The organism is Rubinisphaera margarita (assembly GCF_022267515.1).
Taxonomy (GTDB): domain Bacteria; phylum Planctomycetota; class Planctomycetia; order Planctomycetales; family Planctomycetaceae; genus Rubinisphaera; species Rubinisphaera margarita.
Genome location: NZ_JAKFGB010000020.1, coordinates 1 through 115,343 on the forward strand (window position 1 = coordinate 1; position 115,343 = coordinate 115,343).

The window sequence follows — 115,343 nt, forward strand, 5'->3', positions numbered from 1 at the left end:
TGGCTCAGACGCGTGCGTCTGAGTGGCGCAGCCACAAGAGGTCGCTGACCGGCGTTCAGTAGGCTTTATCACAACCTTTGTCATCGAAGACTGTAGCTTCCATTCAGCGCTGGACAGCTTCTTCCTGTGACTTCGTCACCCAGACGCACGCGTCTAGGCCAACCCTGTTCGCCCGGTTCTGGCGTCTCTCCGGGGCTGGACCGGGAAAATCGCTTCAAGCGGCATATCCTGAATAACCGATACAGTCGATAGCGCAGACTTCAGCGAGCGTGATTCGTTGCCGCTGAAGTCCTGCCTGTAGATCAGGCCGCGGGGTCGGTTGGGGGATCAGCCGTTACGCGTTTCCGCTGATGAAGAAGTCATTGGACTGATCCAGCGGACTGACAAAACTGGGGATGTGGGCGAAACAGCTGCGGAATACGCAGAGACGCAGACGGTCTGCCAGCTCGACAGACGGTGCTTCGTGGTTCGCAAGGGGACTGTCATGAGACGGGTAACAATTCTGTCTGCACTGGGGGCGATCATCAGCCTCTGGGCGCCGCTCACGGCCTGTCAGGCTGACGACCCGGCGACAATCATTACAGCGCGGGACGAATTCACCATTCCGTTCCGGTACGACCAGCAGATGCTCGGTCGTCTCTCGGCTCGTGAAGTCGTACTTTCTGTCTCCGTCGATGGAGGGCGAAGCTGGAATCAGGCGGCTGCTCAACCGATTGACGAGCAGGATTTTCAGTTCGAACCGACTGCGGAAGGCGAATACTGGTTCGCAGTTTCGGTGCGAGATACCGAAGGGCGTCTGCATCCCGATCCGAAGAAAACTCCGCCAGGATTGAAGGTAATTGTCGATCGCCAGAATCCGGATCTGCAGTTGAAACTGACTCGACAGAAATCAGATCGAATTGAACTGAGTTGGAAGATCCAGGAAGTTCATCCCGACATCGAGACTCTTCAGCTTGAGTACCGCAATGCCTCGGATGAAAGCTGGAAGCAGGTTTACATCGCCAAGGCCCTTTCCGGACAAACGTCCTGGAAGATGTTGCCGGGCCAGCTGCCGGAAGTCCGCGGACGAGTGTTCGATACCGCCGGGAACGTGACGCAGACGGTCATCTCTCTGGAGAAAGAGATCGAGCCGGTCAAATCGAGAACACAGACCGTTACGGCGACAGATCCGGTCCGCGCACCGCTTTTGGAGAAGGCTTCGACCGAACCTCCCGCCATGCCGATCATCATGCCCAAAGAAACGGTGACGGTGAATCAGCCCGTTCAGCTCAACGCACCACTGAACGTGCCGGCACCGCCCCAGGGGCTACCGACGCCGACGCCGGTTGAACCCCGTTCGGAAACTTCGCTGGCACCCGCCCAGGAATGGAGTCAGAAGCATCCGGGGCAGTTGCCCCAGGTTTCCTACGACGAGAACGCACTTCCCGCTGAAGTGCTCGATCTGCAGGAAACACGCACTCGCCACGTCAACGCTCATCAGTTCCAGATCGACTATCAGGTCGCTGGGGTGGGGCCTTCCGGGGTCGGAGCCGTGGAACTGTTCATTACCCAGGACAACGGCGCTCAATGGTGGCGGTATGGGGTCGACCCGGATCTGAAAAGTCCGATGGAAGTCAGCGTGCCGGAAGATGGACGCTACGGGTTTCACTTCCGGATTCACAGCGGAGTCGGAAACGCCGAAGCTCCGCCGCAGCCGGGACGGGCTCCGCAGATCGATGTCATCGTCGATTCTCAGGCGCCCAAGCTGCATCTGGTTCGCAGCTATCAGGGGCACGGACCGCACATCAATCAGCTGACCGTGCAATGGCAGCTGGAAGATGAGTATCCGTCGGCCAAACCGGTCGCTTTGTATTACTCGGGTAATCCGACAGGACCGTGGCAGCAGATTGATGGCGGGATTCGGAACACCGGAAGTTACACCTTCCGTCTGCCCAATCACGCTCCCACACGGATGTACCTCCGCATGGTCGCGACCGATAGTGCCGGGAATGCGTCTGAACAGATTACGCGGGAGCCGCTGCTGATCGACCTGTCGCGTCCGACGGCTCGAGTGATCACGATCGACGCGATTCGCTAACGCGACGCAGACTCAGACGGCCTTCTTCAGTTCCTGCTGCCCGCGTTCCATGAGTGACCGCAGATCTCGGCAGCAGGTCTGCATCGAAAGCACAGCCTGCTGGAAATTCGTGTGCGTCGACGCTTCCGGAGCATCGACCGCGAACTGACGTGTCGCCTTTTCGAGCTTGCCGATCTTCTTGCTCAGCATTTTGAAGTAAGCCGCCGGATCGTCGACCCGCGTTTCCAGTGCCCGCGATGTGTCGAACACGCTGCGGGCGATTCCCATCAGCTCGGGAAAATCTTCGGATTCGTCGGAGTGCTTGACGAACGTCCGGACCATCCACGCATGAGCCATGACCATCTGGCAGTCGTGGACCAGCTCTTCCAGAAGAGAAACGTCGTTCTCCGGCGCGGCGGTATCGTTCTCGATCTGCTCGTTCATACGTTCTTTCAGATTTTCGATCTACGACCTACGGGTTCTCGTCCTGATAGTGGATCAGACTGCAGACGTCGTAGTCGGCGAGATGCCGACGTCCATCCAGGAAGTCGAGTTCAATCAGGAAGCCGCAGCCGACGACCTCGGCTCCGCATTGCTCGGCCAGTTTGGCACAGGCCTGAATCGTCCCGCCGGTGGCGAGTAGATCGTCGATGAGCAGCACTTTGTCGCCTTCGTCGACGGCATCGATATGGATTTCGAGGCAGTCGGTTCCGTACTCCAGTTCGTAGTGGAAGGCGTGCGTATCGAACGGCAGCTTCTTCGGCTTGCGGACTGGAATGAAGGAGACGTCGAGCTCCATGGCGAGCGGAGCGGCGAAGATGAAGCCCCGTGCTTCGGCGGCCATGATCTTTGTGACCCCGGAGTCCCGGAAGTGATCGGCAAACTGCCGAACGCTTTCCCGCATCGCACCCGCATTGGCGAGTAGCGGAGTGATGTCGCGAAACATGATTCCCGGCTTGGGAAAGTTCGGGACCGAACGGATGTATTGTTTCAGATCAAGAGTCGCCGTCATTGAGTAGAGCTTTCTGTATTTCGCAGCAGCTGGCGAGCTGCATCCACTTCATTTTGAGAGGTCGAGTCCCCATCATACAGTTCGATCAGGCTTCGCAAAATTGAACGGGCTTCTTCATTCTGGCCCTTCTTCAGCATTTCACGAGCTCGCATCAAAGCCGTCGAGGCTAACGGGCGGGAGTCGCTCGATTGAAGCGTCTCGTCAACCTGTAGCGAAAGGTCATCGAGGATCTCCCCAATCGCCCGGCGGAGTTCCGTATGATCGTTGTCCCCTTCGAGTAACCCGTACAGGTTACGCAGAACCTGTTCGGCTGCGACGCGGTCGCCGAGCTTGTAGTACTCGCCGGCCATGCGGAGAAACCGCTGGGCGTCTGTGACGCCATGCACCCGTTTTCGGCTCAAACGCGTGACGCCGAAGTCCTGCTTCAGTTCTTCAACCAAAATCTCTGAAAGCATCGGGCTGACTTCCGCTTCCCAGCGATCGGGGTCTTCTTCGATCAGAGGGGCGAGAAACTCATCCCGCGCTTCCGGCCAGTAGATCGTTCCCTTGTCGAACAGCTCCTGACCGCGGGCGAATCTCTCTTCAGGCGAGAGCTGTTGCTGTTGGAACCAGTACACACCGCCGGCGATCACGGCGATCAGAAGCAGGATCAGGACCCAGGTATTATCAAAGTAACGGGCCAGGGCGGATCCGGACTCGGCTCGCTCGATCTCGGCTCGAATGAGATCCCGCATCAGCGTCCCGCCGACCGCGTTGGGATCTTCTGTTCCAGCGACTATCGTCTCGGCCGTGCCGTCCAGAATGTTGCCAGCCGTGTCATCGGGCAGCGTACCGGAAATCGACAGGTCGACTTTCTTCAGGATCTCCTTGAGCCGCAGCGACAGGACGTAAGTATCCGGATACCGTTTGTCGGGATCTTTCTCCAGGCACTGGCAGACCACATCATCCAGCCAGTGAGGAATGTCCGGAACGTAGGTACGGGGCCGGTCGAACTGTCCGAAGCGATGCTTCTGGATCACCTCCATGGAAGTCTGACCGCTGAAGGGAGGACGAGCTGTAAGCATCGCGTACATCACCGCTCCCAGCGAATAGATGTCGCTCTTTTTGGTGGCCCGGCGTCCCTGCGCCTGTTCCGGCGACATGTATTCCGCCGTCCCGATAATCCCGCCCGTTTTGGTCAGGCGTGACGAAGCGAATACCTGGGCGACGCCGAAGTCGAGCAGCTTGATGTTCTCGTCGGGTGTAATCAGCAGATTGGATGGCTTGAGATCACGATGGATGACCCCGGCGTCGTGTGCGGACTTGAGTGCCTGGCAGATCTGAATCGCGAGTTCAATCACAGTCCGCCAGGGAATGCGACCCTGATCGCGAATGTACTGGTTAAGCGTCACCCCTTCGACGTACTCCATGGCGTAGTAGTACGTCTCGCTGTCATCGACGCCGCTTTCGTAGATCTCGACGATGTGCGGGTTCGAAACCGACTGCATCGCTTCGATTTCCCGGGTGAATCGCAGGACGAACCCTTCCTCGCGGGCCAGCGAAGCGGGCAGGACCTTCACCGCGGCAACGCGATCGCTCTCGACATGGCGGCCCAGATAGACGGTTCCCATGCCACCGGATCCGATTTTGCGTTCAATCTGATACGGGCCGACCTGGTCTGGAATCACGATTCACCTGGGGGATACGCTGAAATGTGCGAGAAGGAATCAGGTCAGTCTGGCCGAAACACCAACTGAATTCAATCAGAGCGAAAGTCGACGCGCTCGCACGCCCCAGTTATGATCGATCGCTCACCAACGACGACCCGGGTTCAACCGAGGAGACACCAATGATACGGACGAACGTTCTGCTCACGTTCCTGTGTGTGATCGTGCCGATGCTTCACGTTGGCACCGTACTGGAAGCGGCTGAAGGACAGCCGAACATTCTCTGGATCACCTGCGAAGATATGAGCGCCCGTCTGTCCTTTTACGGAGACGACACGGTCAAGACGCCGCGACTCGATGAGCTCGCCAGTCAGTCGGTTCGCTACAACCACTGCTACGGGACTTACGGCGTCTGTGCTCCGAACCGCCATACGCTCATCATGGGGATGTATCCCAGTACGACCGGCGCGATGGCGATGCGGACCTGGAAACGGACTTCCGCTTTGCACCTGATCAAGGATCCCGAACTTCTGGCTATTCCGACTTACGAAGCGACTCCGCCCGCCGGAGCGAAATGTTTCACGGAGTATCTGCGAGCCAACGGCTATTACTGCTCCAACAACTCGAAAACCGACTATCAGTTCCGGACGCCGATCACGGCTTGGGACGATTCGAGCAAGAAGGCTCACTGGCGCAATCGGCCGGATGATCAGACGCCATTTTTCTCGGTCTTCAACTTCACGATCACTCACGAAAGCAAAGTCCACAAACAGTCGTCGCCCACTGTGGTTGACCCGGCGGGTGTCGAGCTTCCTCCGTACTATCCGGATACGCCGATCATCCGCCGCGATCTCGCCCGGCACTACGACAACATCATTGCCCTGGACGCTCAAGTGGGGGAAGTGCTCGATCAGCTCGAAGAGGACGGGCTTGCCGACGACACGATCGTGTTCTTTTTCAGCGATCACGGCGACGGGCTTCCCCGAGCCAAACGCTGGGTGTATGACTCCGGCATTCATGTGCCGCTGCTCGTACGGTATCCCGATGGAAAGAAAGCCGGCACCACGAACGATGATCTGGTGAGCTTCGTCGACTTCGCGCCGACAGTGCTGTCGCTGGCCGGGATCTCGCTGCCGGCTCATATGCAGGGAACCGCGTTTCTTGGTCCGGCCGCCGGCAAGAAGCGGGAGTACATCTTCGCGTTCCGGGATCGCATGGATCCGGCGACCGAGCGAATTCGAGCCGTCCGCGACCATCGCTTCAAATACGTGCGGAACTATCGGCCAGATCTTCCTTACATCGCATTTCAGCCGTATCGCGATCTGATGGAACTGATGCAGGAGATTCACCGGCTGAACCGGGAAGGAACGCTAACCGAAGATCAGTGGCAGTTCACGGCTCAGTACAAGCCGCTCGAAGAGTTCTACGATACCGAGAATGATCCCCACGAGATTCACAATCTCGCCGGAGATCCGAAATGGTTTTCAGAAATGGCACGACTGAGAGAAGCTCACGAAAGGTTCTTTCGCATGCTCGGCGATCTGGGAGAACTCCCCGAGACCGAGCTGGTGAAGCACCTGTGGCCGCCCGATGGCGAGCAGCCCGAAACCGCCGTTCCCGTCATCCGGCAACAGGGCGACGAGGTGCAGGTCAGCTGCGATACCGAAGGAGCTTCTATCGCATTCCGCCGCCCGAATGACAAGAACTGGCAGCTCTACGTCGAACCGTTCACCGCACCGGCAGGCACGATCGTCAAAGCACAGGCCATTCGTCTGGGCTGGAAGCCGAGCCCGACCGTGGAGCACAAAATGCAGTAACCCCCCGGGAGAATTCTCCAATTGAGGTTAGCCACCGGATGCCGGCAGCTGTTATGCACTCAGGCGGTTCGGACCGCTTTGATCCCCTTCCGGGAATTCGAGCGTGTAGCCGTGTTCGAGATCGTCGTAGTGGTCGAGCTCATCGAGGAGCTTGAGTTCCTGTTCGATCTTGTCGACCAGCTGAGCAGCCGTCAGCTCCTGCAGCTTCTTCGATTCCAGTTGATTCGGCACGACGGACTGATCCAGTTTCGTGCGTTCGCTGCGTGGTGAAATTGAGTCGGTCGCGCGGAGCTCGTGTTCGACCTCGGCCATCAGGTACTCGAACCGGTAAGTGCCGATCTGGAACTGGTCTCCAGGACGCAACACGGCCTTGCGGGTGGCTCCTCCGTTGACGAGCAAAGTCGGCTCGGGGTGCATCGCTTCGATGAGGTGCCCGTCGGCTTCCGGCGTGATCATGCCGAACATCATCGGGATCTCGCCAGCCGAAAGCTGCAGATGGCAGGTGCTTCCGGCTCCGATGAGATACTGTTCCACATCCAGTGCCCGGACCGGAAACTGTGTCTTACCACGTACGATTCGAAGTACCGGCTTGTTGATCCGCATCTTCATGTCAGCATCCTGCTTAAGTCTCGATCCGTCGGTCGTTCGCCTTCGTCCTGCGAACGCAGCGGGCGTACCTCTGCCCATTCTGATATATCGACCTGGCAATCGTCGAATCTCAGAGAGGCTGCCAATCTTACTCAGCAAATTCAGAACGCCTCAATCGCAATTCAATCAGGGGTAGTGGGGCGGACAGGTGGGGTGGGGGTAATGCGCAATCTGGAAAGGATTGCATTGTGAAGAAATATCGATTGCGTCGAGAATGCGCTTCATATCGATTCTTCCGGTCGCCGATCTAATTCACAGGTACTCGTGCGCCCCCGTTCCGATTTGACCGGTCTTTCTTTCCGAAGCTACTTATGTCACGTCCCGTCGACTTTGACCTCGCCCTTCAGCTGCATCAGCAGGGAGATTTCGCCGCCGCGATTGACATCTACGATCAGCTGCTGCAAACGAGCCGCTCGCCTGTCGTGCTGCACGTTCGTGGGCTGGCCGAGCATCATCGAGGGCAACCGGAAGCGGCTCTTCCTTTTCTCCTGGAAGCTCTGGCGGGCGATCCGCAGATCGCGAAGATTCATAACAATCTCGGTTCGGTCTATCTGAAATTGCAGCAGCTACCGGCTGCGGAAGCGGCATTTCGTCAGGCGACGGCTCTGAATCCGAACCTCGCCGAGCCGTGGAAGAACCTGGGACAATGCCAGCTGAAGCTGGGGCAGCCCGCGGAAGCGGCGGTCAGCTTCGAGGCGGCATTAAAGCGGGATCCTAAAGATCTTTCGATGCTGAGGCTGCTGAGTACTGCTTACGAACAGGCCCGAAACTTTGGGCGAGCCGAAGAGGTCTGTCGACGCGCATTGGAACTGGTTCCGGATGATCCGCATCTGCTCAACGATCTGGCCAATGTGCTCTGGCAGCAACGGCGGCTCGCCGAAGCGGCTGAACTCTACGATCTGGCCACGCGGATCGACGTGAATCATGCCCGGATCTGGTCGAACTACGGTGCGGCTCTGCACGAGCTGAAACGGTTGCCAGAGGCGGAAACGGCCCTCAAGCAGGCGTTGCGGCTGCAACCTGACTACGGCGGAGCTCACTTCAATCTCGCCAATCTTTATCGAGACATGCTGAAGCATGAACTGGCATTGGAGCATTATCGCCGAGCCGTCGAGCTGAGCCCGAACGTCAAGGATTTCCGACTCAACTATGTCACGCTGCTGAACACGATGGGGGACTTTGCAGAGTCCGCCGTCCAGTGTCGCGGTCTGATCGATCTCGATCCAGACTACGCTCCGGCTTACTACAATCTGTTCACGTTCAATTCCTCGAATGTCACGGAAGAGGAAGTTGCTCAACTCGAGCGACTGTTGCAGCAGCCCGAAATCAATGGCGTCGACAAGGCCAATGCGTATTTCAGCCTGGGGAAACGGTGCGATCAGCTGAAGCGGTACGATGAGGCAGTCGTGCACTTCCAGAAGGCCAATGCGCTCACGCCGCGACGTTATCAGTTCCGCTACGAAGATCTGCAGGCTCAGCTGGAGTGTATCCGCAACGTCTTTTCTCCAGAGGCGGCCCCCTGGGCACGGCTGCGCGGTTCCGAGAGCGCTCGGCCGATCTTCATTCTGGGGATGCCGCGATCCGGGTCCACGCTTGTTGAGCAGATCCTGACCAGTCATCGTTCGATCGGAGGGGCCGGCGAGTTCGATGGCATCCGGCATTTGATCAGCAATCTCCTCACGCTCCCGTTCCAGCGTCGCAACCCGGCGTTAGCCGGCTATCCCGCCAGCGTGCAGGATGTGACCCAGAGCTACCTGGACGAGATGGCCGACGTCTATCTCAGCCGCATGGTCGACACCGCGGGAGAAGCCGAACGGATTACAGACAAGATGCCGAACAATGCGTTTCAACTCGGGTTGATCGCGACACTGTTTCCGAAGGCGACGGTCATTTACACCTGTCGCGAGCCGCGTGATATTGCACTGTCGTGCTACTTCCAGAATTTCACGACCCATCACGAGTTCAGCTACGACATGCGAAACATCGGCAAGTTCTATCGCGAACATGCCCTGATGATGGATTACTGGCGCAACGTCCTGCCGATCACCATTCACGATATCGTGTACGAAGAACTGGTTGCCGACCAGGAAGCGAAATCGCGGTGGCTCATCGAGGACGTATGCGGACTTCCGTGGGACGAGAACTGCCTGCAGTTTCATCGAAATGATCGCGCGGTTCTTACCGCTTCGCTTTGGCAGGTTCGCCAGCCGATCTATCGCCAGTCAGTTCAGAAGTGGAAGAACTACGCGTCTTTGCTCAAGCCGTTTGAGGAAGAACTGGCCGTGCTCGAACAGCGGCGGTCCGGTTCATCCGTGTGAAGAACGAACGATTCGTTCATTAGAGATTCAGAATTCAGCCAGCGAGGACAAGGACGTTGACTCGCCCATCCGATCAAACCAGCACACAGCCCGTCGGTTCCCATTCTGCTTCTGGGGAGCGTGCCCCGCACATCCCATTGCCGAATGATGCCCTGTCGCGCGCCATGGCGACGCATCAACAGGGAGACCTTGCGACGGCGATGCAGACGTACGAGCAGATTCTCGGCCATGAGCCGGATCATGCCGATGCGCTGCATCTTTCCGGGGTTGTCCTTCATCAGCAGGGGGAGCATCGGGCCGCGATGAAGCGGATTGAGCGTGCGCTGCAGTTGAAGCCCGCATCGATTCTGTACCGGAAGAACCTCGCCTCCGCGACGCGTGCCGCAGGCGATCTGCCGCGAGCCCGACAGTTGTGCGAGGAAGTGCTTGCTTCCGAACCGAACGACGCCATTGTCCAGCAGATGCTCGGACGAGTTCTCGAACAACTGCAGGACTATCGTGCGGCTCTGGTACACTTCCGTAATGCGCTGGAAGGGGACCTGAACGCCGACGACAGATTTGAGGTTCTGATTCACGCCGGCGACTGCTATTCCCGACTGGGAGAGCGAAAGCAGGCGATTCGAATCCTGGAGCAGACTCACGCGGAACGCCCGAATCAACTGTTGTCGAATCACAATCTGGGCCGGGAGTATCACTTCGCCGGAGACCTTGTTCAGGCCGAGAAGTACTATTTGCGCTCGCTGGAGATCGATCGGAACTGCGCATCCGCCTGGAACAATCTCGGCGTGATTTATCAGACGCGAGCCGAGTATCAGAAGTCGCGCAACTGCCTCGAAGAGGCGATGCGGATCATGCCGCAACTGGCGGATGTGAGCAACAACCTCGCCAACGTCTACGAAGCATTCGGAATCGAAGAGAAACTGCAGCCCCTTTACGAGCAGGCCATTCAGCTTCGTCCCGATTACGCGGAAGCACACCATTCGCTTTCGCAGGTTCATCTGCGCAATGAAGAGTTCATCACAGGTTGGGAGCTTTACGCGTGGCGACGTCGCAAGCAGGACCATGATCATCGTCCTTACCAGCATCCCGTCTGGGAGGGAACTTCGGTGAGTGACGGTCGACTGCTCATCTTCTCCGAACAGGGGATTGGTGATGTGGTCATGTTCGCGACTTGTCTTCCGGACGTGCTGAACAAGACGGGGAACGTCACCCTGGAAGTCGATCGTCGGATGCAGGGACTGCTCGCTCGTTCGTTCCCGAACATTGAGACAATCCCGCGTCCGGAAGTTGACCCGCCTGCGCCGCTGACTTTACCGGGCGTTGCGTCGCAGATTTCGCTCGCCGATCTGCCGTCCCGGTATCGACTGTCGCGTCACGAGTTTCCCCGACAGAAGTCGATTCTCGTCCCCGACCCGCAACTGAGAAACAGATGGCGGAGCCGGTTTGCCGAACTTGGCGACGGTTTGAAGGTTGGCATTTCCTGGTTTGGGGGAAAGAACGCCGACCTGCAAACCCGCCGCGCGATTCCGCTGCGGCAATGGGGGCAACTCCTGCGAATGCCGGGGGTTCATTTCGTCAATCTGCAGTATGGCGATCATCAGCAAGAGATCGATCAGGTCTGCAGCCGGGAAGGCGTGACGCTCCACAACTGGGCCGATTGCGATCCGCTCGCCGATCTTGAGAATTTCGCGGCTGAAATCGCAGAGCTTGATCTGGTGATCTCGATCGACAATGCCACCATTCATTTTGCTGGCGGACTCGGCACGCCAACATGGTGTCTGTTGCATCAACTTGCCGACTGGCGGTGGTTCCATGACGACGACACGACGCCGTGGTACGAATCGCTCCGTTTATTTCGGCAGTCGACCCAGGGCGACTGGCAACCGGTGCTCCATCGCGTGGCTGAAGAACTCAGTCGACAGGCGGGCGGAGTGGCGATTCCGGAAGTGACACAACAGTTTGACGCGGCTCCGACGATTCCGCAGTCTCCGACGCTGCCTGTGGTCCCGGTTTCTTCTGGGCTCAAACCTCGTTGTGCCGTCATTTCTCCAGTGGGTCCCGGACATGCTGAGATCTACTCGCAGGCCGAACGTTCGATTCGCAATGCGGCGTTGCAGTCCGCCGGACCATTCCGGGAGATTATCCCGTTCCGCATTGACGACACCGCCGGGAAGATCGGACGGTCGCGGGCCCGGAATCATGCCGTTCAACGCGCAGCCGAAATGGGAATCGAGTGGGTGTTCTTCCTTGATGCCGATGACCTGATGGTTCCCAACGCGTTTGCAGCTGTGGGGCCGTATCTCGATCGCTATGACGCCATCTGGGGACAGATCTTCAGCTTTGACGATGGGACTGAGCACGCAGTCCAGCGGGAGAATCAGCTTGGACAAACCGATCGCTTCGACGACGTTCTGAACAGCGATCCCTACCTGTCCCTGCAAATCGGGCACTTTGTCAGAACGGAAATCGCGTTGCGGCATCCGTTCAATGAATCGCTCGATGTCGGAGAAGACTTCGATTACTACCTGCGGCTCTGGGAATCGCAGCGGTGCATCAAGACCGATCAGGCCTTTTTCGCCAATCGCCGCGGACGACATTCCACGGGGCCCCGAGCCGGAACAGGACGCGACTGGACGATCCGTGTCAACGAGATGATGCGTACACGCCGGTTGACGCGGTTGACGACTCCCGTGAGCGGAGCGGCACCGATAACAAGCGTCACCGCTCCGATGAAGGTCGCCATTTACGGCATGATGCGAAGCGGCACCACACTGCTCTGCGACAAACTGACTGTTCCGGGACGCGGACTGGTGTTGCTGGAACCGAACATCCACATGCCCGGGTGGCCGTTCCACATCTGTAAACAGCTCAATGACTTCGGTATCCCGGTGCAGGAAGAGGACTGGAGACGGGCCTCGCAGTCCGAATCGTTCCAGTCGTACTTCAATCGGGAAGTCCTGCCGCGTCTGCAGGAGTTGAACTACTGGGGCGTAAAGATGGTGAACTTCGCCGACAGTGAGAAGTTCCTGAACGCCTACCCGCCGGAACATCTGATTCTCTGCGTCCGCGATATGCGGGACGTCGTGCTGTCCGCTCAGGATCTGGCTCCGAAGCTCGGCAACTTTGTCGACGAAGCCTGGATCGAAAAGCGGGCTCTCGAGACCGCGGCTGCTCTGGTGAAGATGGCGCGTCGGCCTCACACGCTGATGCGTTACGAAGATATGTGCAGTCGTCCGCGACTGATCGAAGATCTGGCAGCCCGGATGGGACTTCCTCGACCGGGTGATCATCGTCTCAGTCTGGATGCCGTTCCACATCGGCTCTACGAGAACACCAAGCATGAAGGCAAGGTATCCCGAAAATCAATTCAGCGCTTCGACAGCGAACCGGAAGGCCCTCGAAAGGAACTGGCTCGAAAGGTCTGGGAGAAGTGCGGAGAATTCAATGAGCTGTTCGGGTACTCCACGCGAGTGAAGTCCACTCCGGTAGGTGAAGTGTCGGCGCCGCAGGCCGATACGAACATCGTTCAACATCTCGACAGCTTCTGGAAGCAGGATCAGCTGGCCAACATCATTCCCCGTAATGAGGAACTGGGAGCGTTTCCCGAAGGCTGGGATGTGCGGCCACATCTGTGGGAACTGTTGCGGATTCATCTGCAACGGCGAATTGTCGAAGTCGGTTGCGGCTACGGACGGCTCTGTCAGGCCTTCCCGACGGATTATTACGTCGGTGTCGACATCAATCCAGAAGCAGTCGAACAGGCTCGTCGAGTCCATCCGGGGTATGAGTTTCAGTCCATCGACTTCTGCGACGACTATCCGAAAGCGGATGCCATCATGGCGTACACGGTGCTCCTCCACATCGATGACGACACGATCGGTTCAATGCTTGAACGGATCTGCCGATCGACCGATGTGGTCCTGATCGCCGAGATCATGGGGAAGGCCCGCTGGCGACGCGGCGGTAATCCTCCGGTCTTCAATCGCGATGCGGAAGACTATGTCGAGCTCATGCGTGAACGGGGATTCTTCCTCACCTGTCAGGAAGAGCGTCCTTACAAACACTATCCGGATACGAACATCACATTCCTGAAGTTCGAGCGATCGAATCAAGCCTGACGGCACGGCACAGAACGTGGCGTTGAGGACAGTCGCGGAATTCAAATTAGAAAGTTGAGGCTATCATGGGCACGGGATATTTGCCTGATGACGTCCTGAGTAATCTGATGAACGAACTGGTAGGCGTGCCCGGCGACTTCGCGGAAGTCGGCGTGTTTCGCGGCGCGCTCTTTAAGCGACTCGTCGCTGTCGCTCATGTGTTGAAGCGGACAGTCCACGGCTTCGACAGCTTTGTGGGAATGAACGAGCCGACAGAGCATGATCAGGGGCGGTATCAGAAGGGCGAGCTCAGTGTCGGGGGAGTGGAGGCTTTTCGCGGTATCATCGATGATTCTGTCGCCCGGCATCGTCAGCTGTCGCTGCAGTCGAATGTGGGAGCGATGTCGAATGAGATTCGGGACGACCGCTATCAGCTTTGGGAAGGCTATGTCCCCGACTGCCTGACCAGATGTCCTGTCAACCAGTTCGCGTTCATCTACGTCGATCTGGATCACCACGATCCAACCGCCCAGGCGATTGACTGGGCCTGGCCGCGACTGGCCCCGGGCGGGATTCTTGGTTTCGATGACTATTTCCCGGGACGGGACCGGCTGGCTTCTCCCCCGATCGATCGATTCCTCGAAAAAGAGTTCGGTCAGATGCATCTCGTTCAGTTCTCCAACAATCAGCTGTTCATTCGTAAGCGGACAGCTGCTGGCGAACAACGAAGTGTGGCCTGAGAGTCGTTAAAAACCTCCCAGCCCGCCTGCCCGGCAGAATCGATTTGATTGCTGATGCCACGGTGGAGAGGGAGGAATTTCGATCATCCCGGCTCATGTCGGACGCGGGGTTCCACCGGTCACGACGGGGATGCCGATAAACAAGACGAGCGCGACCCGAAATCAACGCGGCGACCTCGCCGCTCGAGCTCTCGAATCTTTTCTTCAGTACGACTGAAACCCTCAACGGGATTGAGTCATGTCAGGCTTCAGCATCTCGACCGGGCTGATCAGCGGTCTCGATATCGCGGGGCTCGTTGATGCGCTGGCTTCAAATCAGCAGCAGGCAATCAAACGCCTCGAAGCACGGACAGAAGAGTTCAGCATCAAGAAGACGGGCATCAATGCCCTCGAAGCCAACCTGCTGACACTCTCCACAACGATTGCGTCGTTGAAGAACAAGGTCACGTTCGAGCAGCTCAAGGTTAACAACACGGGAACCGATCAGTTCTCGGTGACTGTGGGGAAGACCGCAGTTCCCGGGAACTATGTCTTTCAGACCGTGCAGCAGGCTTCGGCTCAGCAGTCGCTTTCCCGTGGTTACGCCGATACGACGACGCAGACGATCGGGACTGGTACGCTTACGATCGCTCAGGGGGGATTCCTTGACAATTCGTCGCTGCTGGAAACGTTAAACGATGGCTCGGGCATCCGCCGAGGAATGATCCGGGTGACCGATCGCTCGGGAGCTTCGGCGGTGATCGACCTGACGGATGTGATCAGCGTTGATGATGTCCTCGACAAGATCAACGACAACGTCGATATCTCCGTTTCCGCCCGCGTGGTCGATGGCCGCTTCATCCTCGATGACACCAGTGGAAGTTCCGCAGTGAATTTCACGGTTACCGACCTGAACGGCGGCAAGACCGCGACCGATCTGGGCATCGCGAAGTCGATCGCGAATTCCACACTCACCGGCGACGAAGTCTATCAGGTCACCGAGAACTTCCTGCTCGAACAGCTCAACGACGGCAACAACATCCGCCTTCTCCAGGGAGCAGCTGATATACGGATCAGCCTTGCCGATGAATCCAACCTCGAAGTTAATCTCGACGGCAGCAAGACGCTGAAAGATGTGCTCGCCAAGATTAATGACCATGCCAGTAATGGTGGCAAAGTGACCGCTGAGATCAGCAACGGGCGACTTGTGCTGACGGACAACACGGCTGGCAGCGGCACACTTTCGGTCATCGACATCAACAATTCCAAAGCCGTCCGCCAGTTGGGGCTCGACGCCGCGAGTGCCGGCAACACGCTGTCAGGAAACCGCCTGACGGGCGGCCTCGATTCCGTGCTTCTACGGAATCTTCGCGGTGGCCAGGGGATTGAAACGCTGGGCGAGATCTCGATCACCGATCGCTCCGGGCAGACGGCCACCATCGATCTGGCGGGAGCAGAGACGCTGACCGATGTCCTCGAAGCAATCAACACCGCTGTCGACGACGTAAGCGGCGATCCTTTGAAGATTCGGGCTTCTATTAACGGTCGGGGCAACGGACTCGTTATCGCGGATACATCAGGAGAGACCGCGAGTAACCTGATCATATCCGATGTGGGGGGATCGACCGTCGCTGCCGATCTCGGCATCACGTTCGATTCCGCCGTCGATGAAGTCGAATCCGAGCCGCTGCATTTGCGGTTCGTGAACGAAGCGACTTCTATCGCCAACTATGCGCCGGATGGCCAGGGCGTTCAGGTCGGAATGTTCCAGATCACCGATTCCGATGGCAACGTCGGGATCATCGATATCACCTCGGCTGTCAAAACGGTCGGAGATGTGATTCAGCGAATCAACGCCAATACATCCATCTCCGTGCGAGCGGAGATGAATGAAACGGGCGACGGCTTTGTGCTGATCGATGAAGCTGCCGGGACCGGTACGCTGGAAGTCTCGGAATTCGGCGATACGACGACCGCGGCCGACCTGCGTCTGCTTGGGGAATCCTTTACCGGCGATGACGGCGCCCAGCGCGTTTCGAGTCGGAAAGTGACGCTGATCGATATTGAAGCGACTGACACCCTCGACAAGCTTGTCACCAAGTTGAATGCAGCCGGTTCAGCGGTTAAGGCAAGCGTGTTTGACGATGGATCGAGCTTCAATTCCAAGCGTCTGAGTATTACATCGTCCACGACGGGGAAAGACAGCCGGCTGCTGATTGACGATGGCGGACTGAATCTGAAGTTCGGAGCCGTCGTTGAAGCTCAAGATTCGCTGTTGCGTGTCGGGGCCAATCCGGCCTCCGCGTTTCTGGTTTCCTCCAAGGACAACCGCTTCGACGATGTCGTTCAGGGAATTGACATCGACGTTCGAAAGATTGGCGCCCAGGCCGCAACAGTGGAAGTGGCCGTCAATACGGAGAAAGTCAGCGAACACATTAACAACTTCGTCAGCCTCTATAACGGGTTCGTGTCGGCTGCCGATGAACTGACGCTGTTTGATATCGAGAACAACAAACGCGGTATCCTGCAGGGCGATACATTCGTGCTGAGGGTGTCGAACCGCCTCACTCAGTCGCTGACATCGCGGATCAACGGCGTCTCGGACACGATCAATTCGCTCTCGGGAATCGGGCTGAAAATGGGCTCGACCGGAAAACTGGAGCTCGATGAAGAGAAACTCGCCGACGCGCTGCGGGATGATCTGACGAACGTGAAGAGCTTCTTCACGACGGCGGAAAAAGGCTTTGGCGCGAAGTTCGAAGCGACGCTGAAATCGCTGACCGACATTGTCGACGGGACGTTCACCAATGAAAAGAACGTGCTCGATGCCTCGATCGATGCCACAACGGAGCGAATCGGTGAATTGAATGTTCTACTGGAAAGCAAAAAAGCACGGCTGCTCAGCGAGTTCGTACAGATGGAAAATATTCTGAGCTCGCTGCAGTCGCAACAGACGGCGCTGTCGTCGATCTCGTCACTGCGGGTCAACCCGGCTCCCACGGGAGTGGCCTGATAACAAGTCGGTTCAGCGTCTCGCGGGGATCGCGACGATGAGCTGGATCCCAATTCGATTTAACGACTGGAGAACTCGATCATGTATGAAGACGCCTACCTCGAGACTCAGGTGCTCACCGCACCGGGACCGCGGCTGCATCTGATGGTGGTCGAAGGCGCCTTGCGCAGTGCGCGACAGGCTCAGGCCGCCCTCGAACAGAAAGAGTTCGAGAACTCCCACCAGTTGCTCAGCCGCTCGCGGGAGTTTGTCTCCGAATTGATCGCCGGTCTCAATCCCGAGGTCGCACCGGAAATGGTCGGCACATTGAAGCGGCTCTTCGCTTACATCTACCGGGCGCTGGCTCTGGCCGATATCGATCACGAATCAGGTCACATCGCCGAAGCGATCCGCCTGCTGGAGAGCCACCGGGACACGTGGCTGGAACTCCTGGAACAACTCCCCAAAGAAATGCTCCAGAGCACCGATCCGGAAACCAATTGGGAAGGCTGAAACCCGACCGTTTAGAGAGGGTGATTGAGATTCACCACAGTGCGACTGTGTCGCTTTGTAACAGACGGGCAGTTCCAGCTGCCTCTGAAAAGGGATCTCTTGCAGACTCAACTCTCTGCGCAAGCAGAGTTCATAGGCCCATTCGAGAAGACCTGGCCCGAATGACCGATGGACTTCGATGGCCGCGCCAATGAGGTGCTCGGTTACGTCGTTGCCGGTCACCGTGTGGAGACTCCGCTGAGAAACGCTACTCGTGGGTCCAGTAGTCGACGACCAGGACGTCCGCCAGGATCGGTTTCAGTTTCACCGTGAAGGCCTGGTGTGCGGGGTGCGGCAGATAGGCGTCGAGGTCGGCCTTGCTTTTAAAGGTGACCATAAAGCAGTGCGTGAAGCCCTTGGAGAGTTTTTCCGGGCTGACGTCGGTGCCGTGTTCGTAGCCGATGATCGTATCGATCTCGTTCTGCAGAGAGCCGAACGCTTCCACGATGTCGTCGATCTGTTCCTGCTTCGCCTCTTCCTTGAACTTGAAGAGAACCACGTGCCGGTACAACCTTTTCGAATCCGCCTGAGAGGACTCGGCCTTCTTCGGGGCGGGATCTCCCTGAGCCATGCCAATCATTCCTGCCAACAAGACACAAGCGGAAAAGCCAACGAACCTGAGCATGTCCGATTCTCCTGCGAGCGACGTCGAGTGACGCCGAAATCTCTGAGAGTGAAATTGAATCCATTGTTTGCCGCAGCGGCTTCGGACACGTCATCAGAGTGTTCGAAAGCGATACGGTCTGAGCACACCGAAAGGCTTGCGCCCGTTCGCTTAGGGTAGCGATCCGGTTTCCGGCTTTCCATGGGCCGTCCCGGGAAAACGATAAAAACCCACTGATGCCAGACCGATCGCGGCTCTACTGCAGACGAAGCTCGCAGATGTCGGCGAGATGGCGGTAGTCGTCGTTGTAGTCGAGCCCGTAGCCGACGACGAAGTGATCGTCGATCTTGAACCCATAGTAATTCGGCTCGACCGCATACGTCGTTCGGCACTGCTTCCAGAGCAGGACGGCGGTATTGAGCGAAGCGGGGTCGAGTGTCTCGATCTCTTCGACCAGCCGCTGCAGGGTTTGTCCCGTGTCCAGAATATCGTCGATCAGCAGCACGTTCCGGCCCGTCAGCGAGGGAAGGAAGTCGATATTGACGGTGAGCTTGCCCGAGGTGGTCGACTCGCCGCAGTAACTGGAGGCCTGAATGACGCCGACCTGATGGGGGACTTCCAGAGCGCGCATGAAGTCGGTGAGGAACATCAGACTTCCGGTCATCACGCCGAGCAGCGTGATTGGCCCGCCCTGGAACTGTTCGGAGACTTCGAGCGCCAGTTCGCGGACCCGGCCCTGGATGACCTCAGCGGGAATCATGACGGTCAATTGCGGATCAGCCATGGTGATAATGCCCGAAGGGATCGGGAAGAATTAGTCGTTGGCGCTCGCCGGCGGTTCGAGGATATCTTCCCGCCATTTCATGGCCCGATCCATCGGCTCGATCCGCAGGACGACCACCCCGTCCTGAAACAGTCGCACGGTTCCGGTCGATTCCGAGACCGCGATCGCAATGCCCTTTGTCGCTTTCGAAATCGCCGCCGCGGCCCAGTGTCGAGAGCCAAGCCCTTTGGAAAGAGTCAGTCCTTCAGCCGGAGCATCGAGAATGCGACCGGCCGCGACAACCGTGCCGTCGGAACCGATGACAAACGCTCCATCGATCTGCGCCAGTTCCTTCACGCTCTCCCGAACTCGGGGATTGCGAAGCTTGCAATCTTTCCGACTGTACCCCCGAAACGGATCGTGAACCTGTTCGTGAGACATCTGCATCACTTTGCGGTGATTGCCGACCACGAAGAGGGTTCCGACCGATTTGCCTTCCCGTCCTTCGCGGCCGATTTCACAGGCCAGATCGACGACGAGCCGCAGTGTTTCAAGCGGAACCTGAGTTTCGAGTCGCTGCAGATCGCGGGATGTGAGTCTCGAGAGTTGCTCGCCAAGTGGAATCACACTGATGGTGTCGACGTCGTCGCGGTCGTAGCCGGCATAAAGCGTGACAACAGTATCGCCGGAACTGATCAGTTCATCGGCAATCCCCTCAAGCAGCGCCTGGCCAAGCTGGTTCTGCCGGGTGCCCGGTTCCTGGAGAAGTTCAATCAGGTCGATATCGTCCGCTTTGACAGCGTCCTGAATGTCCTGCTTATCGGAAGCGACAATCAGCCGGGTGTCTTTGAAGGTCCGCTGGATCGCTTTGAAGTCGTAAGCGGATTCGGCCATGATGAGCACGGCATCGAGTTCGAGCTGATCGGTCAGCAGCTTCGCCGCCATGAGGAGGCTGCCAACGTGGGTCGAAATCTCGGCGCGCTTGTCGGTCACGGAAAACTCCGGAGACGTTGCTCAGGAGGCAACAGAGGAGTGGGGAAAAGACATCAGACCGCAGAGGCATAGCCGCCTGCGGTCTGAGTGAGTGTAGGCAAACGGGATGCTCCGTCAAGCAGTCCCGATGGTTCTGCAATTATTTCTGCGAGACCTTGTCGGCTTCCGCGACCGGATTCTGCTGTTCGATCAACTTCTCGACCCGATGGTTCTGGGCTCTCACGAGCGTACCGGTTCCGAACGCACCGACGACCTGGTCGTTTACGTTCTGCTCTCGAGACAGCATCACGCCGCGCTTCATATCAAAGGCGATCGTGCCTGAGGGGGTCATCTGCATCAGTCGAGTCTGGACCGCCGGATCCCGCATCAGCGTCGCCAGGGCGGTCGATACCTGCAGAGTCGCCACATCACCTTCCACGCCTTTCAGCGTGTACTTGCGAATCAGCTTGACCTTCTCTTTCAGGCTGTCGGTGACCGGGACTTCGACTTCGAGACTCTGATTCCAGGTGTCCCCAACTGCGATTTCGCGGTCGGGAAAGACGACCAGAAAGTTAATGGCAGGATCGTTCTTGGTGTCGGTATTAGCCTGCAGGCCCTGAACGTGAACCAGTTCGCCACGATCATTCACTCGCATCCGACAGAGCGGGACGTTGATCGAATCCATGATTGACTGCATCTTCGCCGGCTGCAGATCGGGATTGGCGCTGTCGAAAAGCGTTGGATTCGACTCGTCGAACTGGGCCATCATCCGGACCCGGTCGATCATCAGCTCGAGCGTCGCCTCGTTGTTCTCATCGACGCTGACGACCCGGTAGTGACGCCATTGCTGGGATTCATTGCGAACCGTCTCGGCAATTTCGTTCTTGCGGGTCGTGTAAACCGAACGGTCGTGCACCTGATATTTGACGAACTCGCCCTTCTCGAACTGGTACGTCAGCCGGTAGGTCGGCTGATCGGTTTCGTCTGCTGCAGTTTCTTTGGCCGCGGTCGACGGTTCTTTTTCGGCTTCTTCGCCAGCGAAAGCGTTCAGATTGAAGCCGGTAATCAGGCAAGCTGCGCAAAGAATGTAAAACCAGTTGGATGTCTGCCCGGGCATGGCGTCGCGTCCCTGCAAGTGTCGAAATTCGGCGAAAACTCCGAAATCCTTTCTCGGAGCGGCCGGATCGTAGCAGACATTGCCGATGCGGACGAGACCAATTTGAGAGCGAGGCCGGTCAGGGAATGATGAACGCCATGCCAGTGACGGCGGTCAGCTCGACGAGGACCGCCTTGTACGTCCATTCCGGCTGCCGCGGTGCGTACGGCGTCATCGAGCCCGGGTCGCTCTCGGACAGTTCATACTGAACCGAGTTCGGCGGGTCGATTGTCATCAGCCCCGGCAGCAATGGAGCCGTCGCGAAGAACTGCACCCCGGAAACGAGTGGCTGCCAGTATCCCCGGGAGTAGCCGTAACGCTCCAGGTTCGGTTCTTCGAAGTACAACGGGGCATGCGTCGTTTGCGGAGCATTCCAGTGCTGCTCGTGAGCACACCAGTCCCGTTGAGTCCCCGGCACATGGACGAGCACCATTCGCTCGGCCTGGGCGGGAGTTCGATCTTCCGGCAGCGGGCCTTTCTTCGGGCTGATATCGAGCCGTACTTCGGCCAGTGGTTGGTCGTCGTCCCAGCGGGCCCGGTTCAGGGCCGGGACGCGGGCCCGTCCTTCAACGGGGGCACACGGGTTGAGCGGCTCCAGATAACTGGTCGACCCCGGAACCTGTTCTCGCTGAAAGACATTGGGCCAGACCGGACGCCGCCCGGCGAAGGATCGGCTTCTCGGGATCAGCAACTGAGCGGGAGCGAGTTCATCGTCTTCATACCAGACGCCCGGGCCTGGGGCACGCATCCCGGGGAAAAGCGGTTCCGCAGCGGCATTCTGAAAGCACCGCGGTCCAGCGTCGAACCATCCGGTTGGCATCACCGAAGTTTCAGAAGCAGCCTGCTCAGCATCGACCTCGAAGTTAGCCTGCTCGGCCTGTTGCGACGGATTCCCGGCCAGCTCGACTTCAGCTGGAGTCGCAGTTTCGTCCCAACCAGCGGGGAACACCTCGGAAGGTGACGCCGTAGTGGCCGGGACTTCTTGAACGAGTGTCGGCTCGCCTGTTCTGGGAATCCGCTGGGGATTCGTCCGAATCCAGAGATCGGCTGCGGCCTGGGGATTGTCGCTGGAGAGAGAAAGCCAGGCCGAATCGCCGGCAGCCGGGAACAGCGGAATCGTCGTCCGCCCCGGCGGTTCCGACCGCTCGCCAGCGACGGCGATCATCGAGCACAGCAACATCAGCAGCGCCGGCGTCCATGACGGGACGGGCTTTGCGACGTGTCGAATTCGCCATCGGTCCTTGGACATGCTGTTCAGTGGCCCGTTCAGGTTTTCTGTGCCGTCGTCCGCTCATTCATTGTGCGCATCGAACAGCGCACGCGGTCCCTCTTCAGTCGTCATCGGATCCGGGGAATCGCAAAGCTGAGAGAATTCAAAAAAACTGATACAAAACGCCTATCCTGCCGGAATTTCTTGCATTTGAGGGCGTTCGGACCGGTAAGATGAAGTCGAACGTGAGTCGCGGGCCAGAGGACATCGCAGCGGCTGCTTGACTGCGATGGTGATGTGTCAAACCGGAGTGAAGACACAAATTTCCGGAGAAACCGGGCGGAATCTGGCCTCTCAGGACGGCTGCATATGCCAGAGTTGATCAGGCGCCAGATCTGCGCGAAGGGGACCGGTGCGCCAGGACTGGTCGACAGGGAGGACTCCCGATCGTGGAGCGAAAATACGGCCGAGAAGCGGAGACGTTGTACGTGCACGGAAAATCAGACAGCCAGCAGGAAACGAAATGGAGCGTAGCCGCTCTCTTTCTCGGCCGACTCGGGGGGAAGCGGCCTCGTCGGGCCGTTCCGACTCGGCAAGCTGACGACTCGTGGAGCGACCTGTTTTTCCGCTGGCTGGGACAGCGGAAACCCGCACCGGCTCTGGTTCCCGTTCCGGTGCATCGCCCGCTGCGAACCGTTCGGCTCGAAGAACGCCGCCTGCTGAGTGTGACCGCCGGCGTCAACGGCAACGTACTTGAAATCGTCGGCGATGGGCTCGGCAGCGATGAAACCGTTCGCGTCGAAGTCGACTACATGACCGATACGCTCGAACTCTTCGACGAACTCAACAACAACATTCTGATCGACGGCAACGCCTCGGTCACGCTCGGATCGATCACGGGCGGCCTGGAGTTTGATCTCAAGGGCGGAAACGACACGATCATCACCGCTCCGATCGACTCGCTCTCGATCACGGTGATCGACGATCTCGGCACCGACGAGGTCCGGCTCTCCGGCGATAATTCCATCACCGGCGGTGCGATGAACATCACAGCCGAGGAGATCACGCTGACGGGCGACTTCGTGCTCGGCGGCGATTTCACGGCGAATGGCTCTGTCGAAGTTCTGGCGGCCACGACCTTCGACGTCACCGGCCAGATGGACTTTACCAGCACGGTCACGTCGATGACCGGCTCGGAATCGCTCGACCTGACGACGACCGGAACGGTCACGTTTCAGGATGCGGTCTTCGATCTCGGGCTGCTGACGATCGATTCGCAAAGTTCGGTTTCGCTGGAGAGTCTGCAGCACTCGAGCAATACCGGCCAGCTCGATATCACCAGTTCCACCGGCGTGCAGGTCACGGGAGCCATCTCAGGTTTTGAACAGATTGACGTCCAGAGTTCCGGCCTGGTCGACTTCAACGACGCGATCTCGCAGGCGCCGGCGTTCGCGGCTGGCAGCAATATCGATATCGCGGCTGATTCGGTGGAGTTTGATGCCGATGTCAGCGGCTTCAATTCGGTCGCCGTCGATGTCGACACGGAATTACGCATCGCAGCCGATTTGTTCGGCATCGATCAGTTCACAGTCACGGGAACGGGCCAGACTCGGTTCAATGGGGCAGCGGCTCAGAGTGTGTCCGCCGACGCGATCGACATTCAGGTCGACGCCGTGCTCGATCAGCACGTCACGCTCGATGGCGAATCGTCCATCACGCTGGCGAATGTGACCGACGGCGGAGCGGTTTCCAACTTGACGCTCGAATCGGAAGAAATCACAACGAAAGGCATTACCGGAGTCGGTACGCTTTCGATGACGGCCATCGCCCTCGGCCCAGCTGGCGGCAACATTCTCGTTCAGGGCGATGTGACCGATGTCGTGAATGTCTCGGTTGAAGCCACTCGACTGGTCACTTTCGAGCAGACCCTGACCGGAACGGGAGCGGGAACGTTTGCACTGACTTCGGCGACGACCGCGACATTCAATCAGAACTCCGGCGGCCTCTCCGGATTTACTCAGCTCGATGTTACGGCCGATGACGCTGTGTTCGTGGGAGCTCTCTCCTCGCTTGGTCCCGCGACAGTGACCGTGCAGAACAGCGTCGATTTCCAGGATACACTCAGCACCGTCTCCTCTCTCACGCTCGATGGCAACGGAACGGGAGCGTTCGGAGCTGACGTCTCCGTGACGGGCGATATCGACATCACTCTGGCCGGCAACACCGACTTCGATCTCACCACGCTGTCCGCTCAGAATCTTACGGTTCAGAACACGGTTTCAGTCAGTAACTCGGCGAACTTCACCATCGGCAGTCAACTCTCGCTGATGAGCTCGCTGACCGGAGCCGCGGGCGTCAATCTGACTGCGTCCGCCGATACAGTTTCCATTGATGGAGCCATTCAGACGTTCGATCAGCTGCAGTTGACCGGAACAACGTCAACATCGCTCGCCGGCAATGTATCAGGCGTCGGAACTCTGACTCTTCTCGGCGGTCCGGTTGAACTGTCGATGGCCACGATTACCGCCGACAATGTGGCGATCACGCCGCAGGTGACCGTTGTGAATTCGCTCACGATCGACGCCGATCAGGCCACCTTCGATGGCGTGGTGCAGGACAGCGGAGCGAGTGTCATCCTGCAGTTGATCGACGGCACCGACTTCGACTTCAACGCGAACGTGACCGGGTTTGATCAACTGCTGATCACCTCGGCGGCCACCGAGTTCAACGGCGTTTCCAGTATCAACACTGTCGCTCTGAATGGGGCGGGCGTTACGCGAATCGCCGGAGATCCCTGGACGAATATCGGAGAAGCAACATTCTCCACCACGGTTGAACTGACGGGAGCGATCAAGTTTGACGCCGTTGATCAGCTGCATTTCCTGAATACGCTGTCCGGCGTCACCATGGCCGATTCTCTGGAAGTGCTGAACGGCACAGCCGTTGATTTTGTGGCGATTGATAACCTGGTCACCCTCGACGTGCAGGCCGCCGATACGATCGACTTCAATGATACGGTCACGAACGTCGGCGACTGGATCACTGAGGCGGGAGTTCTCACCACGGTCGACTTCGCTCAGCTCTCGGTCGACTCGGCTGAGTTCCATGGCCCGGTCGAATTCACACAGACGCTGGAGATTCTCGCCACTAACAATGTGCTGATCGAAGGTCCGCTGCAGGGGAGTACGGGGGCCGAGGACTTCACGATCGATGCGACGGATATCGATCTCGGCGACTTCAGTCAGATCTCTCTGGTCACGCTCGACGGTTCGAGTTCAATCCGCCTGAGTGGAACACAGTCAGCGGCCACGTTTGAAGCGACCACCACCGATTTCACCGGCGAGAGTCAGTTGACGGTCGGAACCGGCACGCTGACGGTGACCGCTGAGACGATGGACATCACCGGCACGGCGACGCTGACGGCCAACGCGGGAATCGTTCTGATTCCATTGGACACCAGCACCTCGGTCGGACTCGGCGGAACGATTGGCGATCCGGCAGCCGGGACGTTCAATCTGACGGCCGCCGAGATCGGGCGATTCGCATCGACTGGCACAATGACAATCGGCCGGGCGGATCTCGCCGCCACGGTCACAACCCATGAACTCGATATCAGTGGCGAACAGTTCGATCTGACGCTGCTCGCCGGAGCAGGAAGCGATCTGAACATTCTGCAGGCCCTGACGATCGGGGCCAATAATCTCCTCGTCACGACCCCGACGTGCATCACGATTGCCGATGCGGTCTCGGCGACCGGAGCAGCTGCGATTGGCATGGACGCGATCGATGCGATCACGTTCACCGACAACGGAACGGCTTCCACAGCGACGGGGCTGCTGGAGTTCACGTCCGGAAACACGATTACGTTCGAGCAGTCGATGGTTAATGTCCTGTCGACCGCCGGCGGTCAGTTGCATCTGATGACCAATGACGTGCGGATCGATGCGGATTCCGCCTTCACAACGGGACCTGCGGGCGGAAACATCGTGATCGATGCAGCCGTGACGTCGCAGTCGAACAGCCTGTTCGATCTCTCGCTGACAGCCGGTACCGGGACCATCAACTTCAACGACACCGTCGATTCGCTGGACGCGTTGACGGTCACCTCGGCCGATGATGTCGTCTTCGCCTCGACGATCATGGACTTCAATGTTCTTGATATCACCGCGACCGATCTGACGCGGTTCCAGGGCGATGTGACAGGCGTGGGCCAGCTGACGACAGCCGCGACGGGCACCACTCAGTTCGAAACGGGCATCTTCAGCGTCGACACGGCGAACTTCGGCAACGATGTGCTGCTGATGACTTCCGTCGATTTCACGGCGACCGGAGCGGTGACGTTTGCCAGCCGGGTTGATGGCAATGCGGCGACGCATTCTCTCGTGCTCGATGCCGGCGGCGATGTTCGCTTTGAAGACGAAGTTGCGACCCTCGACGAGTTGAATGTCTCTACAGTTGCCGGGCAGGAGATCGTCTACGTTGGGCAGGTGACCTCGATCGGAACACTCACCACCGGGGCGGGGGGCCGGACGGTTGTTGAGACCGATCTGATCTCCGCGGACGTCGCGACGTTTAACAATCCGACCAGGATTGAGAACGATGTCGTGATGCAGATCGCCGGAGCCCTGCAGTTCACGAGTGCGGGCGAGTCGATTTACACCGCCAGCAATGGTTCGCTCGATATCACAGCCGGTTCAACTCAGGTGGATGGATCAATCTCGAACCTCACTTCGCTCGATGTGACGGCTGCGGGCGAGACCCGCTTCAATGGCAACTTTGTGAATATCGATGCGGTTCAGACCGACGGGGGCGGCGAAACAGTCTTTGGCGGGATGCAGACACTCGAAATCGGGACGGCCACGTTCACCGATGCGGTCCGCATGCTCGATGACGTGACCATCAATGCGACCGGGGCTGTGGCGTTCCAGAATACTCTCGATGCCGATGGAGCGGATGTCGATCTCGATATCACGTCTGCCTCGGCGACTTTCACCGGAATCGTGAGTGACTTTGCCTCATTGAATGTCACCGCAGCCGGTGCAACCCGGTTCAATGCGAACGTCACCGACGTCGCTGTTCTGCAGACGGATGGCGGCGGGACGACTGTCTTTTCCGGGAATCAGACCGTATCAATCGGCACCGGCACGTTTGGCGATCAGGTCGATCTGGAAGGAGATGTGACCTTCGATGTCGGCACGTCGCTCGAGTTCCAGAGTCTGGTTCAGGGGACGGTCGCCGATGTCGATCTTGAGATCACCTCTGCTGCAGCGGCTCCCGTGACCTTTGGGGCGGGCGTTGCCGACCTTGAATCGCTACTGGTGACGACCGTCGGAACGACTCGCTTCACCGGCGATGTCACCAACGTCAACTCGTTGCAGACCAACGGGGGCGGAACCACGGTCTTCACGGGCACTCAGTCTCTGCAGATCGGACAGGCCACGTTCGATGATGCCGTCGAGCTCGAAGGCAATGTCGATATCACGGCGACCGGTGCGGTTTCGTTCCTGAATGGGATCACCGGGACCAACGCAGCCGAGCTGTCGGTCGATGCAGCCGGGACGACCAGGTTCACCGGAAATATCACCGATGTCGCCATGCTTGAGACCACCGGCGGTGGGGAGACAGTCTTCACCGGAAACCAGACGCTCACGATCGGTTCGGCATCGTTCGATGACAATGTCCGGCTCGAAGGCGATGTGACGCTGAACGCCACCGGTTCGGTCGACTTCAATGGCGAACTGGCTGGCGACACGATTGCGGAACTCGTAATCGACACCGGCTCCGACATCACGTTCCACAGCGGCGTGTCCGATCTGGCGCTGCTCGATGTGACTGCGATGGACGAGGTGCGGATCATCGGCTCGGTGACCGATGTGACCACGCTCAATGTCGATGCCGCCACGCGAACGATTCTGGAAACGCCGAGTATTTCCGTCGGCACCGCGATGTTTAGCGGCGATGTGACCGTACGGACGTCGCTGATGCTCAACGCGGCCGGCGATGTGACGTTTAACGATCCGGTCAGTGGAGAAACTGGCACGGAACAGCTGCAGATGACCTCCGGCGAAGACATCGTGTTCGGCGACACCCTTTCGCAGCTGCAAACTGTCACGCTGAATGCGACCGACACGATTCTCTTCTCGGGCAATCTCACCGATGTCGGCACGCTGGTCGCGACCAGCGGGATGGGGACGACGCTCGATGCGGCCAGCTTCAACATCACCGACGCGACCTTCAACGGCGATGTCCTCCTGACGCAGGATGTGACGTTCGTTGACGGGACTTCGCTTGTCTTCAACGACAATGTTCAGGGAATCACGGGGGCGGAGTCGCTCTTTATCGGACCGACGGCCGGGGACGTGACTGTTGTCGGGACGGTCAGCAATCTGACTGATCTGGTTCTAAATGGCCCGGATGATGTCGACTTCCAGTCGGCAGTGACGGTGTCTGATCTGCTGCAGATCATCGGCGCGACCGGGAGCGTCAACTTCAGTGGGCCCGTGAGTGCCGGGACGATTTCGCTGGCAGGCGACTCGCTGGAGATTCACGACAACATGACCGCAACCACCGGCGGCATCACCCTGGATGCAGTCGACAGCGTGCTCATCGACGCCACCATTGAAACAACCGCGCCTGCTGCCGCTGCGATTTCCATTGAAGCCGGCCAGATGATCGAGTTCACCGCTCAGGGGCATGTCATCAACCAGACCGGCGGTACGACCACGCTGACAGCCGATGACTCGACTCCGGCTGGGACGAGTCAGATTCTCATGGCCGATGGCTCTTCGGTCGAAACAACCGGCTCCATCGAGATGAACGCAGCTGGTGATATGACGGTGGCCCACGTGCTGTCGGATACGTCGCTGATCAATGCGATTACGGTGACGAGCCGCAACGGAGCGATCATCGATGCCGGCGATTCCGCGCGGGAGTTTGTGACAGACGGGCGGCTCACGATTCAGTCAGCAATCGGAATCGGCTCAGCCGACAGGCTGGAGATCAACGTTGGTGAAGTTGATCTGGAGAATGCCGCGGGGAATATTCAGCTGACCGATGAGACGACACTCGATGTCGTCGGCATCTCCCAGACCGGAATGGGGAACGTGTTGGTCATTACCGAAGCCGGGCCGATGTCGGTTCTTGGCAGCGGGACGGGAGTCTCGACGGTGGGTGGATTGATCACGCTCGATGCTCAGGGCGGGGGCTCGCTGCTGGTTGAGCAGCAGATCAGTTCGCTGGGCGGAGATGTCATGCTGTTCGCGGACACCGGCATTCAAACCGGAATGAGCGGCTCGGTGGTGACGACCGGAGTCACTGGAGTTGACGGCGGCGCTTTGACGATCCAGGTCCGCGGCACGGGTGACGTGTTGCTCGAACAGCGGCTCGAGACGTCTGTGGCAAATGGCGGAGCGGGCCCGGCTCGGAATGCGGGTACGATCACGATCACCACAGCTGATGGGAGCGTCTTCACGGATCGCATTCTGGCAAACGGCGGCACGGCAGCCGGCGGGAACGGCGATGGTTCCCTGATTTCGATCACGGCGAATGGCGGCTCGATCGAACTGCGGGGAGAAACAACCACCGTCGGCGACACGGACGGTGAAGTCGTGATGACGGCGACCGATTCGATTCTCGACCGAGCAGACGGGCAGACGCTGATTAACGCTGGCCGGGCTTCGTTCACGGCTGGGCAATCAATTGGAGAGATTTCCGACTTCGCGATGGCGACCGGAAACGCGATCGATCTGCAACTGTCGGTTGCGCTCGATCGAGCCGAGGTTCAGCAGGCGGGCGGCGAGATTCATCTCCATCACACCGGCGACCTGTTCGTTTCCGATGGAGCCATCATTCTCGATGCCGATGGAGCAGCCGATCTGGTGGTGACATCGACCGGCGGGCTCGATATCGGCACCGACGGCACCGGTCTCGTCACCTCAACGGGCGATGATGTGCATCTCGTGGCAGGGACCGATCTGGTTCTGCAGGACTCTGGTATCAATGTTGGAGAAGGTCAGCTCAGGTTGACCGGCGTGAACGATATCGTCGATGCCTCTGGTCGCGAACTGGGACTGCTCACCGCTCAGGACCTGTTTGTTCGTTCGGGAAGTGTGGGCGGAGAAACTCGGCTGCTGACCAGCGTCGACACCCTCGATGCTGAACTGACGACATCCGGCCGCGTTCTGACTGTCATCGAGAACGATGCCATCGTGCTGAATCGCGTTCACACCGTGGATGCCGATTTCAATCTGGAAGCGGCGACTGTGGCGGCCGGCGATATCACCGTGGTCGACATCCAGGCCGGAGTCGCGACGGTGGAACTGATCGGCACCGATAACACCAGCCGCATCGTAAACGGGGGTGGAGCAGGGCGAACGATCCAGGCTCAGTCGCTGGCGATTTCCGTAACCGACGGAGTGGCCGACAACGATCGGCTGGCCGTGGAAGTCGAGAATCTCGCCGTAGAAACAACGCGTGGCGACATCAATCTGATCGATCTCTCCGACGGGCTGACGATCACGAATGTCCGCAGCGTCTCCGGAGCATCGATCTCTGCTGGAGATGGGGATGATCATATTGATCTCCGCACGGTCGGATCGATGCAGGTCGATTCCGAGGTTCGGAACACCGGCGGCGGAAATGTGCTGCTGGCGGCGACCGGGGAAACCGATGCCGATCTGACGATCGACGCCCGCGTGGCCGCGGAAAGCGGGACGGGGAACGTTGCCCTCACAGCGGTTCGCAATGTCAGCCTCGATGGCGCTGCGGCGATTGAAACCGATCAGACCGGCGAGATCCTCGTCAGTGCCGGGGAAGACCGGCTGTTGACCGGCACCGTCGATGGGGTTAACGACGCCGCGATCTTCATGAATGCGACCTCGACGATTGCCTCTGATGCTGGCGATGTCCTGCTGCGGGCTTCCGGGGATGTCACGCTCTCGTCGGTCAATGCCGACGCCGATACGAATGGTGTCCGGGGTGATGTGACGATCATCGCCGATTTCGCCGGCGTCGATGGCTCGCTGATGCGAGGACTCGGAGCGGTGTCGGAGAGCACGCCGGAAGGCGTCACGAACATTACCGGGGATGCCCTGGAAATTCAGGCCGCCACGGGGATCGGCAGTAGCGACGATCTGCGGACCGATGTCGCGACTCTTCTTGGTGTGAACGACGTTTCGGGCGATGTCCGAATCTTTGAGATTGTCGGAGCAGGGGACAATGATCTCGAGGTTCTCGGAATTGCGAACACGGCCGGCAGCATCGACGTGATGACGGGCGACGGCTCGCTGCAGGTGACGGGGGACGTTTCCACGACTGGAGCAGGGCAGGTTCGCATTGTTTCCGGAGACGCGGATGTTGACGGCAATGGCGATCTCACGATCACGGCTGACATTACCTCGGAAACGGGCTCCATTGCACTGCGGGCAGACGGGCAGCATGTCACCGTTTCGAATGACGCCCAGATCGCGACGACCGACGGGAACATTGTGCTCCGCTCCGGTGCGACTGGCGATGGCGACATCATCCTGGTTGATGGCTCGGGCGTGAAGACGGGAACCGGTACGGTCTCACTTACCGCCTTTGGCGACATCTTTTTGAGCCGGGTGGAATCGACGACGGGAACCGCGATCAATATCACTGCCGATGGAGCGGTTCTTGATTCCGGCGATCAGGGCACACACGATCTCGTCGCCGAACAGGGACGCGTCACGATTACTTCCGGCGACGGCGTCGGTTCTGGCAATGCACTGGAGACGGCGATCGGCCGGCTGGTTGTGACGAACGTGGACAATAACATTGAGATCTTCGAGAGCACCGGGCTGCTGGTCGACGGAATCAGTCAGGGAGCGGGCGATGTGATTCTCTCCAGCGGGAACGCGCTCACGGTCACGGCTGCCGGAACCGGGCTCACCACAACGGGCGGAAACGTCGATCTGACGATGCGGGGGGCTGGCGAGCAGTTTGCGTTGAATCAGGATCTGCAGACAAACGGTGGCAATGTCGCGATCAGCTCGGCTGGGGGAATTGATCTCGGGCCGGACGCCGATCTGCTGACAGTCGGCGGATCGCTGAATGCGGACGCAGCCGATGCGTTTGTGATGAATCCGACGTCTCAGATCGATACGCTCTCTGGAACCATCGACGTGACAGCGGGCCAGAATATCGTGGTGAGCCAGATCGGAACGACGACCGATCTCACACTCGATTCGACCAATGGCGGCGTCGTGAACGCGATGAGCGATGCCACGGTCAATCTGCGGGCAGAGCGGCTTGCGATCTCTTCTGCGACCGGCGTTGGTTCCGCTGCGGCGATGCAGACCGATGTCCGCACTCTCGCGATCGAGAACGATCAGTCGGGCTCAATTCGCATCGTCAATCAGAGCACTGATGAGCTCGTCATCGGGCAGTTCGCCGGCGTTACCGGGATCTCGAACCGAGGCGGCAGTGAAGGGGACATCGGCGTTTTCAATCAGGGATCGATGACCGTCAGCAATGCGATCAATAACCTGAGTGGGGGAGATATCACGCTCACGGCTGATGCAGCCGCTTCTGGGACTGACCTCACGATTGACTCGATGATCTTTGCGACGCCGAGCGGGGCGATTACTCTCAATGCCGGGCGAGACCTGTTGATCAACGACAGTGGAGAAGAGTTCGATATCTTCGGCGGCTCGGTCACCGGATCGGCGGGTGATGACGTCGAGATTGCCGACGATGTGATCGTTCGCAGCCGGACCGGCTCGGTTGTGCAGGACCTGCCACTGATTGAGAACATCGTCACGCCTCAGGTGCTCGCGTCGGGCGACGCCAGTGTCTCGGGAGATTTCGGACGTCTGTTCGAGCAGAACTACACGATCTTCGTCGACTGGGCCGATGGCACGGTCGATGCGAACTTCGAGAACAATCCGACGCCCGAGAGCTTCACCTACAATCACACTTACGACGGCAACCCGAATGCCGCCAATCCGGCCGCTCCAATTCCGATTACCGTGAGCATCATCGATGACCCGAACATCACGTTCTTCGAAGGGGGCGAAGAGGTCCTGCTGCCCTCGATTACGTCTGTCGCCGACGTTCCCGGTGAAGGTCTGGCATCCGGGTTCGTGTACGATCTGAGTATCGAAGTTCCTGAACTGGGAGCCGTTTCGAGCACATTCGCCGAGGCGATCGAAACGGAACAGACCGATGCGGTGCAGGATCAGGAAACGAGTGAAAACACTGGCGTGACTGAAGAAGTGCAGACGCTCGATGAACGGATTGTGAAGCTGCGGGTGTTCAACGCCGCCGGAGAAGTGGCCGAAGAGATCACGCTGAAGGGGGATCAGGCCCTGATGATCCTGAACGACTTTGTCGGATTTGTCGAAAAATACGATTTGCCCGACGGTCGCTACCAGATTCTGCAGCAGGAGCCGGGGGAATCGACGCCCCGCGTCGTCTTCGATTTACTCTTGAGAAACGGCCGCCCTGCTGACAATAGTGATGGTTTGCAGGACCGTCCGCCGACAGCTGAGGAATTCATGCAGCGGAACGGCGAGGAGATCCCAACAGAAGGCAACTCGGAGCAGACGCCTTCCTCTCCGGATCCCACGAATACCACGCCGCAGAATGACTCGACGTCGAACGCGGATGAAATCCAGCCCTGACTTCTCGCTGTGAGCGCGGGACGCGTCCGTGCAGAGCTCAAGTTCAAGTTGTAGAATGATCTGTTCTCAATCCTCCGCGGGCCCACGCGGGAGTCCCAATCGGATAACATTGTGAATTCCGAAGACGAATCCATCCAGCAGCGTCGAGACTCGGCTGATGAGTCCCGGGGAGAGGAAACACTCCCTGAGGGGGATTTCCCCGTCTCGTCCGATTCCACCGACGATCCCGGCGATCAGACGGTCATGCTGCCCGATGATCCCACGGTCGATCCGCCCGAAGACGATCCGCAGAAGACGCTGGTCGATGAGGACGCCTTCCCGGTGCAGCCGCGCGCCGATCAGCAGACCATTGTCGAAATGCCCGAAGGACAGTCGACCGACGAACCGGGTGATGGCGCAGACACGTTTATTTCCGACGGGGATCTGATCGATTCCGGAGCGGCGACGGTTGTTTCCGATGAGTACGGCGAGCCCGGTCCCGATCAGACGATCGTCGACGACAGCGGCATGCGCGACTCCGACATGAAAACCATGGTCGAGGACGACTCGCATGTCGGCGAGAATCAGGATCTGAGCAAGACCTGGGGCCTGCAGATCAACTCGATCACCGACCCGGGCATGACCATTCGAGCAGCCGAGGTGACGCCCGAGGTCAATATCCCGGAGCATTACTCGATCCCGCGCCGACATCTGGCCGAGGCTGGCCCGCGCGTCGAGTCCCGTCCCGAATACGAACTTCTCAAGATCCTTGGCGAAGGGGGCATGGGAGTCGTCTGGGAAGCGCGACAGGAATCGATCCAGCGCAGCGTCGCCATCAAGATGATCAAGGGGAACATCGCCCAGAAGCCGCGGCAGGTCGAGAAGTTCATCGCCGAAGCGGTCGTGACTGGCGACCTCGATCATCCGAACATCGTCCCGATCCACGAACTCGGACAAGACGACGACGGCAACTTCTTCTACGCGATGAAGCAGGTGCAGGGGACTCCCTGGAACAAAGTCATCCGTCAGAAGTCGCTGCACGATAATCTCGACTATCTGCTGCGAACCTGCGACGCACTGGCATTCGCCCATGCACGCGGCATCATGCACCGCGACCTGAAACCCGAGAATATCATGCTCGGGGAATACGGCGAAGTGCTCGTAATGGACTGGGGCCTGGCGCTCCCAACCGACGAATACACCAAGAAAGATCTGATCTGCAGCTTTCACGGCATGGGTGGCACGCCCGCCTACATGGCTCCGGAAATGGCGACCGGGCCGCTGCATCGGGTCACCTACGCCAGTGATATCTATCTGCTCGGTGCGATTCTCTACGAGATCATCACCGGACATCCGCCGCACCGGGGACGAACCTCGCAGCAGTGTCTGGCGGCTGCCATGCGGAACATCATCCAGCCTTCCAAAGAGCAGGGAGAGCTGGCTGAAATCGCGATGAAGGCGATGGCGACCGATCCGGCCGAACGGTATCAGACCGTGAAGTCGTTTCAGTCCGCGATTCGCAACTATCTGGCTCACGAAGAGAGTCTGCAACTGTCCGCTCGTGCCGGTGATGAGCTTTCCCGAGCCGAGTCGACGCGGGACTATGCGAATTACGCCCGCAGCCTGTTCGGCTTCGAAGAAGCGATCGTTCTCTGGGGGGACAATGAAGATGCCCAGGCCGGACTGCGCAAAGCGCAGCTCGCTTATGCGGAGGTCGCTCTCGACAAGCAGGACTTCGACCTGGCCGAGTCGCTGGTCAAAGTCGATGATGAAGCCTTCACGGAACTTGTTCAGCGGATTCGGAACGCCAAACTCGACCGACAGGCCCGCAAACGGATGCTCCTGCTGGCCAAGGGAGCAATCGCGGCTCTCAGTCTGGCGATCATCTTTATTGTGGGGACTTCGTATTATCTCATCAGCAAGGAAGTCGAGCGGGCATTGCTGGCTGAGAAGGAATCGAATCACCAGAAGAACATCGCCCTCGGCGAGAAGAAGGAAGCCGAACGGCAGCGAGTCATCGCTCAAGAGGAGCGAGACAATGCTGAAAATAGTCGGATGCTCGCCGTGGCCGCTCGTGCGGAAGCAGAAGACCGGGAACAGGAAGCTCGCGAGCAGCGACAGATTGCTGTCGAGCAACGGACGGCTGCCGAGAAGGCCAAGCAGGCCGAGCAGTACGAATCTTATATCGCCCGCATTGGACTGGCGGCCGCCAAGGTCGAGGAAAACGCCTTCGCCGATGCGCTGGCTCTGCTGCTGGAGTGTCCCCCCGAGTTGAGAAACTGGGAGTGGGGGCGACTGATGTATCTGTGCAGTCAGAGTGCGGCGACCTATCGCTCCGATGCGCCGGTCGACAGTCTGGCGCTTTCCCCCGATAACACAAAGTTTGCCGCCGCCAGCTGGGACGGACGGGTTCGCGTCTGGGATATGAACTCCGAGAAAGTCATCCAGACATTGCCCCATGAGGGAATCTACGTCCATTCCGTCGACTGGTCGCCGAAGGCGAATGTCATCGTGACCGGCAGCGCGGATCGAAATGGGAACGTGAAAGTCTGGAATACCGACTCGGGCGAACTGCTGCATCAGGTGGGAGGCCACGATGACGCCGTGGTCGGAGTCCGCTTCAGCGACAATGGTCAATGGTTGATGACCTGTTCCTATGACAACACCGCGACGCTGTGGAAAGTTACGTCCGACTTCAGCCTGGAACGGGCCTGTACGCTCAAAGGACATACCTGGTGGGTCTGGGACGCCGCCTTTATTCCGAATTTCGACCCGGCCTCGGCGGAACGAAACCGAATCGTCACGGTCAGTCAGGATGGAAAGGCGATCGTCTGGAAGATTTCCGCCGATGCGACAGCGGCGGCTCCAATTGTGGAGTACGTCGAACACGACGGTCCGGTTTACAGCGTTGATTTTCATCCTGCCGGTGAGCGGGTCGTGACAGCCGGGTACGACCGCAGCATTCAAGTGTGGAATCCAGCGAAAGTCCGTCCTTTTGATTTCGATGCGGCTGTTCAGGGGGACAAGGTTCCTTCCCAGGAGTATCTGAAGTTTGAAGAGCACACTGGACCGGTCCGCTGCGTCCGCTTTGCCGGAGAAGGCAAACTGATCGTCAGCGGAGCCCAGGACAACGCAGTTAAAGTCTGGGATCTGGAAGCGGGCCGAGCAATCAAGACATTCCGGGGACACGACAGCGCCGTCCGTGATTGTCTCATGACGAGCGACGGCCGCAGTCTGCTCTCCTGTTCGGAAGACCAGAAGACGATCCGCTGGTCCGTCGATGCATACGCGGAGATCCAGACCCTCAACGGCCAGAAGCTCGATGGACACCGGGATGCAATTCTGTCGGCTCAGTTCACACCCGACGGGTCGCGGGTGTTGACCACGAGTCGAGATCGTTCGGCATGGTTGTGGGACATCAAATCCGGCACGCCGGAGATGATTTTCCAGGAAGGGCACCGCTACCTGAGTTCGTCGGCTCTGTTCCTGAAAGAAGAGCGCTTCCTCGCCACGGCGGCTGCTGACAACTCCGTCCGTTTGTGGAACGCGGAGACCGGAACGGAAATCGTCCGGCTGCCTCAGACCGGACGATCCGGACTGGTGGCAATTTCGTCCGATGAACGACGCATGGCGACCGGCAGCGAAGAAGACAGCATTCTTGTTTGGGACATCTCAGGGCTCGAGCAGGAGAAGAAGCCGGTCCTGCTGTGCGAGCTGCGGGGGCACAATCATCCCGTCACAGCTCTGGCGTTCGTTCCCGGCACTCAACAGCTGGCTTCCGGCGATGCCCATGGCCGCTGCATCCTCTGGGACACCGAGACCGAGAAGCCACTCTGGTCGGTCCGACACAACACGCTCAAAATCTCCGAACTGCGTTGCAGCGGAAATCCGCCCGTTCTGTTCTCGGCCAGTCACGACAACACGATTGGAGTGATTGACGTCTCGAACGGCAAAGAGCTTCTTGATCGCGTGATGAAGCATGAGCACGCCGTGATCTCTGTCGATCTCGCTTTGGAAGCGAGTCGCCTGGTGTCAGTCACGTCGCCGCCGCAGGAAGAGGAAGGAAGTGTATCGAACTCCAAGTTGTACCTCTGGGATATTGAGGCCGGTAAGCTGCTGAAAACGATCCCGCTGGCGGGCTTCGCCGTGAACGATATTCTTACGACCGCTGATGGGCAGATCTGCTATGCGACATGCAGCGACAATACGGTCAAACGGATTGACGTGGAGACCGGTAGCGTCGAACTCCTGATCGATGGCCATCGCCACGGCGGCCTGCTGTGGTCATCCCTGTTGAGCCGCGATGGCCGACGGTTGTTGACCGTCGGCGGAATTGATGCCCGACTGTGGGATGTAAACTCCCGCCGGGAGCGGATGTCGTTCGGACCACACGGAGCTGTCGCAGCTGCGGCGGTTCATCCCGATGGCCGAACGGTTGTGACGGGAAGCTGGGATCAGTCACTCAAGTTCTGGGATGTCTCGACGGGCCAGTCGAAGCGAAAGATTCCGGAAGCTCACAATGGTTACATCAACAGCGTCGACTTTTCCCACAATGGCAAGTTCCTCGTCACCGGGGGAGATGATGGCATGGCAATCATCTGGAACTACGCGGAAGCCCGGGAAGTTCGCAAACTCAAGGGGCATCGTTCCGGAGTGAATCTGGCGATCTACTCGCCAGATGACAAGGTGATTCTGACCGCTTCGCGGGATCGAACGCTGCGGTTGTGGAATGCTCACAACGGCGAACTGATTCATGAATTCGCCGATGGCCACGAGTGGGCCGTCCTCTCCGCCGGTTTTTCGCCGGACGGAACCCGCATCGTTTCCGGGAGTGAAGACAACAAGGCCGTGCTCTGGGATGCGATGACCGGCGAGCAGATTGCTCAGATCAAGGGGCACACGGCGGCCGTTACGTCCGTCGCGTTCTCCAACGACGGCCAGCGAATCCTGACCGCGAGCCGCGACAACACGGCGAAACTCTGGGACGCCACGCCTGGCTACGAAGGGCAGGAGATCCTGACGCTGAAGAACCACCAGCAGGAAGTCACCGCGGTGGACTTCTCCCCCTCGTCACTGGAGGTCCTGACCGGCAGCCGGGATGGAACAGCGATTATCTGGCCCGCCGTCAACTGGCGTGAAGAACAACCCCGCGTCGTCGAAGCCGACGCCACTCCGTAACCCCGCGGTTCGGGGGAGCAGGGGTATGCTGAGAGACGGCTCTACTTGTTCACGCCAGCAAGACGCCGACCCCGCAAATCCCAACCCGAAGCGTGAGCGAGGGCCGGCTGGACAAGCGACGTCGAGTTCCCTCGCTGACGCTTCGGGTTAGGAATGGGTTTCCATGTTCCACGGAGACTCGTGAAGCCGTGACCATTCGCATCCGCAGGATGCCACCGGTGAGACTGGGGCTTAGCCCAGTTGCCGGGTGATGACGTCGCGGGCTTCTTCGCAGAGGGCGGTGGCGTCATCGGAGGTCGGAGCTTCGGAGATCACGCGGACGATCGGTTCGGTGTTGCTGGCCCGGACCTGCACCCAGCGGTCGTCCCAGTCGAGGCGAAGTCCGTCGCCATCGGTTGGGACGGCGGTGCTGTAGTGGCGACTCAATGCCTGACAGGCGGTCGCCACCGCTTCACGCGGGCAGGAGAGCTTCGACTTCACGATCGCATACTTCGGAATCGAGTCGACCCAGGTGGAGAGTGACTGATTGCGAGCCGTCAGTCCGGCGAGAACATACGCCATCGAAACGAAACTGTCCCGGACGAAGCCCACACGAGGTTCGATCACGCCGCCGTTGCCTTCACCGCCGATGAGAGCATCGACCTCGAGCATCTTCGCGGTGACGTTCGCCTCGCCAACGTGGGATCGGTAGAACGGGCAGCCATGACGTTCGGCCAGGTCGGCGGTTACACGGCTCGTCGAACCATTGACGACAACCGGCCCTTTTTGTGTGCTGAGCACATGATCGACGGCCAGCGCCAGCGTCAGTTCTTCGCCGATGTATTCCCCGTGCTCGTTGACGATCGCCAGACGGTCGGCGTCGGGGTCCTGAGCGAATCCGACATCGGCTCCGACTTCGCGAACTTTGGCACAGAGGCTGGTCAAATTCTCCGCGAGTGGTTCGGGCACATGTTCAAACTGACCATCGGCGACGCCGCCCATCACAATGACTTCACAGCCAAGTTGCTCCAGCAAAGCTGGTGTGGCGACAGCGCCCGATCCATGATTGCAGTCGAGAACGACTTTGAACCGTTTCTGTTTAATCGCGGCCGCATCAACGAGTTTGAGCACGCGGTCAATGTGAGGACCCGCGGCATCAGAGAGATTCTCGACGGAGCCAATCTGATCGTGCGGAACGTATGCAAACTTCCGGGAATCGAGCAGCGAGAGCAGTTCGCTTCCTTCGGCCTGGTTGTAGACCGAACCTCGTTCGTTGAAAGGCTTCAGTCCGTTCCAAGGGACCGGGTTGTGGCTGGCGGTGATCTGGAGTCCGCCCTGAGCTTTGTAGTGGGTGACGAGCACGCCGCACGTTGGTGTCGTCGCGATGTCGGCGTCAATCACTTTGCAGCCGGTCGCCATCAGTCCGGAAAGCACGGCATGCTTGACCATCGTGCCACTCGCTCGGCCGTCGCGGGACAGCACGACCGTGCCTCCCTGAGCCCGGGTTCCGACTGCGGCCGCGAACTGACAGAGAAAATCGGGGTCGAGTCCATCACCCGCGATCGCGCGGAGTCCGGAGATGCTGAGGATGCGTTGCATGAAGTTGATTCCTTCCTGGAAACTTCAACGTCCGCGTTCGGCTCCTGCCGGGACAGGCAACTCTCTACCGGACGAAGGCAAAGTAGTAGAAGATGAGTCCAGTGATGGACGTCATTGTCAGATCAATGGCACTGGCCCAGCCCAGAAACGCGTGCTTGCGGCTGTGACGGCCTGGCGTGACTGGGCGGGGGAACTTTCGCAGGGCTTCGAACATCGTCCAACCCCAGAGAAACGGGGTCGAGATCGCGAAGACGAGGTGAATATACAGGACCTGCGCGACCTCGGAAAGCTCTTCTGGCGTCATCCGGGGCTGGGAGGGGTCCTTATTCACGATGGCCTGCCAGCCGCCGTGCAGCTGCATGTCAACTTCGAAGAGCAGAACGGCGACGAAGAGCAGCAGTGAGAGCAGGATCTGCAGTTTCTTGTGCAGGTGATATTGCCGCCGGAACTTCACCGCCCAGATGCTGTAGCAGAGAATCGGGACGACGAGGGCGAGGGCGCATACGACCACGTCCAGCATCAGCGACGCGTCAAAGCCGAGGAAGCCTCGATACATGCACTTCCCTCTTGGAATGCCAACAAAAAAAGCCGCATGCAACGATGCGGCTTTGTGTCTCCGTCGATGGTCTAGCTGGCGGAAGCAGCCGGCTCGACATTGATGCGACGACCGTTACGGTCGAAGTACACAGTTCCCTCGGTCAGAGCGAACAGCGTGTAATCGCAGCCCATGCCGACATGTTTGCCAGGATGCCACTTGGTGCCGCACTGACGGATCAGAATGTTTCCGGCCAGTACCGACTCGCCGCCGAACTTCTTCACGCCACGACGCTGTGCGTTGGAATCGCGACCGTTACGACTGGATCCTTGTCCCTTCTTATGTGCCATTGCTCAAATCTCTGACGTTCTACGCGGTTATGGAAATATGGAGTTCTTCCGTGTTTATTCAGGGCTCCAAATAATATCGGCCCTCCACGTAGCTTTCAAGACCGCAGACCGGTCCTTTCCGCCGAAATCCTCGGGTCTGAAAATCGGCCGATTTTCGCTCTGGACGGCAGAAGGGAGACCGCGTGCAATCATATTCGGGGAATTTGATGGGATTTGGTCCCAATGCTGATTCCGGCTCCTCCGGCGCTGGGATCGGGGTGTGGATGGTAACCTGTAGGACTTCTAACGGCTCTGCGTCGACGAGTTGCGGGAATCTTCGGCGGGGGTCAGCTTTTGATTAAGTTCCCTCACCCCCCAGAGCTATCCTTGAGGAAAAATCGGAACACCGATGGTGAAAACGATCAATATTCGTTCCGACCGAGGAATGAGGTTTGCATCGTCCAAGCTGCCAGGATGATAATGGACGGTCTAGGTCAGCGAATCACGTTTTAAATGTCATGCTGCAGGAGGTTGCATTGGCTGGGATCAAATTTAGCAACTGTGAGGGGAGAGGGATAAATGAAACGCTTGATTGCTGGGGTTGCTGTCATGGTGATGGCGATGTCGGCTGGGGTCGCCAACGCTAATGGCCTTTGTGGGGCATGCAATTACAGCTGCTGTCCGCCGGCCGCCTGTCAGCCGTCCTGCTGTTACACCACCTGTAAGGTTGAACGTCAGACCTGTTACCGTACGGTCTACGAAACTGTCTGCGAACCGCAGCAGTACACCGCCTGCCGAACCGTGTACGACACGGTTTACGAAGACGTCCCGCAGACCTGCTACCGAGTTGAATACGAGCAGGCTTGTCGGACCGAAAGCTACACCGTGCAGCGGCCGGTCTTTGAGACCAGCTTCCGCGAGCACACATACACCGTACAGCGTCCGGTGTATGAAACTTCTCAGCGCGAATGTCACTATCAGGTTCAGCGTCCAGTCTGGGAAACGCATCAGCGCCAGGTCCAGCGGGTCGTCTGCCGTCCTGTCACCGAGACGATCAATCGTCAGGTGTGCCGCACGGTCTACCGCAATGTGACAGAAACCGTGAACCAGACTCGCTGCTACACCGTAATGCGACCGGTGACGACTTATCACACCGTTCGCCGCGACTGTGGTCAGTGGACCTGTCAGCCGGTTCACATTCCGGGACCGCGGGTTCCCCGCGTCGTCTGCGATCCTTGCGGCATGCCTCGCGTCTGCATGGTTCAGTGCCCGGGTTACACCGTTCAGCGTCGCGTTTGGTGCCCGAACGTTGTCGAGCAGCAGGTTCCCTGCACTCGCTACGTGCCTCAGGTCGTTCAGCAGAACTGCCCGGTGCAGGTTTGCCGCGTCGTTCCTGAGCAGGTCGTCGAGAACTGTCCGGTTCAAGTGACTCGCGTCGAACGTGACGTCGTGACCGAAAACGTGCCAGTTCGCGTCTGTCGCTGGGTGACCGAAACCAAGACACAGATGGTGCCTCTCCAGACCTGTCGTATGGTCACTGAGCAGAAAGTTTGCCGCGTGCCTGTTCGGACCTGTCGTATGGTCTCTGAAGAACGCACCCGTCAGATTCCTTACTGTGTCGCCAAGCAGGTGCCGTACACCGTGAACCACCGGGTCGCCAAGTGCGTGCCACGTCAGGAGAACTACACCGTCACCCGCATGGTCGCTAAGACGGTTCCTCGTCAGGTCGCCTACGAAGTCTGCCGTCTCGTTCCGGTCACTGTTTGCAACGACAACCCCTGCAACACCGGTTGCAGCGACTGTCAGAACAACGGAACCTACGAGTCGAATTATCTGACTCCGGGAACGATCTATGAGAACAACATCCAGCCGACTCCCGATGAGATCGGTGGCGATGAAGTTTAACTGAGTGGAGCCTACGGCTCCGTTCGGTGACTGAAAATTCAAGCAGACGTCCTTTCTGAAGGGCGTCTGCTTTTTCAGTTTTACGTACGGATATCACGGTCCACTCAGGAAAAACTCGACCCGCAGCTGAAATCCGGGTAGACTTATTGACAGTCGTGACGATCGGAACACGCGGAACCTTGTCCCAATTCCTGGTACATTCGTGGTCAGAACGGGCCGCGTTCACTCTCGGGAAACCTGCCTGCGATCAGAACGAGAAGGAAGTGCAACTCTGCCAAAATTGTCGAGAGATCGAACGCTCCTGGACGGACAGAATCGGCTGACATGGACAACCGAGTAGACAGCGCCACCGATATGTCGGGAAGAGCTCCATCTCGGAGCTCCGGTTCAGGAACCTGGCTGCCCGCCGAAATTCCGGGGATGTCTGTCCTCTCGCTCCTCGAGAATATCCTCAGCAATACCTCCCTCGTCCTCTGGGTCGTCGATGCGAATGGGACTTTCCTGCTGTCCCGCGGAGCCGGCCTCCAGGATATCGGGCTGGCAGACGACGAAGTTGTCGGGCAGTGTCTGTTCGATATGTACGCGAACTATCCAGACGTCTGCGACCAGATGCGGCGGGCGCTTCGAGGCGAGACTTCTCACGAATTCACGGATGTGGAAGGGGCGTGCTTCGAGAACTGGTTTTGCCCTCTGGTCAACGACGACGGCGAAACGCTGGGGATGGTCGGGATCTCGAATTCGATCACGGAACTCTCCCAGACACGGGAACGGCTCAAAGAGAATCGGTTCCGTTTCGAAGCGATGTTCAACCAGGGACCGGCGATGATGGCTCTCGTCGCCAACGAGAGTGGGAAGATCATCGAGGTCAACGACGCGTTCACGAGAGTCACCGGCATTTCACAGTCCGATGCGGCAGGCCGGCAGTTCCAGGAACTGGATCTCTTCAGTTCGACCGGAATCGAAACGCTCGCCAACCCCACGATTGAGAACGAGCCGTTCGAATTAACCACCCGCAGTGGAGAACGCCGTCTCTTCCGGCTGAGCACTCGCACCTTTCGGTATCAGGGCGTGCTGTCATGTCTGGTCATCGGGCAGGATGTCACGAAAGAAGAACTGGCCCGGGCCGCTTTGATGGAAAGCGAGTTCCGATTCGAGAGCCTGGCCATGCAGGCCCCAGTCGGAATTTTTCAGTGTGATCGCGACGGCAGGATCTTTTTCGCCAATCCTCATTTCTGGTCCTGTTTCGACATCGAAGCGCTGCGGGAGCAGTATCCGACGCTCGAGACCGGATCGATCAATCCCGAACTCGACGTCTGCTGGTACCAGCTGTTTCAGGACGAATACCAGACTCTGCAAACCGTCTGGCAACGGAGGATTACTCAAAAGACTCCATTCCGCATGCGATTGAGTCCGCTGGTTCCCGCGCGAGATGTTGAGACGGTGTCGCTGCATCTGCAGGAGTCGGAGTCAGGTCGGTTTCTCGGGACATTAATCGACATGACCGGAGTGGCTCGCGCGGAAAGCGTGTCTGCTCTCCGGCAACGAGAGCTGGAAAAAGCGGTCCGTTCACGCACGGCTGAACTCGATCACCTGAACCGCAAGCTCACTACGGAAGCAGAGTCCAGAAAACAGGCCGCTGAAGAACTTCAGCTCTCGCAGGGACATCTGCAGGCTGTGCTCGAAAACGCTGTCGATCTGATTTGCCACGTCGATAAGGAAGGGCGGATCAAGTACGTCAACCGCGTCGTGACCCCCGGCGTCCGTCGGGAAGATGTAATTGATTCGAAGGTTTTCAGCTGGATGAAGCCCGAGTACCTCGAGCCGTCCCGCGAGGCGCTGCGGGCGGTGATCGAGCAGGAAAAGCAGATCGAACTCGAGATGCAGATTGACATTGGCGAAGAAGATCGCTGCATCAATTCCCGATGGGGCCCGGTCTACAGCGGTGGAGAGGTCGTCGGAGCCACGATTGTCGGAACGGATGTCACCGAGATCCGCCGCTTGGAAGCGGTCGCGAAGCAGAGGCAGGCGGAACTCGCCCACCTTTCGCGGCTCAGCTTGATGGGCGAAATGTCGGCCCGACTGTCGCACGAACTCAAGCAGCCGTTGATGTCGATCGGAGGCTTCGCCCGAGGTTGTCTCTATCGGGTCCGTTCCGGGGAAATGCAGCAGGCGGAACTCGAGACGATGCTGGAACAGATTGCCGATCTCTCCCTGCAGGCTCGGAAAATCGTCCAGCAGACGCGAGACTTCGTCGCCAATCGACCCTTCCTGAAACAACGGTCTGATCTCCATGAGATCGTCAATCGTTCCCTGGAACTGGTTCGTGCGGAACTGTCGAACGTCCCGGTGGCGGCCCAGCTCTCCATTCCGGAAGACATCCCCAAAGTCAACGTCGATCCGACACAGATCCAGCAGGTCTTCGTCAACCTGCTGCTCAACGCCATCGACGCCATTCGCACGAGCCGCAAGGCGGTGAGTCATGCCATTTCGGTTTCGGCCAGTCTCAAGCGGGATGGGTACGTCACCGTGAGAATTGAAGACACAGGGGATGGCATTCAGGGAATCGAGAACGATCGACTGTTCGCCGCCTTCCAGTCGACCAAGGAGAACGGTTTAGGGATGGGCCTGGCGATCTGCCGGGGAATTCTGGAGAATCACCTTGGCGAACTGCGGCTCGTGTCCACTTCCGCTGAAGGGACGATCTTCGAAGCCGATCTGCCTCTTTAATCACGCTGTTTCCCTGAAGAAAGGCCGTACCTGTGGCTGAGGAAAAGACGATTTTCGCCCGGATTATCGACGGAGAAATCCCTGCCGACATCGTTCATTCCGACGATCTCTGCATCGCCTTCCGCGATATCAAACCTCAGGCTCCGGTGCACATTCTGGTCATTCCCCGGAAGCCGATCGCCTCGTTGTTTGATGCGACCGCGGAGGATCGCATGCTGCTCGGACATTTGATGCTCGTCGTCCGCGACCTTGCTCTGCAGGAAGGTCTGGAAGAAGGGTTTCGTACCGTGCTGAATACGGGAGCAGGGGGCGGTCAGGAAGTCTTTCATCTGCACTTCCATCTGCTCGGCAAGCGGAAGCTGAACTGGCCGCCGGGCTGAGTCTCGTTTTGCAAGATTCTACTCGATGGGCGCGGCGAACAGGTCGCGGGGAAGCTCCGCGGCCCGTGGCGCGTTCGGCAACGGCGTAAGCATGGGAGCGGTTGCCTGTGATTTGTCTTCCGCTTCCTCGTCTGGTTCCGGCAGAGGAATTGGAGCCGGCGTCTGCTCGAAGTAATCTCCCGGTAGTTCATGATGAACCGGCTGAGGAGCCGGGATCGCCATCGGTTCACTCACGATGACCCGTGAATTCGGATCGGATGTCGTGCCGTGACTGATAATGTTCGGCTCGTTAATCCAGCGAGGCAACTCTTCCCGCGGAGACTTCCGGCGTTCCATGCGAGCGGCGAATTCGTAGGCGTCGTCGGTCCACGGACCCTCGGAAACATGCACGGAACAGTATTCGAGATAGGTTCCTTTCTCGAAGTGCACGTTCCGAACGGCGACGTTGTATTCCAGCACCGCCAGATAGTACGCACTCTTTGCGGCTGAGTAACGTCGCTGTGCTTCCAGGAGAACATTGACCGGAGCCTGATCGGCTTCGTAGGCGGCCATCAGCGCGTTGACCTGGTCGGCCGCGGCTTTGAGGCGGTTGCGAACGGTCTGCAGAACTTCCCAGGCCCGAATCGTTTCGGTCATGGCATTGCTCAGGTCGTGGACGATCAGTCGCTCCTGTTCCTGCAGCAGTTTGCGGGACCGGGCCACATGAAACTCGGCATTGCGAACGCCAGCATGAGCGCGGCGATTTCCGATCGGAATATCGAGCTCGACCCCAAGTTCCCACTCCTGGAATCGACCCGTGGCCAAATCGCCCCAGGCGTTGTCGAACTGAGGAGCTCCGCCGTCGCTAGGGTTTGTCAAGGTTTCGCCGAAACCCCGCCAGCGATACAAGCCGACGGCATCGAGTTCCGGCAGCAGCAGCTTCTTGGCCGCGACCAGTTCGAGTTCCTTCTGCTTGACGACCCACTTCTGGCGTCGCAATTCAGGCCGCTGTTCCACCGATTCCAGCAGGCTGCTGTCCCAGTCGAAGCAGACCGGAGCGGCCAGCGGTTCATCGCTTGGTCGCAGCAGGCAACAGTCGTTGATTGGCAGGCCAATCATGTAGCGCAGTCGCCGTTCTGCTCGAAGCACGCCGCCCTTGCCTTTGAATGTTCCACCCGCCGCGCCGTTAAAGGCCTGCGTGCCGTCCTCGGGTTTACCGTTCAAGGCGTTCTGAACGTCTTCCTCGAAGCGATAATACTGCTCGCGAGCCTGAGCTTCCTTGTCGGCTTCTCCGCCAGCACGGCCGAGTTGTTTGAGCGTATCAATGCGACGCCACAGTTCGAGAGCTGAATCCCGGGCGGCGATCTTGGCATCGAGATCGCGGTAAGCGAAGTAGAGATCCCAGTAAGCGTTCTCGACATCAGTCAGGAAGTCCCGAACTGAGATCTCGAACTCGCTTTGCGAGATGTCGGTGTTCGTGCGGGCGACGAGGACCCCGTTGTACAAGCCGGGAGTCTGACTGTTTCCGACTGTCTGCCAGTAGTCGATGCCGTAGCCCTGAAGCAGCGGCTGGCGAACTTCTGTTTCCAGCAACGACGTCCAGGCCCCCGGAAAGCGGTTACCGGGAGCGTTGTTCTTGTCGTAATCGGTGATGTTTCTCAGATAATATTCAGTACCGACAGCACTCTGCTTGGCCAGCTGAGCCTGAAACACGGTCGCTTCCTGTTGCAGCAGCCGGGTGCCGCCGCCGAAGAACTGGTTATTCAGGGCCCGGTCGTTGTTCTGATGGAAGACACTCGCTCCGAACGAGGTATCGAACGCGCTGAGTGCAGCCTGAACGCCGAAGCGGGGATCGGTTTCGCGAATTGCCGGGTCGAACGACGTCGTCACGGCTTCCGGGGCTCGAAGAACGGTCCCTCCGAGATTCCGCATGACTTTGGAGTGTTCCAGAGCCAGATGCACCGCGTCCTGCAAAGCGAGATCCCGATAGTTCACCGAGTTCAGATCCGTGATGAGACTGACCGGGCAGGTGTTGAGTAACGCATCGCCGGGGACAGGCTGCTCGAGTTCCGGGTATTCGATCTGACTGGCGCGAGCGATGTAATGCTCGTGCGAATCGGCCGTAACACTGGCCGAATGCGTTTTCGAAGACTGACAGCCCGTCAGTGGAGCCAAAGCAATCGCCAGCACAGTGCAGCTTGCCCAGAAGGCGCAGCGGGGGCCCATCCCGATTCTGGTCGAGATCGAGCGCGGTGGCCGATGTTGGCTGGAAATGAAGATCAAACTGGCGCCCCGTCCCTGGGCTTGCGGAAAACTGGTTTCGCATCCATGCATACCGTATCGCCCCGATGCGACAGCGCAGAATCGGAGCGGTCTTTTCCCTTATCGATCTATCGGTTGTCCCGACGCGACTCGTGACAGTTTCCGAACGCTTCACGGCCGTACGATCAGAAAGACAGGAGTAGTCCGCCTCGCTTCTCCAGCTTGCCGCAATCCCCTGGCTCCAGAGGAATCGTTCGCCCCCTCGTGAAAAATCACCCCGGGTCTGGTAGAAGAGAGGACAATTCGGACAATGCTCCTGTGAGACCATCCCAGGACAGCACCCTCTGACGAGCTCTCTTCCTCTAATGAGTTCCTCGCCTGACATTTCGCAGGAAGTTCGTGAACTTCTCGGTTCCTCAATAGCCTGGCTGTTCTGGAGCAGAGAGGCTTCTTCGCGATTTGTCCTCAGGGCCGCACACGGGTTCGGAAATCAGAACATTGAGACGCTGCAGCGGGAATGGACTGGCCACGCGGACCTGCTGGAACAGTGTCTGGAAGCAGGGAAACCGCTTCGGGCGGAAGCGCGAACGTCATCTGCGGACACCACGGCCTCTGCGGTGGAACTGATCGCGATTCCCCTTTCGACAGAAAATCAGACGGGGGTGCTCGAACTCTGCTTCACTTCAGCAGAAGGTGCCGCGCAGTTTCTGCAGTCAGAACAGCTCAACGCGATCAACGCATCCGGTCCGCGATGGTTGCGGCAGATCTCAGCCGGTTCGAGTCCAACTTCTCAGCCAGAATCCCCGCTGCTGCGAGAATTGAATCGGATTCGCGAGTCGACGCCGGCCGCCGAGTGCATGCAAGCCTATCTCGACGAACTGATCGTGCTCCGTGCCGCCGACCGATGTTCTCTCGTGTCCCGTCGCGGAACAACAGCTCGAATCCTTGCCGTCAGCGGCGCTGCGTCTCCGAGCGCCCGTTCTCAGGTGATTCGCTCACTGCGCTCGCTCGCCGGGGCTTTGCCTGCTCAGCATGCCGGCGCCCCATCGCAGTTGTCGGCGGCGGATTTGACGGTCCACGGTCTCAGTGCGCAATCCGCGAGCGTGTATGTCGTGCAGTCGGGAGCTGATGTCCGGCGGCCCGAACTGCTGCTCATCGCCGAACACTTCCAGGGGGAGTCGACCTCCGGCACCAGTGAGTTCGAACGGCAATTCCCCTTGTGGCAGCTGGTCCTGGCCGGCGCAGCCGGCCTCCGTCCTGCACGTGTTGCGGGGCGTTTCTGGAACTGGAAGAGCGGACTGGCAGCCGCAGCGGTAGTCGCAATTGGTTTCATTCCGGTTCCATTTACAATCACCGCTTCAGGGGAACTCGTCCCAGTTGAACGACAGAACGTCTACGCTCCGGAGCAGGGATTGATCCGTGGTGAAGATCTGCAACTCCCACCCGATGGCCATGTCGCCTCGGGCGAGGTCGTTCTGCGTATCACGAGTCCCGAGCTGCAGCGACGAGTCAGCGAAGTCGAAGGCGAGATCGCGACTGTCAGCGAACAGATTCGCAGTTTGCGAAACACACGGTCTGGACTCGAACGCACGTCGAACGAAGAACGAACTGTCGACCTGGATGTCGGGATCCGCCTGGCCGAACTCACGGCTCGACTGGCGGGATTCCAGGCCGAAAAACAATTGCTGAACTCCCGTCTTGAATCTCTTGAGGTGCGCAGTCCGATCGAAGGGGAGGTCCTGACGTGGGACGCGTCTCGCATCCTGAAAGACCGGCCTGTGGAACGTGGTCAACTTCTGTTGACGGTCGGGGATCCCGAAGGGAGCTGGGAAGGCATCGTTCACATTCGGGATGTCGATCTGCAATTCGCCCGGCAGAATCTGGCCGAGGAAGGCTCCGTGCATCTCTCGGCTGCCGCCAACGCGCAACTGAAGTGGACTGGACAGTCCGTGCAACTGGCGGGCGTCGTCGAAACCGATCCCTCCGGCAGAGCATCTGCGCCGGCCTCCATCGCAGTTTCTGACGTGGACCCGGATCAGGTCCGTCCCGGCATGCGGATCGAAGCCCGCTTTGACTGCGGAACCGCTCCGCTGTTCTTCGTGCTCTTCCGCGGTCCGATCGAGACACTTCGAAGCTATCTCTGGTGGTAATGTTGTAAGTGTCTTGTCGGCAGTGCGTTACGGCGATGTTGCTGTGGCTCTCGTGTCGGGGTTCGTAAGATGTGCACGAGCTGCGATGTGGTCACCTGGAGCCTGGACCACTAGATCTAGCGTGGGGAAATTAATCTTGCACAAAATCATCAAAACGCTTTACAGCCCGTTGGGGCGACGATAAAACTGCGACACCTTCATCGAAATGATCTTGACGAGCCCGTAAGGATGCGGGGGGCGATGAAGGCGAACGAATGTCGTTCAATCGGCGCACGCTGTCAGGGAAGATAAGCATGCCGGGGTTGCTTCCAGCAGACCGATCGCTTTCGGCTGTTGCAAACACGCTTCCGTTTGCTCATTGCACTGTCCGCGCGTCTATTGCGGCATTCTCCAGTTCTGCGAACCTTGAACTGATCGACCCGTGCAACGTATGACAGGGACGTTGCGGGAAAACTCGACAGGGCAGGGTGTGGAAACCAGCCTACGGAAGGATCCAACATGTCGACCAAACCCATTATCGGAATCAACTGCGACTTTCGGCCCGCTCGCAAAGATGCGATTGCTCTGAGCTGGATTAACACCGGCTACTACGACACGGTCACCGCAGGGGGCGGCATCCCACTCGTCTGTCCTCCCTACGCCGACGACAACGACCTGAAGCAATTCCTCAATATGGTCGACGGCATCGTGCTGACCGGCTGCAAGCTCGACCTCGATCCGGTTCGGATGGGACTGGAAAAACATCCGGCGACCCGCGTCATGCCGCAGCGTCGCGAAGACTTTGACCGTCGTCTCGCCAAGATGGCTTACGAACTCAAGATCCCAGTCCTCGCCATCGGTTCCGGCATGCAGCTGATGAACGTGATCTGCGGCGGATCTCTCTACACCGACGTTTCCGAAGCGGTTCCCCGTCCGCTTCACCACCGCGATTATGTGGAAGACACGCTCCGCCACGTTCTCGAAATCGTCCCCGGTTCGCGGATGGACGATATCTATGGCCCCGGCGAAATTCGCGTCAACAGCGATCACCACATGGCCATTGACCAGCTCGCCCCGCTCTTCCGCGTGGGAGCGACCACGCCAGACGGTATTATCGAAGCTTACGAAACAATCAGCGACGACTGGTTCTGCCTGGGTGTGCAGTTCCATCCGGAAAGCGAAAGCGCTTCCGCTCTCGACATGCAGGTCATCGACGCCTTCCTCGAATCCTGCAAAGAGCCGACACCGGAATTCCTCAGCTTCACGCAAGGCCGCGCTGCCTGAGAGTGGGTGTCTTGAGCAATTGACCCAGTAAATTTAAAGAGAGCTGCGGACGCGTGTTCGCAGCTCTCTTTACGCGCCGCGGGCGTTACGAACAAATCCGGCGACCAGTTCGCGACTCTTGCGTCCGTCCCGTTCCACTCCACTGGCGGTATCCACGCCCCAGGGGGAAACCGCAGTGATCGCGTCGCCGATATTTTCTGGAACCAGTCCTCCAGCGAGAATCAGTGGAGGTAACGTATCGCGATCATATCCAGTCGCCAGAGCCGGCCAGTCGACTGTCTTGCCGCTTCCACCGAACTGCCCCGGAACGCTGGCATCGATCAGGCAGGCAAACGGCTGGACACCTTTGGCTGCGAGTTGTTTCAGTTCGTTTCGCAGGGGGTCCAGACCATCCGTGCCGAGACGATGCACCCAGATCAGCGACCGATGCGCGAGGCGAGCGGCGTCTGCAGCCGTGTAGTCCCCATGCAATTGCACATGGTCGAGCTGTAATCGTTCCGCCAAATCGTCGATCTCGTCCGGCGGCGTATCGACAAAGACGCCCACCCTCGCAATTTCGTCGGGGATTTGCGCGGAAATCGCGGCGGCCGTTTCTTCCGTCACGAACCGAGGCGTCCCTGCATAGAAGTTGAGACCGATGGCGTCGGGCGCTGCGGCGACGACGTCGGGAGCTTCTTCAGGAACTCTTAATCCACAGATCTTGATCCACATCGGTTCTTCTCTGTCTGGCCGGACACGGGTGACCGGGTGGGCGTTCGACGGCGAATAATTTGTTAAGCCGGGGAATGATCACTAAACTGCGGCTGGAGTGCAAACGTCACTCGCAGAACGGGATAGGAATATGAACGTCGTCATTCTTGGAGCAGGCACCGTTGGGACCTCGATTGCCCAACTGCTGTGCGAAAACGGGCACAACGTCCGCCTGGTGGACTTTTCAGCCGAAGCTCTGGAGCGATCGGGGGAAGATCTCGATATCCAGACCATTGTCGGCTCGGCCTGTGACGCCGTGACTCTGTTCCAGGCGGATGTGCTCAATGCCGATCTCTGCCTCGCGGTGACCAGCAACGATGAAGTGAATCTCGTGGGCGCCTCGCTTTGTAAGGCCATGGGAGCCAAACGCAGCATCTCCCGTATCTTTGAGCCGCGCTATCTTGATTACAGCACCTTCGATTATCGTCGTCATTTCGCGATCGACAATCTCCTGTCGCTGGAACAACTGACTGCTCTCGAACTCGCGAAAACAATTCGGGCGAACGGTTTGTTCACGCTGGAGAGCTTTGCCCGGGGTGGCATTGAGATTCAGGAAGTCGAAGTTCAGGCCGGTTCCAAAGTGATCGGACAGTCGCTCCGGGCGATCCGGATGCCCGCCAATGTTCGTATCGGGCTGGTGACGAGCGGCAAACGTTCCTTCATTCCGCACGCCGATGATGCCTTCGCGGAAGGAGACCGGATTACACTGGTCGGAGAGCGAACCGAGATCCGGGGCGTGATGAAGCTCTTCCAGATCAAGGCTCCTCCGCATCTGGATATCATTATCGCCGGCGGCGGCAAGGTCGGATTCTATCTGGCCAAGTCGCTGGAGCGTGAACGATATCGAGTGACCATTATGGAGGTCGATGAGGAGCGGTGCCACGAACTCGCCCGGCAGTTGCCCGAAGCGACGATTCTGCACGCCAATGCGACCAGTCAGGCAGAAATGCGGGAAGCCCGCGTCGGAAAAGCCGATGTGTTCATCGCTTCGACCGGACGCGATGAGGACAACATCATCTGCGGGGTTGAAGCCCGGGAACTCGGCACGGGGCGAATCCTGAGCGTAGTTCGTCGTCCCGACTACGTGAACGTTCTGGAGAAGCTGCAGATCGATTTCGCGGTCAGTCCCCGACTTGTGATGGCTCGACAGATCCTGGGGATGGTCTCGGGAGGACCGATTCTGGCAGCCGAAGAAACGGCCGATGGCGAGGTCCTGATCTGGGAAGTCGAAGTTCAGCCCAACTCGCCGGTCACGCGAATTCCGCTCAAAGAACTTTCGCTCTCGCAGACCCTGATCGCCGCGATTGTTCGCGATGATTATGTGCGAGTGCCAACCGCCGAAGACGTATTGAAGTCGCACGATTCGGCGGTCGTTCTGGTGAACCGGCAACTGACTTCAGAGGCCATCAAACTGTTCATGACAACCAAAGACTGACAAGTTGACTTTCGCACCCGCTGCGACGAAGAATTACCCCATGCCTGACACGATTGAAATCACACTGAACGGGGAACAGCGGTCCGTTTCCGACGGAAGCTCGATCGCGGATCTGCTCCAGGAACTCAACCACGATTCCCGCTATCTGGCGGTGGAATGCAATCGTGAACTCGTGCCGCGTCGACAACACTCCGAATGTCGGCTACAACCCGGAGATGTGGTGGAGATTGTAACGCTGGTCGGTGGCGGCTGATGCGCCCTTCTTCTCCCTCGATTGCCTGAACTCAAATCCCCTCCGCTCTCGCCTAACGAAACAGAATCATGTCCGATGCCACCTTTGCAGACCAGCCGCTTCAGGTTGGCAGCCATACATTCGCTTCCCGTCTGATTGTCGGAACCGGGAAGTATGAAACCTTCGATCTAATGAAAGACTGCCTCGAACTTTCCGGGGCGGAAGTGATCACCGTGGCGGTGCGGCGAGAGCGGCTGATTGATGCCCAGGGACGCAATATCCTCGATTACATCGATCTGAGCCGCTACACGATTCTGCCGAATACCGCCGGCTGCTTTAACGCCGAAGACGCGGTGCGGGTGGCCCGGCTGGGACGGGAGATCCTCGAGGGACTGGAAAACCCGGGAGCCGACTGGGTGAAACTCGAAGTCCTGGGCGATACGAAAACACTGCTCCCGGACCCCGTGGCGACACTGCAGGCGACCGAGCAACTGGTAGCCGATGGATTCCAGGTGCTGGTCTATACGACCGACGATCCCATCACCGCTCGGCGGCTCAAAGACGCGGGAGCGAGTTCGGTGATGCCGGCAGGGAGTCCCATCGGCAGCGGACAGGGCATTCTGAATCCGAACAACATTCGCATCTGTCTGGAGTATCTCAAGGAAAACGATCCCGATTACCCCGTCATCGTCGATGCGGGCGTCGGAACAGCCAGCGACGTCTGTCAGGCGATGGAACTGGGGGTCGATGGCGTCCTTCTCAATACGGGGATCGCTGGCGCTCGAGATGCCCGTCGGATGGCCACGGCCATGAAACTGGCCTGCCTGGCCGGTCGCGCCGCCAGTGGAGCCGGTCGGATTCCGCGTAAGCTCTACGCGACCGCGTCCAGTCCCGAGCAGGGAACCATCACCTGATTCTCGCAGTCACCGGGCGCATCATTTTCACTCCCCACAGTGTCCCCCCAAAAAGTCCTCCCAGGGGCCTCGTTTGGCCCGCCGCCCAATTTCAGAATTTTGGCTCCGCACCGGCCTTTGGGCTTTCTGTGGAACCTCTCTGTTCACTATTATTCGTAGTTTATCTATAGTCTCGAATTTGACGATTATATCGGGGTTTCTCCCGTTTCCCCTCGAGGCAGAACGCGGAGGCTGTTACAAGTAACGCCCTTAGATGGATTTCAGGGAGTCCCTGGTTGACGCAAAGCCCCTGGATTGACGCGACGTGGAGCCGATGGCCGGGAGCCTCGCCCGATCGGTTGAAGTCGCAGTACTGAAAAAGTCGTGAGTTACGTGTTGTAGCTCACAGAATTTGAGCTGAAGGCCTGCAATAGTTCCTGCGATTCGAACTCACGCCGTTCTGGGAACGCGAATGCCGCAAGGCACGAATCATGCTCGAGATCACATTGGAGATTTTCCGACAGGCGGAGCGCAGCTCAAAGCCTGTTTTTCAGGAGACGAAGGAGAAACGATGCTGCAAATGTTACCACGGATTGCAAAAGTTACGGCAACGCTGGCGATTGTCTGTGCACTCGGTTCGGTCGCACAGGCCGGTTCTTTGAAATGGGAATCGGATTACGAAAAAGCGCGCAAGCAGGCTCAGGCTGAAGGCAAGCCGATGCTGGCGATGTTCACCGCATCCTGGTGCGGACCCTGTCAGCGAATGAAGAGCTCCACCCTGTCGGACAGTCGGGTTGAGCGGCAACTCGCAGAGAATTTCATCCCGGTGATGATCGACACGGACGCCAATCCCCGTCTGACGCGGAAATTCGGCGTGACCGCCATGCCGACGATCGCCGTGATTGATCCGGTTTCGGAAGATGCCGAGAAGTCCCGCGGTTACCAGGGCACCAGTGAGTTTCTGTCCTTCATGGACCGCAACAAGATGGACATCCAGTTGGCATCAGCGACCATGCCGGTTGTCGAGAAGGGCAACGGCGAAACGCTGACCAGCTACTGTCTCGTCAGCGCCGTTGAGGAAGGCAAGCTGGTCATCGGCGAGAAAGACATCACCGCGACTCATGAAGGATTCGTCGTTCGTTTTGCTTCGGAAGAAAACAAGAAGCAGTTCGACGCCAATCCCGCGAAATACTGGCCCCAGATTGCAGGCAACTGCCCGGTTCATCTTGCTGAAACCGGCAATCTGGTTCGCGGCGAAGTTCGCTGGGTGATCAAGTTCGACGACAAGCTCTACATGTGTGATTCCGAATCGCACGCCGACGAATTCCTGCGGTCGCCAGCCAAGTTCATCGATGCCGTCCGAACCCGTCTCGGCTCCACCGAAACCGAAGGCGTCCGTCGCTAGAGCATTTTCTGCTTCCACTCTCAACGAACGGTCTGCCCGGTCATCTCAAATTGGGCGGATTGACTCACGAAAACAGGCGAACCCGCGATTGCAGGTTCGCCTGTTTTTCGTTGATTGAAGGCGGGGCCAGGGGAGATGTTGTTCCCCCGGCGCGGTCCTGACTCCTACTGACATCCAGCCGTGAACTCACGAAGCTGTTCGAGCTTCTGTCGGGCGGCTCCGGAGTCGATGGCTTCGGAAACTCTCTTCACCCCCTCCTGAAGCGATGTTGCTCGCCCGGTCGTCCACAGTCCGGCGGCGGCGTTGGCGATCGCCAGATTACGGGCAGGGCCCGCGTTGCCGTCCAGAACCCCGCGAATGATCATCGCTGATTCCTGAGCGGTAGCGACACGAACGTCTTCCACCTGACAACGAGGCAAACCGAAGTCCTCCGGCGTCCACTGCTGCTTCGTGACGGAATCGTTTTCCACGAGAAAGACGTGCGTCGGACCCCAGAGGCAGACTTCGTCGAGTTCATCGTTTCCGCAGACGACCGCCGTTCGAGTCGTACCCAGCCGGCTCAACGCATGGGCCAGCTTCTCCGCCCAGGAAATACGGATCGTTCCAAGCAGCTGGAACTCCGCATGAGCGGGATTTGTCAGGGGGCCGAGCAGATTGAAAATTGTCCGCGTCTTCATCGCTTTGCGAATCGGAACGACGTGCTTCATTGCCTGATGCAACAATGGCGCGAAACAGAAGCCAATGCCGACCTCGTCGATGCAGCGATCGACCTGCTCCGGCGTCAGCTGAATCGTGACGCCGAGTTGTTCCAGGACGTCCGCGCTGCCGCTGGTGCTCGAAACGGAACGATTGCCATGCTTCGCTACCGGCATCCCAGCCGAGGCGCACAGGATGGCGGCCACGGTGCTGATGTTGAATGTATGCAGTCCATCCCCTCCCGTGCCGCACGTATCGAGCAGACCGGCTCCCGATTCCCGAATCGGGGTGCATTTTTCCCGCATTACGCGGGCGGCTCCAGCGATCTCGGCGACATCCTCCCCACGGTAAGCCAGTACCGCCAGCAGCGCCGCGACCGGGATGGGATCACTGCGTCCTTCCATCAATTCGCTGACGACGCCTCGCATCTCCTCTTCGGATAAAGTCGCGCCGGCCATCACATCCTTCAGAGCCGTGTGCAGAGAGTCGTCCATCAGCAGAATCCAGGTACGTGAGTGTCGTTGAACGTGAAGCGGTGCGCCGTCAAAAGCGAATCCGCATTATGACTACTCATCCAGTGGGGGCAACCCGACGCGGGGACAGACATCGAGCAGCGGACATTCCCGGCACTTCGGACGCCGGGCAATGCAGATCCTCCGCCCATGATGAATGAGCCGGTGTGAGAAACCGATCCACTCCTCTTCCGGCAACAGCTTGATCAGGTCCTGTTCGATCTTCTCAGGCTGTTTTGCGGTTGTGAGTCCCAGCAACTGCGAGATCCGCCGCACATGAGTATCGACAACCACGCCGGTCGGGAGGTTGAACCACGTGCCCAGAACGACGTTGGCCGTCTTTCTTCCAACTCCCGGCAGCGCGACCAGTTCGTCGAGTGTGTCCGGGACTTCTCCGCCGTGCCGCTCCATCAACCCGTTCGCCATGCCGAGCAGGTTGGTGGCTTTGGAGCGAAAGAAGCCGAGCGGGCGGATGATCTCTTCAACGTCTTCCTGTTTCGCAGCCGCCAGCTTGCGGGCGTTGGGATACTTTTTGAAGAGCAGCGGCGTCGACTGGTTGACGCGGGCATCCGTGCATTGAGCGGACAGGATGGTGGCGACGAGCAATTCGTACGGATTGCTGTGGATCAGTGCGCATTCCGCGACCGGATAAGTCTTATGCAGGCGTTCCAGGATCTCGGAAACGGTTTCCGGGGCAACCTTCCGTTTCCGGGATCCAGTTCGCTTCTTCGCAGGCATGGCAAAAGTGGAGTGCAGCGAGAGCCCTGTCAATGAGTGACTTCAGGGGATGCTCGCTGCTACGCACTCACCTGCCGTGAAACCGGGCCCGTGTCCCGGACCTTACTTAGCTGAAGTCGCCGGGATTTCCGAACAGACCGCCGCCGGTCCCTTCGCTGATCCCACCCTTGAGAGTTTCGCGACGCTTGGCGGCTTCTTCGCGACGCCGCCGGTCTTCAACAGCATCCGCTTCGCGGCGCGCCTGCTCTTCCGGCGACATCTGCGGCTTGGCCATGTTGGCTTTCAACGACAGGGAGATTCGCTTCTTGTTCTTGTTGACTTCAAGAACCTTGGCTTCCACTTCCTGTCCGACGGACACAACTTCAGAAACGCGGCCGACCCGTTTGTGATCCAGTTCGCTGATATGAATCAGACCTTCAAGTCCCGGCTCGATTTCAACAAAAGCGCCGAAGTCTGCCAGTTTCTTGACCGTGCCTGTGACCACAGTGCTTTTTGGATACTTCTGGTCGGCGTATTCCCAGGGATTGGCCTGGAGCTGTTTCATGCCGAGGCTGATCTTCTTCTTCTCGCGATCGATATTGAGCACTTTGACTTCGACCTGCTCGCCTTCCTTAACGACGTCGGAAGGATGATTCACCCGAGTCCAGCTCAGCTCGCGGACATGCAGCAGGCCATCGACGCCACCGATATCGACGAAGGCGCCGTAGTCCTTGACTGACTTCACGGTGCCGGTTCGCTGCTCGCCGACTGTGAGGGAATCCCAGATCTCAGCGGCGTTCTGTTCCTGTTCTTCCTGCAGCAGCGCCTTGCGGCTGACGACCAGATTGCGCTTCTTGGGGTTCACATCGATGACGCGAACGGTCAGCTTCTGACCGACGAAGGGCTCCAGGTCCGAAACGAAGTGGGTATCGACCTGACCGGCCGGCATGAACCCTCGCAACTGGCTGACCATCACCGACAGCCCGCCTTTGTTCGTTTTTTCAACGGTGCATTCGACCGTTTGTCCAACCGCCAGAGCGTTCCAGTCTCCGCCGGCCCGGTGTACGGAGCGAGGCAGGATGAGATGGATCACGCCTTCGTTCGCATCAACCGACTCGACCATGACCTCGATCTCGCTGCCGACTTCGGGAACAGCATCCCCTTCAGCGAGATGACGGCGACCCAGAATTCCAGACGACCGAAAACCGAGTTCAACGACAATCTGCTCTTCGTCGACGGATTCAACCGTTCCCGTGAGCCTGGTTCCTGGTTCGAGTTCGGAGGGATCACGCGGCAGGCCGGAGGCCTGGGCATCGGCTGATCCACCCTGGCCGGAATCCGAAGAAGCTCCACCCATGGCGGCTTCAATCTGAGATTCCAGGTCAACATCGAGATCCAGTTCGTCGGCTCGAGGAATCGCAACGGGTTCCCGGCTCGGAGCGGACTGAGCGGAAGCGGGCTGTGAAGCCACGGGGGCTGCTCCCTCTTCAGCGGGCTGGTTGGTATCCATGGTCTTGGGAGCGGAAGGAGCGATCGAAGGGATCGCCTTCGCGCTCTCCGCATTGACCTGCGGATTCAACTGAACCTTTCGTTCGGGCGCGGGAGTGGACTCAGCGGCTGCTGAATCCGACGCGGCTGGTGGCTCCGCTGTAGACGGGGCCGCCGTTGGAGCTTCTGTTGCCGCTTCCGCGGGAACAGGAGTCTCCGCCGCTGGTGCATCCGGGGGAGTGGCTTGCTCCTCCTCCGTCTTCGTCGACGAAACACCTGTCTGGGCGGGCGACGCGGTGCCCTCGACGGCAGGCGTCGTGGGATCGGTCTGTCCCGCGGTGTTTTCTGTGACGTCCTGTTTCGTACCCGATTCGCCGTTCAACGCTTGATCGTCCAAACTCATGACTTCTCTGCACTGACTCAGGTCAGCATTAAAAAGGAATTGACTTGCTCGTCCCGGGGACGAATTCGCAGCAGTTCAGTCGGCACCATCGCGGCCGACGCTGGGACAGATTCTAACACGCGCTTAAATCGGGCGAAAAGCATAGGAACTAAAATCCCCAATGGTTTTCAGAAATCGCTGATTGATAAATTAGCGAATCTTCACGACAAAAATGTCCGATTTTGGCCTTCGCACCGACTCATTCCCGTCGGACGACTCACTCCGACTCGAGCCCTTCAAAGAGGCTCGAACCGATACGGATAAGGGTGGAACCTTCCTCAATGGCGATTTCGAAATCGCCCGACATCCCCATCGAGAGCTCGTTCAGAACTTCCGGAGTGTTAAGGCGGAGCCGGGCTTCGTCGCGCAGCTGACGCAATCCGCGAAACGTATTTCGCACGACGACCTCATCGTCTGTATAAGGTGCCATCGTCATCAGACCAGCGACCGTTGTGTGGTGAAGGTCGCCGAGTCTGCTGCAGTTTTCGAGGAAATCTGCGGGAGCCATTCCGCTCTTCTGTTCTTCGCCAGCCACGTTGATCTGCACCAGCACGGAGGCCCGCGTCGAAAGCTGACCGGCGATGTCGTCAATGCGTTCGAGCAGTCTCCAGCTGTTAATGGAGTGAATGAATGCTCCGGTCTCGAGAACATGGCGAACTTTGTTCCGCTGCAGATGCCCGATGAGATGCCAGCGGAGATCGTCGTGAGCGGCGAGGAGTTCTTTTCGTTGAGCCATCTGTTGCGGGCGGCTTTCGCCGAGATCCCGGCAGCCGCGATTCAGCAACGCGGCGATCCAGTCCATTTCGGCGTATTTGGTTACCGCGACCAGCTGCGGAGCGGGGCCATCGAGTGTGCGGCGCTGGAGGGCGGCCTGCATCTGCTGATGGACGCGGTCCAGGTTCCGGCTGACAATCTGTTCAATCTCTGCTTGCGACAAACTCATGGACGATTCGTGAATGGCCCGCTCCTCTCGGAAAGAATCCCTGCCGGAGAGGCTGAAAGCGGGGGATCCCTATATGATTTGTGAGCTGACTTGAAAAAAACAGGGTCCGGGAAAAGAATTGGGGTTCGCAGTCCGCCAGTCGGACTATCGCTTCTCTGACACGGGCCCGCTCTGCGGAAAGACATCGCAAACTAATGTACGATCAACTCAGTCTGATGAGCGGACGGGCAAATCCTGCTCTCGCACAGGAAATTGCCAGTTACCTCGGCGTCGAACTCGCAGCGGTGTCAATCGGCAACTTTCCGGACATGGAACTGTCGGTCCGTCTGGAGCAGAACATTCGCGGCCGGGATGTCTTTATCCTGCAGCCAACCAGCCCGCCCGTCAATGATCATCTGATGGAACTGTTGATCCTGATCGACGCCTGCAAGCGGGCCAGTGCGGAACGGATCACCTGCGTCGTGCCATATTTCGGCTACGCTCGGCAGGATCGCAAAGATGCCGGCCGCGTGCCCATTACCGCCAAGCTGGTGGCGAACCTGATTACCAAAGCGGGAGCAGACCGCGTGCTCACCGTCGATCTGCATGCCGCTCAGATTCAGGGGTTCTTCGATGTTCCCGTCGACCACCTGTATGCCGCCCCGGTGATTGACCAGTACTTTCAGTCGCTGGAACTCTCTCCGGATCAACTTGTGGTGATGAGTCCTGATGAAGGCAGCATCAAGCGGGCCCTGAAGCATGTCGACCGCATTGGCGGCTCGCTGGTGATCGTCGACAAGCGGCGATCGAACGCGATGGAGACCCGTCAGGCGAATCTGATCGGTGGTCCCATCGAAGGCAAGACGGTCGTCATCTTCGACGATATGATCGCGACGGCCGGATCGATCTGCGGGGCCGCCCGAATTGCGATGCAGCACGGAGCCCGTGACGTCTTTGTGAGCGCGACGCACGGCGTCCTGTGTGGCCCGGCTCCGCAGAAGCTGGCTGAAGCCCAGGTTCGGGAGATTGTCGTGACAAACAGTATTGCCCTGAAGCCGGAACAGAAACTTCCGAACGTGAAGACGATTTCCATCGCTCCACTGCTGGGGGAAGCGATTCGCAGAATTCACCGCAACGAATCTGTGAGCTACCTATTTTCCTGATACGGACAGCACGCTGTTGACGAATGACCGCCGGCACAGAGGACCGGTTTCCGTATCAAGAGTTTCAGGACGAAAGAGATGACTGTGGACGAAGGTTCCCCGAAGCCGGACTTGAGGAGTTCGCCATTCATTAACGCCATCATGATCGCTGCTGCGGTGGTCGTGGTGATTGGCGGAATTCACCTCGCCCGGGCGATCGTCATTCCGTTTTTGCTCGCCATTTTCATCGGCGTGATTATCTCGGCCATTCTCGAATGGCTTCGCCAGCGGGATATTAATACGGGAGCCGCCATCTTCCTGATGATGGTTTTCATGGCCGTCTCGTCGCTGGTGGTGATCTCCGTCGTGGCGACCTCGGCGAATGAACTGGTGAGCCGACTGCCGGAATTGAACTCGCAGATCAATAAGGCCGAAGAGAAGGTCGTCGACTGGCTGGAGGCCCGCGGCTTCAAGGTCCAGCAGCAGGACAATGACCGGCCGGCGAGTCAATCGCTGGAGATATCGGTTCCGGGGCTCGTTCCACTTCCTGAGATGTCGAGTGGAGCCGCGCCATCGCCGGAAGGAACCTCGCTGCTCCCTCCTCCAGATGGAACAAGTGCACCCTCAATCCCGACCGAATCGGGGCTGGTCGCCCCGGAAGCGACTTCGACGTTGCCGCAGGCAGAAATGCTGATCGACCCGGATGAGGCGATCGAGAGTGCTGACGGCCCGGGTGACCGGTCTGATCCGACGAAAGAATCTTCGGATGGACTCGGAGATATGCTCAGACCTGGCCGATTGGATCGCGATGATCCCAGTGTCAGCGAGCCAATTGTGGTAGAGTCGCAGCCGTCCGGTCCGCTGGGAATTCCCGGCTACATGTTCGGCGAGCAGCGGCACGTCATTGAATTTCATCCATCCTCGGGACGAAGCACGTCGACCCGTAACGAGGGAGTTCTCAATGTCCTCTCGCCGGTGCAGATCTTCCGTTCGTTTCTTGAGAGCGTGATGGGCATGCTCAACTACACGTTGATCGTGCTTTTGATGCTGCTGTTCCTGCTCTTTGAATGGTCCCGTTTCGGCAAGAAGCTCGAAGCACTTCCCGGCGACTCTCAGCTTTCCATGGCTCAGGTGGCCGCGGTCCTGGCCGCGATCCGCAAATACATGCTCATCAAAACCATCGTGAGTGTGATGACGGGTTTGCTGATCGGCTTCGGGCTGATGCTGCTCGGCACCGATTACGCCGCATTGTGGGGAGTGATTGCGTTTCTGTTCAATTACATTCCCACAATCGGTTCGATCATCGCGGGGATCGTGCCGGTGCTCTATGTTCTGGTCGATCAGGATCCCTGGGCCGCCAGTTATGTCGCGGCTGTGTTCCTGTCGGTGAACTTTGTGATCGGCAACGTGCTTGAGCCGCGGATCATGGGAGAAGGACTCGGTCTTTCGACGTTCGTCGTCTTTCTCTCCCTGATCTTCTGGGGCTGGGTGCTTGGCCCGGCCGGGATGTTGCTGGCCGTTCCCCTGACCATGGTGGTGAAGATCGTGCTCGCCAGTGATGAACGCACACGATGGTTTGCTCTGCTGCTGGGGTCCGGCACCGATATCGATTCCGTGTCGCATATCACCCGTTAGCGGGGAACGTCTCAGGCGCGGTTCTCGGCTTTGAATTCACAAGCCTTGTGGCTGCCGTCGCAGAAAGGACTGTTCTTCGAGGCGCTGCAGCGGCAGAGTGCGATATTGGTTTTCCCCTGCAGATCGATGGCGTTCCCGGCTCCGTCGACGAGCTTGATGTCGCCATTAATCAGAATCGGGCCGTTATCGCGGAGAGTGACAGTCACTTCAGACATCTTGGAGCCTTCGCTAGAGTGAGAGTTATCTGGCTGCCGACGGATCTTCCGTCAAGGTTCGACCGCAAGTATGGGCGATGTCGGGGGCGATGACAACTTCGCGGCCCGTGCCCGTCAGTCTTATGTCTTCAGGAAACAAGATCGGTCATGTCGACCCGCTTTTACTGCCCGCCCCCCTGGCCGTCTGTCGTGGAAGTGACGGGGACGGAAGCGCATCATCTGCTGCATGTGATGCGGCTGAAACCGGGTGAGGAGGTGGAAGTCTTCGATGGCCTGGGCCACTCCAGTGTCGGCACCATCGAGGAGACGGATCGGAAGTCGGCTCGCGTGCGGCTGGTGTCCGGCAGCGAACGTGAAGATACGGTGCCGAACCGGCCCCTGCTCCTGGCCACGGCGATTCCAAAGGGAGATCGCTTTCGGTGGCTGGTCGAGAAATGTACGGAACTCGGTGTCGATGAAATTCTTCCGCTCGACACCACGCGATCGGTTGTTTCCCCGCGCGAGTCGAAGATCGACAAACATCGGCAGTATGTTCTGGAAGCCTGCAAGCAGTCGGGGCGCAACCGGTCGCTCGAACTTCACGAGATGCAAGATTTTGAGACCCTCTGCGGAACCGTGGTAGCCGGCCAGTTGTGCCTGATCGGCACCGTCTCGGACCAGCCCGCAACCGTCCCCGAGCTTCATCAGTTGCTGACTGAGACGACCGGACCTGTACTGCTCGTCGTTGGCCCGGAAGGAGGATGGACCGATGAAGAACTCGAACTGGCGTGCCAGTCAGGGATGCGACCGTGCCATCTTCCCGGGCATGTCCTGCGAACCGAAACCGCCGGCGTGGCCCTTGCTGCGTGCCTGAAGATGCTTCTGCCCCCGCACTGATCGCGGTTCAACACCGAAGTCTCCGTCATCCTCAGCCAGTGACACAGACTTTCCTGTCTGTGGACGTCACTCTCCGTCGGTGGCTCGGGGTAGCTGTGATAGCTTTGCTCACGGCGGCGAAGCCGTGGGAGGCCGCCGTTTGGCGAGGGTGAGAATTCACCGCTGCTTCCTCTTTTTCCTTAGATGAAGTCGCTCACCAACAAGCCGGGGCCAACTCCATTCTCCGACGGCTTCGCCGCCCGAAAGAATCTTTCGGGGCCATCCTGTCGGCTGAGCACTCCTTCAGCAGGCGCATGAAAAAACGCAGTGAACCACGGTGGTTCACTGCGCTTCTGTTTTTGCAGCCGGTGGAAATTACTTCGTGGCCGGCAGCTTGTTCTCCTTCAGCAGGTCGCCGAAAGTCTTGCCCGAGACAGCGCTCGGCTTGGCTTCGACGTCCTTCAGGGCCTTCTTGATCTGATCAACGTCTTTGGAGTTCTTGGCATTCAGAACCATGCCGTAGGCCATGCCGTAGTGGTTCTTATCCTTCTTGCTCTTGCCTTCGTGGCAGACGTTGCACTTCTGCTCGTCGAGGCCAGCGACATCCGGATACATATCTTTGAACTCAGCGTAGTACTTAGGACGTGCTTCTGCAGTTGAGAGGGCGAACGTTGCACACAGTGCGACACAGCCCAGGCTCAGAATCGCTTTCTTCATTTGGTCATCTCCCAGTTTTACATTCCAGACGTACGACGCTTCCGTGACGCGATGGTGCGTCCTCCACGATGCCAGTTTCGAGAAACGTCGTATTTCTCCCACATTAAAAAGCACTGATACGGGCAAGTCAACCGAGGCCTGAAATGGCAATCGACAAATTGTGAACAATTTACAATCATTCGTATCACGCTTCGCATCGGACTGAGACGGGCGAATTCCATGCCAGATCGCGATAGGATGCAGAAGCCGCGTGGTCATTCTTTCCCGTTCTGGTCGAGCAGGGAAGTCATTTCCAGGACTGTGCTCATCACAAGTTGCAATTCGCTCTGCAGATCGTCGCTGCGACCGGCATAACCCATTCGTCTTGCCAGATAATCAAATTCATCGGTTCCCGGGCTCGGAACCGTGAGCTCTCCTGCGTTTCCGCGGACCATTCTGAGCGCATCGATCAGATTTCGTAAAAAGCGGTAGCAATCCCGCAGCTGGATTCGCTGTTCGGACGTCAGCACTCCGACCGCTTCCAGCTGCCGCAATGCTTCGCGAGTATTTGTCGTCCGCAGGCTCGGATGCTGGAAACCGTGGCTGATCTGCAGTCCCTGCACCAGATATTCGCAGTCGACGAGTCCGCCGGGACTCAGTTTGGCGTTGATCGTTCCCGGCTGAACCAGTTGTCGGACCTGCTTTTCCCGCATGCCACGCATCGCGGTGACATCGAATGGCTGTCCGGTATAGACGAGCCGGTCGCGAAGAGCGACGACCGTTTCGGCGAACGTGTCGAAGCCAGCAATGGGCCTCAGCTTTACCAGCGACTGTCGTTCATAGGGCCAGGCCGGGCCTTCCGGGCCGAAGTAGTTCTCGAAGGCTTCCAGGGAAACAGCCAGGCTGCCTGCGTTTCCGTAAGGACGGAGCCGGAGATCGATCTCGAAGATACCGTCGCTTTTGGCCCGGATCATCGAACGGAAGTCCTTCACGAGCCGCGAGTAGAACTCCACGGCCGTGATCGAGCTGACGCCGTTCGTCACGCCCTTGTCTTCGAAGATAAACATCAGCTCGATGTCGGAAGCAAATCCCAATTCACGTCCGCCCCCTTTTCCCAGAGCCGCCGCACAATAACGGCAGGGGCTCCCATCTGGCAGCATCGGTTTGCCATGCTCGCGCGTCAGGTTGTTGTAGACGATCTCGACCGCCAGTCGGGTTACGACCTCCGCAATATCCGTCAGTTCGATCGAGAACTCGCCGAAGGTCGTGTTGTATTCCAGAATGTGCCGCATGTCGCTGCGGACCAGTTCGCGGTCCTTGAACGCATTGAGGACTTCGATTTGCTGATTGAGATCGTCAACGCCTTTGAGCTGTTTCCGCAGTTCCGCCTCGAGTTCGGCCTGGCTTTTGGAGATCTTGAGGCTGTCGATGTCGGTAACAACCGGGAAGAGGTTCGCGTACTGCAGTCGAAGAAAGTCTTCCCAGAGAAAATCGCTGACCCCCAGGACTTTGACCAGCGCGTCGAGAACGGAAGGGCGTTCCAGGGAAGATAGCTGATCGGCCCAGTCGGGCTGGTCGAACAGCTTTTCCAGCAGGTCACGGAAGTGGAGGAGAGCCGATTCCGGATTCGATGCGGTCGGCAAAATATGGGCGATGTGCTTGATCAGCACGATCACCGTCCGCAGCAGTTGCAGTTTGCCTTCGTCTTCAATTTTCTCACCGTCGAGCGACTGGACATACAGTCGGTCGCGGACACGTCCTTCCGCCGAGTCGACAATGACCCGGGTCAGCTGCACGCCGGACAGCGCCAGCCCGGTCGTCAGCCCATACAGAAAGCCTGGAACGTCTTCTCCAGAGATGTCGATCGCGGTCGACTTCTCATCGACGTCGTTGCGGATCTGCAATTCAACGGGCAACAGAGAGCGGCTCGGATTCGGCTTGTTTTCAAGAGCTTTCCCAACGCGGCGTGCCAGTGTGCCCTGTACATCGCGGATCTGACCGCGGTGCAGCATGTGACTGATCTCACGACATTCCGTCACGTACTTGTGCCAGACTTCTTCCCCGGTTTCCGGGTCGTTGGCTTCGACTTCGAGCACGGTCACGAATCGGCTGTGAGCATCGCGGTATTTCTCGCCGGAACTCTCCCGGGAGTATTCCGTCGGAAACAGTCCGGTGAAGACGTGGCCACGAACGATGTCAAATCCGTTGGCGAACAGCAATCCGCAGGTGACCGAGAACTGTCCGACCAAGTCCTTCCCCACGACGATCAGTCGCCAGCTTTTCTCCGACAGCCGATGCGTCGCGACCTGAATGAATTCGCCATTCGGCAACTTGTCGATCAGAGCGGCGTGCAGCTGGATTTCCGTTTCCGAGAAGGTCGAGGCGTAGTCCGGCTGGGCTTCCGCGACCAGTTCGAGCAGCGGGCGAGCCAATGCGACTTCGGTTTCGACATCGGCGTAGGGTTTCTCGAGGTACTTCTCGTAAATCCGGCGGATCGATGCCGAATGCCGTTCGTAATAAGAAGTGAAGGTATTCGGATCCGGGAAGTCGAGCTTGCGGGCCAGATAGGCCAGTTCGCGTGGCTCGCTCGGGATGTGGTGAATCTGTTTGTAGTGCGTCAGCTGCAACGCGTGTTCGATGGTGCGGAGAAAGACGTATCCATCGGACAGGTGTCGAAATTCGTCGACTTTGATCAGCTTGTGCTCGACCAGTCGAACCAGCCCGTCGAGGGTGTTGATACTGCGAACGGTCGGGTCTTCGCGGCCGGCAATCAACTGCAGATACTGCACGCAGAACTCGATATCGCGGATGGACCCCTTGCCGCCTTTGACTTCCCCGTAGCGGCGGCCCTGCTTCTGGAGCTCACGCTCAATGTTCTGCTTCATTTCCAGAACATTCTTGCGAATGTCTTCCGGATCGCTGTCAAAGACGATCGGCTCGATCCTCTTCAGGAATCGTTCGCCGGCTTCGAGATTCCCAGCGACCGGACGAGCTTTCAGCAGAGCCTGTTTTTCCCACAGCATCCCGTTCTTTTTCAGATAGACCTCATAGGCATCTTCAGAACAAACAAGCGCCCCGGATCGCCCCCAGGGACGAAGCCGCATGTCGACGCGGTAAAGAAACCCGTCGGCGGTCGCCTTGGTGATCGCTTCGATCAACGTCTGTCCCAGTGGCCAGTAACGGGCGGCATCGTCCAGTGCGACGAACACCAGATCGATATCGGAACTGTAGTTGATTTCCTCCCCGCCAAGTTTGCCGAACGCCAGAACGACGAAGTCATCTGTCGGCAGGTCTTCTTTCTCGGCGGCAAACTTCAGGCAGATCTGCACGAGTGCGTCGGCAAGCAGCGACAACTGCAGCGTAATGCTCTTGAAATCCATCAGCCCAAAGGAGTCGCAGGCCCCGATGCGAAGCAATTCCCAATGCTGATAGTGACGCAGGGCGGCAATGCGCCCGTAGAAATCGGTTTCATTGCGGGCGTAGTTTTTCGCTTCTTCGTAGAAGTCGGATCGGCTCTTGAAATCGGCCAGTCGTTTATGGTTCGTCAGATCTTCCAGATAGCTCGGATTGCGCAGCAGAATCTCGGTGAGAAACTGGCTGCCGACGAACAGTCGCATCAGGATTTCAACGGCTCGCGGATTGGCCGCCAGAAAGTTGAGCAGCTCGGCTCGGTCGCCGTACCGCTGCAGATACCGTTCGAAGTTCAGCAGAGACTGATCCGGATTGGCGGACTCCGAGAGCGAATAGAGAAAGTTGTTGAAGCACGATTCGAGGGTGCGCTTCTGCTCGTCATTCTCGCAGATCTTGAGCATTCGCGCGCAGGCGGTCGGGATCTCGGTGAAGCCGATCTCCTTGAGAATTACTTCCCGCTGCTTCGTCGGATCTTTTCCGAACAGGAGCAGTTCGGCCGGATTGCCTTCCCAGGATTCGTTCACAACTACGCTTTCGTCTGGATGATTTTTTTCGATCGATGAATCAGCTCGGTCTCAGTGCCGCGACCGGTCCAGTCCCGGAGTTCTTCGCTGGGGACATTCGATCGAATTGCTTCCCGGGCTCGGGCGCAAGGACTGTCAATCTTACAAGCGATTGTAGCAATTGCAGAAATCAGCGGCAGTGAGGTCAGCGATTCAGCGACCTGACCACCTGCGTGAACGAGTTCGCGGCAGTTTTGGGCCTTCCAGCTGGTGCGGACGGTTCCTCCGCGCGGATATGCAGGGGCTTCCCAGGTCTCCGCTGTTTCCAGGGTTTTCTAACCGGATCATTAACGCCTCCGAGTTTCTGCAAACCGGTCTGCGACGGGGCCAATTCTCAGCGACCGGCAATCGGGGTGCTAGATTTGAGTGTGTCCATCACTCCGTTCGGTGTCACCCACGACCTGAGCCGCCTGCGATGCAGGACGAATGCCGAACGGCGGGACGCACTCTTCGACAATGACGTTTGAAACGAATGTTCCGCCAATGCGATGTCGAGTCGGAGAGTCGAGCTTTGTCTCCGCAGTTCACGATTCCGAATCCGCTCTCCTGAAAAACATGTTCTAGGTTTGGAGAGAGTGGAAAGCCACCTGAGCGTGGCGACGACCCGACTCGGGTCGCGAGCGAATCTGAATTGCGTGCAGAGAGCTCACACAGGATTGGAGGGAACGTGCTCGGGCGTTCCCCCGGAAGGCCGAAATCGTCGGCTCTTCTGAAGTTTGACTGGGCGTTGAAAGAACGGATCAAAATGGGATTCCTCAAGCGAATTATCAAAAGCACTCATCGTGACGGTGCCCTGGCTTCGCAGAAAAGCAGCTTTGATCACCTGACCGAAGAGCAGTTGGAACACCATCTCAGCATCTCCCGCTACGGGAGTTTCAAGCTGACCGATGCCGTTCGTCCGTCGTACAACCTCGACGTCGTGCCCAGTGCCGGCTACCGGAAGGACAAGTACTACGACAACGAAACCGGAGCCGAGATTCCCGTGCTGCTCGTCGCCCAGACCAGCGAGCGTTTGATGGACCTGTTCGTCGATCTGCTCGATCCGCTGGGTGAAGAAGTCGACCTGGTTCTGGAAACCAGCCATCAGCAGGCCGCGGGCGTGCACCGCGATCTTTACCGGGAGTCGATCGATGCCCCGGTGCTGAAGAGCATTCTCTGGGATCACGAAGAACTTCTTCTCAACGACGGTTGCGCCGGCATGGCCGTTCTCAACCCCCGCGTGCCTTACGAAGTCCAGTTCGATGAGCACAAGCTCATCATCGTCTACGGACAGGACCTGACTCCGTTCGAAGCGGTTCTGAGAGAACACGGCATCGACTGCCGTCGCGAACTGAAATTCATTACCGAAGCTGAACACGTTCACTCTTCCACGGCCGAATACGCCGAGGAGTTTGAACAGCTCTGTTATACGTTCGGGATTGAACGTTAACCACGCGGGGCATCGGCTCCGTGACAACTGAATGTGGCTCTTCCGGCAGGACGTTGGGAAGCCGACACTCGATTCGGTGCGATAACGCAAACTGCTCGTGGACGAGCAGAGTCGACCGGCTCGAACGATTTCCACTCAAGATGCGCATTGAGGCAATGCATCATGTTCGCACGCTACAACCGCAACAGGCGGCGGGAGCAATGCATTCGGGACGCCCAGCAGCAGAACGCTCTGCCTGCGGAGAGTGCCGATGTTCCCGCAGAGACGTCTTTTCCCGACGCTGATCACGATTCCTCCACGGAACTCGTTTCTCAGTCCGTCCAGGTAAAACCGTCCGCTCCGAAGCCGCGTCCGCAGCGAACGATGCCTCCTGCTCAAAAGCGCTCCAGAGCGAGCACCCGACCTATGTTTGCTGTCTTCCGCCACTTCCTGGCCGTCGCAATTCTCTGCGCCATCGGCTACGCCTACCAGAAGCACCAGATGATGAGTGCGCCGGCTGGCGACGACGCCGCAGATGCCTTCGATCCCTTCGCCGAATGGAATCAGTACGGCGACGCTCCCGGATTCGGATCCGGTTCCGACGCGATCCCGTTCAACAACGACGATCTGCCCGATCCGATCCCGTTTCCCGAGACGAACGCGAGAACGTTGCCGACGGATCTGGTCAGCCACGGACAAAACACCGCTCAGGATGTGTTAAACGGTCTGGCTCAGCCGCGAAATAATGAACGCCAGAGCCCCGGCGGATTTTCTCCCTTCGACAATCAGCCAGAGAACCTGGATTCCTCGCGCCGACCGAGTTCGAAGAAATCACTTTGGGATGAACCGGTCGTCCATCGCGAGAGCCAGTCGATTCCCAAGTTTCAGGAGAAGCAGCGACCCTCAACTGAAAAGCAGCCGGCGGCGTCCGCTACCAGGAAGAAGGGAGCCTTCTCCGCTTTCACCGAACAATTGACCGATCTTCTGCCGGGGGGAAGCGAGAAATCGAAGCCGGCAGGAGGTGAGAAAGTGACCCCGCCATCTCAGACGCCGAGTCGTCCGCCCGCTGCGGCCGAATTCTGGCGTCAGTTCACCCTCGGCAGCGGTCAGGATCGCACGGTCTGCGTAATTGATGAATCGGTCAGTCGCAATCCGCTGCTGCTCTCCGCGATCTTCACCGGTCTCCGCCGGGAATGGCTGGGAACAGACGGCAGTCGCACCCTCGAGATTCTGGTCGAACATCCCGAGGGGGGCATGGCCGGCCCCGAAAGTCGGCTGAGCGAATTGAATCCGACGCGAGTGGTCCGTGTTGTTCAGGGGAACGAAGATCGCGGCTGGATGCGGTTCTCTTCGGAAGAAGAGTCGATCGCCGCACTGGTTTCCGTTCCCGGAACCTATCGGGTCTCCTCGCTCTCCGACGTCAACGTCGCCGGAGCACGGCGTGAAGCAGGCTATCCGACCGTCGAGATTGAACTGCCGCAAAGCTCCCACGAAGGTCAGGCCGAGATGGCTCAGATCATGCACGCTGCCCTGATGGGGAACTGGACGCCCGGCTCTCTGACGTCCACGCCGCGAGTCAATAAGTCTCAGGTGAACGTGGCGGGCAAGTCCGAACCGGTTCCAGAGAAATCGGCTGACGGAGAAGCCTGGAATCCCTTCGAAGCGCTCACCGGGATTCCGAGCATGCTCCTGGAAATGGAAAAGCCGAAGATCGATCGCGAACAGGAACCGTCCGTCCCGATCCCGACTCCCGAGCCGGAGCGCGGAACGAAGCATGAGTTCGTCGAATCCCTGCCGACGCCTGGTGCTCCACGAGACGATGAACCCGTATTGCCAGCGCCTCGCGAAGGTCTGGATGGGTTTCGTTCGACCGACGAGTATCTGTCGAGTCTGTTGAGCGATCCGACGTCCCGAGTCATGGAGCATACGCAGCAGAACGTCGAGCAGATCCTTGATGAAACTCGAGCAGTTGCCCGCAAGGTCGGCACGGTCTCCAAGGTTGAAGTTCTGCAGCCGCCGCCGATTTTCCAGGACAAAGCCATGGTTCCGAAGGAGCCCTCGCCCTCGAACTTCTTCCGCCTGCCTCCTCCTCCCTCGGCGGAGTAGCAGTGCCACGGCGACAGAAAAAGCCCCGACCTTCGAAGAAGGCTGGGGCTTATCTGTTTTCAGCGTGTCGCTCTAATCTTTGTAGCCTTCGCTGACAGGTTCGTCGCAACCAATGTCGCACTGGTTGTTGTCGCATTCATCCATTGTGTCGTTGAATGCGGAACCGCGTGCGTAAGCTTTGTAGCCGTAGCCCATCGACTTCTTCGAGGAGAAACCGGAGTACATGTAGCTCTGGTTGAGGCTGCCCACGGCGTCGGCGACATCGTTCATTTCACTGACGACGGCGTGCTGGACTTCGCTGAGACCAACGATCAGTCCGAGAACGACCACGGTCGCGACCAGAATCAGTTCGGCGGAAACGATGAAACCTGCTTCATCGTTGAGAAGTTGTGTAAACATAGTTAGGTCCTTTGACCAGAAGTGCTCGAATCTTTCAACGTGATACTGAATGATTCTGCTTAAGCAGCATCGCGATTATCGCGATGAGTGTCGCGTGTCAGGCATCCCTGTCGGTCGCATCCACGACTCACTGACCACGACTCCTGCATTCCAGTCGCCGGTACCAGTTGTTGCAAGAAGGCAAGAAAAGCACAGGGGCAAAAAACCTGCGTTCGCTGCGTTGTGATTCCACGTCTGCGGACATGTTGCCCAAAGGCAACAACCGTGCAGCCGAAACGCTACAGGGATCAGGTCATCTCAAAGAAAAAAGGTGGCCCGTGCCGCCAGGCCGGGCCACCTCTGTTGAAACCGCCTCCCTGTCGGAGCCTTTACCTTTGTTCCCGCAGCAGCCGGGCGGCTTCCACGGCGAAGTAGGTCAGAATCCCGGACGCTCCGGCCCGTTTGAAGGCGACGAGGCTCTCCAGGATCGACTTTTCACGATCGAGCCAGCCGCGTTCGATCGCTCCCATGATCATCGCGTACTCCCCGCTCACCTGGTAAGCGAACGTCGGCACGTGGAACCGCTCATGGATTCTCCGCACGATGTCGAGATACGGCATGCCCGGCTTGACCATGATGTAGTCGGCTCCCTCGGCGATATCGAGTTCGACCTCGCGAAGGGCTTCGTCGGTATTGGCCGGATCCATCTGATAAGTCCGCTTGTCGCCCGACCCGAGATTGGATTTGGAACCGACCGCGTCGCGAAATGGTCCGTAGAACGCGGAGGCATACTTGGCGGCGTAAGACATGATCTGAACGTGTTCGAATCCCGCTTCGTCCAGTGCGATCCGAATTTCGCCGATGCGACCGTCCATCATATCGGAAGGCGCAATGATATCGCAGCCGGCCTGAGCCTGAACGACCGCCTGCTGGCAGAGCATGTGGACCGATTCATCGTTGACGACGTAGCCATCGCGAACCAGTCCGTCCTGGCCATGCGTGGTGTACGGATCGAGCGCAACATCGGCGACGATTCCGAGATCACGATTCAGCGACTTGATCTTCCGGATCGCGCTGCAGATCAGGTTGCTCTCATTCAGTGCTTCCTGTCCTTCGGGGGACTTCTTTTCCGAAGGTGTCGCGGGAAACAGAGCGATGGCCGGGATGCCCAGCTCCGCGGCTTCGCCGATGACGGATTCGAGTCGATCGAGTGAATTTCGATAAACACCTGGCATGGAATCGATCGGCACCTGTTGATCGGTCCCTTCACAGACGAACACGGGCCAGATCAAATCATCCACGGATAGATGATTCTCCCGAACCATGCGGCGGGACCAGTCGAACTGGCGGGGACGTCGGAGACGGGTTTGAGGGTATTCTGTCATGGCAGGATCTCGGATTCCGCAAAATTTGTCGTCAAGAGGGTCTCAGGGATTGTCCGGAATGCCGGGGCCGTCCACTGCGGATCGGCATTGAGAGTTCGCGGGTTTTTCATTATCGTAGAGTACGAACTAAATAAACGGGCTTGAAGAGTTTGCTAGTCAATTAACGAGGTTTGTCATGTCAATGTCTCGCGCCGAAGCCGTGGCCGAAATTCTGTGGGAACTGAAACGGGCCGATAAGCTTGGAACGTTCACGGAAATCGCTCATCGAGCCGGCTTTAACCCAGGTGCCAACGGCCGCACGATGCTGTCCTGCTTGAAACTGGTCCGCAAGGACTGGCCGCATCTGCAGTGGTTTCGGGCCATTGACGACGATTTGCGCATCAGCAAGGGAAGCGAACAGGAAGTTGCCCTGAAAGAATCCGGCTATCCGCTTGAGGAAACCGACGATCAGGAAACGCTTGTCCTGGCCAACCCGGAAGAAACTCTGCTGAACTGGTCGGCTGTCGAAGCCCAGTAATCGCCTCACGCTCATGGCTCAACGGCTTCTGCCGTGATGAGCTCGCGGAGTTCGCTTGTACGAACGTCGAATTGATAGAGCCTGCGCGCCGGGAAAAGTTCCCGTAGCTGCGGGCTCTCAAAACGATCCGCGAGCCGGTGTGCGCGAAGCACTGGCTCATCCAGCGTCGGTCCATTGATGACGTAGTCGATGTGCAGATCGTTCGGATCCGGAATAATGAAGACCACGGCTGGAGTTTCCGGAATTGTGGCGATCAGCTGATTGAAAGTGTCGTGCTTTTCCCGGGCGTAGCGGATTTCGCTGATGCCAGCGGACAGCGTCGACTGCCAGAATGGCTCGAACGTCGTATAGCTGATCAGCAGTCCGAGAGCCGGCAGTCCGAGCCACCAGGCCGACAGCCAGGGGCGATGCCACTTCCAGCTGTTGCGAATCACGATTTGTGTATCTCGCGCGAACATCAACGCCAGCAGCGGGGCTGCCTCGAAGACATAGTGCCAGTGCATAATGCCGTCGAACCAGTATGGCAGGTGCACAAGATGCAGTGAGAAGATCGCTGCGGGCACGAGCCACCATTCGGGACGATCGCGATGACCGATCCCGAGGAAGAAAAGCAGGGCAGCCAGCGTCGGCACAATGCCCAGCGTCCACTGACCCGTCGAGACTATCCGGTTCAATTCGTTCTGAAGGGCGCCGGAAAACGTGAGGTTCGTCGCCCACTGGTCGTAGTTCTCGACCACCGGCAACTCGACGCCGTCCGCAGCCTGTTCGGCGATCCATGCTTCCCCGCGGACGCGATTGTCGAAGCCATAGACGTGCCGCGGCGTGTAGTTCTGCGTGTACTGCTGATAGGGCGTGAGAAACGGATCGCCGGTTGTCGCCGCGTTGTAGGGCAGTAGCATCAACAGTCCGACGAGAAGCGGACCGCCCATCGCGGAAATCTGGATCAGTCGATGCTTCCCCGACCGCTGACGAAACTGCCCGGCGAGAAACCAGATCCCATACGGCAACCCAATTCCGAAGGCGGTCATTGGTCGACACCACATGGCGCAGGCCAGCCCGATTCCCGCAGCCATGGCATAGCTCCACTGCGGTTGGATGATGTTCCGGTGAAAGGCCCAGAGGAACAGGGCAAGGCCAATGAGGCCGGGGTGATGGGCCAGAAGCAAATTGCTGAAGAGCATCATGCCCGGCATCGCTGCGGTCAGAAGTCCTGCAATCAGGCAGGCACCGTTTCCAGCGAGATCACGAGCCAGGGCCGCGACGAGACCGGTGATGATTCCCTGAGCGACCGCATAGCCGAAATAGGGAATTCCGAACGCCAGAAACGGCGTCAACCAGAGTCCCGTCCCCGGGAAATAGCGGCTGACAAAATGGCCGGGTTGCAGATTCAGGACGTGAATCTGATCGAACAGTTCGGGAGCCGGTTCAAAGCGGGGATTGGTCATCCGGCCCTGCAGAAAGGTTTCCGCCTGAAACAGATAGCTGTATTCATCGTGGAAGGCAGGCGGCAGATCACCAAAGCGGGAGCCAACAGCCAGCGTGTTGAGGAAACCGAGCAAGCCCATCGCAGCCGGCAGAACCCAGCGACCTTTGTGGGGTGCGCGAGCAGCCAGTTCCCGCTCCCGAACTGTTCTGGTGAAAAACGTCCCGGCGTTCGCCCAGGCGAGAACTCCCCGGGGAGGCAACTCGAACTCCGGAACCCGCTTCATTCGCCAGACGAGCGGAAGCAAAATGAGCCAGAGGAAGAAGAGCGACGTCTCCCCACTGAAGTTGGCCATCCAGGCCGTCAACGGCTGCGGGCTGTTGAACGTCCGGTGATAATGCTGCCACTCAATGGGAAGTATCAGAAGCAGGAGCCCTAAGAGCGTGACTCCGGCCGCAATCATCAATCGCCGCGGAGTTCGCAGGACGTCGGAACGCGGACCCGGATGGGGCTTTTGGCGTTCCGGCGACTGGGACGGATCTGGCGACACGGAGGAGGAGCCTCATTCTACGGTCTGGATCACCTTCGGATGGACTCTGCCATACTTCGCAGGAAGATGCTCAAGCAGGTAGAATCATTGAACCATCGGTTATATCACAACGCCGCATGAGAAAAAGGATCCCCCATCAGAACCAGGGAGAATCTCCCGTTTTGACCGCGCAGCAAAAGAGCCCCCTGCCTGACGGGAGAGGGCTCTGCGAGCAAATCACTCCCTCGATCAGCCAGCATTAATCCGGACGCGAACCGGTTGAGCCTCCTGACGCTTGGGAAGAGTGACGGTCAGAACACCGTTCTTCACAGTTGCTTCGAGGGCGGTCGGATCGACTTCTTCCGGCAGGCGGAAGACCCGCTCGTAGAAGCGTTGATCCGATTCCCGATACACGTTCTCAAATCCTTCCGGAGTATACGGCTGGGTCGTGCCCCGGATCGTAAGAACTTTCTTCTCCACGGTGACTTCTGCGGTACTTTCATCAATACCCGGCATGTCCGCCTGCAGAAGATAAGCCTGATCCGTTTCGCGGATATCCGTCCGAGGCCGCGTCATGACCTGGTGTGTCGACTCCGGAATGTGCTGGACATCGCTGCTGGTTTCCTGAGGATCATTCACCTTTTGAAGTTCTGACATGTGACAAACTCCTTCATCTTATGTGTTTGAATACCGAGAAGTCCCCCGACGAATTACCGGCCTTGAACCGGAACCCGCTTCGGGGCAAGTTCTTCAGCGATCACAAGTTTCAGTTCAAGAATTCCCTTTTCAAAGCTCGCTTCCGTTTTCGAAGTATCGATCGGCGAAGCGAACTGCATTTCCCGCTGCAGGCGACCGAATGGCCGTTCCTGCTTCAGGCTTGAACCTTCAGACTGTTCGGGCTGCTTCCGTTCGACCGCAATCCGAACCTGTTCGCCGACCACATCGACTTCGATGTCTTCTGCGGTCACGCCTGGCAGTTCGAGGCGGATCAGGAACTCGTTATCCTTTTTATAGACGTTCATACTGAGCGCGCCCTGCGAAGCCATCAGGCCGTTGCGAAACTCGATCAGCGAACTCTGAAGCTCATCCTGCAGACGTTGGCAAACGTCCGGGAGTCGCGACTGTTTTGGCAAAGCAAATGAACCCAACATGGTTGTTTCTCCTTTGCATTTCGGGCTGATTTGGTGTCCGATCAGAAGTTGAGTGGACAGCCAATGGTATTTGCAACGTGCGTGCCAATCGTTTGGTTCACGAAAAATGTGAGTCATAACTTGTTTTTTAGTAACGTTTTATCGTTATTGGCGCGTTTTTACGCTGGCGCGTCGCTGCATGCCATAATGGCATTCTTGGTGTGGGGCCGCTCAATTGGATTGAGGTGCCATAATGGCGTGCTGTGAATCCGTAACGATTAGGAAAGGGTTGACAGCAGGGGCTCGTAGAGCGGAGAGGATCGAACGAATAGATTGCAGCCGACATGGCCGGTGATTCGATTTGAACCATACGACCCGGATTGCGGTTCCTACGGACAGGATGCGCCCGGAGCGTGAGACGAAAGACTGAAGGACCAGGGAAGGTCAACAATGGGTGTCAAGTTTGCCGGGTCGCGCGCCGTCGATGACCGGCGTCGCCGACGGCTCGTAAGTGAGAACGAGAATCTTCCGGAAGCTCCTCAGAAAGCGAGCCGTTCGGGGGGATATTGGCATATTCGTCGACTCGATGAAGAATCGTACGATCGCCCCCGTTCGCCCATCGCCAGCCTGATTCCTTTTAATCCGGTTCGCATCTGGCTGATCTGCTGCGCTTTGCCAGTCGCGATGCTGGCTCTGGTGCTGATCAGCGCCACGTGGCCGCTGCCTGCTGGCCACCCGCTTCGTGTGTCGCTCGATTTGCAATCCGGACACATCTGGCGATTCCTGACCGGATTGATGCTCCTGGCCTGTGCTTCGGCCTGCTGGTTGATCAGCTGGTTTCGGGCGGCGAGCGTGAACGACTTTGAAGGATGTTTCAAATCCTGGTATTGGTCCGGCTGGGCGTTTGCCATCATCGGGATCGCGGCCGGATGTGAGCTGCACAGCATTTGCAGTTCCATGGTCGCCAGTTACACCCGCATTGAAGTTCCGCTGCTTTGTGCGCTGCTGTGGCTGGTTCCGGTCGCGGGGATCATGGTGGAACCGGTCCGCGCTTTTACCCGGGAAATGTGGCATTGCCGCCGCAGTTGGCTGATGCTGTTGCTCTGCGCGAATTCCGCCGTCATCTACACCTACGCGGAGTGGATGCGGTTTCAACCGGAATACCGCACGTTTCTGGATGTCATCGGGACGATCCTCGCCGCCACGGCGCTCCTGACGCCCACGCTCATGTTCTCGGCTCTGGTTTCTCAGACGCATTATGTGATGTACGTCTCTTCCGATCCGGTTCGCAAACGACAGAGCTGGTTGTTCGTCGGGATGCTGCAGGGTTTTGCGAGCCTGGCTGAAGGACTACGTTCGCTGGGCGACCGCCGTCGCATGTCGATCACGGAAGAAGACGCTGCCGAGGAGCAGTCGGAACCTGAAGAGACAGTGGCTCTGAAATCGCGTCGCCGGAAAGCCGTCGCCGCAGAGGACAATGAAGTTGAAGAGAAGAAACCAGCCCGACGGAAGCGGAACAAGCCAGTTGAACCGGCGGCTTCTGAATCCGAGTCGGAAGACGATGGTCAGGAATCAGACGGAGAGGTTCGTCCTGCTCGTCGAGGGATGATGTCCCGCCTGTTCGGTGCCCGGACAGCGGCGGTTTCCGAAGAGGATGACGCTCAGCCAACGCGGGCAGAACTTCGACGTCAGGCTCGCGAAGCGAAAAAGGCGGAGAAAGCGGCGAAGGCCGCGGCTCGTGCCGAAGAAGCTGCCAGGAAAGTCGAAGAAGCCAAAGCGGCTCGTGCCGCCAAACTGGCTCAAGCCGAGGAGTCCCGTAAAACGGCCATCGCGGCAAAGGAAGAGGCCAAACGATCGGCGGAAGCCAAAAAGGAAGAGGCTCGTCTCGCCGTGGAAGCGAAACGCGAAGAGGCCCGACTGGCCGCAGAAGCAAAGAAGGAAGAAGCTCGTCAGGCCGCTGAAGCCCGAAAACAGGAAGAAGCTCAGCGAGCCGAGGAAGCCCGTCACGCCGCCGAGCAGAAGGCTGCTGAACGTGCCTCCCGGAAGAAGCCTCGTATTCGCGTCAAGAGCGCGGCTCGAGTCGAAGAGAACGACGAGTCGAACGCCGAGGATTCTCCCGTTCAGCAGAAGCCCGTCGATAAGAAGCCTGTCGCGGCGAAGAAACCGGTTTACGATGACTTCCCGCAGTCGGACGACGACTACGATGATGACGATGACCAGCAGGGCTCGATCGACATGGAGAACTATATCGGAGGGGAGCGGCTCGACCCGAATTCTCTGAAAGGCCTGAGCAAGAAGGAGCGTCGCCGGCTGCGAAAACTGCATCGCGATGAACAACGGGCCAAAGCCGGCTGATCGATGTCGGTCGTTTCTTTCCGAACCTGAGGTGACGAGCTAAGATGCACGAGTAAGCCACGGAAGCTCGATTCGGTGGCAGACTGTGATTCTCTCGGAAAGAAGCGACGCGTCGGATGCCTGAGAATAGCGTTGAAGTCGGATCCTTTCGGTGCGGACATGGCGAGCCGCTGTTGTTCATCCTGGGTCCGTGTGTGATCGAATCGCGGGAAATGATTCTCGATGTCGCCGGTCAGATCCGCGACATCGCCGATGAGCTTGGCGTGAATGTGATTTTCAAGTCGAGTTTCGACAAGGCGAATCGGACCAGTATCGAGAGCTTTCGTGGACCTGGTCTCGAAAAGGGACTGGAGATTCTGCAGGCGGTCACGGACAAGTACGAACTGCAGACCACGACCGATATTCATCTGCCCGAACAGGCCGCCCCGGCGGCGAAGGTCTGTCGGATTCTGCAGATTCCGGCGTTTCTGGCCCGCCAGACCGACCTGCTGGTCGCCGCGTCGGAATCGACGCTCGCCAATGATGGCGTGATCAACGTCAAGAAGCCGCAGTTCATTGCTCCGGCCGATATTCAACACGTTGTCAACAAGTGCAGAGAAGCCGGGCAGTCGAAGGTTCTGCTGACGGAACGTGGCACGACGTTCGGGTACGGGCATCTGGTCAACGATATGCAGGCCATTCCGTTGATGCAGGACACCGGCTGTCCCGTGGTGTTTGATGCGACTCACAGTGTCCAGCGACCGGGCGGCAAAACGACCGGTGGCAACCGGAAAATGATCCCGCCTCTGGCGCGTGCGGCGGTCGCCGCAGGAGCAGACGCGGTGTTCATGGAGACACATCCGAATCCCGATTCGGCTCCCAGCGATGGACCAAACATGCTGCCTCTCAAGGATTTGAGAGAGATTATCCAACAGTTGGCGCAAATTCGCGTACTTGTCAACGAGTGGTCGAAGTCCGCCTGAAGGCTCGATCGTCCGTCAATCCTGTAAAGCCGTCGGGCTGCCTCGACGGTTTCCCTTTCCGAGACATCAGCAGAGCTGTAACGACATCATGGCGCGGCACCTTCGAACGACGTTCCGCTGGAGCTTTCCAGTGGTGATGATGCTGGCGGTTCTGGGCTGCCAGAACCAGGATGAGAATCCGAAATCACAGACGGAAGAGAAAACCGGCTCCAGCCAGGCCCGCGAGAATCTGGAACGACGGCGGATCTGTAAGGCCAATCTCGACAAGGTCTATCAGATTCTGCGCCCCAGTGCGGAGAATATGGACAGCGAACCGACCTCGGCTCTGGTCATTCTGAACCAGTGGTTCGGCAGCTGTGCCGAGATGCCGGATGGGCAGCTCGATGTCTCGGCTCCGGCGTTCGCGAGTCTCAACGACGAAGAAGCACTGGGCAGTCTGAATAATCCGTCGGCATCCATAGCTGATATTCACTATCTCCGCGATCAGCTGCTGATGCGGCAGATGGTCACCGAAGTCGTCAAGTTCTCGCCGACCGACGTAGAGAAGGTGCGGGCTGTTATGGAGTACGTGCGGCGGAATCTTCCGATCGACGAGCTCCTCATCGACGGTCGACTTGCCACCGCTGGACTGCTTCCTCAGGAAACGCTCGACCAGCTGAATCCGTTCAGCATTCCCCGGGCTCTTCAGGATGTCGCCCTGGCGGGACGCGGCCTGCCTTACGATCGCATCTGGATGGCGGCTTCGATGTTGCGGCAACTCAATATTGAATCGCTGCTGCTCACCCACGACGCCGATCTGACATTGCGGCCCGAGGTTCCCGCTCTGCTGTTGATTCCGCTCGAATCACAGCTGGTTGTCTTCTGTCCGCAACTCGGCATCGAAATTCGGCCTGAAGGCGACGCCGAAGCCTGGGAGCTGGCCACGTTCAACGCCGATTTGAAGAATCTGTTTGCCGGTCTGGATCAGGTGACCTGGCCGGAAGATTCTCCAATCACGCGGATGAAAAACGCCGACTGGACCACAGCAAAGGTGATGTTGCCAGTCGCGCCGATCTCGGCTTCACCGCGGATGGAAGCGCTTCAACTGGACTTCGTCGGCGACATGGCCTGCAATCTGCACCAGTCTGCGGCCATTCACGGCGACGACGGACTGAAGAAATCGCTGGGATCGATCATCGGTGACCGGGAGATTGAGTACTGGCCGTATCCGCATCGGATGTATACCGGCCTGCTTGATCCGACGGACGAAGAAGCCCGATTGCGACAGTTGACGGTCGCGACGCTGCTCAAGGAAGTCCAGTCGATCCGGGCCAGTCAGGATCAGAATGAACAGACTTCGTATCGGGTGAGCATGGAGCGGAAGATGCTTAAAGCTCGCGTCGAACAACTCATCGCCCGCGATGTCGAAGCGCTTCAGACCTACATGCGGATCCGACTGCAATTCCGGGTGCCGGGGCAGGGGGCTCAGGTCGAGCTCGAGAACCTGATGCGGTTCCTGCAGGCTGAAGATGCTCACTACTGGAGTGCAGTCGCTCAGTTTGAAACGGAGCAGTACCGTTCGGCCGGCGATACGCTGCAGAACTATCTGGAACGGTATCAGCAGGGGCACTGGGTGCAGTCGGCGCGAATGTTGTGGGCCGAAGCGGAAGCCGCCGAAGGGAATCCTCAGCGAGCGATCGAAATCCTTCAACAGGGCGAACTGCAGGAGGACCAGAAAGTCCGCCGGGAACTTCTGATCCAGAAATGGAAGCCGGCAAACTAGTCCCCGAGCGGCTCAGTCGGTTCTCCGAGGACGCGGATTATTCGACTCTGAACGTTACACCCTCACCAGGTTTGTGCAGGCCGAAAGCATACAACGATTACCCGGTTTCTGATTCAGCAATGGTTTCTCCTGGCGCTCGCGATACTTCTGCCCGCCGGAGTGGTGCTTGGTCAACAGGTCCCCGGCCTGGATCAGTTCGTCCGCGAGTCGGTCAACACCAGTGTCATCGTCTTCTTCGTGCTCTTCGGCATGGCGTTCACGCTCCCGACCGGGAACATCCGCACGATCGCCTCCCGGCCGACTGGTGTGATTGCCGCGATGCTGATCAATACGGCGCTACTGCCGTTAATCAGCTGGGGGCTGGTCAGCGTCGTTCCGCTGGGACCGTTTTCCTCAGGGTTGCTCATCCTCGCCGCCGTGCCAACGACGCTGGCTTCCGCGGCGGTCTGGACGCGGAAAGCGGGCGGAAACGATGCGATCCCGCTGATCGTCACGCTGGTCTCGAACGCGCTCTGTTTTCTGACCGTGCCATTCTGGCTGACGCTGACACTTGGTCAGTCCGTCCCGATTGAGCCTGTTCCGCTCATTCAACGCCTGTTGATTGTCGCTGTGCTGCCGATGTTACTTGGACAGTGCTGCCGCGCGATCCCCGCGATGGCTCGTTTCGCCACCGAGCGGAAAACGATGATTGGATCGGTCGCTCAAATTGGCATTCTGACCATCATCTTCGTGACGTCGATTCGCACCGGACCGATCTTCGACAGTCATGCCGAGGGATTGTCGCTGCTGCAGTTCGTCATCGTGTTTTTCTGCGGGCTCTTTATTCACCTCGTTGGATTGGCGGCTGGCTGGGGACTGGCCCGAGCCTGGAAGTGTGACTGCGCCGATGCGATTGGTGTGGCGTTCTCAGCAAGTCAGAAGACACTGCCGATTGCGATTGAAGTCGCCACGGCTCCACTGATTCTGGCGAGCGGAATTTCTCCCGTCGCGATCATGCCGCCTCTGATCTACCACGCGACACAACTGGTTGTCGATACGTTGATGATTGCCAAGTTCCGCAAAACGTGTTCTGATAACGCGGCAACGAATCCGTAATCGATCGTTGTGCGTGTGATCTGCTGAACCGTGCTGGAAAAGGGACCCTCATGAAGCGTTTGACCGGGAATGTGTTCTGTTTTGTCGCGGCCTGTCTGCTCGCGGCTTCTGTTGTTCAGGCGGCTGATCAGGAAAAGCCGCGCGTGCTGATGGTCACCCAGAGTCAGGGGTTTGTGCACAACCCGGTGAAACGGGCGGACAAGACGCTGGCAACTTCGGAAGTGGCCATGATCCAGCTGGGACAGAAGTCGGGCCTTTACGAGATCGACTGCACGCAGGATTGTGCCGCCGACTTCACGAAGGAGAACCTGCAGAATTACAACATCGTCATGTTCTACACAACGGGGGCTCTGCCGATCGCCCCGGAAGATCGCGATTACTTCATCAACGACTGGCTCAAGCAGCCCGGCCACGGTTTCATCGGCTTCCATTCGGCTGCCGATACCTATCGGGCTGGGGATCCCAAGAAGAACGAAGAGTATCGCTGGTACTGGGACATGGTCGGCGGCACATTCTCAGGGCATCCCTGGAACGCCGGAGCGACTGTGACGATGACTGTGCACGATCCGGAACATCCGACGATGCAGCCGTTCGGCCAGGAATTTACCCATCAGGACGAGATTTATCAGTACGTGAACTGGCAGCCGGAAAAGGTCCGGGTCCTGATGAGCCTGGACATGTCCCGCTGCACTCCCCAGAAGCCGTATCACGTTCCGGTCGCCTGGGTGAAGAACTGGGGCCAGGGCAAGGTCTACTTCAATAACCTGGGCCACCGCGACGAGACATGGACCAACGAAGCCTTTTTGACGTCGGTCGCGAATGCCGTGCGTTGGATCGATGGACAGGTGGAAGGCTCGGCGGAACCGAATCCCGAAGTCTCGGCTGCCGAGGAAGTTAAGGCCCGCAAAGTCGCCATAGAATAGCGCGACTTGGCGATCCGGGCAGAATTTTCCAATTCTCTGGCTTAAATTTGGGCTGGGAGGGGCGTAGGATGAGTGACTCGACACCTGTTCTCACCTAAGTTCTTCCCAGGTTCCCTACTTATGCCAGTTGCTACGATTCTCGCTCAGACTCTGTCCCGACTGTTCTGCAACGCAAATGGCCGTCGGCAATTCGGTCGTCATTGCTATCAGACCGCTGGCGAAGTGCTCGAAAGCCGGACGCTGCTCGCCGGCAATGTCGCCATTTCCCTCGAACGCGGCCATATGGAAATCGAAGGGGATGACGCCAGCAACGATGTGCTGATCATTGCCGAGAATGGCAATCTCATCGCCCGTGGTCTCGATGGCACGACTGTGAATGGTCAGACCGGCGACGTTACGCTGCTGACGAGTGCGACTTCGATCGAGAAGAACCTGAAGGCCCGAATGAACGGCGGCGACGATGTCCTCACTCTCAGTGGAGTCTCGTTCGGTCGCAATGCGAAAATCTGGGGTGGATCGGGTAACGACAAGATCGGCCTGAACGATGTCTTCGTCGGCAACGACCTCCGGATCTGGACGCACAACGGCAACGACGGCGTCTGGCTGAACGATGTCACTGTTGATGATGATCTGCGGCTCGATACCGGTAAGGGCGACGACATCGTCTTTATCGACAGCACGGCCACCGGCGACGACATGAAGATCATTGCCCGTCGCGGGTCCAACGATATCCGCATCGATTCCACCCAGGTTGGAGACGATCTCCGCCTGAAGACCGGCAACGGGGCCGATGATGTGGCGATCACCGATTCCACAATTTCGGACGATCTGAAGGTCAAAACCCGATCCGGCGATGATGTCGTGCAGGTGACGACCACTGCCGTCGGCGACGATCTCAAAGTGAAGGGCGGCCGCGGAACCGATGCCGCCGAAATCGGATCTGATGTGACCGTCGGCGATAACTCGGGAACGGGTTCGGTCGAGCAGGGCATTACCGGAACAACAGCCGAAGACCGTCTCGACGATCCGACGACCGGACTGTTCGCCGTCACCGATGCACTGGCGGCAGAATTTACCAGTCGGATCTCGCCGGCTGATCTGACCCTTACGCTTGACCTGCTGTCGGACAGTGTCGTTCAGTCGAACGGAACCCTGCTCACCGATACGGCTGAGTTTGTGATCGAAGGCACGACGACCGCCGGGGCAACCGTTGCCATCGACGCGGACGGCGACGGCGAGTTCGACGACGGAACCGACATTGCCGACGCAACCGGCCTGTTCTCGATCACCACCACGCTGACGAACACAGCCACGAATAACGGTGCCAACCAGATTGCCGTCAAAGCAACGGATGCTCTCAATCGCGAAGTCGAAGAAGAGATCGACGTTCACTACGCCATTGGTACGGTTAGCCGCTTCGTGACTTCCGAAGGAACGTTCGATGTCGAACTGCTCGATGCCGATGCTCCGATCACCGTGCAGAACTTCCTGAATTATGATGACCGTTACACGAATTCGATCATTCATCGCTCGGCCCGGACTCAAACCGGGGGCGACTTTGTGATCCAGGGGGGCGGCTTCGTTCTCAATCCGGATCTCCAGCCCGTCGCGACGGACGCGGCTATTCAGAACGAGTTCAACGCAGCGAATTCCAACGTTCGTGGCACGCTCTCGATGGCTCTCGGAGCTTCGCCACAATCGGGGACCAGCCAGTGGTTCTTCAATACCACCAATAACGCCTTCCTCGATGCCAACCAGCACACGGTCTTCGGCCGCGTGATTGGCACCGGGATGACGGTCGTCGATGCGATTCACGATCTGAATACGTTCGACCTGCGAGGCGTACTGAATGAGTCCGCCCTCGGCGAACTTCCGCTCGATGGCTACACGCAGTTGACGGAAACGATTACGGGCACCGTTTCAACGACGCTCGGAAGTGCCACGCTGACCGGAACCGGGACGGCGTTTACGACCGAGTTAAATGCCGGTCAGCAGATCCTGATCGGTGATGAAATCTTCTCCGTGCAGAGCATCACCAGCGACACCGAACTGACGTTGAACGTCGCCGCCCCTGAAGCCGTGACTGACGAAACGGTCCGCACGGATGCCGAGCCGGCTGACGATGAGTATGTGACAATCACGGACATCAACAACGCCCTGTTCAGCTAAGTCGAACGGTAAGCTGACAGCGATTCAAACGGCCGGAGACTGGTTCAGTCCCGGCCGTTTTTTTGAGCATAGTCAAAATTCGACGGCAGGCATTTGCAGCAGCAAACACAGAAGGGCAGGGGGTTTGCGCCCACGCGACTGCAGGAGAAACATGAAAATGTTCTATCCGTTCGCCCGTGATTCGTTGAAGAGAACCTGTAGTCGTGCGAGCAAGTCTGCCGCCCGCTGAGGTTCATTCACAGCGAGATTGTTGACATCGAATCGGTCGTCTGGTTTGACGAACAGTCGAGGCCACTCGGTCGAGAATTCCGATTCCGAAGTCGCTGCGAGAAGCTCGCGTGGAGTGACCAGAAGCCGATCGGGGGTCCGCAGTCCACAATGCGTTTCGGCCAGGAGAAGGAGTTCTGATCGAGGTTGCCGCGACCGATCGACAATGGAGATCCCGGTCGACCACTCGGGTTGTGAGATCCTGAGAATCTCGCAAACGGTTGGAATCAGATCAGCACTGGTGAGCAACTCCTGATGCCGCCGGGCGGTCCGTTCGGGATCCGGACTGATTACAATCAGAGGAGCCCAAAGCTTTCTCGTGAGGCTCTCCGTGAACGCCTCGCCGAAGCGGACCTCCAGATCCTGCCACTGCGACAGGTCTCCCCCACGGTTGGCTGTGATGATCCACCAACAGTTCCCGGGGGGATCGAGCGCCGCCAGTGCCGATTCGATCAGAATATCCACTGCATCAACGGAAGGAGCCGATCCGATTACGAGTTCGACATGCATGAACGAACGGGGCCTGATTGTGGTACGTTCGATAGCGTCCCCGGAATCGACGACAAGGCGATCGGATTCAATTCCAGCGTTCTGGAGTGTAGCCGCAAGTCGGTCGCGACTCTCAGCGAACACTCCCGGCTGTGCGTGGAATTCGTAATAGACATCGGCCCGTTTCAGCAGCTCATCCAGGAGCGGCGTCTCGGCGTCGATGTTTCCATACGGGGTCAACTGGAGTGGAGAGAGGGTGTCGAAACTGAGCAGGATAATTGCTGCGTCGTCGTCCATGGTCAGCCTTCTCTCGGATCTGGCCCCTGGCCTCGGAGCCATTGCTGGGCTTCAGGGCTGTCCGGAAGAACGGCCTGGATATGCACGCGGAACGAATTGGAAGGCTGCGGCGTTGTTCCGGGGATTTGATCCTGGGCGTACTGTTTGGTCAGCGGAACGACTCGACTGGACCCGACGGATGGCAGAATCCACTGGGCATAGGTGTTGCCGTCGGTCACGATGCTGACGGCGAACGTCAGACTTCGCAGGGGATTCATATTGCGGATACGCCCCTGGACTTCCAGCAGACCGCCACGGTCCTGGCGGTTCAGAGCCGTCAGTTCGATCTCCGCCAGACCCCGCTGAGCATTCAGGTAACCCGGTTTCTGGGGCGGCTCACGAGTATTTCGCTGCCGGCGCATCGCGTTCCGCAACGCGAGATTGAAGTCCTGTCGCAGCTGTTGAAAGTCGTCTCCGAAATGCTCGACGAACTCGGCGGTTCGCGTCGCGTCATCTTCCTTGGCGAGCGGGGCTTTCTCCCCAAGCATCTTCACGTATTCGGTATATTTCTCGGGACGTTCTGTCACCAGCAACCAGTGCAGGCACCAGGCGAGACAGTAGGCATCGCCCGCCATTACGTCCCCCTGAAAGGCGAGGTCCTGAGAAATCAGGTCTTCCCAGCTGACCTGCTCCACCGACGACACCTGTGCGGCGTAACGAGAGTGGACCTTGGCCGGCCCCGACTGGATGCGGTCCTTGTTCGCCTCGAAACCGGTCGCGATTCCTTCGTTGAACCAGCTCGGAATCGGAGCGAGCCGCTGCAGAATGCCCCGGTTATAAACCTGCTGATGAATGGCTTCGTGCAGCGGGACCTCGAAGGTTGCACACTCGGCCATGCGGATCGCCAGGTAATTGGTCATGCCGTCGTAGAAGCCGGAGATACTGCTCACTGACAGACCCTGCCCCTTGGTGACGCTGGCGGCATAGTCGTTGAAGTCGCTGTCCGATTCGAAGATCAGCAGGACGAGTGGAGTGTCAGGATCTCTGGTGTCGAGACGCATGTCTCGGGCGAATGAGGAAAAGACGTTGTTGACATTGTTCATGAACTGAGCGGCCTTCCGCAGGAAGCCGTTGGCCGGGCCTTCCGCAGTTCGGTCCAGCGGAGCCATGAGCACCATTCCGATTACGAAGTTGTCGTCGACATAGCTGCGAAACAGGTCTGGCGTGAATCGTTCGGTCAGTTGATCGACCATCTCGTCGGTGGTGAACGGAGTCCAGTCGACCGTATTGTCCCGTTCGATGACGGCTCCCTGGGCAATCACTTCCATGCTGCCGTCCCGCTGTTCGATCGCATAAGCTCCCTGTCCACTGCCGTGGAGTCTCCCGACGACCTCTTTCTTTTCTCCAGTCTCGTCGATGAACACAAACCGATCGGCGTGAAGGGTCGACGAGGTCAGGAGGGCGCATCCCAGAAACGCCGTGCCAATCAGGGCGTTCTGAAAGAATCGCAGAGCCTGCGAGCGGGTTGCCGGTATGAAATGCAGCATAAGACGGGCTCGTGTTTCGAGTCGGGGAAACTGTCATCTGGGACAGCGACCGTTTAAGATGCGCGACATGCGAACTGAACGCAGCCGGCGACCCTGAAAAGGATGAGCGATTCCATGGCCGAATTCAACGGTAAGTCCTCTGCAAAAGCTCTCTCGCATGGGAAGTCCAGTGCGATGGGGTGCGGCTGCTTTTTCATGTTCTTCTTCGGAATCTTTCTCATGGTCGGCCTGATTGGCTCCACGGCCATGATGTCGGACCTGCTCGTTCCCTATCTCGAAGTGCGCGGCTGGGCGGAAACCCCGTGTGTAATCACTAAGTCGGAAGTGGATGGGATCGGCAATCTCGTACTCGAGTACCAGTATACCTACAGAGGGCTCGAAGTGGCGGGGACGGGGTACACCTACGACGTCGCGCCCGCCAGGCCAGCGGATCCGGTTGAGTTCGTTCGCGAGTTTCCCGTCGGTGCGGAAACGGTCTGCTATGTCAATCCGGATGATCCCACCGAGGCGGTGCTGAACCGCGAGTTTCGGTCGACGATCCTGTTCGCATTTATTCCCGTTCCGTTCGCACTCGTAGGACTTGTCGGCATGATCGCCGTGCCGGTTCTGTCCCGGAGAATGAGCCGCAAGATTGATCAGCTCGATGAAAAGTTCGAGCTTCCCGTATCCGCGGTCCGGCTCGCCGCCGTCATGGGGCAGGGGAGTAAGACGGAATGGCGCGATACGGACACGCCAGCAGGTCCACAGGAGTTGAGGCCGACGCAGAATTCAAAGCTGGTGTTTGTCGCCTGTCTCTTCTTCTCTCTGTTCTGGTGCTCGATTGTTTCGTTCCTGGTGATGGAAGTGATCGACGGATGGAGGGACGGCGATTCTCCAATATTCATGACACTGTTCGCGCTTCCCTTCGTAGCGGTGGGGCTGGGAGGCCTTTGCGTCTCCCTCTATCTGTTCCTGAAGATGTTCAATCCGGTGCCGAAACTCGTCGTCAGTGAACGCAAGATTCCGCTCGGCGATACGATCCGGATCAAATGGCTGATCGACGGAAAAGTCTCGTCGATTCGCAAGTTGACCGTTCGGCTCGTGGGCAAGGAATGGATTCAATACCGCCAGGGAACAAATACGTACACCGACACGGACGACTTCTACGTGCACGATATTGCCGTGCTGGAAGATCCTTTTGCGATGGAAATCGGCGAGGCTGACGTCACGATCCCCATTGGCAGCATGCATACTGTGCGAGCAACCAATAACCAAATTCGCTGGGAACTGAAGATTCTCGGCGATATCAGATGGTGGCCGGATATCGATGAGAGTTTTTCGATTACGGTGTTGCCGCAATCGTCGCCTCCGATCGCGAGCGAAAGTCGCTGATATACACGAATGTTGATGTGTAATTTGCTGTCCCAGCCTGCCTCTTTTTTACAACCGTCATATTGAATTTTACCATACCCATGTTACCCTGTTTTTCTGGCCTGCCAGTGTTGGAGATTGCATCACAGAGTCACAACCGACGTTGTCTGTCGGCCCGACGATGGCCGAATCGACACTGGTTTGTCCTGCCAGGATGGCTTTGGGTTAGTAACAACACATCACTTGAGGGGGCGGTTCATGGTCAAGTCACGAGTAAGTCTTGCCTGGTTGAAGGGGTTGGCAGCGGTTATCTGCTGTGCGGCTCTGGTCTGCGATACGGCGGAAGCCCGTCGCTGGGGTTCTTCCGGCAGTAGTGGAAGCAGCGGCAGCTGGGGAAGCAGTGGCAGCTCTGGCGGCAGCAGCGGCAGTAGCGGAAGCCGTGGGCGTCGCTGGGGTTCTTCAGGATCGTCTGGATCCTCGGGATCGTACGGTTCCTATGGTGGCGGCTATTACGGTTCCAGCGGATCGAGTGGGTCTTCCGGCGGGTATGTGACGAGCTACTACGGTTCCGGCGGATCGAGCGGATCGACCGGCTCCAGCGGATCGACCGGCTGGTACGCTTCGGGGGGATACAGCCATGGTTCTTCCGGCGGATCGTCGGGAGGCTACTACCACGGCGATGCGATTCATGACCACGGTCAGGACATCTACAGCCCGGGACATGTTGTTCCTGGTGACATGATTCCCGACGGTGACATGATTCCCGACGGTGACATGATGCCGCCAGGCGAACTGCGTGAATCGGTTGGCGACGATTCGGCTCAGATGCTCGGCCCGGGATTCCCGACCAGCGCTGTCGAAGAAACCGTCCGCATCCGGATGTCGGTGCCGGCCCAGGCTGATGTCTATCTGAACGGTCAGAAAATGACTTCAGTCGGTTCGGTTCGGAATTTCGTTTCTCCGAAACTTTCGGCTGCCGGTCCCTACGTTTATCAAATTCGAATTGAATTAACACAAGATGGGCAGGAACTTGTTACCGAACATCAACAAAAGGTAACCACCGGCCGACAGTATGAACTAACCTTTGCTCAGCAGGACGGTACTCTGGTTCTCGTTCCCGCTGATCAGGACGCGAAGCTGGCCAGCCGATAAGGTCTGACCGGTGCAGCGTCCGCCACGAGCAGGACGCTCGTTACGACGAAAGCACACGGAGAGGAGGTCCGTACCTTCTCTCCGTTTTTTGGTTTACGCTGGATCTCCATCCCGGGTTTTCCGAATCCGAGATCATTCCACAGGGTCGGACAATGACTTCTGACATCACAGCAATGCAGCCGGCATCATCCGCGTCCGAGGTCAAACCTCGTCGCCGGGGATGGTCGCTGGCCGGATTTGTTTTGCTCAATCTCTGGATTGTCTTTCACCTGCTGGCCATTGTTTCCGCGCCGCTATCGGTCTCTCCCTCGTCGAATCTCGAACGGGGGCTGTGGATGACGATGTCACCTTACGTACAGATTCTCTATCAGAATAACGGCTTTCATTTCTTCGCTCCCAACCCGGAAGGTTCGAACTCCGTTCGATATGTCCTCGAGTTCGAGGACGGCCGCACGCTCGAAGGGAAGTTTCCGAATCGGGATATCTCGCCCCGACTTTTGTATCACCGCTACTTCATGCTCTCTGAAACGCTGGGAGCTCTCGGCGGGGAAGCGCGTGAGCGAATGGTGCGGGATTTTGCGCGACAACTCTGTCGCGACTACGGAGCCGAACGGGCCACGCTATTCCTGGAATGGCACGAGCTGGCACGGCGGGAGCGGATTCTGGCAGGGGGATCCCTGTTTGACGATGACCTGTACCAGGTGACACCACTGGGAACTTTCACATGGGACGAACTGTCCAAATCATCCAACGCGAATGTCGCGACTACCTCGGCCGAGTAGTCGATAACTGGAACGACTTCTGGTTCACGCCCCGCGACCCATTCTCCATGTCCGTCATGCGGATTCTGGTGGGCTGGATGGTGTTTTACACCATTCTCGTCTGGGGCATGCGGCTCGATTCGTTCTTCAATGTCGACGGCTTCAACTCAATGGAGATGCTCGAGAAGCATTTGTTCGTTGAGGAAGGTCCGCTCGCGCTTTCGTTCTGGTACTGGGTGCCGGATTCGCTGGTCTACCCGGTCCATTATCTGTGTCTGGCCGTCACGTTCTGCTTCATGATCGGTCTGTTCACGCGATGGACCTCGGTGCTCTCGCTGATGATCCTGGTCTCTTACGCATATCGGGCCCGCTACGCGAATTTCGGGCTCGATCAGATCAACGCCGTGCTCACTCTGTATCTCTGCATCGCTCCCTGCGGTGCTTATTTGTCCGTCGACCGATTGTTGCGGACTTGGCGGCGGAAGAAGAACAATCCGGGCGTCGAAGTGGCTCCCGAGCCGGTTGCTCCAACGATCGCGACGAACATCGCCACGCGGATGTCGCAAGTCCACTTCTGTGTAATCTATCTGGCGGCCGGACTGGGAAAACTGTTCGGTGAGACCTGGTGGGACGGCACGGCTATGTGGCGCGGTCTGGCCAATGCGGAATATCAGACTCTCGATATGACCTGGCTGGCGTACTTTCCGTGGTTCACAGAGCTGATGACGCACATGACGATTGCCTGGGAGGTTTCCTTTGCCTTCCTGATCTGGCGTCCGCTCATGCGACCCTGGATGCTGCTCGTCGGTGCCAGTATGCACTTCGGCATCGGACTGATGCTCGGCATGTGGACGTTCGGCTTCTGCATGATGTTCGGTTATCTGGCATTCCTCGATCCGCTCAAGCTCCGCGCCGTGCTTCAATACGTCTCCGGGATGTCGTTCGGTTCCGACGAAGTCGTCGCCGTTTCGCCCACGCCCACAGTCCGTCCCGTTCCGGCGGGGACAGGCTCGCTTGAACATGTCGTCCTGCTCGATCACTCAACGGAGTCCGCGGGGAAGACCGCGGCTGAACTGGAGCGACTTGGTGCGGGAGCCCGTGTCGTGAGTGGACTCGATGACCTGATGGGAGCGCTCGAAGACGAGCCGGAATCGGCCGTGATCGCGAACCTGCAGAAAGTCTCGGCCGAAGATGTCGAACGCTATTTCTGTTCATTGCAGCCACTCGCCCTGCGAAACCGCCCCTGCGTCACGCTCATGCGTCATCGTCAGACTGGCTGGCTCGATTCCGTGTCGATGCCGGATCATCACCGGATTCTGATTCTGCCCTGCGATCGCAAAGATGTCATCAACGAGCTTTCGAAGGCGGCGGCTTATCTGAGTACTCAGGAGGCGCGAACTTCTGACGAGCGGGCCCCGGCTCTGGGAATGGCAAGTCTTCACTAGAGCAGATTCAAAATTCGACGGCAGGCGTTTGCAGGAGCAAACTCAACATGGCAGGAGCTTGCCGCCCATGCGACTGTTGGAGAAGCATGAAATGCTCTAATCGAGCGGATCGCTCGACCAGATGTTCGCGTCGGAGCGAGTGTTCGTCGGGGACATCGCATTGACGCGGACGGAACGGTGACAAAATAAAGTAAACTGCTCTCGCTGGCTGAAACCATCGGAGACAATGTCCGTACCCGGACGTTTCGATGATTGATCATAGAACTTGAGGTCGTTCTCATGCGATGTCGTATGCTCTCGCTGATTCTGGTCGCCGTGGTTGGAAGTCTGACCGGCTGTTACGACACCGACAACCCCATGGTTGGTCGGCACAAAGCCCTTCTGGCGGAACAGCAGCAGGATTACGAACGCGCCATCGCCTACCGTGAAGAAGTCCTGGAGAAGTTCCCGGACTATCCCTTCCGCTGGGAAGTCACCTACGAACAGGGCCTGGCTTACCTGGAAATGGGGGAGCCGGAGAAAGCGTTGGAGTACTTCGATCGCACGATCGAGATCGACCCGCAGTACAACTTCGCCTATATCCGACGTGCCCAATGCTACGAACGGATGGGCGTGACCGATAAGGCGATTGCCGATGGCAACCACGCTCTTGAGATCAGCGACATCAGTCAGGAATTCGGAGAGCTGTTCCTCACTCGGGGCAGCGCTTACGCTCAACGTGGCGAGATGATCCGTGCTTCACACGACTGGAACCTCGCCCTCGAAATCATGCCGAATTCGACCGAAACTCTCTACCATCTGGCCAGCTACTATCTCGACGAGAATCGAGCCGGCGAAGCCCTGCCATTGATCGATCGCTTCCTTGAAATCCGAAATCAGGATCCGGAAGTCAGTCTGATGCGGGCGATCGCGTTGGCGGACCTGAATCGGCCCGAAGAAGCCGCCGCCGCTCTGAGCCGAGCCCGGGAACTCGATCCGGAAGGGCAAATGGAGTTTCCGGAGACCCTCGAACAGTTGATGGCTGAAGTGCGCCAGCCGGGCCCTGATGAGTTTCCGGGAGAAACCAACATCGAAATGATCGACGCGGGAACCGATCAGGCTCTGCAGGAAAAGGCCTGTGCGATTGGTCGCGAGTATCTGACCCAGTCCGGATATCAGTGTGCTGACCAGCTCCCGGGAGTATTCGACTTCATCCGTTGCGAGAAAGACGCCGAGCCTTATCAGATTCGGGTGAAGGCGGTCGTGAAAGCGGACGCCGACTCCTTTTCGCTGACCGAGGGTGAACTCAACCAGATGATGCAGCAGGATCCGCCCGCTGGACTGATTGTCGTCACTGGACTGGTTTCGAGCGAAGATCCGAGTTTCCCAACCAGCCCGGGCGGACGGGTTTCGGCGTTCACGAAAAGCTGGCGCCCTGATCCCGCTCGTCTGCAGCCGGTCGCTTACCGGTATCCCCTGCCGCAGCCGGACAGCGAATAAAAAACCGTCCGCAATGATTGAACACTGCGAACGGTTGCTGTTCTCGAGCCGCGAGAGGAACTACGCGGCGTCGGCGTCGTAGTAGTCGGAGATGCGGTTGGTAATAGGGATGATGGACATGTTCATCTCATCCACCAGTCGATACCGCATGATGTAAGCGTCTTCGCAGGTGTCGTCGTAATGGTTCCGTAGAACCGTGACGGCCATGAAGTTCTGCTGCTTGAAAAACAGCTGCGCGGACAAGTTGCGTTCGCGAACTTCGAGCAGGATTTCCTTGCGACGCTGCAGCGACAGTTTGTCGATGAGCCGCTGCACCATCTTCGTGCCGATCCCCTGACGCCGATGCGAATCGGCGACGGCGAAGTTCAGCACGTGCAGATTCGATTTGTGCAGTTCGTAGATCATGAAGCCGACGATTTCGTGGTCGACTTCCGCCACCATGCCGATGCAGTTGCGCTGGCGAAGGATGCAGAGAAACTCTTCTTCGGTCCAGGAATACTCAAAGCTTTCCTGTTCGATGGCGAGGACTTCTGGCATGTCCCGACGAATCAGCCACCGAATTTGAAGAGAAGATTTTGGATCACTGAGATGACTGAAACTCACCGCGGCCTCCTTGCCCATCGATAGGTATCGTCGCTCCGAAGAGCCATCATAGTCTTCGGTCTGGCACCCCGTGAGGGGCTTTTAACGGGAATCCGAATGCCGTCAGCAAGTGATCGTTGCGTTCTCGGAAATTCTCGTTCCCGGGCTTTATTCCATCAAGCACCAGTCGAGTCATAGTCATACCAGCATCATGAGGGTCTGGCAAGACTATCAGGCCGATTTGTAACACTTACCTATGTAGTCTCGACATTGTCAGCACCGTGTTATCAGGGGGTTTTCCCCGGTGCACGGGAATTGCAAAAAATTTCTGGACGAAGCGACCAGCCAAAGGATCGTCAGGCAACCTGAGAATCTCGGCTGACGAGGTCGTCCTGGCGTTTCGGTCACCCGGTCGGAACTCGCCTGCTGGCGAGAATCGTCGGCGAGCGAGAGGATTGCGTGCCGGGCGTCATTCGACGGCCGCCTGCACTGAAGTGACTTCACGTTGAACGCAAAAGTTCTCAACCGGTGAAATCCGCAGGGCGGTGGTCAGGCAATTTCCAGCTGACGGGCGGCTGCGCGGCGTTCTTCGATCAGATCTTTGATCTTGCAACGGCAGCACATACAGCCGGTACCAGCTTCAGTCAGCCTGGCGACCTGTTCAACGGTCTCGGCCGAGAAGATCGAAATCGCATGTTCGACGGTCTCGCGGGACACGCCGAGACAATGGCAGAGCGGTTTTGATTCTGACACGGGATACGCCTCGGGGAGAAAACAACAACTTCGGCGGGGTTCGTGGGGGTCTGCAATTGAGACTCAGTCTCATTAGCGAGAATTGTCGGCGAGAGGGGACGTCCCGTCAATCAGAACTTTTGCATATTTTCCAGAATCCTTAGAAAGACTGAGAACCCCAGGGGTTCAAATGTTCTCACGTCGCCGTTGTCAGAATCGTTGGATTTCCGCCATCCGTCAAATCTTCTCACGGCCGCTGGAGCCTTGCCTGACATTCGACATCCCCGCCGCTGAGCCCTCAGACCTGTTCTATACTTGCAACACCGAGTGATGCGGTCTGGCTGCGCCTCCCGGTCCGCGACCACGGGCCAATCCGCTCGCTCCGCGTCGTCGTACATCTCCCGTTTGATCGATTGCACAGGACAGTCTCTTGATGAAGTGGCAGCTTAAAGCCTGTATCCTCAGGCACTTGAGTCGATGGCCCGGTGGACGAAACGCTTATCTGGCCATTCAGCGGTTTCTGGGCACAACCCGGCCCCAGTCCCGTCGTGATCTGACACGCGCCATTCAGCTGATCGAACTGATTCGGGAAGCGGGGCAGCCAGTGAAAGGTCGCCGACTGTTCGAAATTGGCACCGGCTGGCATCCTTACACCCCGCTCGGCTTCTATCTGACCGGCGCGGAACACATTGAAACCGTGGACGTGAATCCCTGGTTATCGCTGTCTTCCGCCAAATCCGCGGTCGACAGTGCGGAACGCGATCTGGAATGGTTCGCCGAAAAGCTCGAATTGAATCAGCAGATCGTGAGAGACCGGTACGAACGCATCGATTTCCAAGCGACGCGTCTCGAGGACTTTCTCGCTTCCTTCAACTGCCGGTACGTCTACCCCGGCGATGCCACGGCGTCCGGCCATCCTGCAGAGAGTTTTGACTTTGTTGTCAGCTCCAACGTGCTCGAACACATTCCGGCGGAAATCCTCCGCCAGATCAACCGCGAGAGTCTGCGGATCCTGAAGCCTGGCGGGTTGGCCGTGCATCGCTTCAATCCCGGTGATCATTACGCCAACGACGATTCGAGTATCAGTTCGGGCAACTTCCTCCGCTTTTCTCCGGAAGAGTGGGAGCGATACGGGAGCGGGCTGGCCTATCACAATCGCCTCCGCTGCAGTCAGTACTCAAAGCTGTTCCGGGAAGCCGGCTTCCTGGCACTGATCGAAGACCAGCGGGTCGACGCTCGAGTGCTCGAAGAGATCAAAGCCGGTTCGCAGCCCCTGGCCCCGGAGTTTGCCGGCCTTCTGCCTGAAGACCTGGCGGCAGATTACATGTGGACCGTCGGAATGAAGGGGCATGTTGAAATGCCTGCGGCGTCGACGAATGGGGATTCTGGAACTCGCACACAGACAGATCAGGACGTCTCGGAAACATTCACCTCCTGAAGGGAATTCGCACCATGGTGCAGGCAATCTTCTGGGTATCGATCGGTCTGATCGTCTATTCTTACGCGATCTATCCCCTGTTTCTGTTCGTCCTGGTGCAACTGCAGCGGAAACCGGCTCCTGTGCCGTCGACGGCTCCAGAGGATCTGCCGATGGTTTCGCTGATCATCGCCGCCTACTGCGAAGAAGACGTAATCCTGCAGCGAGTGCACAATGCCCTGATGCTCGATTACCCGGCCGATCACATCGAAGTTCTCATCGGAGTCGACGGCAACCTGGACGCGACCGGAGAGCTGGTCGAGTCGGTCAAAGACGACCGCATCAAGCTGCATCAGTTCCCGATCCGTCGCGGCAAGGCGTCGGTTCTGAACGACTGCGCCAAGACCGCGACGGGCGACATCCTGATGTTCTCGGACGCGAACACGTTCTGGGATGCCGATGCGGCAAAACGCCTGGTCGCTCCGTTTGCTGATGATTCTGTAGGCGGCGTGGTGGGACGACTGATTCTGACCGACGCGGCAACCGGACAGAATTGCGACGGTCTCTACTGGAAGTACGAAAACGTGCTCAAAGAATGGGAAGGGCAGATCGGAGCCCTGCTCGGAGCCAACGGCGCGATTTACGCGATGCGGAAGTCTCTCTGGAATCCGATCCCTGCTCATACGATCGTCGACGATTTCCTGATCGGTATGCGGATCCATCGGCAGCGGAAGCAGTTGCTGTACGACAAGCTGGCGATCGCCCGGGAAGAAACCGCGCCGACCATCCACGACGAATTCCGCCGCCGGGCTCGCATCGGAGCAGGGGGCTTTCAATCGCTGTTCTGGATGTCGAAGCTGCTCTCGCCGAGCTACGGCCGAGTCAGCTGGGCGTTCTGGTCTCACAAAGTGTTGCGCTGGCTTGGCCCGCTGCTTATGGTCACGGCCTTCGGGGCGAACTTGGCGCTCGCGGATCATCCGCTCTATCTGAACCTGCTGATCGGGCAGGGCCTGTTCTATGCGATTGCACTCTGCGGAGCGTTGCTGCCATTTCCTGGGGCAGCCGGGAAGCTGATTCGTGTCTTTTGGATGTTCGTGAACATGAATGCAGCGCTGGCGGTCGGTTTCTTCCGCTGGCTTTCTCACACTCAGTCCGGAACATGGAGCCGGACAAATCGCTCGGCCAGTGAGCTCCGGGTCGATCCTCCCGAAGCAGTTCTGAAATAACGGCCGGTCGCACAGTCACGTCGGAAACAAAAAAGAACCCCGGAAAGAAAGCTCTTTCCGGGGTTCTTACAGTGCAGGACCTGTGACCGGGCCACTACGCGACAGGTGTTTCGCGCCCCGAAGCAACTCGCTGCTTAATCGCTTCGGGAGGACTTCACAGATCCTGCAAAGTTCGCTGCTGGCACCAGAAACGCAGGCCGATTTCTGAATCTACACGGAAAAAGAAAAACCGACGGAAAAGTTTTCTCCATCGGTTCTGAGTCGGTTCAGACGTTCCGTTCTTGGTGATGTATGTTCACTCGGGAACTTCACGGGGGGCCGCCGGTTCCGTGTCGATCGGCCGATTGGGATTCCCTGCCGGAGCAGGAGCTTCAAACGGAATTTCGGACGTATTCACCGGATCCGGCGCGGCATCTTCTCTCGCTCGAGGTTGCGCCCGGGGAGCGGGAAGAACCTCCGCCCCTTCCGGAAGATCAATCGATTCGAGCATCTGCAGCGCCTCGGCTTCATCCCATTTCGATTCTTCCATGAAGAGGAGGAAGACCACCTGTTCACCGCCGTTGCCCGGCAGCAGACCGCTCACAGCTCGAATATCGACAGCCTCTTCTCCTTCAGACGCTTTCGTGCGGCCTTTTGAGAAGGTGAATTCCACCTCCTGCCCGTCGATTGTCACCTGACGGGTCTCGCTTTCCGTGACTTCGTAATCGGCGTTACCAACCCGCTCGCGGAGCGATTCCCGCACCTGATTCATAAAGCGTTCGTCCTGAGCCAGTCGTCCCTGCATGCCGACGATGATTAGTGCCCCTTCGTTCTCGCCAACCTCAACGACGGCGCCACGAACGTTGCCCATGCCCATCAGATTCATCGAAGCAGACATCTGCGGGCTGTAATCTTCGGGCAGCTCGATATCGATCAGATCGTTCAAAGTCTCCCCGGCGATCTGTGGGTCCTCGTCAATCGTCGGTGCCAGCGAGTACAGCGAAATGCCGACGCCGCAACAGCAGAGCAGCATCGCCGCTCCAATCCCGGCCAGCCCGAGCAGCAGGCAGTTCATTCCGCAACCCCGTTCCGAGCGGCGGGGTTCTTCTCCCTCGGGACGAAACACATCGTCGTCAGCAGCCATGAGTTTACTCTCAGTCAGTCGGTCCAGGCACTCCGGTCAATCCCCGCTGGATTGCCGCATGACTCGATTCTAAATCGGCGACTCCAAAATGGCAGGGCAAATTTGCCCTTCGTCCACAGATCGATGGGACAGCCGAACCGTCGCCCGACTTCGTCCCGAGCTCGATCTCCGTCCGAAACGGGAGCGAAGACTCAACAGGTGATGAGCCGCCATCAACGACAAAAGCCTCCACACCAAAATGGCGAGGAGGCTTTTGTGATCTATGATGATCAGATCTTATCAGACCTGTTTTTTGGGCAGCGCGATTGAGTAAAGCACCGTGACTGCACCGAAAGCGAGAAGCGAAAATGGCACCCAGTCAGGAGGAGCCAGCTCGTGCTGATGGTCTGAGTTCAAGGAGGTAAAATTCTTCAGCACCGGGATCTCGCTGACCTGCGGGTAACTGGCGTCGAAGACAATCCGATCGGTCACGAGAAACATGCCTCCGCAGAGGACAATGAACATTCCCAGTGAAAGAAAAGTTGACCGGATCATGAAACGCAGTTGATTCGTGAAGTGCGGTTGGTAGTCAGTTTGATCCCTGAAGCACCAGTTTTATCGACCACAATCGCGGTTCGGGCTGATCGAGATCGCTCGATTCAGGCATTTTCGTCGCTTGCAGTTCCGACTGTGACGGCTATGCTTGCAGGTCAGAAAACAGCGATCCTGTGGGCCGTGCTCTCTGCTTGCCGACAGGATCATTTCCTTTGACGACCCCAAACATCTGACTCACCGAGAAAGCTTCTGCGATGCGTGCGAATCTGGTCCTGTTGCCCGGCGATGGAATTGGCCCCGAGATTGTCGCTGAGGCCGAAAAGGTGTTGCGTCACATCGCCAGCGAGCACGGACACGACTTCGAATTCACGACCGGCGAAATCGGCGGCTGTGCCATCGATGCCTATGGCGATCCGCTGCCGGACAAGACGCTGGATCCGTGCCGCAATGCAGACGGGATTCTGCTCGGAGCCGTCGGCGGCCCGAAGTGGGACGATCCGAACGCCAAGACGCGCCCGGAAGTTGGTCTGCTGAAGATTCGCAAGGAACTCGGCCTGTTCGCCAACCTGCGTCCGATCAAGCCGTACTCGGCTCTGATTGATGCCTCTCCGCTGAAGCGCTCAATCATTGAAGGCGTCGATATTCTCTTCGTCCGCGAACTGACCGGCGGCATCTACTTCGGCGCTTCCCGCACCGAGCAGATCGATGGCGAAGAAGCAGCCACCAACGAGATGACCTATCGCGTCTCGGAAGTCGAACGCGTGGTCCGCGTCGCCGCCAGGGCTGCTCAAACCCGTCGACAGCATCTCACTTCCGTCGACAAAGCCAACGTGCTGGAAGTCTCCCGCCTCTGGCGTCGCACGGCCAAGAGCGTGGTCGACAAGGAATTCTCGGAACTGAATTACGATGTGGTCCTCGTCGACGCCATGGCCATGCACCTGATTTCGCGTCCGCGTGATTTCGACGTGGTTGTCACCGGCAACCTGTTTGGCGACATCCTCACCGATGAAGGCTCGATGCTGCCCGGTTCCCTCGGCCTGCTGCCGTCCGCTTCACTCGGTGAAGATGGTCCGGGTCTCTACGAACCGATTCACGGTTCCGCACCCGACATCGCCGGCAAAGGCATCGCCAACCCGCTGGCCACGATTCTCGCAGCCGCCATGATGCTGCGACATTCGCTCGGCCTGCAGACCGAAGCCGATCAAATCGATGCAGCCGTCGAGAAAGTCCTCAACGACGGCCATCGCACGAAGGACATCGCCGCCGGCGGCTCCGCCATCAATACGACCCAGATGGGCGAAGAAGTCCTCAAGGCGCTCTAGGCCGCGAAGTAGTCTCAGCAGTCCTCGTGCAGGCCGGTTTCCCACCGGCTGCCACCGCTGATAGAATCAATCAACCCGAAGGGCAGGAGACTGCCCTACTCAAGTTGACTGCCGCTGGAGGGCCACTGCTGGCTCGTCCAGCGGTGCGATGATTCGATCAGCCGTGCTTGCGAGGAGATTCTGATGCGTGCTCCATCGTTCACCGAGGCGGAACTCGAACAGTACCGTCGCGACGGGTTCCTGCTCGTCGAAAACCTGCTCGATGCCGAAGAAACGTCGCTTCTACAACAGGCCGCCCGTGCTGATGCCGTGCTTCAGCAGGCCGCGATGGATGTCAAAGACGCCTCCGGTCGCAAGACGAACCTCTCCCTCTGGAATCATCCCGGCGACGATATCTACGGCACCATCGCCCGCAGTGAGCGCGTCGTGAATCGCATGGAGCAGCTGCTCGGCGGCGAGGTCTATCACTACCATTCCAAGCTGAGTGCCAAGCAGCCCCGCGTCGGCGGTGCCTGGGAATGGCATCAGGATTACGGTTACTGGTACAAGAACGGCTGCCTGCTCCCGACGATGGGGAGCTGCTTCATCGCCATCGATCCGGCGACCAAAGAAAACGGCTGCATGCAGGTGCTGACCGGATCGCATCGCATGGGGCGGATCGATCATCACTTCGAAGGCGAACAGACCGGAGCGGACCTCGAACGGGTCGAACTGGCCAGGCTCCGCTTTCCGCTCTTCTACTGCGAAATGAAAGCCGGCACCGGACTCTTCTTCGACGGCAACCTCCTGCACCGGTCCGATGCGAATCTGAGCGAGCACCCCCGCTGGGGACTCATCTGCTGCTACAACACGAAAGAGAACGACCCGCTCATCCCGCATCATCATCCGCAATACACGCCGCTCATCAAGCTGCCCGACACCGCCCTCCGCGAAGTCGGCGTCAAGACCGCAGCCGAACAGAGCCAGTTCCTCCGCCAGGAAGAAGACCACACCGCCCGTATTATCGACGAGTGAGCCGCTTTAGTACCGGCGGCATCCAGCCGCCGAATGCACGCCGAATACAAGAAAGCCGAGCAACTCAAAGCGATACGCACCAATGCAAAAACATAGTCAACAGGGGTGGCCCGTCCGTCACGGACGGGTGACGCAGTCACAAGAGGCCGCGCCATGCGTGAGGCTCATTCGAAGGCCCACGATTCCAGTTCAAGACGCGGATGGCGCAGCCTCTTGTCGCTATCGCGACCCGCCCGCTGAGGCGGACGGGCCACCCCTCGGTTTCATTTAAGGCGTGTTCTTCCGAACGGGACAGACGCAGTCATATTCCCTGAAACAACCGGTCAAGACTTCAAAACAATCCAACGTCATCTGATCTGCAACATCGATTCGGCGGCAGGATGCCGCCGCAACGGAAATGAACTTCCCTGAGTCTGGAGCCAACCATGATTCACTCCGGCGACTACCAGCTCGACATTCACCCGCAACTCCCGCAGGATCGCTCCGTTCCCATCGGCTGCATCGGAGCGGGCTTCATCATGGCCGACTGTCAGCTGCCCGCGTATCTGGACAACGGGCTCACTCCCGTCGGGATTGCCTCCCGCACGAAGTCATCCGCGGAATCGGTCGCGGTTCGACATGGTCTCAAGGTCTATGAATCGCCATCGGATCTGCTTTCCGATTCCTCGATTCCGGTCATCGATATCGCCGTCCCACCCGATGTGCAGATCGATGTCATCCGCGAAGCGGTTCGGCAGCCGCACATTCGCGGCATCCTCGCGCAGAAACCTCTCGGCATGAATTTGCAGCAGGCTCGCGAAATCGTCGAGATGTGCGAAGCCGCGGGGGTCACGCTGGTCGTCAATCAGAACATGCGGTACGACCAGTCCGTGCGAGCCGCGAAGTCGCTTCTCAATCAGAACGCTCTCGGCGACCCGGTCTTCGCCACCATCGAGATGCGAGCGGTGCCCCACTGGATGCCCTGGCAGGAGCGGCTCGGCTGGCTCACACTCCGCGTGATGTCGATTCACCACCTTGACACATTCCGTTACTGGTTCGGTAACCCGCAACGCGTCTTCGCCAGCACCCGCACCGATCCCCGTACGAAGTTCCCGCATCAGGATGGAATCTGCACCTACATTCTCGAATACGAAAACGGACTTCGCGTCAGCAGTTGGGACGATGTCTGGGCCGGCCCGATCGCAGAAGGCCCCGGCAAAGACCACGGCATCAACTGGCGGATCGAGGGCACCACCGGCCTGGCACGCGGCACCATCGGCTGGCCCGACTACCCCGCCCGTTCCCCGAGCACCCTCGATTTCATAACGACCGCCGAGCCGGAGACATGGCATCAACCCCGGTGGAACGAAGTCTGGTTCCCCGACGCCTTCGCCGGCCCGATGTGCGAACTGCTCCGTTCACTGGAAACCGGCCACCCAGCCAGCCTCAACGCCCGCGACAACCTCTGGACCATGGCCCTCGTCGACGCCTGCTACCAATCCGCCGAAGAACATCGAGCCATCGAACTCGCGGAGCTGATGAGCAAATAGGGATGGCCCAGACGTGCACGTCTGGGTTCCGCAGGAACAGGAAGCCGGTTACCGACGCGGACGAAAGGCAGACGTCGGTCACCCGCCTCTTGTGGCTCCGCCACTCAGACGCACGCGTCTGAGTCATCCGTTTCACTTGAAGAACTTTACAGCGTCCGCGAGCGTTCCCTAGTCCAACAACGGCTTCAGCACCTCTTCAAACGCGTCGGCCTGTCGCCAGAAGCCCAGGTCGGTGGGGTGGGAGCTGTCGACGGTGCCTTCGTTGTCGTCGCCGAGGAGGTGTTCGCCTTCGAGGTAGTAGAGGTGCTTGACGCCTTCGGACTGGAGTTCGTCGTACATCTTCTTCAGGGCTTCGCGGCTTGTGAGATTGCGTTCCCGGTTCGAGGTGACCAGGAAGCTGTTGGAATAGCTGCGGTCTTCGACAAGCAGGATCGGCGTTTCGGGATGCGCTTCGCGGAGGATGCCAACGACGTCTTTGGTACGTTCGAGGACTTCCTTGGCTCCGATGTTCGGCAGGCAGTCGATGACGTAGACGGCTGCGTCAATCTCGGCGATCAGTTCGGCGACTTCCGGCTCCATGCGTCCGTTACCGGAGAAGCCGAGGTTGATGACCGGGCGATCGAACCGGCGGCCCAGAATCGCGGGATGCGGCATGCCGGGACGAGAGGCACAGGCCCCGTGAGTGATCGAGGTGCCATAGAAGATGATTGGTTTCTGATGCCCTTCCGGACGCTCCGGACCGGGGGCGATTTCCTTGTTGGCGGGAATGCCGACTTCCACCGACGTGACGCCGTTATAGAGCGGGAGATAGATCATGTACTCCCGCGTCCCTTCGGGAATCTTGCTGATTGCCGTGGTTGTATTCTTCTGGGCGGACGGGCGGGCGCAGTTGAGCCACCGCCATTCGCCGGCGTCGTCGCGAACATACAGATCGATGCCACTCACGCCGGTCGCCGCCATGTGGGGCATATCGAGTTGCGAACTGGTCAGCTCCCAGCGAAGATCGATCTTCGTCGCGTTCGTGACGAATCGGGCAGCAATCCCAGCCGAGTGCCGGCTCAAACTCCAGACGGACCCGCGCACCGTTTCTTCCGCTTTGGGAGGCAGCCGATCGTACGGAGCTTTCGTGTCGGACCAGCCCTGGCCTTCGATGGTGAGCAGTTTCGCGTCGTACCAGGCGATATCGCCTTCGCCCATGGTCGACTTCGAAACATCGATCCAGTTCGGCTCGGCGGCCTTGAGGGCGGGGGTGATCAGGAGAAGAAACGTCAGCAGAGCCAGGCTTCGCAGCATTGGTGGGACCTCATCGTGGGGAGAGTCAGGATGGAAATGCGCATCGGCGACGAATTTCCATCATACCGGCTGCACAACGCACGATGTAAGTCACCCGGCTGCAAACCGTGTTTAGGCCCCCGTAGCGGCGGCATCCTGCCGCCGGTGCGAGTTTTACTCTTTGGCGTCGGGCGTGAACTGCGGCTGTTTACGAGCCGGCAGTTTCAGGGTCTCGGGCAGGTCGGGGACGAGTTTCTTGAGTCCCTGAACATCTTCGGTCCCATTGAGATAGGACCAATTCTGGCCCTGGTCATTCGAAATGCCGATGAGGTACGACTGCGACTTCAAGGTCCCGCCGGGGACTTTCATTGTGAGGTCGAAGGGAACGGTGAGGAACCACTTTTCGCCGCCGGCAATGGGAGCAGACGGTTCGGCGACGGTGGCATTCTGGAACGAGAAGCCCTGTTTGTTCATGTTCTGTTTGCCGGTTTCCATGAGGCGGAGCATCGGCTCGCGACCGCCGGCTGCCTGGACTGCGGGCGGATACATCAGGTCGACGACCGTCTCGAACTTGCCTTCGATGATGGCGTTGTTGATCTTGTTGACATCTTCTTTGACCTTCGCATTCAGCGCGGCGTTGTCAGCCGCCTGCAGCGTGAGGCAACAGGTCAGAAGGATGGCGATAACGGAAAGGCTGGCTCTCATAACTGACTCTCGTATCCGACAGAACTTCGCGTGAATTTCCAAGGCGGCCTGTGACCGACCTCGACTCGATTTAACATAGCAGAGTCGATCCTCGTCACAAAGAGGGATCGGACAACTGACACATTTCGCGGAGGGAGATTGCGTCCTGCGTGAACGCGATATGATGAACGCAGACGATTTATGAACCCTCACCGGAGGCCGTTATCAATGACCGCAGAGCCCCAGGAACAGGGATTGATTGGCGATCCCCGCGTCTATTACGCGGCGGAGAGGACTCTACTGGCGTGGATTCGGACCGGTCTGGCGATGATCGGCTTCGGTTTCGTCGTGGCCCGCTTTGGGATGTTTCTGCAGGAGTTCCCCTCGCAGGGCGACTCGTTACCTCCCGACACGCAGGCGTTCTCCCTCTGGTTCGGAACGCTCCTGGTCGCACTCGGTGTGCTGGTCAATCTCTCGGTGGCCTTCAAGCACTGGCACACGCTCAGTCGACTGAAGCGGGGTTTGCCGCTGCGGTTTCACCGCGTTTCGCTCGGCGTTGTGGTCGCGATCCTTCTCGGGGTGTGCGGCATCATTCTGACGATCTGGTTGCATTCCGGCGGGCGATGAGGCGAAGAATCATTCCGCCCTGGTATCACGCAGCTTCCCGGCCAGGGCCGTTGCCGAGTCGGGCGGTTTGAACCGTTTCGATATTGCAACGAAGACACCGGGAAATCTCTTCATCGGTCAGACCGGCAGCGATCAGTTGCCGGAGACGTTCCTGATTGACCGGTTCAGAAGTCGATGACACACGCGACACGCTGAGCAGGTCTTCGAGACGCGTAACTTCGCTCTCGGCGTCCATGATGAGCCGATCGAGCAGCGTGAGCGTGGTTTCGACGCGGCCCTCGACTTCGCGGCCGTAATCGAACAGTCGGACTTCCATGTCGTGGATGTATGCTTCGGGCGACTGCGCCTTCTGGTCCCGTTCGCGGGCCAGGTCCCGGATTGGGTCCTGCCGGGCGATGCGGTTGCGGGCAGCGTTCGTCTTCCACAGCAGCAGTCCACTGCTGAGGAGGATGATGCCGAAAATGATGAATGTCGATTCCATTCCATTGAGCATTCGAGGGATCCTCCCGGGAACGCGGGCAAAGACGTTGAGTGGTTATTTGTCGTGATCGTGATCGTGATCGTGATCGTGATCGTGATCGTGATCGTGATCGTGATCGTGATCGTGATCGTGATCGTGATCGTGGTCGTGGTCGTGGTCGTGGTCGTGGTCGTGGGTCGCGGCAGTGGACTGGTGCTCGGCGAAGACGCTTTGAGCGGTCCGATAGACATCCCTCAGCGGGATATCGTGCTCGCTGGCGGCTTTGGCGCAGTCTTCAAACTCCGGCTGGAACCATTCGGTCCGTCCGACCGGGCGGGTGACCTTGCCCCGAATGGAGCCGTAAACGGTTTCAACAGTCGCGACCGATCTAGACAGCGTGGCCCGTTCGAGCGGTGAAATGCGGATGCCGAGCGTGCCGGTCTGTTCGAAAATGATGTCCTGCAGCTCATCGGACAGCAGCGGCTGGCAGAGCACGCTGAGCAGCACGCCCGGCCGGTTCTTCTTCATGTCGATCGAAGTCGTGTAGACATCAAGCGCCCCGGCTTCTTCGAGCAGTTGCCGTGTGTAGCCGACGACTTCCGGCGTGGTGTCGTCGAGATTCGTTTCGAGCAGAATAACCGTCTCACGGTCTTTGGTCGGAACGCTCTGCCCGACGAACAGCCGCAGCAGATTCGCACGCTGCGGGAACGTCTTCGTTCCGGCTCCGTAGCCGATCTGTTCAATCGTCATCGGCGGTCGCGGTCCGAATCGATCAACGAGAACGCGAACGATGGCGGCTCCCGTCGGCGTGGTCAGCTCGAACTCGACTGGCACATCCTGGAGCGGAATCCCTTTGAGCAGTTCGGCCGTGCCGGGAGCGGGAATGGGACAGATGCCGTGATCGATGTGGACGAGGCCGTGTCCGGTCGGAATGGAGCTGCAGCAGATCAGATCGACATCCAGCAGGTCGAAGCCGATGGCCGCTCCGATGATATCGACAATCGAGTCGATTGCTCCGACTTCGTGAAAGTGAACCTTGTCGACCGTCGAGCCGTGAACTTTCGCCTCGGCTCCGGCGATCGCTTCGAAGATCTGCAGAGCCAGCTGCTTCTGGTCGTCGGTGATGACGTCCGACCGGGAAAGGATCTCGCGAATGTCGCTCATGTGGCGGTGAGCGTGCTGTTTCGGATGTTTGACCGTGACAGCTGTGGCGGCGAAGCCCCCTTTGATGATCTTCTCGACATGCAGTTCCACGCCTTCGAGGTTCAAAGAATCGATGCCAGCCCGGATCACATCGACATCGACGCCGGCGTCAATCAGAGCGCCGAGCGTCATGTCGCCGCTGATTCCCATCTGGCATTCGAGATAAGCAGTACGCATGTCGTTTCAATTCAGGGTGAAAAGAGATAATGTGCAACGGGCGGTCGTGCTTTTTCAAGCTCGGAATTCGGCAGGCCGTTTTCGTAACCCGCTCCGTTGTCGCTCGCTGCGATTTCATGAATTGGGAATCTCAGCGGCGGCGGGCGGTAGTGTAGTCCGCCTCCGAATCATTCTGAAGATCAGTTTCATAAGGGAAAAGCGTGACGGAAGGAACTGTACCGAACTGGAAAAGCGTTTGCGTGTTCGCCGGATCGCAGCTGGGAAAGGGAACGCAGTTCCGCGAGGCGGCTCAGAACCTGGGCCGTCTGCTGACCCGAAACCGCTGGTCACTCGTTTACGGGGGCGGCAGTGTCGGGCTGATGGGAGCCATTGCCGATGCCGTTCTGGCCGAAGGGGGCGAGGTTGTCGGTGTGATTCCCGAATTTCTGGCGACCAGAGAACTGCTGCACACCGGCTTGACCGATGTGATCGTCACGCCGGATATGCACACCCGCAAAGCGAAGATGGCTGAACTGTCCGACGCCTTCATCGCTCTGCCGGGGGGACTCGGCACGTTTGAGGAGTTCTTCGAGGTGATGACGTGGGCCCAGCTGGGCGTCCACCGCAAGCCGCTCGGGCTGTTAAATGCCGACGGTTTCTACGATCCGCTGGTCAATCTGGTCGAGCATTCCATCGAGTCGCAGTTTGTGCGGCCGGAGCATCGGAATCTCGTGTGCGTAGGGACCGGGCCGGAGGAATTGATTGAAAAGATGGGAGCCTACGAGCCGCCTCCCGTGCCGAAATGGTTTAACCTGGAAGAGGCCTGATGGACCGCGTCGAACACCCCTGCCGGCTGAGTGAAGAGGATCTGCTGGCCGAATGCGAGATGAAGCGCCAGCGGCGGAGCGGCCCGGGCGGGCAGCATCGCAATAAAGTGGAGACCGCGATTCGCGTTCGACATCGGCCAACCGATCTTTCGGCAATGGCGAGCGAGCGGCGATCACAGATCGAGAATCAGAAGCAGGCCGTCGAACGGCTGCGACTGGAACTGGCGTTGTCCTACCGCACTCCGGGAGAGCCGCTTCCGGACGAAGAGCTCTGGAAGTCTCGCGTCCAGGGAGGAAAGATCGTTGTCAGTCCACATCACCGGGACTTTCCGACATTGCTGGCGGATGCTCTGGATGTTCTGCAGGCCACGGATTGGGAACACAAAGCCGCGGCAGAGCAGCTCGGAGTAAGCAGTTCCCAGCTGGTCAAACTGCTGAAACTGGAGCCGGAAGCGTTGAAGCAGTTGAACGACCGCCGCAAAGAACAGGGCCAGAAACCCCTGACGTAACCACAGGTCTGGTTTTCAACTCCCTGTCTTTATTCGTCACCCTCAGCCAGTGGCACAGACATCCCTGTCCGTGGACGAAAACCATTGCGGCGGCAGTCGGTCGTCGGGGTGAGGAGAGTCAACATTGCAAGTCCTTGCAAGGTAGGATCTTACGGGGAATTCTCTGGTCGCTCTGCCATCAGGGCGGCGAAGCCGTCGGAGAATACCGTTTGACGGGGGTGTAGATTCAACGCTGCTTCGAATTCAGCGATTGAAGCCCTTCACTAAGAACCCGGGACCACCCTTGTCGGCGACTTCTTGGGCCGCTGGAGAAACCGCGCTTAACGGCTGCCATCATGGCAGATTCTTCTTTTAGCCAGATGTCGCCCGAAAACGGCTTCAGGGGGGCGCCTCTAAAAAAAGCCTGAAAAACAGGGCTCTGCGGCATCGTTTGGCGGCCCTTGCTCACGTTCTCTTCATTTGGCACGCCTGTTGCCTTAATGATCCAGCGTGGAAATAGACGCCCCGTCTGACGTCCATTTTGGCAGCGGGGTGATTGGGTTTTTCTTCTCTTAACGAGCATCAGCAAGCAGACATCAGGAGCATGTCCCATGGCAGTGAGTTCGGCAGTAAAAATCGTTCCTCTGGGCGATAAAGTCGTCCTGAAGCGACAGGAAGCAGAAACGAAAACCGCTGGAGGAATCGTTCTGCCCGATTCGGCTCAGAGCAAGCCGCAGCGTGGCGAGGTTGTCGCCATTGGCGACGGGCACACCAAGAGCGATGGCACCAAGCTGCCGCTGACGGTCAAGGAAGGCGATAAGGTCATCTTCAGTTCGTACGCCGGCGATGAGATCAAGCTGGGCGACGAAACCTACCTGCTGCTCCGCGAGAGCGACATCCTCGCGACCTACTAAATCGGGAGAGGCGACCCGCTGTCGCCGTCCCGCAACGAATCAGCCGGCGGCCTGCTGGCCCGGCGCTCGCCCGAGCGGACTCTCCGTCCGCCCTCGATGGCGACCGATTTCAGATACTCAAGACTTAATTCTCAGGAGAGATACAGATGGCAAAGATGATTGCTTTCGATCAGGAAGCACAGGAAGCGATGCGTCGCGGCGTGAGCAAGCTGGCTCGCGCAGTCAAAGTGACGCTCGGACCCCGTGGCCGTAACGTGATTCTGGAAAAGAGCTTCGGTTCGCCGACCGTTACCAAGGACGGCGTTTCTGTCGCCAAGGAAATCGAACTGCAGGACAAGTTCGAAGACATGGGCGCCCGCATGGTTCGCGAAGTGGCCAGCAAGACGTCTGACGTCGCCGGCGACGGAACCACGACCGCCACGATCATGGCCGAAGCCATCTTCAATGAAGGCCTGAAGTCTGTTGTCGCCGGTGTGAACCCGCTCGACATGAAGCGTGGCATGGAACAGGCTGTTACGGACATCACCGCTGAACTCCGCAACATGTCGATCGAGTGCAAAACCAAGAAGTCGATCGCTCAGGTCGGAACCGTGGCCGCCAACGGCGACACCGAAATCGGTCGGATCCTCTCGGAAGCCATGGATCAGGTCGGCAAAGACGGCGTCATCACCGTTGAAGAAGGCCAGAGCCTCGAAACCAGCTTTGAAGTTGTCGAAGGGATGCAGTTCGATCGCGGCTACCTGTCGCCGTACTTCGTCACCGATTCGACGAACATGGAAGTCAACTTCGACGACGCTTACGTCCTCATTCATGAGAAGAAGATCTCCAGCATCAAGGACCTGGTTCCGGTTCTGGAAAAAGTCGTCAACTCCGGCAAGCCGCTGCTGATCATCGCTGAAGATGTCGAAGGTGAAGCTCTGGCGACGCTGGTCATCAACAAGCTTCGCGGCACCTTCAACGTGGCAGCCGTCAAAGCTCCTGGTTACGGCGATCGCCGTAAGGCCATGCTGCAGGACATCGCCATCATGGTTGGCGGTCAGGCCATCTTCGAAGACCTGGGCATCAAGCTGGAAAACATTCAGCTGAGCGACCTCGGTCGTGCCAAGAAGGTCGTTGTCGACAAGGACAACACGACCATCATCGAAGGTGCCGGCAAGACGTCCGACATCAAGGCTCGGATCGATCAGATCCGCCGTGAACTCGAAGCGTCCAGCAGCGACTATGATCGCGAGAAGCTGGAAGAGCGGATCGCCAAGCTGTCCGGCGGCGTGGCTCAGGTCAACGTCGGTGCAGCCACCGAAAGCGAAATGAAGGAAAAGAAGGCTCGCGTTGAAGACGCCCTGCACGCAACCCGTGCCGCCGTCGAAGAAGGCATCCTGCCGGGTGGTGGAGTCGCTCTGCTGCGTGCTTCCTCCAAGGTTGAAGGCAAGAAGCTGAATCACGACGAGAAGGTCGGCTACCAGATCATTCTGCGTGCCTGCCGTGCTCCGTTGACTCAGATCGCCAACAACGCCGGTCTCGACGGTAGTGTGATCTGCGAGAAGGTCCTCGATCAGGAAGGCAACGTCGGATACAATGCCGCTGCCGAGAAGTACGAAGACATGGTCAAGGCTGGTGTCATCGACCCGGTCAAGGTGACCCGCACGGCTCTGCAGAACGCCTCGAGCGTGGCCACTCTGCTGCTGACCAGCGACGCCCTGATCGCCGAAGCTCCGAAGGACGACAAGCACTCCGGACACGACGACGACCTGTACTAGGCCGAACCCGCGAAACGCGGTTCATCATATGAGAAAGGTGCACTCCCCGGAGTGCACCTTTTTTCATGCGCAGAACGATTCCGAAAGACC

General features: G+C 58.4%; 81 protein-coding genes and 1 pseudogene. 45 read left to right on the top strand and 37 right to left on the bottom strand.

The genetic code is table 11. From position 1 onward, the window contains the following. The first annotated feature begins 484 nt into the window (after positions 1–484). On the top strand, positions 485–2,077 hold the full coding sequence (locus L1A08_RS18715) for a hypothetical protein (protein WP_238758052.1): 1,593 nt from the start codon (positions 485–487) through the stop codon (positions 2,075–2,077). A gap of 12 nt (positions 2,078–2,089) precedes the next feature. Here the strand turns inward: L1A08_RS18715 and L1A08_RS18720 are convergent, their stop codons facing one another. From L1A08_RS18720 to L1A08_RS18730, 3 genes are read right to left on the bottom strand one after another with little or no spacing between them, the layout of a single operon-like run. Further along, entirely contained in the window at positions 2,090–2,500 is a 411-nt protein-coding gene (locus tag L1A08_RS18720) for an amidohydrolase (RefSeq protein ID WP_238758053.1), read from the bottom strand. A gap of 28 nt (positions 2,501–2,528) precedes the next feature. Continuing rightward, positions 2,529–3,068, bottom strand: a complete 540-nt coding sequence (locus L1A08_RS18725) for an adenine phosphoribosyltransferase (protein ID WP_238758054.1) — start codon at positions 3,066–3,068, stop codon at positions 2,529–2,531. Continuing rightward, the gene (locus L1A08_RS18730) at positions 3,065–4,735 is read right to left on the bottom strand and encodes a serine/threonine protein kinase (protein ID WP_238758055.1); all 1,671 of its coding nucleotides are present in this window, start codon (positions 4,733–4,735) and stop codon (positions 3,065–3,067) included. Before L1A08_RS18730 ends, L1A08_RS18725 begins: the two co-directional genes overlap by 4 nt. A gap of 161 nt (positions 4,736–4,896) precedes the next feature. Here L1A08_RS18730 and L1A08_RS18735 point away from each other — a divergent pair, with 161 nt between their 5' ends. After that, positions 4,897–6,531, top strand: coding sequence for a sulfatase family protein (locus tag L1A08_RS18735; RefSeq protein WP_238758056.1), 1,635 nt, complete (start codon positions 4,897–4,899; stop codon positions 6,529–6,531). Positions 6,532–6,582: 51 nt separating this feature from the next. Here the strand turns inward: L1A08_RS18735 and L1A08_RS18740 are convergent, their stop codons facing one another. Then, entirely contained in the window at positions 6,583–7,140 is a 558-nt protein-coding gene (locus L1A08_RS18740; RefSeq protein WP_238758057.1) for an FHA domain-containing protein, read from the bottom strand. A gap of 350 nt (positions 7,141–7,490) precedes the next feature. Here L1A08_RS18740 and L1A08_RS18745 point away from each other — a divergent pair, with 350 nt between their 5' ends. The 5 genes from L1A08_RS18745 to fliS all read left to right on the top strand — a co-directional run bounded on the left by L1A08_RS18745 (position 7,491) and on the right by fliS (position 17,818). Further along, positions 7,491–9,497, top strand: a complete 2,007-nt coding sequence (locus tag L1A08_RS18745) for a tetratricopeptide repeat-containing sulfotransferase family protein (protein ID WP_238758058.1) — start codon at positions 7,491–7,493, stop codon at positions 9,495–9,497. Positions 9,498–9,553: 56 nt separating this feature from the next. After that, positions 9,554–13,615 carry a tetratricopeptide repeat protein gene (locus L1A08_RS18750; protein ID WP_238758059.1) on the top strand — a complete coding sequence of 1,354 codons (4,062 nt, stop codon included), beginning with the start codon at positions 9,554–9,556 and terminating at the stop codon, positions 13,613–13,615. A gap of 107 nt (positions 13,616–13,722) precedes the next feature. Beyond that, positions 13,723–14,334, top strand: a complete 612-nt coding sequence (locus tag L1A08_RS18755; RefSeq protein ID WP_238758060.1) for a TylF/MycF/NovP-related O-methyltransferase — start codon at positions 13,723–13,725, stop codon at positions 14,332–14,334. 238 nt (positions 14,335–14,572) lie between these two features. After that, positions 14,573–17,326, top strand: a complete 2,754-nt coding sequence (gene fliD, locus L1A08_RS18760) for a flagellar filament capping protein FliD (RefSeq protein WP_238758061.1) — start codon at positions 14,573–14,575, stop codon at positions 17,324–17,326. Positions 17,327–17,407: 81 nt separating this feature from the next. Continuing rightward, complete coding sequence (gene fliS, locus L1A08_RS18765; protein ID WP_238758062.1) at positions 17,408–17,818, top strand: flagellar export chaperone FliS; 411 nt, start codon at positions 17,408–17,410, stop codon at positions 17,816–17,818. Positions 17,819–17,872: 54 nt separating this feature from the next. Here the strand turns inward: fliS and L1A08_RS18770 are convergent. The 6 genes and pseudogenes from L1A08_RS18770 to L1A08_RS18795 form a co-directional block, all read right to left on the bottom strand. Beyond that, positions 17,873–18,040, bottom strand: a pseudogene (locus tag L1A08_RS18770) (GxxExxY protein); the annotation flags it as partial. A 25-nt stretch (positions 18,041–18,065) separates the two neighbouring features. Beyond that, complete coding sequence (locus tag L1A08_RS18775; RefSeq protein WP_238758063.1) at positions 18,066–18,428, bottom strand: Dabb family protein; 363 nt, start codon at positions 18,426–18,428, stop codon at positions 18,066–18,068. Between the two features lie 289 nt (positions 18,429–18,717). Beyond that, the gene (gene hpt, locus L1A08_RS18780) at positions 18,718–19,245 is read right to left on the bottom strand and encodes a hypoxanthine phosphoribosyltransferase (protein WP_238758064.1); all 528 of its coding nucleotides are present in this window, start codon (positions 19,243–19,245) and stop codon (positions 18,718–18,720) included. 30 nt (positions 19,246–19,275) lie between these two features. Continuing rightward, positions 19,276–20,217 (bottom strand): DNA integrity scanning protein DisA nucleotide-binding domain protein, encoded by a 942-nt coding sequence (locus L1A08_RS18785; protein WP_238758065.1) that lies wholly within the window; start codon positions 20,215–20,217, stop codon positions 19,276–19,278. A gap of 139 nt (positions 20,218–20,356) precedes the next feature. Further along, positions 20,357–21,313, bottom strand: a complete 957-nt coding sequence (locus L1A08_RS18790) for a DUF6263 family protein (RefSeq protein ID WP_238758066.1) — start codon at positions 21,311–21,313, stop codon at positions 20,357–20,359. Between the two features lie 118 nt (positions 21,314–21,431). Next, a complete protein-coding gene (locus tag L1A08_RS18795; RefSeq protein ID WP_238758067.1) occupies positions 21,432–22,532 on the bottom strand; it encodes a hypothetical protein in 1,101 nt (366 codons plus the stop codon). Between the two features lie 479 nt (positions 22,533–23,011). On the opposite strand from L1A08_RS18795, the gene L1A08_RS18800 reads away from it, so the two are divergent. Continuing rightward, on the top strand, positions 23,012–34,204 hold the full coding sequence (locus tag L1A08_RS18800; RefSeq protein ID WP_238758068.1) for a beta strand repeat-containing protein: 11,193 nt from the start codon (positions 23,012–23,014) through the stop codon (positions 34,202–34,204). Between the two features lie 111 nt (positions 34,205–34,315). Continuing rightward, entirely contained in the window at positions 34,316–39,361 is a 5,046-nt protein-coding gene (locus L1A08_RS18805) for a protein kinase domain-containing protein (protein WP_238758069.1), read from the top strand. Between the two features lie 231 nt (positions 39,362–39,592). Here the strand turns inward: L1A08_RS18805 and glmM are convergent, their stop codons facing one another. The 3 genes from glmM to rpmA all read right to left on the bottom strand — a co-directional run bounded on the left by glmM (position 39,593) and on the right by rpmA (position 41,824). Continuing rightward, positions 39,593–40,939 carry a phosphoglucosamine mutase gene (gene glmM, locus L1A08_RS18810; protein ID WP_238758070.1) on the bottom strand — a complete coding sequence of 449 codons (1,347 nt, stop codon included), beginning with the start codon at positions 40,937–40,939 and terminating at the stop codon, positions 39,593–39,595. Positions 40,940–41,003: 64 nt separating this feature from the next. Next, positions 41,004–41,495 (bottom strand): DUF420 domain-containing protein, encoded by a 492-nt coding sequence (locus tag L1A08_RS18815; RefSeq protein WP_238758071.1) that lies wholly within the window; start codon positions 41,493–41,495, stop codon positions 41,004–41,006. A 71-nt stretch (positions 41,496–41,566) separates the two neighbouring features. Continuing rightward, entirely contained in the window at positions 41,567–41,824 is a 258-nt protein-coding gene (gene rpmA / locus L1A08_RS18820) for a 50S ribosomal protein L27 (RefSeq protein WP_238758072.1), read from the bottom strand. A gap of 558 nt (positions 41,825–42,382) precedes the next feature. On the opposite strand from rpmA, the gene L1A08_RS18825 reads away from it, so the two are divergent. From L1A08_RS18825 to L1A08_RS18835, 3 genes are all read left to right on the top strand, one after another. Then, positions 42,383–43,708: a hypothetical protein gene (locus L1A08_RS18825; RefSeq protein WP_238758073.1), complete on the top strand. Its 1,326-nt coding sequence runs from the start codon at positions 42,383–42,385 to the stop codon at positions 43,706–43,708. 420 nt (positions 43,709–44,128) lie between these two features. Next, complete coding sequence (locus L1A08_RS18830) at positions 44,129–46,435, top strand: PAS domain S-box protein (protein WP_238758074.1); 2,307 nt, start codon at positions 44,129–44,131, stop codon at positions 46,433–46,435. Between the two features lie 32 nt (positions 46,436–46,467). Then, positions 46,468–46,815, top strand: a complete 348-nt coding sequence (locus tag L1A08_RS18835; protein WP_238758075.1) for a histidine triad nucleotide-binding protein — start codon at positions 46,468–46,470, stop codon at positions 46,813–46,815. Positions 46,816–46,833: 18 nt separating this feature from the next. Here the strand turns inward: L1A08_RS18835 and L1A08_RS18840 are convergent, their stop codons facing one another. Continuing rightward, on the bottom strand, positions 46,834–49,020 hold the full coding sequence (locus L1A08_RS18840; RefSeq protein ID WP_238758076.1) for a TolC family protein: 2,187 nt from the start codon (positions 49,018–49,020) through the stop codon (positions 46,834–46,836). Positions 49,021–49,421: 401 nt separating this feature from the next. Between L1A08_RS18840 and L1A08_RS18845 the strand changes: the two genes are divergently transcribed. Further along, on the top strand, positions 49,422–51,206 hold the full coding sequence (locus L1A08_RS18845; protein ID WP_238758077.1) for an efflux RND transporter periplasmic adaptor subunit: 1,785 nt from the start codon (positions 49,422–49,424) through the stop codon (positions 51,204–51,206). Positions 51,207–51,704: 498 nt separating this feature from the next. After that, complete coding sequence (locus L1A08_RS18850) at positions 51,705–52,469, top strand: gamma-glutamyl-gamma-aminobutyrate hydrolase family protein (protein ID WP_238758078.1); 765 nt, start codon at positions 51,705–51,707, stop codon at positions 52,467–52,469. 69 nt (positions 52,470–52,538) lie between these two features. On the opposite strand, the gene L1A08_RS18855 is transcribed toward L1A08_RS18850, so the two are convergent. Next, positions 52,539–53,180: a phosphoribosylanthranilate isomerase gene (locus tag L1A08_RS18855; RefSeq protein ID WP_238758079.1), complete on the bottom strand. Its 642-nt coding sequence runs from the start codon at positions 53,178–53,180 to the stop codon at positions 52,539–52,541. 130 nt (positions 53,181–53,310) lie between these two features. On the opposite strand from L1A08_RS18855, the gene trkA reads away from it, so the two are divergent. The 4 genes from trkA (at position 53,311) to L1A08_RS18875 (ending at position 57,184) form a co-directional block, all read left to right on the top strand. Then, positions 53,311–54,654 (top strand): Trk system potassium transporter TrkA, encoded by a 1,344-nt coding sequence (gene trkA / locus L1A08_RS18860; protein ID WP_238758080.1) that lies wholly within the window; start codon positions 53,311–53,313, stop codon positions 54,652–54,654. A 40-nt stretch (positions 54,655–54,694) separates the two neighbouring features. Further along, positions 54,695–54,907, top strand: coding sequence for a sulfur carrier protein ThiS (gene thiS, locus L1A08_RS18865; RefSeq protein WP_238758081.1), 213 nt, complete (start codon positions 54,695–54,697; stop codon positions 54,905–54,907). A 68-nt stretch (positions 54,908–54,975) separates the two neighbouring features. Beyond that, positions 54,976–55,800 (top strand): thiazole synthase, encoded by an 825-nt coding sequence (locus tag L1A08_RS18870; RefSeq protein ID WP_238758082.1) that lies wholly within the window; start codon positions 54,976–54,978, stop codon positions 55,798–55,800. A gap of 550 nt (positions 55,801–56,350) precedes the next feature. Next, a complete protein-coding gene (locus tag L1A08_RS18875; protein ID WP_238758083.1) occupies positions 56,351–57,184 on the top strand; it encodes a thioredoxin family protein in 834 nt (277 codons plus the stop codon). Between the two features lie 164 nt (positions 57,185–57,348). On the opposite strand, the gene trpD is transcribed toward L1A08_RS18875, so the two are convergent. The 4 genes from trpD to L1A08_RS18895 form a co-directional block, all read right to left on the bottom strand. Continuing rightward, positions 57,349–58,374, bottom strand: coding sequence for an anthranilate phosphoribosyltransferase (gene trpD / locus L1A08_RS18880; RefSeq protein WP_238758084.1), 1,026 nt, complete (start codon positions 58,372–58,374; stop codon positions 57,349–57,351). Between the two features lie 72 nt (positions 58,375–58,446). Then, the gene (gene nth / locus L1A08_RS18885; protein WP_238758085.1) at positions 58,447–59,163 is read right to left on the bottom strand and encodes an endonuclease III; all 717 of its coding nucleotides are present in this window, start codon (positions 59,161–59,163) and stop codon (positions 58,447–58,449) included. Positions 59,164–59,236: 73 nt separating this feature from the next. Further along, entirely contained in the window at positions 59,237–61,000 is a 1,764-nt protein-coding gene (rpsA, locus tag L1A08_RS18890) for a 30S ribosomal protein S1 (protein WP_238758086.1), read from the bottom strand. Between the two features lie 256 nt (positions 61,001–61,256). Continuing rightward, positions 61,257–61,982: a YggS family pyridoxal phosphate-dependent enzyme gene (locus L1A08_RS18895; protein WP_238758087.1), complete on the bottom strand. Its 726-nt coding sequence runs from the start codon at positions 61,980–61,982 to the stop codon at positions 61,257–61,259. 194 nt (positions 61,983–62,176) lie between these two features. Between L1A08_RS18895 and L1A08_RS18900 the strand changes: the two genes are divergently transcribed. Next, positions 62,177–63,124: a ribose-phosphate diphosphokinase gene (locus L1A08_RS18900; protein WP_238758088.1), complete on the top strand. Its 948-nt coding sequence runs from the start codon at positions 62,177–62,179 to the stop codon at positions 63,122–63,124. A gap of 78 nt (positions 63,125–63,202) precedes the next feature. Beyond that, positions 63,203–64,738 carry an AI-2E family transporter gene (locus tag L1A08_RS18905; RefSeq protein ID WP_238758089.1) on the top strand — a complete coding sequence of 512 codons (1,536 nt, stop codon included), beginning with the start codon at positions 63,203–63,205 and terminating at the stop codon, positions 64,736–64,738. An 11-nt stretch (positions 64,739–64,749) separates the two neighbouring features. Here the strand turns inward: L1A08_RS18905 and L1A08_RS18910 are convergent, their stop codons facing one another. Beyond that, positions 64,750–64,953, bottom strand: coding sequence for a CDGSH iron-sulfur domain-containing protein (locus tag L1A08_RS18910; RefSeq protein ID WP_238758090.1), 204 nt, complete (start codon positions 64,951–64,953; stop codon positions 64,750–64,752). Positions 64,954–65,100: 147 nt separating this feature from the next. Between L1A08_RS18910 and L1A08_RS18915 the strand changes: the two genes are divergently transcribed. Next, complete coding sequence (locus L1A08_RS18915; protein ID WP_238758091.1) at positions 65,101–65,829, top strand: RsmE family RNA methyltransferase; 729 nt, start codon at positions 65,101–65,103, stop codon at positions 65,827–65,829. A gap of 354 nt (positions 65,830–66,183) precedes the next feature. Here the strand turns inward: L1A08_RS18915 and L1A08_RS18920 are convergent, their stop codons facing one another. Then, entirely contained in the window at positions 66,184–66,525 is a 342-nt protein-coding gene (locus L1A08_RS18920; RefSeq protein WP_238758092.1) for a hypothetical protein, read from the bottom strand. Positions 66,526–66,779: 254 nt separating this feature from the next. Continuing rightward, entirely contained in the window at positions 66,780–70,439 is a 3,660-nt protein-coding gene (locus L1A08_RS18925) for a [protein-PII] uridylyltransferase family protein (RefSeq protein ID WP_238758093.1), read from the bottom strand. 784 nt (positions 70,440–71,223) lie between these two features. Here L1A08_RS18925 and L1A08_RS18930 point away from each other — a divergent pair. Next, positions 71,224–71,907, top strand: coding sequence for a hypothetical protein (locus tag L1A08_RS18930; protein WP_238758094.1), 684 nt, complete (start codon positions 71,224–71,226; stop codon positions 71,905–71,907). 405 nt (positions 71,908–72,312) lie between these two features. Then, positions 72,313–73,992 (top strand): hypothetical protein, encoded by a 1,680-nt coding sequence (locus L1A08_RS18935; RefSeq protein WP_238758095.1) that lies wholly within the window; start codon positions 72,313–72,315, stop codon positions 73,990–73,992. A 72-nt stretch (positions 73,993–74,064) separates the two neighbouring features. Here L1A08_RS18935 and L1A08_RS18940 read toward each other — a convergent pair whose 3' ends face one another. Together L1A08_RS18940 and hemB are read right to left on the bottom strand one after the other, a co-directional pair. Beyond that, entirely contained in the window at positions 74,065–74,391 is a 327-nt protein-coding gene (locus L1A08_RS18940) for a hypothetical protein (RefSeq protein ID WP_238758096.1), read from the bottom strand. Between the two features lie 368 nt (positions 74,392–74,759). Beyond that, positions 74,760–75,755: a porphobilinogen synthase gene (gene hemB / locus L1A08_RS18945; protein ID WP_238758097.1), complete on the bottom strand. Its 996-nt coding sequence runs from the start codon at positions 75,753–75,755 to the stop codon at positions 74,760–74,762. A 175-nt stretch (positions 75,756–75,930) separates the two neighbouring features. Between hemB and L1A08_RS18950 the strand changes: the two genes are divergently transcribed. Then, positions 75,931–76,272 carry a hypothetical protein gene (locus L1A08_RS18950; protein WP_238758098.1) on the top strand — a complete coding sequence of 114 codons (342 nt, stop codon included), beginning with the start codon at positions 75,931–75,933 and terminating at the stop codon, positions 76,270–76,272. A gap of 11 nt (positions 76,273–76,283) precedes the next feature. Here the strand turns inward: L1A08_RS18950 and L1A08_RS18955 are convergent, their stop codons facing one another. The 3 genes from L1A08_RS18955 to L1A08_RS18965 all read right to left on the bottom strand — a co-directional run bounded on the left by L1A08_RS18955 (position 76,284) and on the right by L1A08_RS18965 (position 79,375). Continuing rightward, positions 76,284–78,245: an ArnT family glycosyltransferase gene (locus tag L1A08_RS18955; RefSeq protein WP_238758099.1), complete on the bottom strand. Its 1,962-nt coding sequence runs from the start codon at positions 78,243–78,245 to the stop codon at positions 76,284–76,286. A gap of 228 nt (positions 78,246–78,473) precedes the next feature. Then, positions 78,474–78,881: an Hsp20/alpha crystallin family protein gene (locus L1A08_RS18960; RefSeq protein ID WP_238758100.1), complete on the bottom strand. Its 408-nt coding sequence runs from the start codon at positions 78,879–78,881 to the stop codon at positions 78,474–78,476. Between the two features lie 53 nt (positions 78,882–78,934). Continuing rightward, positions 78,935–79,375, bottom strand: coding sequence for an Hsp20/alpha crystallin family protein (locus L1A08_RS18965; protein WP_238758101.1), 441 nt, complete (start codon positions 79,373–79,375; stop codon positions 78,935–78,937). 429 nt (positions 79,376–79,804) lie between these two features. Between L1A08_RS18965 and L1A08_RS18970 the strand changes: the two genes are divergently transcribed. The 6 genes from L1A08_RS18970 to L1A08_RS18995 all read left to right on the top strand — a co-directional run bounded on the left by L1A08_RS18970 (position 79,805) and on the right by L1A08_RS18995 (position 88,620). Continuing rightward, positions 79,805–81,709: a hypothetical protein gene (locus tag L1A08_RS18970; RefSeq protein ID WP_238758102.1), complete on the top strand. Its 1,905-nt coding sequence runs from the start codon at positions 79,805–79,807 to the stop codon at positions 81,707–81,709. A gap of 116 nt (positions 81,710–81,825) precedes the next feature. Next, positions 81,826–82,671, top strand: a complete 846-nt coding sequence (kdsA, locus tag L1A08_RS18975; protein WP_238758103.1) for a 3-deoxy-8-phosphooctulonate synthase — start codon at positions 81,826–81,828, stop codon at positions 82,669–82,671. 88 nt (positions 82,672–82,759) lie between these two features. After that, positions 82,760–84,433, top strand: a complete 1,674-nt coding sequence (locus tag L1A08_RS18980) for a tetratricopeptide repeat protein (protein WP_238758104.1) — start codon at positions 82,760–82,762, stop codon at positions 84,431–84,433. Between the two features lie 129 nt (positions 84,434–84,562). Then, positions 84,563–85,528 (top strand): bile acid:sodium symporter family protein, encoded by a 966-nt coding sequence (locus L1A08_RS18985; RefSeq protein WP_261362976.1) that lies wholly within the window; start codon positions 84,563–84,565, stop codon positions 85,526–85,528. A 50-nt stretch (positions 85,529–85,578) separates the two neighbouring features. Then, on the top strand, positions 85,579–86,451 hold the full coding sequence (locus L1A08_RS18990) for a ThuA domain-containing protein (RefSeq protein ID WP_238758106.1): 873 nt from the start codon (positions 85,579–85,581) through the stop codon (positions 86,449–86,451). A 120-nt stretch (positions 86,452–86,571) separates the two neighbouring features. Further along, a complete protein-coding gene (locus L1A08_RS18995) occupies positions 86,572–88,620 on the top strand; it encodes a peptidylprolyl isomerase (protein ID WP_238758107.1) in 2,049 nt (682 codons plus the stop codon). Between the two features lie 162 nt (positions 88,621–88,782). On the opposite strand, the gene L1A08_RS19000 is transcribed toward L1A08_RS18995, so the two are convergent. Both L1A08_RS19000 and L1A08_RS19005 read right to left on the bottom strand, forming a co-directional pair. Continuing rightward, the gene (locus L1A08_RS19000) at positions 88,783–89,673 is read right to left on the bottom strand and encodes a hypothetical protein (RefSeq protein WP_238758108.1); all 891 of its coding nucleotides are present in this window, start codon (positions 89,671–89,673) and stop codon (positions 88,783–88,785) included. A gap of 2 nt (positions 89,674–89,675) precedes the next feature. Beyond that, positions 89,676–91,199: a DUF1570 domain-containing protein gene (locus L1A08_RS19005; RefSeq protein ID WP_238758109.1), complete on the bottom strand. Its 1,524-nt coding sequence runs from the start codon at positions 91,197–91,199 to the stop codon at positions 89,676–89,678. 114 nt (positions 91,200–91,313) lie between these two features. On the opposite strand from L1A08_RS19005, the gene L1A08_RS19010 reads away from it, so the two are divergent. The 5 genes from L1A08_RS19010 to L1A08_RS19030 all read left to right on the top strand — a co-directional run bounded on the left by L1A08_RS19010 (position 91,314) and on the right by L1A08_RS19030 (position 97,386). Beyond that, on the top strand, positions 91,314–92,570 hold the full coding sequence (locus L1A08_RS19010) for a DUF3592 domain-containing protein (RefSeq protein ID WP_238758110.1): 1,257 nt from the start codon (positions 91,314–91,316) through the stop codon (positions 92,568–92,570). A 237-nt stretch (positions 92,571–92,807) separates the two neighbouring features. Beyond that, a complete protein-coding gene (locus tag L1A08_RS19015; protein ID WP_238758111.1) occupies positions 92,808–93,701 on the top strand; it encodes a TIGR03000 domain-containing protein in 894 nt (297 codons plus the stop codon). A gap of 152 nt (positions 93,702–93,853) precedes the next feature. Continuing rightward, positions 93,854–94,483 carry a hypothetical protein gene (locus L1A08_RS19020; protein WP_238758112.1) on the top strand — a complete coding sequence of 210 codons (630 nt, stop codon included), beginning with the start codon at positions 93,854–93,856 and terminating at the stop codon, positions 94,481–94,483. After that, entirely contained in the window at positions 94,426–95,907 is a 1,482-nt protein-coding gene (locus L1A08_RS19025) for an HTTM domain-containing protein (protein ID WP_238758113.1), read from the top strand. Before L1A08_RS19020 ends, L1A08_RS19025 begins: the two co-directional genes overlap by 58 nt. Positions 95,908–96,186: 279 nt before the next feature. Further along, the gene (locus L1A08_RS19030; protein ID WP_238758114.1) at positions 96,187–97,386 is read left to right on the top strand and encodes a tetratricopeptide repeat protein; all 1,200 of its coding nucleotides are present in this window, start codon (positions 96,187–96,189) and stop codon (positions 97,384–97,386) included. A gap of 60 nt (positions 97,387–97,446) precedes the next feature. Here the strand turns inward: L1A08_RS19030 and rimI are convergent, their stop codons facing one another. Together rimI and L1A08_RS19040 are read right to left on the bottom strand one after the other, a co-directional pair. Next, a complete protein-coding gene (gene rimI / locus L1A08_RS19035) occupies positions 97,447–97,989 on the bottom strand; it encodes a ribosomal protein S18-alanine N-acetyltransferase (RefSeq protein WP_238758115.1) in 543 nt (180 codons plus the stop codon). A 528-nt stretch (positions 97,990–98,517) separates the two neighbouring features. Beyond that, positions 98,518–98,721 carry a (2Fe-2S)-binding protein gene (locus L1A08_RS19040; protein ID WP_238758116.1) on the bottom strand — a complete coding sequence of 68 codons (204 nt, stop codon included), beginning with the start codon at positions 98,719–98,721 and terminating at the stop codon, positions 98,518–98,520. 412 nt (positions 98,722–99,133) lie between these two features. On the opposite strand from L1A08_RS19040, the gene L1A08_RS19045 reads away from it, so the two are divergent. Continuing rightward, a complete protein-coding gene (locus L1A08_RS19045) occupies positions 99,134–100,138 on the top strand; it encodes a class I SAM-dependent methyltransferase (protein WP_238758117.1) in 1,005 nt (334 codons plus the stop codon). A gap of 14 nt (positions 100,139–100,152) precedes the next feature. Next, positions 100,153–101,343 carry a glycosyltransferase family 2 protein gene (locus tag L1A08_RS19050; protein ID WP_238758118.1) on the top strand — a complete coding sequence of 397 codons (1,191 nt, stop codon included), beginning with the start codon at positions 100,153–100,155 and terminating at the stop codon, positions 101,341–101,343. Positions 101,344–101,638: 295 nt separating this feature from the next. Here L1A08_RS19050 and L1A08_RS19055 read toward each other — a convergent pair whose 3' ends face one another. Then, on the bottom strand, positions 101,639–102,466 hold the full coding sequence (locus tag L1A08_RS19055) for a hypothetical protein (RefSeq protein ID WP_238758119.1): 828 nt from the start codon (positions 102,464–102,466) through the stop codon (positions 101,639–101,641). Between the two features lie 279 nt (positions 102,467–102,745). Further along, positions 102,746–103,000 (bottom strand): hypothetical protein, encoded by a 255-nt coding sequence (locus L1A08_RS19060; protein WP_238758120.1) that lies wholly within the window; start codon positions 102,998–103,000, stop codon positions 102,746–102,748. Between the two features lie 254 nt (positions 103,001–103,254). Here L1A08_RS19060 and leuB point away from each other — a divergent pair, with 254 nt between their 5' ends. The 3 genes from leuB (at position 103,255) to L1A08_RS19075 (ending at position 106,865) form a co-directional block, all read left to right on the top strand. Next, positions 103,255–104,322: a 3-isopropylmalate dehydrogenase gene (gene leuB / locus L1A08_RS19065; RefSeq protein WP_238758121.1), complete on the top strand. Its 1,068-nt coding sequence runs from the start codon at positions 103,255–103,257 to the stop codon at positions 104,320–104,322. Between the two features lie 183 nt (positions 104,323–104,505). Next, the gene (locus L1A08_RS19070) at positions 104,506–105,336 is read left to right on the top strand and encodes a phytanoyl-CoA dioxygenase family protein (RefSeq protein WP_238758122.1); all 831 of its coding nucleotides are present in this window, start codon (positions 104,506–104,508) and stop codon (positions 105,334–105,336) included. A 425-nt stretch (positions 105,337–105,761) separates the two neighbouring features. Further along, entirely contained in the window at positions 105,762–106,865 is a 1,104-nt protein-coding gene (locus L1A08_RS19075) for a Gfo/Idh/MocA family protein (protein ID WP_238758123.1), read from the top strand. A 168-nt stretch (positions 106,866–107,033) separates the two neighbouring features. On the opposite strand, the gene L1A08_RS19080 is transcribed toward L1A08_RS19075, so the two are convergent. Then, positions 107,034–108,158, bottom strand: coding sequence for an SGNH/GDSL hydrolase family protein (locus L1A08_RS19080; protein WP_238758124.1), 1,125 nt, complete (start codon positions 108,156–108,158; stop codon positions 107,034–107,036). 153 nt (positions 108,159–108,311) lie between these two features. Then, positions 108,312–108,842: a hypothetical protein gene (locus L1A08_RS19085; RefSeq protein WP_238758125.1), complete on the bottom strand. Its 531-nt coding sequence runs from the start codon at positions 108,840–108,842 to the stop codon at positions 108,312–108,314. A 207-nt stretch (positions 108,843–109,049) separates the two neighbouring features. Here L1A08_RS19085 and L1A08_RS19090 point away from each other — a divergent pair, with 207 nt between their 5' ends. Beyond that, positions 109,050–109,448: a YidH family protein gene (locus L1A08_RS19090; protein ID WP_238758126.1), complete on the top strand. Its 399-nt coding sequence runs from the start codon at positions 109,050–109,052 to the stop codon at positions 109,446–109,448. Positions 109,449–109,473: 25 nt separating this feature from the next. Here the strand turns inward: L1A08_RS19090 and L1A08_RS19095 are convergent, their stop codons facing one another. Both L1A08_RS19095 and larC read right to left on the bottom strand, forming a co-directional pair. Next, entirely contained in the window at positions 109,474–109,941 is a 468-nt protein-coding gene (locus tag L1A08_RS19095) for a hypothetical protein (protein WP_238758127.1), read from the bottom strand. A 42-nt stretch (positions 109,942–109,983) separates the two neighbouring features. Further along, positions 109,984–111,288 carry a nickel pincer cofactor biosynthesis protein LarC gene (gene larC / locus L1A08_RS19100; protein ID WP_238758128.1) on the bottom strand — a complete coding sequence of 435 codons (1,305 nt, stop codon included), beginning with the start codon at positions 111,286–111,288 and terminating at the stop codon, positions 109,984–109,986. 239 nt (positions 111,289–111,527) lie between these two features. Here larC and L1A08_RS19105 point away from each other — a divergent pair, with 239 nt between their 5' ends. From L1A08_RS19105 to groL, 4 genes are all read left to right on the top strand, one after another. Further along, positions 111,528–112,094, top strand: coding sequence for an LOG family protein (locus tag L1A08_RS19105; RefSeq protein ID WP_238758129.1), 567 nt, complete (start codon positions 111,528–111,530; stop codon positions 112,092–112,094). Continuing rightward, on the top strand, positions 112,094–112,603 hold the full coding sequence (locus L1A08_RS19110; RefSeq protein WP_238758130.1) for a peptide chain release factor family protein: 510 nt from the start codon (positions 112,094–112,096) through the stop codon (positions 112,601–112,603). The genes L1A08_RS19105 and L1A08_RS19110 overlap by 1 nt, the downstream gene beginning before the upstream one ends. A 590-nt stretch (positions 112,604–113,193) precedes the next feature. Then, a complete protein-coding gene (groES, locus tag L1A08_RS19115) occupies positions 113,194–113,496 on the top strand; it encodes a co-chaperone GroES (protein ID WP_238758131.1) in 303 nt (100 codons plus the stop codon). Positions 113,497–113,642: 146 nt separating this feature from the next. Continuing rightward, complete coding sequence (gene groL, locus L1A08_RS19120; RefSeq protein WP_238758132.1) at positions 113,643–115,253, top strand: chaperonin GroEL; 1,611 nt, start codon at positions 113,643–113,645, stop codon at positions 115,251–115,253. Positions 115,254–115,343 lie beyond the last annotated feature (90 nt).

Excerpts from the sequence above, each read along its gene's own strand:
- L1A08_RS18715 (WP_238758052.1), top strand. The coding sequence starts at position 485 with ATGAGACGGGTAACAATTCTGTCTGCACTGGGGGCGATCATCAGCCTC.
- L1A08_RS18720 (WP_238758053.1), bottom strand. The coding sequence starts at position 2,500 with ATGAACGAGCAGATCGAGAACGATACCGCCGCGCCGGAGAACGACGTT.
- L1A08_RS18725 (WP_238758054.1), bottom strand. The coding sequence starts at position 3,068 with ATGACGGCGACTCTTGATCTGAAACAATACATCCGTTCGGTCCCGAAC.
- L1A08_RS18735 (WP_238758056.1), top strand. The coding sequence starts at position 4,897 with ATGATACGGACGAACGTTCTGCTCACGTTCCTGTGTGTGATCGTGCCG.
- L1A08_RS18740 (WP_238758057.1), bottom strand. The coding sequence starts at position 7,140 with ATGAAGATGCGGATCAACAAGCCGGTACTTCGAATCGTACGTGGTAAG.
- L1A08_RS18745 (WP_238758058.1), top strand. The coding sequence starts at position 7,491 with ATGTCACGTCCCGTCGACTTTGACCTCGCCCTTCAGCTGCATCAGCAG.
- L1A08_RS18755 (WP_238758060.1), top strand. The coding sequence starts at position 13,723 with ATGAACGAACTGGTAGGCGTGCCCGGCGACTTCGCGGAAGTCGGCGTG.
- fliD (WP_238758061.1), top strand. The coding sequence starts at position 14,573 with ATGTCAGGCTTCAGCATCTCGACCGGGCTGATCAGCGGTCTCGATATC.
- fliS (WP_238758062.1), top strand. The coding sequence starts at position 17,408 with ATGTATGAAGACGCCTACCTCGAGACTCAGGTGCTCACCGCACCGGGA.
- L1A08_RS18775 (WP_238758063.1), bottom strand. The coding sequence starts at position 18,428 with ATGGCTCAGGGAGATCCCGCCCCGAAGAAGGCCGAGTCCTCTCAGGCG.
- hpt (WP_238758064.1), bottom strand. The coding sequence starts at position 19,245 with ATGGCTGATCCGCAATTGACCGTCATGATTCCCGCTGAGGTCATCCAG.
- L1A08_RS18790 (WP_238758066.1), bottom strand. The coding sequence starts at position 21,313 with ATGCCCGGGCAGACATCCAACTGGTTTTACATTCTTTGCGCAGCTTGC.
- L1A08_RS18795 (WP_238758067.1), bottom strand. The coding sequence starts at position 22,532 with ATGTTGCTGTGCTCGATGATCGCCGTCGCTGGCGAGCGGTCGGAACCG.
- glmM (WP_238758070.1), bottom strand. The coding sequence starts at position 40,939 with ATGCAACGCATCCTCAGCATCTCCGGACTCCGCGCGATCGCGGGTGAT.
- L1A08_RS18815 (WP_238758071.1), bottom strand. The coding sequence starts at position 41,495 with ATGTATCGAGGCTTCCTCGGCTTTGACGCGTCGCTGATGCTGGACGTG.
- rpmA (WP_238758072.1), bottom strand. The coding sequence starts at position 41,824 with ATGGCACATAAGAAGGGACAAGGATCCAGTCGTAACGGTCGCGATTCC.
- L1A08_RS18825 (WP_238758073.1), top strand. The coding sequence starts at position 42,383 with ATGAAACGCTTGATTGCTGGGGTTGCTGTCATGGTGATGGCGATGTCG.
- L1A08_RS18830 (WP_238758074.1), top strand. The coding sequence starts at position 44,129 with ATGTCTGTCCTCTCGCTCCTCGAGAATATCCTCAGCAATACCTCCCTC.
- L1A08_RS18840 (WP_238758076.1), bottom strand. The coding sequence starts at position 49,020 with ATGGGCCCCCGCTGCGCCTTCTGGGCAAGCTGCACTGTGCTGGCGATT.
- L1A08_RS18845 (WP_238758077.1), top strand. The coding sequence starts at position 49,422 with ATGAGTTCCTCGCCTGACATTTCGCAGGAAGTTCGTGAACTTCTCGGT.
- L1A08_RS18850 (WP_238758078.1), top strand. The coding sequence starts at position 51,705 with ATGTCGACCAAACCCATTATCGGAATCAACTGCGACTTTCGGCCCGCT.
- L1A08_RS18855 (WP_238758079.1), bottom strand. The coding sequence starts at position 53,180 with ATGTGGATCAAGATCTGTGGATTAAGAGTTCCTGAAGAAGCTCCCGAC.
- trkA (WP_238758080.1), top strand. The coding sequence starts at position 53,311 with ATGAACGTCGTCATTCTTGGAGCAGGCACCGTTGGGACCTCGATTGCC.
- thiS (WP_238758081.1), top strand. The coding sequence starts at position 54,695 with ATGCCTGACACGATTGAAATCACACTGAACGGGGAACAGCGGTCCGTT.
- L1A08_RS18870 (WP_238758082.1), top strand. The coding sequence starts at position 54,976 with ATGTCCGATGCCACCTTTGCAGACCAGCCGCTTCAGGTTGGCAGCCAT.
- L1A08_RS18875 (WP_238758083.1), top strand. The coding sequence starts at position 56,351 with ATGCTGCAAATGTTACCACGGATTGCAAAAGTTACGGCAACGCTGGCG.
- trpD (WP_238758084.1), bottom strand. The coding sequence starts at position 58,374 with ATGGACGACTCTCTGCACACGGCTCTGAAGGATGTGATGGCCGGCGCG.
- rpsA (WP_238758086.1), bottom strand. The coding sequence starts at position 61,000 with ATGAGTTTGGACGATCAAGCGTTGAACGGCGAATCGGGTACGAAACAG.
- L1A08_RS18895 (WP_238758087.1), bottom strand. The coding sequence starts at position 61,982 with ATGAGTTTGTCGCAAGCAGAGATTGAACAGATTGTCAGCCGGAACCTG.
- L1A08_RS18900 (WP_238758088.1), top strand. The coding sequence starts at position 62,177 with ATGTACGATCAACTCAGTCTGATGAGCGGACGGGCAAATCCTGCTCTC.
- L1A08_RS18905 (WP_238758089.1), top strand. The coding sequence starts at position 63,203 with ATGACTGTGGACGAAGGTTCCCCGAAGCCGGACTTGAGGAGTTCGCCA.
- L1A08_RS18910 (WP_238758090.1), bottom strand. The coding sequence starts at position 64,953 with ATGTCTGAAGTGACTGTCACTCTCCGCGATAACGGCCCGATTCTGATT.
- L1A08_RS18915 (WP_238758091.1), top strand. The coding sequence starts at position 65,101 with ATGTCGACCCGCTTTTACTGCCCGCCCCCCTGGCCGTCTGTCGTGGAA.
- L1A08_RS18920 (WP_238758092.1), bottom strand. The coding sequence starts at position 66,525 with ATGAAGAAAGCGATTCTGAGCCTGGGCTGTGTCGCACTGTGTGCAACG.
- L1A08_RS18930 (WP_238758094.1), top strand. The coding sequence starts at position 71,224 with ATGGGATTCCTCAAGCGAATTATCAAAAGCACTCATCGTGACGGTGCC.
- L1A08_RS18935 (WP_238758095.1), top strand. The coding sequence starts at position 72,313 with ATGTTTGCTGTCTTCCGCCACTTCCTGGCCGTCGCAATTCTCTGCGCC.
- L1A08_RS18940 (WP_238758096.1), bottom strand. The coding sequence starts at position 74,391 with ATGTTTACACAACTTCTCAACGATGAAGCAGGTTTCATCGTTTCCGCC.
- hemB (WP_238758097.1), bottom strand. The coding sequence starts at position 75,755 with ATGACAGAATACCCTCAAACCCGTCTCCGACGTCCCCGCCAGTTCGAC.
- L1A08_RS18950 (WP_238758098.1), top strand. The coding sequence starts at position 75,931 with ATGTCAATGTCTCGCGCCGAAGCCGTGGCCGAAATTCTGTGGGAACTG.
- L1A08_RS18960 (WP_238758100.1), bottom strand. The coding sequence starts at position 78,881 with ATGTCAGAACTTCAAAAGGTGAATGATCCTCAGGAAACCAGCAGCGAT.
- L1A08_RS18965 (WP_238758101.1), bottom strand. The coding sequence starts at position 79,375 with ATGTTGGGTTCATTTGCTTTGCCAAAACAGTCGCGACTCCCGGACGTT.
- L1A08_RS18970 (WP_238758102.1), top strand. The coding sequence starts at position 79,805 with ATGGGTGTCAAGTTTGCCGGGTCGCGCGCCGTCGATGACCGGCGTCGC.
- kdsA (WP_238758103.1), top strand. The coding sequence starts at position 81,826 with ATGCCTGAGAATAGCGTTGAAGTCGGATCCTTTCGGTGCGGACATGGC.
- L1A08_RS18980 (WP_238758104.1), top strand. The coding sequence starts at position 82,760 with ATGGCGCGGCACCTTCGAACGACGTTCCGCTGGAGCTTTCCAGTGGTG.
- L1A08_RS18990 (WP_238758106.1), top strand. The coding sequence starts at position 85,579 with ATGAAGCGTTTGACCGGGAATGTGTTCTGTTTTGTCGCGGCCTGTCTG.
- L1A08_RS18995 (WP_238758107.1), top strand. The coding sequence starts at position 86,572 with ATGCCAGTTGCTACGATTCTCGCTCAGACTCTGTCCCGACTGTTCTGC.
- L1A08_RS19000 (WP_238758108.1), bottom strand. The coding sequence starts at position 89,673 with ATGGACGACGACGCAGCAATTATCCTGCTCAGTTTCGACACCCTCTCT.
- L1A08_RS19005 (WP_238758109.1), bottom strand. The coding sequence starts at position 91,199 with ATGCTGCATTTCATACCGGCAACCCGCTCGCAGGCTCTGCGATTCTTT.
- L1A08_RS19010 (WP_238758110.1), top strand. The coding sequence starts at position 91,314 with ATGGCCGAATTCAACGGTAAGTCCTCTGCAAAAGCTCTCTCGCATGGG.
- L1A08_RS19015 (WP_238758111.1), top strand. The coding sequence starts at position 92,808 with ATGGTCAAGTCACGAGTAAGTCTTGCCTGGTTGAAGGGGTTGGCAGCG.
- L1A08_RS19020 (WP_238758112.1), top strand. The coding sequence starts at position 93,854 with ATGACTTCTGACATCACAGCAATGCAGCCGGCATCATCCGCGTCCGAG.
- L1A08_RS19025 (WP_238758113.1), top strand. The coding sequence starts at position 94,426 with ATGGGACGAACTGTCCAAATCATCCAACGCGAATGTCGCGACTACCTC.
- L1A08_RS19030 (WP_238758114.1), top strand. The coding sequence starts at position 96,187 with ATGCGATGTCGTATGCTCTCGCTGATTCTGGTCGCCGTGGTTGGAAGT.
- L1A08_RS19045 (WP_238758117.1), top strand. The coding sequence starts at position 99,134 with ATGAAGTGGCAGCTTAAAGCCTGTATCCTCAGGCACTTGAGTCGATGG.
- L1A08_RS19050 (WP_238758118.1), top strand. The coding sequence starts at position 100,153 with ATGGTGCAGGCAATCTTCTGGGTATCGATCGGTCTGATCGTCTATTCT.
- L1A08_RS19055 (WP_238758119.1), bottom strand. The coding sequence starts at position 102,466 with ATGGCTGCTGACGACGATGTGTTTCGTCCCGAGGGAGAAGAACCCCGC.
- L1A08_RS19060 (WP_238758120.1), bottom strand. The coding sequence starts at position 103,000 with ATGATCCGGTCAACTTTTCTTTCACTGGGAATGTTCATTGTCCTCTGC.
- leuB (WP_238758121.1), top strand. The coding sequence starts at position 103,255 with ATGCGTGCGAATCTGGTCCTGTTGCCCGGCGATGGAATTGGCCCCGAG.
- L1A08_RS19070 (WP_238758122.1), top strand. The coding sequence starts at position 104,506 with ATGCGTGCTCCATCGTTCACCGAGGCGGAACTCGAACAGTACCGTCGC.
- L1A08_RS19075 (WP_238758123.1), top strand. The coding sequence starts at position 105,762 with ATGATTCACTCCGGCGACTACCAGCTCGACATTCACCCGCAACTCCCG.
- L1A08_RS19080 (WP_238758124.1), bottom strand. The coding sequence starts at position 108,158 with ATGCTGCGAAGCCTGGCTCTGCTGACGTTTCTTCTCCTGATCACCCCC.
- L1A08_RS19085 (WP_238758125.1), bottom strand. The coding sequence starts at position 108,842 with ATGAGAGCCAGCCTTTCCGTTATCGCCATCCTTCTGACCTGTTGCCTC.
- L1A08_RS19090 (WP_238758126.1), top strand. The coding sequence starts at position 109,050 with ATGACCGCAGAGCCCCAGGAACAGGGATTGATTGGCGATCCCCGCGTC.
- L1A08_RS19095 (WP_238758127.1), bottom strand. The coding sequence starts at position 109,941 with ATGCTCAATGGAATGGAATCGACATTCATCATTTTCGGCATCATCCTC.
- larC (WP_238758128.1), bottom strand. The coding sequence starts at position 111,288 with ATGCGTACTGCTTATCTCGAATGCCAGATGGGAATCAGCGGCGACATG.
- L1A08_RS19110 (WP_238758130.1), top strand. The coding sequence starts at position 112,094 with ATGGACCGCGTCGAACACCCCTGCCGGCTGAGTGAAGAGGATCTGCTG.
- groES (WP_238758131.1), top strand. The coding sequence starts at position 113,194 with ATGGCAGTGAGTTCGGCAGTAAAAATCGTTCCTCTGGGCGATAAAGTC.
- groL (WP_238758132.1), top strand. The coding sequence starts at position 113,643 with ATGGCAAAGATGATTGCTTTCGATCAGGAAGCACAGGAAGCGATGCGT.